This window comes from Planotetraspora mira, from assembly GCF_016863275.1.
Lineage (GTDB): Bacteria > Actinomycetota > Actinomycetes > Streptosporangiales > Streptosporangiaceae > Planotetraspora > Planotetraspora mira.
In genome coordinates this window covers 453,990-568,230 of sequence record NZ_BOOO01000004.1, presented here as the reverse complement: position 1 = coordinate 568,230, position 114,241 = coordinate 453,990, and the positions used below count along the sequence as shown (strand labels likewise).

General features: G+C 69.8%; 100 protein-coding genes and 1 tRNA gene (2 of these 101 only partly in view). 67 read left to right on the top strand and 34 right to left on the bottom strand.

The window, feature by feature from the left end; translation table 11 throughout:
• The 16 genes from Pmi06nite_RS06110 to Pmi06nite_RS06035 form a co-directional block, all read left to right on the top strand.
• Positions 1-1,043: the 3' portion of a hypothetical protein gene (locus Pmi06nite_RS06110; protein WP_203951811.1), read on the top strand. It extends 571 nt beyond the left edge of the window; 1,043 of the gene's 1,614 nt are visible here — the last part of the coding sequence; its start codon lies off the left edge, out of view; its stop codon occupies positions 1,041-1,043.
• A 162-nt stretch (positions 1,044-1,205) separates the two neighbouring features.
• Positions 1,206-1,616, top strand: a complete 411-nt coding sequence (gene ndk, locus Pmi06nite_RS06105) for a nucleoside-diphosphate kinase (protein ID WP_203951810.1) — start codon at positions 1,206-1,208, stop codon at positions 1,614-1,616.
• Between the two features lie 194 nt (positions 1,617-1,810).
• Positions 1,811-2,842 (top strand): rod shape-determining protein, encoded by a 1,032-nt coding sequence (locus Pmi06nite_RS06100; protein WP_203884163.1) that lies wholly within the window; start codon positions 1,811-1,813, stop codon positions 2,840-2,842.
• A 10-nt stretch (positions 2,843-2,852) separates the two neighbouring features.
• On the top strand, positions 2,853-4,019 hold the full coding sequence (mreC, locus tag Pmi06nite_RS06095) for a rod shape-determining protein MreC (RefSeq protein WP_203951809.1): 1,167 nt from the start codon (positions 2,853-2,855) through the stop codon (positions 4,017-4,019).
• Between the two features lie 5 nt (positions 4,020-4,024).
• On the top strand, positions 4,025-4,540 hold the full coding sequence (mreD, locus tag Pmi06nite_RS06090; RefSeq protein ID WP_203951808.1) for a rod shape-determining protein MreD: 516 nt from the start codon (positions 4,025-4,027) through the stop codon (positions 4,538-4,540).
• Positions 4,537-6,600: a penicillin-binding protein 2 gene (gene mrdA / locus Pmi06nite_RS06085; RefSeq protein WP_203951807.1), complete on the top strand. Its 2,064-nt coding sequence runs from the start codon at positions 4,537-4,539 to the stop codon at positions 6,598-6,600. Before mreD ends, mrdA begins: the two co-directional genes overlap by 4 nt.
• Positions 6,601-6,609: 9 nt before the next feature.
• Complete coding sequence (gene rodA / locus Pmi06nite_RS06080; protein ID WP_203951806.1) at positions 6,610-7,779, top strand: rod shape-determining protein RodA; 1,170 nt, start codon at positions 6,610-6,612, stop codon at positions 7,777-7,779.
• Between the two features lie 78 nt (positions 7,780-7,857).
• Positions 7,858-9,780, top strand: coding sequence for a TIGR03960 family B12-binding radical SAM protein (locus Pmi06nite_RS06075; protein WP_203951805.1), 1,923 nt, complete (start codon positions 7,858-7,860; stop codon positions 9,778-9,780).
• A 169-nt stretch (positions 9,781-9,949) separates the two neighbouring features.
• Positions 9,950-10,684, top strand: coding sequence for a TIGR03936 family radical SAM-associated protein (locus tag Pmi06nite_RS06070; protein WP_239113694.1), 735 nt, complete (start codon positions 9,950-9,952; stop codon positions 10,682-10,684).
• 104 nt (positions 10,685-10,788) lie between these two features.
• A complete protein-coding gene (locus Pmi06nite_RS06065) occupies positions 10,789-13,644 on the top strand; it encodes an Rne/Rng family ribonuclease (RefSeq protein ID WP_203951803.1) in 2,856 nt (951 codons plus the stop codon).
• A 197-nt stretch (positions 13,645-13,841) separates the two neighbouring features.
• Positions 13,842-14,156 (top strand): 50S ribosomal protein L21, encoded by a 315-nt coding sequence (gene rplU, locus Pmi06nite_RS06060; protein WP_203951802.1) that lies wholly within the window; start codon positions 13,842-13,844, stop codon positions 14,154-14,156.
• Positions 14,157-14,162: 6 nt separating this feature from the next.
• Positions 14,163-14,420: a 50S ribosomal protein L27 gene (gene rpmA / locus Pmi06nite_RS06055; RefSeq protein WP_203951801.1), complete on the top strand. Its 258-nt coding sequence runs from the start codon at positions 14,163-14,165 to the stop codon at positions 14,418-14,420.
• Between the two features lie 80 nt (positions 14,421-14,500).
• On the top strand, positions 14,501-15,853 hold the full coding sequence (gene obgE / locus Pmi06nite_RS06050) for a GTPase ObgE (protein ID WP_203951800.1): 1,353 nt from the start codon (positions 14,501-14,503) through the stop codon (positions 15,851-15,853).
• A gap of 22 nt (positions 15,854-15,875) precedes the next feature.
• On the top strand, positions 15,876-16,997 hold the full coding sequence (proB, locus tag Pmi06nite_RS06045) for a glutamate 5-kinase (protein ID WP_239113693.1): 1,122 nt from the start codon (positions 15,876-15,878) through the stop codon (positions 16,995-16,997).
• 14 nt (positions 16,998-17,011) lie between these two features.
• Positions 17,012-18,268 (top strand): glutamate-5-semialdehyde dehydrogenase, encoded by a 1,257-nt coding sequence (locus Pmi06nite_RS06040; protein ID WP_203951799.1) that lies wholly within the window; start codon positions 17,012-17,014, stop codon positions 18,266-18,268.
• A gap of 89 nt (positions 18,269-18,357) precedes the next feature.
• Positions 18,358-20,076, top strand: a complete 1,719-nt coding sequence (locus Pmi06nite_RS06035; protein ID WP_203951798.1) for a serine/threonine-protein kinase — start codon at positions 18,358-18,360, stop codon at positions 20,074-20,076.
• Between the two features lie 31 nt (positions 20,077-20,107).
• On the opposite strand, the gene Pmi06nite_RS06030 is transcribed toward Pmi06nite_RS06035, so the two are convergent.
• Positions 20,108-21,118, bottom strand: a complete 1,011-nt coding sequence (locus tag Pmi06nite_RS06030; protein WP_203951797.1) for a M48 family metallopeptidase — start codon at positions 21,116-21,118, stop codon at positions 20,108-20,110.
• Between the two features lie 116 nt (positions 21,119-21,234).
• On the opposite strand from Pmi06nite_RS06030, the gene nadD reads away from it, so the two are divergent.
• On the top strand, positions 21,235-21,846 hold the full coding sequence (gene nadD / locus Pmi06nite_RS06025; RefSeq protein ID WP_203951796.1) for a nicotinate-nucleotide adenylyltransferase: 612 nt from the start codon (positions 21,235-21,237) through the stop codon (positions 21,844-21,846).
• A 140-nt stretch (positions 21,847-21,986) separates the two neighbouring features.
• Here nadD and Pmi06nite_RS06020 read toward each other — a convergent pair whose 3' ends face one another.
• The 4 genes from Pmi06nite_RS06020 to Pmi06nite_RS06005 all read right to left on the bottom strand — a co-directional run bounded on the left by Pmi06nite_RS06020 (position 21,987) and on the right by Pmi06nite_RS06005 (position 26,637).
• Positions 21,987-23,318 carry a ferredoxin reductase family protein gene (locus tag Pmi06nite_RS06020; RefSeq protein ID WP_203951795.1) on the bottom strand — a complete coding sequence of 444 codons (1,332 nt, stop codon included), beginning with the start codon at positions 23,316-23,318 and terminating at the stop codon, positions 21,987-21,989.
• A gap of 68 nt (positions 23,319-23,386) precedes the next feature.
• Entirely contained in the window at positions 23,387-24,004 is a 618-nt protein-coding gene (locus Pmi06nite_RS06015; RefSeq protein ID WP_203951794.1) for a DUF305 domain-containing protein, read from the bottom strand.
• A 574-nt stretch (positions 24,005-24,578) separates the two neighbouring features.
• The gene (locus Pmi06nite_RS06010) at positions 24,579-25,697 is read right to left on the bottom strand and encodes a DUF1996 domain-containing protein (protein WP_203951793.1); all 1,119 of its coding nucleotides are present in this window, start codon (positions 25,695-25,697) and stop codon (positions 24,579-24,581) included.
• 565 nt (positions 25,698-26,262) lie between these two features.
• Complete coding sequence (locus Pmi06nite_RS06005; protein ID WP_203951792.1) at positions 26,263-26,637, bottom strand: hypothetical protein; 375 nt, start codon at positions 26,635-26,637, stop codon at positions 26,263-26,265.
• Between the two features lie 363 nt (positions 26,638-27,000).
• On the opposite strand from Pmi06nite_RS06005, the gene Pmi06nite_RS06000 reads away from it, so the two are divergent.
• From Pmi06nite_RS06000 to Pmi06nite_RS05985, 4 genes are all read left to right on the top strand, one after another.
• Positions 27,001-27,342: a YciI family protein gene (locus Pmi06nite_RS06000; RefSeq protein WP_203951791.1), complete on the top strand. Its 342-nt coding sequence runs from the start codon at positions 27,001-27,003 to the stop codon at positions 27,340-27,342.
• 279 nt (positions 27,343-27,621) lie between these two features.
• Entirely contained in the window at positions 27,622-27,978 is a 357-nt protein-coding gene (locus Pmi06nite_RS05995) for a DUF4190 domain-containing protein (protein ID WP_203951790.1), read from the top strand.
• A 301-nt stretch (positions 27,979-28,279) separates the two neighbouring features.
• Complete coding sequence (locus Pmi06nite_RS05990; RefSeq protein ID WP_203951789.1) at positions 28,280-28,819, top strand: RNA polymerase sigma factor; 540 nt, start codon at positions 28,280-28,282, stop codon at positions 28,817-28,819.
• Positions 28,816-29,724, top strand: coding sequence for a hypothetical protein (locus Pmi06nite_RS05985; RefSeq protein ID WP_203951788.1), 909 nt, complete (start codon positions 28,816-28,818; stop codon positions 29,722-29,724). The genes Pmi06nite_RS05990 and Pmi06nite_RS05985 overlap by 4 nt, the downstream gene beginning before the upstream one ends.
• A gap of 121 nt (positions 29,725-29,845) precedes the next feature.
• Here Pmi06nite_RS05985 and Pmi06nite_RS05980 read toward each other — a convergent pair whose 3' ends face one another.
• Positions 29,846-30,547 (bottom strand): DUF2625 family protein, encoded by a 702-nt coding sequence (locus Pmi06nite_RS05980; RefSeq protein ID WP_239113692.1) that lies wholly within the window; start codon positions 30,545-30,547, stop codon positions 29,846-29,848.
• A gap of 257 nt (positions 30,548-30,804) precedes the next feature.
• On the opposite strand from Pmi06nite_RS05980, the gene Pmi06nite_RS05975 reads away from it, so the two are divergent.
• Positions 30,805-31,272 (top strand): hypothetical protein, encoded by a 468-nt coding sequence (locus tag Pmi06nite_RS05975; RefSeq protein ID WP_239113691.1) that lies wholly within the window; start codon positions 30,805-30,807, stop codon positions 31,270-31,272.
• Between the two features lie 30 nt (positions 31,273-31,302).
• Here Pmi06nite_RS05975 and Pmi06nite_RS05970 read toward each other — a convergent pair whose 3' ends face one another.
• From Pmi06nite_RS05970 to Pmi06nite_RS05960, 3 genes are all read right to left on the bottom strand, one after another.
• A complete protein-coding gene (locus Pmi06nite_RS05970; protein WP_203951787.1) occupies positions 31,303-31,548 on the bottom strand; it encodes a hypothetical protein in 246 nt (81 codons plus the stop codon).
• 80 nt (positions 31,549-31,628) lie between these two features.
• Positions 31,629-31,895 carry an RCC1 domain-containing protein gene (locus Pmi06nite_RS05965; protein ID WP_203951786.1) on the bottom strand — a complete coding sequence of 89 codons (267 nt, stop codon included), beginning with the start codon at positions 31,893-31,895 and terminating at the stop codon, positions 31,629-31,631.
• 195 nt (positions 31,896-32,090) lie between these two features.
• Complete coding sequence (locus Pmi06nite_RS05960) at positions 32,091-33,350, bottom strand: MFS transporter (protein WP_203951785.1); 1,260 nt, start codon at positions 33,348-33,350, stop codon at positions 32,091-32,093.
• Between the two features lie 249 nt (positions 33,351-33,599).
• On the opposite strand from Pmi06nite_RS05960, the gene rsfS reads away from it, so the two are divergent.
• The 4 genes from rsfS (at position 33,600) to Pmi06nite_RS05940 (ending at position 36,651) form a co-directional block, all read left to right on the top strand.
• Positions 33,600-34,004, top strand: coding sequence for a ribosome silencing factor (gene rsfS, locus Pmi06nite_RS05955; RefSeq protein ID WP_203951784.1), 405 nt, complete (start codon positions 33,600-33,602; stop codon positions 34,002-34,004).
• 40 nt (positions 34,005-34,044) lie between these two features.
• The gene (locus Pmi06nite_RS05950) at positions 34,045-34,680 is read left to right on the top strand and encodes a histidine phosphatase family protein (protein WP_239113689.1); all 636 of its coding nucleotides are present in this window, start codon (positions 34,045-34,047) and stop codon (positions 34,678-34,680) included.
• Positions 34,681-34,882: 202 nt separating this feature from the next.
• Complete coding sequence (locus tag Pmi06nite_RS05945; RefSeq protein ID WP_203951782.1) at positions 34,883-35,890, top strand: ATP-binding cassette domain-containing protein; 1,008 nt, start codon at positions 34,883-34,885, stop codon at positions 35,888-35,890.
• Positions 35,887-36,651, top strand: a complete 765-nt coding sequence (locus Pmi06nite_RS05940; protein ID WP_203951781.1) for an ABC transporter permease — start codon at positions 35,887-35,889, stop codon at positions 36,649-36,651. Before Pmi06nite_RS05945 ends, Pmi06nite_RS05940 begins: the two co-directional genes overlap by 4 nt.
• Positions 36,652-36,713: 62 nt before the next feature.
• Here Pmi06nite_RS05940 and Pmi06nite_RS05935 read toward each other — a convergent pair whose 3' ends face one another.
• Entirely contained in the window at positions 36,714-39,998 is a 3,285-nt protein-coding gene (locus Pmi06nite_RS05935; RefSeq protein ID WP_203951780.1) for an AfsR/SARP family transcriptional regulator, read from the bottom strand.
• 41 nt (positions 39,999-40,039) lie between these two features.
• Complete coding sequence (locus Pmi06nite_RS05930; RefSeq protein WP_203951779.1) at positions 40,040-43,042, bottom strand: glycosyl hydrolase 2 galactose-binding domain-containing protein; 3,003 nt, start codon at positions 43,040-43,042, stop codon at positions 40,040-40,042.
• Between the two features lie 110 nt (positions 43,043-43,152).
• On the opposite strand from Pmi06nite_RS05930, the gene Pmi06nite_RS05925 reads away from it, so the two are divergent.
• The 13 genes from Pmi06nite_RS05925 to yjfF all read left to right on the top strand — a co-directional run bounded on the left by Pmi06nite_RS05925 (position 43,153) and on the right by yjfF (position 58,901).
• The gene (locus Pmi06nite_RS05925; protein ID WP_239113688.1) at positions 43,153-44,247 is read left to right on the top strand and encodes a carboxylate-amine ligase; all 1,095 of its coding nucleotides are present in this window, start codon (positions 43,153-43,155) and stop codon (positions 44,245-44,247) included.
• A gap of 97 nt (positions 44,248-44,344) precedes the next feature.
• Entirely contained in the window at positions 44,345-44,698 is a 354-nt protein-coding gene (locus Pmi06nite_RS05920) for a hypothetical protein (protein WP_203951778.1), read from the top strand.
• Positions 44,695-45,090 carry a hypothetical protein gene (locus Pmi06nite_RS05915; protein WP_203951777.1) on the top strand — a complete coding sequence of 132 codons (396 nt, stop codon included), beginning with the start codon at positions 44,695-44,697 and terminating at the stop codon, positions 45,088-45,090. Before Pmi06nite_RS05920 ends, Pmi06nite_RS05915 begins: the two co-directional genes overlap by 4 nt.
• A 102-nt stretch (positions 45,091-45,192) precedes the next feature.
• The gene (locus tag Pmi06nite_RS05910; protein ID WP_203951776.1) at positions 45,193-46,485 is read left to right on the top strand and encodes a CynX/NimT family MFS transporter; all 1,293 of its coding nucleotides are present in this window, start codon (positions 45,193-45,195) and stop codon (positions 46,483-46,485) included.
• A 495-nt stretch (positions 46,486-46,980) separates the two neighbouring features.
• Positions 46,981-49,413 carry a glycoside hydrolase family 127 protein gene (locus Pmi06nite_RS05905; protein ID WP_203951775.1) on the top strand — a complete coding sequence of 811 codons (2,433 nt, stop codon included), beginning with the start codon at positions 46,981-46,983 and terminating at the stop codon, positions 49,411-49,413.
• A gap of 11 nt (positions 49,414-49,424) precedes the next feature.
• Complete coding sequence (locus Pmi06nite_RS05900) at positions 49,425-50,837, top strand: glycoside hydrolase family 43 protein (RefSeq protein ID WP_203951774.1); 1,413 nt, start codon at positions 49,425-49,427, stop codon at positions 50,835-50,837.
• Between the two features lie 175 nt (positions 50,838-51,012).
• Positions 51,013-51,762 carry a dienelactone hydrolase family protein gene (locus Pmi06nite_RS05895; RefSeq protein ID WP_239113687.1) on the top strand — a complete coding sequence of 250 codons (750 nt, stop codon included), beginning with the start codon at positions 51,013-51,015 and terminating at the stop codon, positions 51,760-51,762.
• A 260-nt stretch (positions 51,763-52,022) separates the two neighbouring features.
• On the top strand, positions 52,023-52,895 hold the full coding sequence (locus Pmi06nite_RS05890; protein WP_203951773.1) for a DMT family transporter: 873 nt from the start codon (positions 52,023-52,025) through the stop codon (positions 52,893-52,895).
• Positions 52,896-53,098: 203 nt separating this feature from the next.
• Entirely contained in the window at positions 53,099-54,139 is a 1,041-nt protein-coding gene (locus Pmi06nite_RS05885) for a LacI family DNA-binding transcriptional regulator (RefSeq protein ID WP_203951772.1), read from the top strand.
• 167 nt (positions 54,140-54,306) lie between these two features.
• Complete coding sequence (locus tag Pmi06nite_RS05880) at positions 54,307-55,287, top strand: ABC transporter substrate-binding protein (RefSeq protein WP_203951771.1); 981 nt, start codon at positions 54,307-54,309, stop codon at positions 55,285-55,287.
• Between the two features lie 67 nt (positions 55,288-55,354).
• Positions 55,355-56,866, top strand: a complete 1,512-nt coding sequence (locus tag Pmi06nite_RS05875) for a sugar ABC transporter ATP-binding protein (RefSeq protein ID WP_239113686.1) — start codon at positions 55,355-55,357, stop codon at positions 56,864-56,866.
• The gene (locus Pmi06nite_RS05870) at positions 56,863-57,915 is read left to right on the top strand and encodes an ABC transporter permease (protein ID WP_203951770.1); all 1,053 of its coding nucleotides are present in this window, start codon (positions 56,863-56,865) and stop codon (positions 57,913-57,915) included. Before Pmi06nite_RS05875 ends, Pmi06nite_RS05870 begins: the two co-directional genes overlap by 4 nt.
• Positions 57,912-58,901 (top strand): galactofuranose ABC transporter, permease protein YjfF, encoded by a 990-nt coding sequence (yjfF, locus tag Pmi06nite_RS05865; protein ID WP_203951769.1) that lies wholly within the window; start codon positions 57,912-57,914, stop codon positions 58,899-58,901. The genes Pmi06nite_RS05870 and yjfF overlap by 4 nt, the downstream gene beginning before the upstream one ends.
• 67 nt (positions 58,902-58,968) lie before the next feature.
• Here yjfF and Pmi06nite_RS05860 read toward each other — a convergent pair whose 3' ends face one another.
• Positions 58,969-59,868, bottom strand: coding sequence for an RNA polymerase sigma-70 factor (locus Pmi06nite_RS05860; RefSeq protein WP_203951768.1), 900 nt, complete (start codon positions 59,866-59,868; stop codon positions 58,969-58,971).
• Between the two features lie 105 nt (positions 59,869-59,973).
• On the opposite strand from Pmi06nite_RS05860, the gene Pmi06nite_RS05855 reads away from it, so the two are divergent.
• Positions 59,974-60,046, top strand: a tRNA-Ala gene (locus tag Pmi06nite_RS05855).
• A 272-nt stretch (positions 60,047-60,318) separates the two neighbouring features.
• Positions 60,319-61,101 (top strand): GntR family transcriptional regulator, encoded by a 783-nt coding sequence (locus Pmi06nite_RS05850; RefSeq protein ID WP_239113685.1) that lies wholly within the window; start codon positions 60,319-60,321, stop codon positions 61,099-61,101.
• A 7-nt stretch (positions 61,102-61,108) separates the two neighbouring features.
• Here the strand turns inward: Pmi06nite_RS05850 and tmpA are convergent, their stop codons facing one another.
• The 3 genes from tmpA to Pmi06nite_RS05835 all read right to left on the bottom strand — a co-directional run bounded on the left by tmpA (position 61,109) and on the right by Pmi06nite_RS05835 (position 65,246).
• Positions 61,109-62,764: a 2-trimethylaminoethylphosphonate dioxygenase gene (gene tmpA, locus Pmi06nite_RS05845; protein WP_203951767.1), complete on the bottom strand. Its 1,656-nt coding sequence runs from the start codon at positions 62,762-62,764 to the stop codon at positions 61,109-61,111.
• Positions 62,765-62,887: 123 nt separating this feature from the next.
• Complete coding sequence (locus tag Pmi06nite_RS05840) at positions 62,888-63,451, bottom strand: DUF308 domain-containing protein (RefSeq protein WP_203951766.1); 564 nt, start codon at positions 63,449-63,451, stop codon at positions 62,888-62,890.
• A gap of 187 nt (positions 63,452-63,638) precedes the next feature.
• Entirely contained in the window at positions 63,639-65,246 is a 1,608-nt protein-coding gene (locus Pmi06nite_RS05835; protein ID WP_203951765.1) for a tannase/feruloyl esterase family alpha/beta hydrolase, read from the bottom strand.
• A gap of 125 nt (positions 65,247-65,371) precedes the next feature.
• On the opposite strand from Pmi06nite_RS05835, the gene Pmi06nite_RS42535 reads away from it, so the two are divergent.
• Both Pmi06nite_RS42535 and Pmi06nite_RS05825 read left to right on the top strand, forming a co-directional pair.
• Entirely contained in the window at positions 65,372-68,095 is a 2,724-nt protein-coding gene (locus Pmi06nite_RS42535) for an ATP-binding protein (protein WP_275409550.1), read from the top strand.
• A 106-nt stretch (positions 68,096-68,201) separates the two neighbouring features.
• Positions 68,202-68,648, top strand: coding sequence for a VOC family protein (locus Pmi06nite_RS05825; protein WP_239113684.1), 447 nt, complete (start codon positions 68,202-68,204; stop codon positions 68,646-68,648).
• Positions 68,649-68,742: 94 nt separating this feature from the next.
• Here the strand turns inward: Pmi06nite_RS05825 and Pmi06nite_RS05820 are convergent, their stop codons facing one another.
• A complete protein-coding gene (locus Pmi06nite_RS05820) occupies positions 68,743-69,678 on the bottom strand; it encodes an AraC family transcriptional regulator (RefSeq protein WP_203951764.1) in 936 nt (311 codons plus the stop codon).
• 81 nt (positions 69,679-69,759) lie between these two features.
• On the opposite strand from Pmi06nite_RS05820, the gene Pmi06nite_RS05815 reads away from it, so the two are divergent.
• Both Pmi06nite_RS05815 and Pmi06nite_RS05810 read left to right on the top strand, forming a co-directional pair.
• Positions 69,760-70,593: an NAD(P)H-binding protein gene (locus Pmi06nite_RS05815; RefSeq protein WP_203951763.1), complete on the top strand. Its 834-nt coding sequence runs from the start codon at positions 69,760-69,762 to the stop codon at positions 70,591-70,593.
• Positions 70,593-71,069 carry an anthrone oxygenase family protein gene (locus Pmi06nite_RS05810; protein ID WP_203951762.1) on the top strand — a complete coding sequence of 159 codons (477 nt, stop codon included), beginning with the start codon at positions 70,593-70,595 and terminating at the stop codon, positions 71,067-71,069. Before Pmi06nite_RS05815 ends, Pmi06nite_RS05810 begins: the two co-directional genes overlap by 1 nt.
• Before the next feature lie 63 nt (positions 71,070-71,132).
• On the opposite strand, the gene Pmi06nite_RS41800 is transcribed toward Pmi06nite_RS05810, so the two are convergent.
• Both Pmi06nite_RS41800 and Pmi06nite_RS05800 read right to left on the bottom strand, forming a co-directional pair.
• The gene (locus Pmi06nite_RS41800; protein WP_239113683.1) at positions 71,133-72,212 is read right to left on the bottom strand and encodes a glycoside hydrolase family 75 protein; all 1,080 of its coding nucleotides are present in this window, start codon (positions 72,210-72,212) and stop codon (positions 71,133-71,135) included.
• 111 nt (positions 72,213-72,323) lie between these two features.
• The gene (locus Pmi06nite_RS05800; protein ID WP_239113682.1) at positions 72,324-73,484 is read right to left on the bottom strand and encodes a low temperature requirement protein A; all 1,161 of its coding nucleotides are present in this window, start codon (positions 73,482-73,484) and stop codon (positions 72,324-72,326) included.
• A gap of 233 nt (positions 73,485-73,717) precedes the next feature.
• Here Pmi06nite_RS05800 and Pmi06nite_RS05795 point away from each other — a divergent pair, with 233 nt between their 5' ends.
• From Pmi06nite_RS05795 to Pmi06nite_RS05785, 3 genes are read left to right on the top strand one after another with little or no spacing between them, the layout of a single operon-like run.
• Positions 73,718-74,383: a class I SAM-dependent methyltransferase gene (locus tag Pmi06nite_RS05795; RefSeq protein ID WP_203951760.1), complete on the top strand. Its 666-nt coding sequence runs from the start codon at positions 73,718-73,720 to the stop codon at positions 74,381-74,383.
• Between the two features lie 12 nt (positions 74,384-74,395).
• The gene (locus Pmi06nite_RS05790; protein ID WP_203951759.1) at positions 74,396-75,865 is read left to right on the top strand and encodes an ATP-binding SpoIIE family protein phosphatase; all 1,470 of its coding nucleotides are present in this window, start codon (positions 74,396-74,398) and stop codon (positions 75,863-75,865) included.
• 58 nt (positions 75,866-75,923) lie between these two features.
• Positions 75,924-76,718: an SDR family oxidoreductase gene (locus Pmi06nite_RS05785; protein WP_203951758.1), complete on the top strand. Its 795-nt coding sequence runs from the start codon at positions 75,924-75,926 to the stop codon at positions 76,716-76,718.
• On the opposite strand, the gene Pmi06nite_RS05780 is transcribed toward Pmi06nite_RS05785, so the two are convergent.
• Positions 76,689-77,708 carry a helix-turn-helix domain-containing protein gene (locus Pmi06nite_RS05780; protein ID WP_203951757.1) on the bottom strand — a complete coding sequence of 340 codons (1,020 nt, stop codon included), beginning with the start codon at positions 77,706-77,708 and terminating at the stop codon, positions 76,689-76,691. The genes Pmi06nite_RS05785 and Pmi06nite_RS05780 overlap by 30 nt on opposite strands.
• 100 nt (positions 77,709-77,808) lie before the next feature.
• Between Pmi06nite_RS05780 and Pmi06nite_RS05775 the strand changes: the two genes are divergently transcribed.
• Positions 77,809-78,267 (top strand): rhodanese-like domain-containing protein, encoded by a 459-nt coding sequence (locus Pmi06nite_RS05775; RefSeq protein ID WP_203951756.1) that lies wholly within the window; start codon positions 77,809-77,811, stop codon positions 78,265-78,267.
• 40 nt (positions 78,268-78,307) lie between these two features.
• Positions 78,308-78,523 (top strand): DUF6203 family protein, encoded by a 216-nt coding sequence (locus Pmi06nite_RS05770; protein ID WP_203951755.1) that lies wholly within the window; start codon positions 78,308-78,310, stop codon positions 78,521-78,523.
• On the opposite strand, the gene Pmi06nite_RS05765 is transcribed toward Pmi06nite_RS05770, so the two are convergent.
• Positions 78,516-79,901 carry an MFS transporter gene (locus Pmi06nite_RS05765; RefSeq protein WP_239113681.1) on the bottom strand — a complete coding sequence of 462 codons (1,386 nt, stop codon included), beginning with the start codon at positions 79,899-79,901 and terminating at the stop codon, positions 78,516-78,518. The two genes, Pmi06nite_RS05770 and Pmi06nite_RS05765, sit on opposite strands and share 8 nt — an antisense overlap.
• Positions 79,902-79,983: 82 nt before the next feature.
• Between Pmi06nite_RS05765 and Pmi06nite_RS05760 the strand changes: the two genes are divergently transcribed.
• Positions 79,984-80,535 carry a TetR/AcrR family transcriptional regulator gene (locus Pmi06nite_RS05760; RefSeq protein ID WP_203951754.1) on the top strand — a complete coding sequence of 184 codons (552 nt, stop codon included), beginning with the start codon at positions 79,984-79,986 and terminating at the stop codon, positions 80,533-80,535.
• On the opposite strand, the gene Pmi06nite_RS05755 is transcribed toward Pmi06nite_RS05760, so the two are convergent.
• Positions 80,510-81,505 (bottom strand): GlxA family transcriptional regulator, encoded by a 996-nt coding sequence (locus Pmi06nite_RS05755; protein WP_203951753.1) that lies wholly within the window; start codon positions 81,503-81,505, stop codon positions 80,510-80,512. The genes Pmi06nite_RS05760 and Pmi06nite_RS05755 overlap by 26 nt on opposite strands.
• A 72-nt stretch (positions 81,506-81,577) precedes the next feature.
• On the opposite strand from Pmi06nite_RS05755, the gene Pmi06nite_RS05750 reads away from it, so the two are divergent.
• Genes Pmi06nite_RS05750 through Pmi06nite_RS05740 form a run of 3 tightly spaced genes read left to right on the top strand, consistent with a single transcriptional unit; the run spans position 81,578 to position 84,454 of the window.
• Positions 81,578-82,837 carry an MFS transporter gene (locus tag Pmi06nite_RS05750; RefSeq protein WP_203951752.1) on the top strand — a complete coding sequence of 420 codons (1,260 nt, stop codon included), beginning with the start codon at positions 81,578-81,580 and terminating at the stop codon, positions 82,835-82,837.
• The gene (locus tag Pmi06nite_RS05745) at positions 82,834-83,496 is read left to right on the top strand and encodes a peptidyl-tRNA hydrolase (protein WP_203951751.1); all 663 of its coding nucleotides are present in this window, start codon (positions 82,834-82,836) and stop codon (positions 83,494-83,496) included. Before Pmi06nite_RS05750 ends, Pmi06nite_RS05745 begins: the two co-directional genes overlap by 4 nt.
• A gap of 46 nt (positions 83,497-83,542) precedes the next feature.
• Positions 83,543-84,454: a hypothetical protein gene (locus Pmi06nite_RS05740; protein WP_203951750.1), complete on the top strand. Its 912-nt coding sequence runs from the start codon at positions 83,543-83,545 to the stop codon at positions 84,452-84,454.
• Positions 84,455-84,461: 7 nt separating this feature from the next.
• On the opposite strand, the gene Pmi06nite_RS05735 is transcribed toward Pmi06nite_RS05740, so the two are convergent.
• Positions 84,462-86,327 carry a CASTOR/POLLUX-related putative ion channel gene (locus Pmi06nite_RS05735; RefSeq protein WP_203951749.1) on the bottom strand — a complete coding sequence of 622 codons (1,866 nt, stop codon included), beginning with the start codon at positions 86,325-86,327 and terminating at the stop codon, positions 84,462-84,464.
• A gap of 68 nt (positions 86,328-86,395) precedes the next feature.
• On the opposite strand from Pmi06nite_RS05735, the gene Pmi06nite_RS05730 reads away from it, so the two are divergent.
• Positions 86,396-86,983: a Maf family protein gene (locus Pmi06nite_RS05730; protein ID WP_203951748.1), complete on the top strand. Its 588-nt coding sequence runs from the start codon at positions 86,396-86,398 to the stop codon at positions 86,981-86,983.
• A 10-nt stretch (positions 86,984-86,993) separates the two neighbouring features.
• The gene (locus Pmi06nite_RS05725; RefSeq protein WP_203951747.1) at positions 86,994-87,758 is read left to right on the top strand and encodes an EI24 domain-containing protein; all 765 of its coding nucleotides are present in this window, start codon (positions 86,994-86,996) and stop codon (positions 87,756-87,758) included.
• A gap of 49 nt (positions 87,759-87,807) precedes the next feature.
• Here the strand turns inward: Pmi06nite_RS05725 and Pmi06nite_RS05720 are convergent, their stop codons facing one another.
• Entirely contained in the window at positions 87,808-88,605 is a 798-nt protein-coding gene (locus Pmi06nite_RS05720; RefSeq protein WP_203951746.1) for an SDR family oxidoreductase, read from the bottom strand.
• 178 nt (positions 88,606-88,783) lie between these two features.
• Between Pmi06nite_RS05720 and Pmi06nite_RS05715 the strand changes: the two genes are divergently transcribed.
• Complete coding sequence (locus Pmi06nite_RS05715) at positions 88,784-89,851, top strand: DUF4192 domain-containing protein (protein ID WP_203951745.1); 1,068 nt, start codon at positions 88,784-88,786, stop codon at positions 89,849-89,851.
• Positions 89,852-89,878: 27 nt separating this feature from the next.
• Here Pmi06nite_RS05715 and Pmi06nite_RS05710 read toward each other — a convergent pair whose 3' ends face one another.
• Positions 89,879-90,229, bottom strand: coding sequence for a hypothetical protein (locus Pmi06nite_RS05710; protein ID WP_203951744.1), 351 nt, complete (start codon positions 90,227-90,229; stop codon positions 89,879-89,881).
• Between the two features lie 222 nt (positions 90,230-90,451).
• Here Pmi06nite_RS05710 and Pmi06nite_RS05705 point away from each other — a divergent pair, with 222 nt between their 5' ends.
• Positions 90,452-90,973, top strand: coding sequence for a DUF1707 and DUF4870 domain-containing protein (locus Pmi06nite_RS05705; RefSeq protein ID WP_239113680.1), 522 nt, complete (start codon positions 90,452-90,454; stop codon positions 90,971-90,973).
• A 16-nt stretch (positions 90,974-90,989) separates the two neighbouring features.
• Here Pmi06nite_RS05705 and Pmi06nite_RS05700 read toward each other — a convergent pair whose 3' ends face one another.
• The 4 genes from Pmi06nite_RS05700 to Pmi06nite_RS05685 all read right to left on the bottom strand — a co-directional run bounded on the left by Pmi06nite_RS05700 (position 90,990) and on the right by Pmi06nite_RS05685 (position 95,451).
• On the bottom strand, positions 90,990-92,516 hold the full coding sequence (locus Pmi06nite_RS05700) for an ATP-dependent DNA ligase (protein WP_203951742.1): 1,527 nt from the start codon (positions 92,514-92,516) through the stop codon (positions 90,990-90,992).
• Positions 92,517-92,667: 151 nt separating this feature from the next.
• Positions 92,668-93,042, bottom strand: a complete 375-nt coding sequence (locus Pmi06nite_RS05695; RefSeq protein WP_203951741.1) for an FKBP-type peptidyl-prolyl cis-trans isomerase — start codon at positions 93,040-93,042, stop codon at positions 92,668-92,670.
• A gap of 176 nt (positions 93,043-93,218) precedes the next feature.
• A complete protein-coding gene (locus tag Pmi06nite_RS05690) occupies positions 93,219-93,941 on the bottom strand; it encodes a general stress protein (protein WP_203951740.1) in 723 nt (240 codons plus the stop codon).
• Positions 93,942-94,011: 70 nt separating this feature from the next.
• The gene (locus tag Pmi06nite_RS05685) at positions 94,012-95,451 is read right to left on the bottom strand and encodes a GuaB1 family IMP dehydrogenase-related protein (RefSeq protein WP_203951739.1); all 1,440 of its coding nucleotides are present in this window, start codon (positions 95,449-95,451) and stop codon (positions 94,012-94,014) included.
• A gap of 107 nt (positions 95,452-95,558) precedes the next feature.
• On the opposite strand from Pmi06nite_RS05685, the gene Pmi06nite_RS05680 reads away from it, so the two are divergent.
• Positions 95,559-96,056: a GyrI-like domain-containing protein gene (locus Pmi06nite_RS05680; RefSeq protein ID WP_203951738.1), complete on the top strand. Its 498-nt coding sequence runs from the start codon at positions 95,559-95,561 to the stop codon at positions 96,054-96,056.
• A 212-nt stretch (positions 96,057-96,268) separates the two neighbouring features.
• Here Pmi06nite_RS05680 and Pmi06nite_RS05675 read toward each other — a convergent pair whose 3' ends face one another.
• On the bottom strand, positions 96,269-96,937 hold the full coding sequence (locus Pmi06nite_RS05675) for a nitroreductase family protein (RefSeq protein WP_203951737.1): 669 nt from the start codon (positions 96,935-96,937) through the stop codon (positions 96,269-96,271).
• 87 nt (positions 96,938-97,024) lie between these two features.
• Positions 97,025-98,146, bottom strand: coding sequence for a CaiB/BaiF CoA transferase family protein (locus tag Pmi06nite_RS05670; protein ID WP_203951736.1), 1,122 nt, complete (start codon positions 98,144-98,146; stop codon positions 97,025-97,027).
• 74 nt (positions 98,147-98,220) lie between these two features.
• Here Pmi06nite_RS05670 and Pmi06nite_RS05665 point away from each other — a divergent pair, with 74 nt between their 5' ends.
• Positions 98,221-99,201, top strand: coding sequence for an NAD(P)-dependent oxidoreductase (locus Pmi06nite_RS05665; protein WP_203951735.1), 981 nt, complete (start codon positions 98,221-98,223; stop codon positions 99,199-99,201).
• Between the two features lie 66 nt (positions 99,202-99,267).
• On the opposite strand, the gene Pmi06nite_RS05660 is transcribed toward Pmi06nite_RS05665, so the two are convergent.
• Positions 99,268-100,002 carry an N-acetyltransferase gene (locus Pmi06nite_RS05660; protein WP_203951734.1) on the bottom strand — a complete coding sequence of 245 codons (735 nt, stop codon included), beginning with the start codon at positions 100,000-100,002 and terminating at the stop codon, positions 99,268-99,270.
• 226 nt (positions 100,003-100,228) lie between these two features.
• On the opposite strand from Pmi06nite_RS05660, the gene Pmi06nite_RS05655 reads away from it, so the two are divergent.
• The 4 genes from Pmi06nite_RS05655 to Pmi06nite_RS05640 all read left to right on the top strand — a co-directional run bounded on the left by Pmi06nite_RS05655 (position 100,229) and on the right by Pmi06nite_RS05640 (position 106,139).
• Entirely contained in the window at positions 100,229-101,602 is a 1,374-nt protein-coding gene (locus tag Pmi06nite_RS05655; protein WP_239113679.1) for an FAD-binding oxidoreductase, read from the top strand.
• Positions 101,603-101,656: 54 nt separating this feature from the next.
• A complete protein-coding gene (locus Pmi06nite_RS05650) occupies positions 101,657-102,916 on the top strand; it encodes a class I SAM-dependent methyltransferase (protein ID WP_203951733.1) in 1,260 nt (419 codons plus the stop codon).
• A gap of 333 nt (positions 102,917-103,249) precedes the next feature.
• Positions 103,250-104,524, top strand: a complete 1,275-nt coding sequence (locus tag Pmi06nite_RS05645; RefSeq protein WP_203951732.1) for a cytochrome P450 — start codon at positions 103,250-103,252, stop codon at positions 104,522-104,524.
• A 340-nt stretch (positions 104,525-104,864) separates the two neighbouring features.
• Positions 104,865-106,139 carry a cytochrome P450 gene (locus tag Pmi06nite_RS05640; RefSeq protein ID WP_239113678.1) on the top strand — a complete coding sequence of 425 codons (1,275 nt, stop codon included), beginning with the start codon at positions 104,865-104,867 and terminating at the stop codon, positions 106,137-106,139.
• Positions 106,140-106,152: 13 nt separating this feature from the next.
• Here Pmi06nite_RS05640 and Pmi06nite_RS05635 read toward each other — a convergent pair whose 3' ends face one another.
• Complete coding sequence (locus Pmi06nite_RS05635) at positions 106,153-107,784, bottom strand: hypothetical protein (RefSeq protein ID WP_203951731.1); 1,632 nt, start codon at positions 107,782-107,784, stop codon at positions 106,153-106,155.
• A gap of 581 nt (positions 107,785-108,365) precedes the next feature.
• Between Pmi06nite_RS05635 and leuS the strand changes: the two genes are divergently transcribed.
• A complete protein-coding gene (gene leuS / locus Pmi06nite_RS05630) occupies positions 108,366-110,828 on the top strand; it encodes a leucine--tRNA ligase (protein ID WP_203951730.1) in 2,463 nt (820 codons plus the stop codon).
• Between the two features lie 141 nt (positions 110,829-110,969).
• On the opposite strand, the gene Pmi06nite_RS05625 is transcribed toward leuS, so the two are convergent.
• Positions 110,970-112,070 carry a MalY/PatB family protein gene (locus tag Pmi06nite_RS05625; RefSeq protein ID WP_239113677.1) on the bottom strand — a complete coding sequence of 367 codons (1,101 nt, stop codon included), beginning with the start codon at positions 112,068-112,070 and terminating at the stop codon, positions 110,970-110,972.
• Positions 112,071-112,159: 89 nt separating this feature from the next.
• On the bottom strand, positions 112,160-112,861 hold the full coding sequence (gene lexA / locus Pmi06nite_RS05620; RefSeq protein ID WP_203951861.1) for a transcriptional repressor LexA: 702 nt from the start codon (positions 112,859-112,861) through the stop codon (positions 112,160-112,162).
• 790 nt (positions 112,862-113,651) lie between these two features.
• On the opposite strand from lexA, the gene Pmi06nite_RS05615 reads away from it, so the two are divergent.
• Positions 113,652-113,978 carry a LysM peptidoglycan-binding domain-containing protein gene (locus Pmi06nite_RS05615; RefSeq protein WP_203951729.1) on the top strand — a complete coding sequence of 109 codons (327 nt, stop codon included), beginning with the start codon at positions 113,652-113,654 and terminating at the stop codon, positions 113,976-113,978.
• Between the two features lie 187 nt (positions 113,979-114,165).
• Positions 114,166-114,241, top strand: partial view of a transcriptional regulator NrdR gene (gene nrdR, locus Pmi06nite_RS05610; RefSeq protein WP_203951728.1) — the beginning only. 386 nt of this gene lie beyond the right edge of the window; 76 of the gene's 462 nt are visible here — the first part of the coding sequence; it begins with the start codon at positions 114,166-114,168; its stop codon lies off the right edge, out of view.

Here is a 114,241-nt window from a genome sequence, read left to right as displayed (position 1 = left end):
CGCTGGCCCTCGCCGCCGCCTATCTCGTGCTCTGGCTGATCGGGGGCGACGCCGAGCGCGCCTCCGGGTCGTCCGACGCCACGGAGGCATCCGCCGACCATGACGCGGAGATCACCACCTCGTCCGCGGCCGCGCAGGGGGAGGTCACGGGGAACCGGTCCACGCGCGCGGAGCGGGTCAGGCTCGCACGTACGGCCGTGCCCTCCGCGGGCATCGCCGTCCTGGCGATCGGCATGACGTTCGACTGGTCGCCGAACCTGGTCGTTATCGCGGCGGCCCTGGCGCTGGTCGTGATGCTGGGGCTCGTCGCGACCGGGACGTTCGACGAGCCGGGCGGGCGGACGCTGGCCTTCACCAACGTGGCGGTCGGGCTGGTCGTCCTGCCGACGGCGGCGCAGACCACCTATCTCGAGTTGGGCGGGGTCGGCGGGCCGGGCCTGTCCGGGATCTGGCTGCCGTTCGTGCTGGCGGCCGTGGCCGCCGTGCTGGCCGCCCTCCTGGCCGCACGCGCCCCGCTGTCGATGGTCTTCCGGCTCACCAACGGCGGTCTGGCCGTCGTCGTGGCCGGGCTCTGCGCGATCAGGCTGCTCGTCCCGCAGCCGTACGGTCCGCCGCTCGTGGTGCCGTTCGTCCTACTCGCCGTCGGAGCCGCCGTCGCGCTGGTCAGCGCGCTCAGGCTCGCAGGTCAGGGGTCCGCCCTCCTCGGCCTGTCGCTGTGCGTCCCCGCCGTCATGGCGGGCTTCCTCCTCGGCTCGGGGATCCAGTTCCTCCTCCTCCAGGAGGTCAGCCGTTCCGCCGATCCCAGCCAGCAGGCCGTCCTCGGCGGGTTCGTCGACGCCCTCCACACCGGGGCGCTGGCCGGTGGCTTCGTCGTGGTGGTCATCATCGTGCTCGCGTCCGTCCTGGCACGCCGGGACGCGGCCTCCGGCGCGGCCTTCGCCGACGGCGGTGCCGTACGGGGCGAACAGGTGGTGATCCCGGCTCCGACGCCTTCGCCCGAGGGGGAGGACGGCGCGACCGGAGAGCCGCTTACGGACCGGTAAGCTGCCGTTGCGCCGGCTCTGCCGTAGCACTGAGGCCTCGGAGAACACGGCCGCCGGGAGATCCGGAGGTCCGAACGCGGGACATCCGCGGCCGAGGCCGTCTGTGCGACCGCGCGACCCTGCGCAGCCATGTCACCGAGCATTTGAACGAGGAGAGAATCCGTGTCCGAGCGTACGCTTGTCCTGATCAAGCCGGACGGTGTCCGTCGTGGCCTCATCGGCGACGTCATCGGCCGCATCGAGCGCAAGGGCCTCACGATCGTGGCGATGGACCTGCGCACGCTCGACGCCGAGACGGCCAAGGCCCACTACGCCGAGCACTCCGAGCGCCCGTTCTTCGGGGAGCTGGTCACCTTCATCACGTCCGCGCCGCTGGTCGCGCTCGTCGTGGAGGGTCCGCGGGCGGTCGAGGCGTTCCGTGCGCTCGCCGGCCTGACCGACCCGGTGAAGTCGCCTCCCGGGACCATCCGCGGCGATCACGCTCTGGAGATCGGGGAGAACATCGTGCACGGCTCCGATTCGCCGGAGTCCGCGGCCCGTGAGATCAAGATCTTCTTTCCGGACCGTTTCTAGTCCTTGCCCCGCCTGAGGCCCCGGCCAAACCGGGGCCTCAGGTGTTTTCCAAGGTGGTGGCACATCCCTGGCCCGGGAAGCGCAGATTTTCCCCGTGCCTGATAGCTCGATGTGCCCAGTCATGGGTACATCGCGTTACGATTCGAGTGCGATGCGTTATCCCGCCAACCACCTGAAGGAAGGCTTCCTTCCGCATGGGCAGCAAGCTGACATTCCTGGGCCGTGACATGGCGGTTGACCTTGGCACGGCGAACACCCTGGTCTACGTGCGAGGGCGCGGAATCGTGCTCAACGAGCCGTCCGTCGTCGCCATCAACGTCACCACCGGCAAGATCGTGGCGGTCGGGATCGAAGCGAAGCGGATGATCGGGCGCACGCCCGGCAACATCGTCGCCATCCGTCCACTGAGGGACGGGGTCATCGCGGACTTCGACGTGACCGAACGCATGCTGAGGTACTTCATCCAGAAAGTCCACAAGCGCCGGCACTTCGTCCGGCCCCGCATCATCGTGGCGGTTCCCAGTGGCATCACGGGAGTCGAGCAGCGCGCGGTGAAGGAAGCGGGATATCAAGCAGGGGCACGGCGGGTCTACATCATCGAGGAGCCCATGGCGGCCGCGATCGGTGCCGGCCTGCCCGTCCACGAGCCCACCGGCAACATGGTGGTGGACATCGGGGGCGGCACCACCGAGGTGGCGATCATCTCCATGGGCGGCATCGTCACGAGCCAGTCGATCCGCGTCGCGGGCGACGAACTCGACGACGCCGTCATGTCCTTCGCGAAGAAGGAGTACTCCCTGATGCTGGGGGAGCGCACGGCGGAGGAAGTGAAGATCGCAATAGGTTCCGCGTACGCGCTGGGCGAGGATTTCCACGCCGAGATCCGCGGCAGGGACCTGGTGACCGGGCTTCCGAAGACGGTCGTCATCTCGGCCGAGGAGATCCGCAGGGCGACCGCCGAGCCGGTCAACGTGATCGTCGACGCGGTCAAGTCCACGCTGGACAAATGCCCACCGGAGCTCTCCGGTGACCTCATGGACAGAGGCATCGCCCTGACGGGCGGCGGCGCCCTGCTCAGGGGCATGGTCGATCGGCTCAGGGAGGAGACCGGCATGCCGGTCCACCTCGCTGACAACGCGCTCGATTCGGTCGCGCTCGGCTCCGGAAGGTGTGTGGAGGACTTCGAGGCGCTCCAACAGGTCCTCGTCCAGGAGCCCCGCAACTAAGGAGCCGTTCATGAGAGACACCCGCCGCGCCCGTCTCGTGATCGGAGTCCTTCTGGCGGCCGCGTTGATCCTCATCACTGTGGATCACCGGGCCGCCAACGGGACCCTCCTGGCTCCAGTGCGCGACGTAGCGTCCTCGGTGTTCGGGAGCGTCGAAGGGGCCACTGCGACCGTCACCAGGCCGATCACCGGCTTCTTCAAGACGATCAGCAACGCGCCGGGCGCAGAGCGGGCCATCACCGCGCTCCGCAAGGAGAACGCACAACTGAAGAGCGACCTGGACGCGCAGCGCCTGAACCGGGATCGGGTCATGAAACTCGACCGGATGCTCGGGCTGGCGGGTCTCGGCCGCTACCGGATCGTGCCCGCCCAGGTCGTCGCCCGCCGTGCCTCGCCCGGCTTCGAGGACGCCGTCGAGATCGACATCGGCACCGGCGACGGTGTGCGGACCGACATGACGGTGCTCAGCGGTGAGGGCCTGGTCGGTCGCGTCGTCCACGCGGGCCCGAGCACGTCGACCGTCGTCCTGCTGACCGACCCCGCCCTGGCGGCGGGCGCCCGGATGGAGGGCGGCAACGAACTCGGTGTCGTGAACGGCCTCGGGGAGGCCGGAGGCAACGACAACCTCATCAAGTTCCGGATGCTCGACTCTTCGTCGCCGGTGCAGGTGGGGCGCAGAATCGTCTCCTTCGGCTCCCAGGGAAGCGCGCCGTACGTGCCGGGTGTGCCGATCGGGGTGATCGAGCGGGTGGACACCACGCCCGGGGAGCTCACCAGGACCGCCTATGCCCGGCCGTTCGCGGACTTCTCGTCGATCGACGTCGTGGGAGTGGTGACCGAGGCGCCCAAGCGTGACCCGCGTGACTCGGTGCTGCCGCCGGTTCCCAAGCCCGCGGTCTCGCGCCAGGCGAAGGCCGTCGAGAGGCCCGGACTGCTGCCCGCGCCGAGGCCGGTCGAGACGCGTCAGGCCGAGACGCGTGAGACCGATCGGACGGTGGAGCAGCCGGCCGCGGCGGCCCCGGGCGCGAACGCGCGTCCGCTGGAGTCCGAACCGCCGAGGTCGGGGCACGAACCGCGGGAAGAGACCCGTCTCGCGCCGTCGCCCACGCCGGAGCGTGCTGCGCCGAGAGAACCGGGACAAGCGGGGGATCAGCGGAGACAGGACAGGGGGGCCTGATCCTGATGTTTCGCAACCTCGTCGCGGCCTTGCTCATCCTCGCCGCTCTGGTTCTTCAGGTCGGCCTGGTGAACAGGGTGTCGCCCAGGATCGCGCCTGACCTGGTGCTTCTCGTGGTCCTCAGCCTGGCGGCGCTGCGCGGGGCGGCCGTGCCGGGGGCGGTGATCGGCTTCTGCGGTGGTCTCGCCTACGACCTCCTGCCGCCTTCGGACCATGCGCTCGGACAGTGGGCGCTGGTGATGTGCGTCCTGGGATTCCTGGCGGGCCGGGCCGGCGGGCAGTTGCCCCTGCTCGTCGTGATGTTGTGCGCGGTCATCGCTCCCGGCCTCGCGGCCGGGATCGGCGCGTTGCTCGGCGATCCGGGCGTGACCTGGTCAGTCCTCAGGACGGCGTGGCTCTGGGTCGGCCTGTGCAATCTCGTGTTCGCCCCCGTGGTGCTCTGGGCGGTGTCGGCGCTTCAGCCCAAGCGGAGGGCCAGAGGGTCGGAGTTCGTGACGAGCTACAGACGGGGGACGGCATGACACGGTTGAGGGGGCGACTCTTCGTCCTGCAGGTGCTCGTCGTCGCACTGCTCGTGGTGCTGGTCGTGCGCCTCTGGCAGGTCCAGATGGTGCAGGGCAAGCAGTTCGTGGCGGTGGCCACGGAGACACGCACCCGGGAGGTGCGCGTACCCGCCCTCAGGGGGGCGATCCTCGACTCGACCGGTCACCCGCTCGTCCGCAACCGTCCCAGCCTGGTCGTCTCGATCGACCCGGCCAGGTTCGAGCGGATGCCCGACGGCGGCGACTCCGTGCTCAGGAAACTGTCCGCGGTTCTCGGGGTGCAGTTCCAGGCGCTGAAGCAGCGGATCCGCCCCTGCGGGCCCGGGATCTCACGGCCGTGCTGGCCGGGCTCGCCGTATCAGCCGACTCCTGTCGCCGACCACGTCACCAGCCGCCAGGCGCTGCAGATCCTGGAGCGTCAGGAGGACTTCCCCGGCGTCACCGCGGAGATCCAGGCGGTTCGCAACTACCCGTACGGCAAGAACGCGGCGCAGTTGCTCGGCTACCTCCAGCCGGTCACGAAGGAGGAGTTGGAGCGGCGCGAGGGACTCAAGGCCAGTTACTCGGGCGTCGACCTGATGGGCCGCGACGGGCTCGAGGCGGAGTACGACGCCGCGCTCAGAGGCCAGCCCGGTGTGCGCCGGGTCCAGGTCGACCGCATGGGCAAGACCATCGCGGTGCAGCAGCAGGCGGCGCCGACTCCGGGCAACATCCTGATCACCAGCATCGACGCCAAGGTCCAGGCGATCGTCGAGAAGGCGGTCTCCGACGCGATGCGGGACAACCCCCAAGCCGACAGCGCCGCGGGCGTGGTGCTCGACGTCAAGACCGGCCGGGTCATCGCGATGGCCAGCAGGCCCACCTATGACCCCTCGGTCTGGACGGGCGGCATCGCCGAGAAGGACTACAGGCACCTGCTGTCCGACAAGTCCGGCAAGCCGCTGGTGTCGCGGGCGATCAAGGGCACGTACGCCCCCGGATCGACTTTCAAGATCAGCTCGGTCGCGGCCATGGTCGCGGACGGCCAGCCGTTGCACGGCACCTACGAGTGCCCGAGCGCGTACAACGTCGAGGGCCGGGCGTTCCCCAACGCCGGTGGGATGAGCCTGGGCTCCATCTCGCTGCACACGGCGCTGGTGAAGTCGTGCGACACGGTCTTCTACCGCGCCGGATATGAGGAGTGGCTGCGCGACGGAGGCAAGACGGCCAAGTCGAAGGTCAAGGAGCCCATGTCGAACATGGCGCGCTCCTTCGGCTTCGGCAAGCTCACGGGCATCGACCTGCCGGGCGAGTCGGCGGGCCTGATCCCCAACCGCGCCTGGAAGCGCGACCTGTGGAACGCCACCAAGGACCAGATGTGCCGGCGAGCCAAGACCGGCTACCCGGAGATCAAGGACGAGGCCCGAGCGGCGTTCTCCAAGCGCCTGGCCAACGAGAACTGCCTCGAGGGCTACATGCTCCACGCCTACGAGGCGGCCAACTTCTCCATCGGCCAGGGCGACGTGCAGGTCACCCCGCTCCAACTCGCCCGGGCGTACGCCGCCCTGGTGGGTGACGGGAAGCTGCGCAGCCCGCGGCTCGGCTGGGCGCTGGTCAAGCCTGACGGCACGCTCGTCAAGGAGATCCCGGTGCCCGTGGTCGGCAAGCTGCCGATCAACACCGAGACCCGCGACTACATCCGCAAGGCGCTCAGCGAGGTGCCCTCGGACGGCACGGCGGCGGGCGCGTTCGCCGGGTTCCCGATGGGCGTGGTGAAGATCGGCGGCAAGACCGGTACGGCGGAGGTCTTCGGCAAGGCCGACACCTCGTGGTTCGCCTCGTTCGCCCCCGCCGACAACCCGCGCTTCGTGGCCGTCGTGCTGGTCTCGCAGGGTGGATTCGGCGCTTCGGCGGCGGCTCCCGCCGTCCGGCAGATCTGGGAGGGGATCTTCGGACTCGGCAAGGGTGACGACGGCAAGGCGGTCAAGGCGGCGCTCCCCGATGGGAAGCCCGCGAGCCGTCTCCCGGTGATCAGGCCTGACGGGACTGTGGGCCGGTGAGGCGGCGCCATGCCTGAGGCGCTCAGGGTCGGGAGACGGTCCCTCGTCAAGCGCACGGTCGGCCAGGGTTCGCCGATCTGGCGGATGGACGGCGTGCTCTTCGCGGCGATGATCGCCCTCAGCGTCATCGGGACGCTGCTGGTGTGGTCCTCCACCCGGACCTGGATCTCCAACGAACCGACCGCGCTGGCCAAGAAGCACGTGCTCAACCTGTGCGTGGGCCTGGTGCTCTATTTCGTGATCGCGATGGCCGACTATCGCTGGCTGCGGACCTACGCGCCGATCGTGTACGGCGTCGCGATCCTGATGCTCCTGCTCGTCATCACGCCCATGGGGTCGACGATCAACGGCCACCATTCGTGGATCATGGTCGGGGGCGGCTTCGCCGTACAGCCGGCGGAGCTGGTGAAACCGGCGCTGATCGTCTTCATGGCCCGGCTACTCGCGCGCCACCTCCAGGGGAAGAAGAAGGACCGGCCGCGGCCGCTCGACGTGGCGCTGTGCCTCGCCGCCGCGGGCGTCGCGGCGGCCCTGGTCATGCTTCAGCCCGACCTCGGCACCACGATGGTCCTCATGGTGATCACCGGGGGGGTCATCGTGTTCGCGGGGCTGCGCAAGCGCTGGATCGCCCTGGCGCTGGTCCTGGCCGTCGCCTGCGGGTCGGCGGTGTGGTCGCTCGGGCTCATGAAGCCCTACCAGGTGGCCCGGTTCACCGCTCTGATCAACCCGGCGAGCGACCCCCGCGGCGTCGGCTACAACAGCACCCAGGCACTGGTCGCGATCGGGTCGGGCGAGCTGTTCGGCAAGGGCCTGTTCCACGGCGGGCAGACCACCGGGCGTTTCGTGCCGGAACAGCACACCGACTTCATCTTCACGGTAGCGGGCGAGGAGTTCGGCTTCGTGGGGACGGTCACGGTGGTGGCGCTGCTCGGGGTGGTCCTGATGCGCGGCCTGCGGATCGCGCGGATGTGCGAGGACCGCTTCGGCGCCCTGGTCGCGGGCGGGATCGTCACCTGGATGGGCTTCCAGACCCTGGTGAACGTCGGCATGACCATCGGCATCATGCCGATCACCGGCGTGCCCCTGCCGTTCGTGTCGTACGGAGGTACGGCCGCGTTCGCCAACATGGCCTCGCTCGGCATCCTCCAGGCGATCCACATCCGGGAGAGATGGACCTGACGGCGGCCCGGCACGCTTCCGGGCCGTCGTAGTCGGCGACCGATCTGGGGTGCCTTCTGGAGCCGATACCCTGGACGCATGTCTGTCGAGTCATTGTTTCCTCGCCTGGAAGCGCTCCTGCCCAAGGTGCAGAAGCCGATCCAGTACGTCGGGGGTGAGCTCAACTCGACGGTCAAGGACTGGGACGAGGCGACCGTCCGCTGGGCGCTGATGTACCCGGACGCCTACGAGGTCGGCCTGCCCAACCAGGGCGTGCAGATCCTCTACGAGATCCTCAACGAGCTGCCCGAGACGATGGCCGAGCGCACCTACGCGGTCTGGCCCGATCTCGAGGCGCTGATGAGGTCGGAGGGCGTCCCCCAGTTCACCGTCGACGCGCACCGGCCGGTGCGCGCCTTCGACGTCCTCGGGGTGTCGTTCTCCACCGAGCTGGGTTACACCAACCTGCTGACGGCCCTGGATCTGGCGGGTATCCCGCTGGACGCGGTGGCCCGGACCGATGACGACCCGATCGTCCTGGCCGGGGGCCACGCCGCCTTCAACCCCGAACCGATCGCCGACTTCCTCGACGCCGCCGTCCTCGGCGACGGAGAGCAGATCGCCATCGCGATCTCCGAGGTCATCCGCGAGTGGAAGGGCGAGGGCGCCCCCGGCGGCCGCGACGAGCTGCTCATGCGCCTCGCCTCCACGGGAGGCGTCTACGTCCCGAAGTTCTACGACGTCGAGTACCACCCGGACGGCCGCATCAAGCGCGTCGCCCCCAACCGTTCCGGCGTCCCCTCCCGTGTCTTCAAGCACACGGTGATGGACCTGGACGAGTGGCCCTATCCGAAGAAGCCGCTGGTCCCGCTCGCCGAGACCGTCCACGAGCGGTTCAGCGTGGAGATCTTCCGCGGCTGCACCCGCGGCTGCCGCTTCTGCCAGGCGGGGATGATCACCCGTCCGGTCCGGGAGCGGTCGATCACCACGATCGGCGACATGGTCGAGGCCGGCCTCAAGGAGTCCGGCTTCAGCGAGGTCGGCCTGCTGTCGTTGTCCAGCGCCGACCACTCGGAGATCGGCGAGGTCGCGAAGGGCCTCGCCGACCGGTACGAAGGCACCCAGACGGGTCTTTCGCTGCCTTCCACGCGGGTGGACGCGTTCAACATCGATCTCGCGAACGAGTTCTCCCGCAACGGCCGCAGGTCGGGGCTCACCTTCGCTCCCGAGGGCGGCTCCGAGCGCATGCGCAAGGTGATCAACAAGATGGTCACCGAGGAGGATCTGATCCGCACCGTCACCACGGCCTACAGCCAGGGGTGGCGGCAGGTGAAGCTCTACTTCATGTGCGGCCTGCCGACCGAGGAGGACATCGACGTCCTCGGCATCGCCGACCTGGCCAAGAAGGTCATCAAGGCGGGGCGTGAGGCGACCGGTTCGCGGGACGTGCGCTGCACCGTGTCCATCGGCGGGTTCGTGCCGAAGCCGCACACCCCGTTCCAGTGGGCCGCCCAGTGCGACCACGAGACGGTCGACCGCCGCCTGCGCGAGCTCCGCAACTCCCTGCGGGGCGACAAGGAGTACGGCAAGGCGATCGGATACCGCTACCACGACGGCAAGCCGTCGATCGTGGAGGGCCTGCTGTCGCGCGGCGACCGCCGCGTCGGCTCGGTCATCCGGGCGGTCTGGGAGGACGGCGGCCGGTTCGACGGCTGGAGCGAGCACTTCTCCTACGAGCGCTGGATGACCGCCGCGGAACGGGTGTTCTCCGGCGGCTCGGTGGACGTCGACTGGTACACCACGCGGGAGCGCGAAGAGCACGAGGTGCTCCCCTGGGACCACCTCGACGCCGGTCTCGACCGCGAGTGGCTGTGGCAGGACTGGCAGGACGCCGTGAGCGACGTCGAGGTCGAGGACTGCCGCTGGACGCCCTGCTACGACTGCGGCGTCTGTCCCACCATGGGGACGGAGATCCAGATCGGGCCGACCGGCAAGAAACTGCTCCCGCTCACCGTGGTCTGAGGCGTCCTGGGCCGGAATGCGGCCCTTCGCGACCCTGCGGGGAGGCTCTCCCGCAACACCACAGGCCGTTCCAGCACCTGGAGCGGCCTATCCTGAAATTCGATGGACCGAGATTCGGAAGGACGGCGGAACTCTGAAACCCGTTCCCGATGGGCCGACACCCCCGCCCGTGGTGCAGCGCCTCCGAGTGCGCTACGCCAAGCGGGGGCGACTGCGCTTCACCAGTCACCGTGACATCTCCCGCGCCGTCGAAAGGGCGGTACGGCGAGCCGGCATCCCGGTGGCGTTCAGCGCGGGGTTCAGCCCTCATCCGAAGATCTCCTACGCGGGTGCCGCCCCCACCGGGGTGGCGAGCGAGGCCGAGTATCTCGAGATCGGAGTGAGCCGGCCATGCGATCCCGACCGGATCCGGGCCGACCTCGATGTCTCGCTGCCGCCGGGACTGGACGTGCTCGAGGTGATCGAGGCGCGTGCCGGGAGCCTGGCCGACAGGCTGGAGGCTTCGGTGTGGCAACTGCGGCTGCCGGGGGCCGATGTGGCCGCGGCGGAGCAGGCGGTGAAGGAGTTCGAGACGGCCGACCGCGTTGAGGTCGAACGCCTGACGAAGAAGGGAATGCGGCGATTCGACGCCCGCCAGGCGGTGCGGTCGATGGCCGTGGTGGACGACAGGGAGAGAACGGCAGGTCAGGAGCCGGGCCCGCCGTGTGTCATACTTCGTATGGTTGTTCGGCATGAAACACCTGCCGTTCGACCCGATGACGTACTCATGGGTCTGCGTCTCGTGGCAGGCTTCGCGCCGCCGTCACCTCCCGAGGTGACCAGGCTGGCGCAGGGGCCGCTCGACGCAACGACCGGTGAGCCCGCCGATCCGTTCGATGTCGAACGGGCAGACGGGGACCTATAAGACTTGCCGCCGCGGCCCCAAACAGGAGGCAGCGGCGGACGTGAGGACAAAGAGCCTCCGCGCGGCGCGGAAACGTGCCCGGAGGCCGACGGGAGAGCGCCCGCATGCTCGAGAACGACCCTGCCGACGGGGCTGTGCGCCTCGACGGTGAAACGACCAACGAAGGCCGGGAGCAGGACTCCGGGACCGGAACGACGCAGGTGACCAGCGGTGTCGTGGTGACCTCACCACGCCGTCGTGCGGCCAGCCGACCGGCCGGGCCGCCACCTGAGCCCGACGAGACCGAGGCCAGGCCGACGATCACCACGACGACCGCCGCAGCCTCGGCGGCCCAGCCGCCTGCGGACACACCCGTGGAGCAGGCCCCTGCCGAGGTGGCGGAAAAGCCCAAGCGGGCCACCCGCCGCCGTGCCTCGGCCAAGGCCGCTCCGGTGGAATCCGACGAGCCCGCCACGACCGGCGTGGCAGCCGATGTCGCCGCGCCCGCGGCCGGTGACGTGGTGGCCGAGGCCAAGCCGGCACGCCGGACCCGCACCAGGAAGGCGGCCGAGGAACCGGCCGCCGCGTCCGCTCCCGCCGCAGAGGAGGCGCCCCCGAGCAGGCGGCGCCGTACCCGCAAGAAGGACGAGAGCGTTCCCGAGCGGTCCAGCGCGATGAGCGCGGCCGAGGCCGAGGTGGCCGCCGCCCTCCGATTCGGCCGGACCGACGAGCGCCCGCAGGCCGATGACCTGCTCGACGTCGAGCCGCTCGACGACGAGCAGGCGCCCGCCGACGCGGACGTCGACCTCGCCGAGGACGCGGACGAGGACGCCCGCGAGACGATCCACGAGCCGGCCGCCCAGACCAGGGTCGTCGCCGACCCGTTCGGGACGTTCGAGCGCGAGTCCGCGCTGCCGTCGGTGACGTTCCAGCCTCCCGCGGCGATCTTCCAGCCGCTCTTCCAGGCCCCCGACCCGTTCGCGGCCGTGCCGGCCCGGCCCCAGCCCGCCGTACCGGCCGCGTGGCCGGAGGAGCAGGACGAGGCGGAGGAGACGGACGAGGCGCAGGACGTCGGCGACGACGAGGACGGCGCCGACGGTGACACCGACGGCGACGGCTCGACCCGCAGGCGCCGCCGCCGCCGCGGCGGCCGCGGCCGGGGAGCCCGGTCCAGGGACGCGGAGGAGGGCGAGGAGCCCGAGGCCGAAGAGGCGCAGGCCTCCGCCGCCGAAGAGGACGACGAGCAGTCCGCGGAGGACGCCGACGGCGACCAGGGCGGCTCGCGCCGCCGTCGCCGCCGTCGCCGCCGCGGGGGAGACGAGGCCGAGGCCACGGTCGACGATCCGCCGAACACGGTGGTCCGCATCCGTGCACCCCGCGCCACGCGGAGCACCTCGGTCGACGAGGTCCAGAGCGTGCGCGGGTCGACCAGGCTCGAGGCCAAGAAGCAGCGTCGCCGTGAAGGCCGTGAGCTGGGACGCCGACGCCCGCCGATCATCACCGAGTCGGAGTTCCTGGCCCGGCGCGAGTCGGTCGAGCGCGTCATGGTCGTCCGGCGCCGTCATGGCCGCACCCAGATCGCGGTGCTCGAGGACGGCGTGCTGGTCGAGCACTACGTCGACCGGGAGTCGAGCCAGTCGTACGTCGGGAACGTGTACCTGGGCAAGGTGCAGAACGTGCTGCCCTCGATGGAGGCGGCGTTCGTCGACATCGGCAAGGGCCGCAACGCCGTGCTGTACGCCGGTGAGGTCAACTTCGACACCGCCGGTCTCGAGGGGCAGCCCAAGCGGATCGAGGCGGCGCTGAAGTCCGGCCAGTCCGTGCTCGTCCAGGTCACCAAGGACCCGATGGGGCACAAGGGCGCGCGCCTGACCTCCCAGGTCAGCCTTCCGGGCCGCTACCTGGTCTACGTGCCCGACGGCTCGATGACCGGGATCTCCAGGAAGCTCCCCGACAAGGAGCGGACGAGGCTCAAGCAGATCCTCCGCAGGGTCATGCCCGAGAACGCGGGTGTGATCGTCCGCACCGCCGCCGAGGGCGCCTCCGAGGAGGAGCTCAGCCGCGACGTCGCGAGGCTCTCCGCGCAGTGGGAGAACATCCAGCGCAAGGCCAAGTCGGCCAGCCCGCCCGAGTTGCTCTCCGGTGAGCCGGACCTGACGGTCCGGGTCGTCCGCGACGTGTTCAACGAGGACTTCTCCTCGCTGGTCGTCGAGGGCGACGAGGTGTGGCAGACCGTGGACGAGTACGTCCGCTACGTCGCGCCCCATCTCGCCGAGAGGCTCACGAAGTGGGACGGCGACGGCGACGTCTTCGGTGCCTACCGGGTGGACGAGCAGATCGCCAAGGGCCTCGACCGCAAGGTGTGGCTGCCCTCGGGCGGCTCCCTGGTGATCGACAGGACCGAGGCGATGACCGTCGTCGACGTCAACACCGGGAAGTTCACCGGTCAGGGCGGCAACCTGGAGGAGACGGTCACCCGCAACAACCTGGAGGCGGCGGAGGAGATCGTCCGCCAGCTCCGGCTGCGGGACATCGGTGGCATCATCGTCATCGACTTCATCGACATGGTGCTGGAAGGCAACCGTGACCTGGTGCTCCGGCGGCTGCTGGAGTGCCTGGCCCGGGACCGGACCAAGCACCAGGTGGCGGAGGTCACCTCGCTGGGCCTGGTCCAGATGACCCGCAAGCGGGTCGGTCAGGGCCTGCTGGAGGCCTTCTCCACGCCCTGTGAGTGCTGCAACGGCCGAGGCCTGATCCTTTCCACCGATCCGGTGGAGGCCAAGCCGGAGCCGCGGGGCACCCAGGGCAAGATGGCCATCGAGAAGTCGGTGGCCGAAAAGCTCGGGGCGAGCGAGGGTGCGGTCGTCGCGGCGTCCGTCAACGGACGGGACGGCGTCACCGACGCCATGTCCGACGACGACGACACTCCACCCGCCCACTCGCGGGGACGTCGCCGTTCCCGCAGGAAGCAGGCCGAATAAGCCGCTTGACGGCAAGTTCGCCTCCCCGGTGTTCCGCCCGGTTCGACCTGGGTGCCGCTAATCCGGTACCCTGGTCATCCGGTGCGCCCGCTGGCGCGCCTGGCTCTGCGCGCCCGCCCGGATCGCCGGTCGTGTCATCGACAGCAGCTGGATGCGGGGCGCGCATCTACGCATTTAGCCAGAAGAAGGGTTCCGCGGTGTACGCGATCGTTCGTTGCGGCGGCAGGCAGCAGAAGGTCTCCGTCGGGGACGTCCTCGAGGTGGACAAGGTCACCGGCGAGGTGGGTTCCTCGGTGGCGCTGCCGGCGCTCCTCGTCGTCAACGACGGCGATGTCACCACCGACGCCGCCACGCTTGGCAAGTTCCAGGTGACCGCCGAGATTCTCGGTGAGACCAAGGGCCCCAAGATCCGCATTCTCAAGTACAAGAACAAGACCGGTTACAAGAAGCGCCAGGGTCACCGCCAGCGGTACACCCAGGTGAAGGTAACCGGCATCAACCCCGGGAAGTAGTGAATCATGGCACACAAGAAGGGCGCCTCGTCCACCCGGAACGGCCGTGACTCGAACGCTCAGCGGCTCGGCGTCAAGCGCTTCGGTGGCCAGCTCGTGAACGCAGGCGAGATCATTCTCCGTCAGCGTGGCACGCACTTCCACCCGGGTGACAACGTCGGCCGTGGTGGCGACGACACGCTGTTCGCGCTGGCCGCAGGCCACGTGCAGTTCGGCACCAAGCGCGGTCGTCGCGCAGTCAGCATCATCCCGATCGCGGAGTAGATCCGCCCGGGACAAACGTTGCAGATGAGGCGGACCGAGCACTCGGTCCGCCTCATCGTTTTTATAGGGGGAAGCGGCAGATGGCCGATTTCGTGGACTACGTCGTCCTGCATACCAAGGCGGGTGACGGCGGAAACGGCTGCGCCTCCGTCCATCGCGAGAAGTTCAAGCCGCTCGGCGGCCCGGACGGCGGAAACGGCGGCCGGGGCGGCGATGTGATCCTCGAGGTGGACGCGAACACCTCGACGCTGCTCGAGTACCACCACCGGCCCCACCGGCACGCGGGGAACGGCAAGCAGGGCATGGGCTCCAACCGTGACGGCGCCAACGGCGAGGACATCGTCCTCACGGTCCCCAACGGAACCGTGGTGAAGGACGCGCGGACGGGCGAGGTCCTGGTCGACCTCGTCGGCGCGGGCACCCGTTATGTCGCCGCTCAGGGCGGCTTCGGCGGCCTCGGCAACGCCGCACTGGCCAACGCCAAGCGCAAGGCCCCCGGGTTCGCGCTCCTCGGTGAGCCCGGCGACGAGGCCGAGATCGCACTGGAGCTGAAGACCATCGCCGACGTGGCCCTGGTCGGCTTCCCCAACGCCGGCAAGTCGTCGCTCGTCGCGGCGCTCTCGGCGGCCCGGCCGAAGATCGCGGACTATCCGTTCACCACGCTGATCCCCAACCTCGGCGTGGTCACGGCGGGGGAGACGGTTTTCACGGTCGCCGACGTGCCGGGACTCATCCCCGGCGCCTCCGAGGGCAAGGGGCTCGGGCACGAGTTCCTGCGCCACGTGGAGCGCTGCTCGACGATCGTGCACGTCCTCGACTGCGCCACGATCGAGCCCGGGCGTGACCCGCTGACCGACGTCGACGTGATCGAGGCGGAACTGGCCGCATACGGCGAACTGCAGGACCGCCCCCGGCTGGTCGTGCTGAACAAGGTCGACGTCCCCGACGGCCGGGATCTCGCGGACATCGTCCGGCCCCTTCTGGAGGAGCGGGGCCTGCGGGTCTTCGAGATCTCCGCCGCCACCCACGAGGGTCTCCGGCAGTTGACGTACGCCATGGGTGAGATGGTGGCCCAGGCGCGGGCGCAGGCCCCGGTCGAGGAGCCCACCCGACTGGTCATCCGGCCGAAGCAACTCGGCGAGACCGGGTTCGCCGTCCGGCGGGTCGACGAGAACACCTTCCAGGTGACCGGGGAGAAGCCGGAGCGCTGGATCCGCCAGACCGATTTCACCAACGACGAGGCCGTCGGCTACCTGGCCGACCGCCTGGAGCGTCTCGGTGTCGAGGAGGCGCTGATCAACGCGGGGGCCCAGGTGGGCGCGGAGGTCGTGATCGGCCCGATGCAGGGCGGCTACCTCTTCGACTGGCAGCCTTCCGAGGGCACCAGGACCCGCGTGGGCGGGCCCCGGGGCACCGACAACAGACTGGTGTAGGTCCAACGGGCAGGGGAGCGGCGTGGCAGGCAGGGAGCGGATCCGGGAGGCTTCGCGGCTGGTCGTCAAGGTGGGCTCGTCTTCCCTGACGACCCCGCAGGGCATGATCGACGTGGACCGCGTCGACGCGCTCGTCGACGTGCTCGGTGCGCGGAGGCAGGCCGGCACGCAACTCGTGCTGGTCTCCTCCGGGGCCATCGCCGCCGGCCTCGGACCGCTCGGCCTCCGGGCCCGGCCCAAGGACCTCGCCACCCAGCAGGCCGCGGCCTCGGTGGGGCAGGGCGTGCTGATCGCCCGCTACACCTCCTCCTTCGCCCGGTACGGCCTGCGCGTCGGGCAGGTGCTGCTGACCGCCGACGACATGATGCGGCGGTCGCACCACCGCAACGCCCAGCGGACGCTGACGAGGCTCCTGGAGCTCGGCATCGTCCCGGTGGTCAACGAGAACGACACCGTGGCCACCGACGAGATCCGCTTCGGCGACAACGACCGGCTCGCCGCCCTGGTGACCCATCTCATCCACGCGGACGCGATGGTGCTGCTCTCGGACGTGGACGCCCTCTACGACGGCGACCCGCGCCGGGAGGGCGCCACGCGGATCGCCGACGTCCGCGGGCCCGAAGACCTCGAAGGCGTCGAGCTCGGCACGTCGGGCCGGGTCGGGACCGGCGGCATGATCACGAAGGTGCAGGCCGCCAAGATCGCCACGGGTGCGGGAGTGCCCGTGGTGCTCACCGCGGCGGCCCACGCGGCGCAAGCCCTGACCGGGGCCGACGTCGGCACCTACTTCCACCCGGGGGGCCGCCATCCGGGCACCCGCCTGCTGTGGCTGGCCCATGCCGCCACAGGCCGGGGACGGCTGCACCTGGACGCCGGAGCGGTCGACGCCGTGGTGGGCCGGCGCATGTCGCTGCTCCCCGCCGGTGTGATCAAGGTCGAGGGCGACTTCGCCGCAGGCGACCCCGTCGACCTGTACGGCCCGCTGGGCAGCCCGGTGGCCCGCGGCCTGGTCAACTACGACGCCTCCGAGATCCCCGAACTGCTGGGCCGCTCCACGCGCGAGTTGGCGAGCGCACTCGGGCCGGAGTACGAGCGAGAGCTGATCCATCGGGACGACATCGTCATATTGGAGCCGGAGGGGTAATGGAGCGCGAGGCCATGGCTGAGGCAGAGGAGTTCCTGGCGGTCGCCCAGGCGGCCAAGGACGCCACGACGGTGCTCGCGCCGCTGCCGCGAGCCCCCAAGGACGCGGCGCTGCGGGCGATCGCCGACGCGCTGGTCGCGGCGACGGACGAGATCGTCACGGCCAACGCCGCCGACGTCGAGCAGGCCCGGCGGAACGGCACGTCCGAGGCGATGATCGACCGGCTCAGGCTCGACGCGGGGCGGGTGGAGAAGATCGCGGCAGCCGTACGGCAGGTGGCCGACCTGCCGGACCCGATCGGCGAGGTCGTGCGGGGGAGCACGCTCCCGAACGGCCTCGAACTGCGCCAGGTCCGGGTTCCGCTGGGCGTCATCGGGATCATCTACGAGGGCCGGCCGAACGTGACCGTCGACGCGGCCGTGTTGTGCCTGAAGAGCGGCAACGCCGTTCTGCTCCGGGGCTCCTCGAGCGCCCACTCCTCCAACCGCGTCCTCGTGCGGATCATGCAGGAGGCGCTGGACCGGACAGAGGTGCCGGCGGGAGCCGTGCAGCTCGTGCCTGGCGTGACCCGCGAGTCGGTCAAGCACCTGCTGCGGGCCCGCGGGCTGGTCGACGTGCTGATTCCGCGCGGCGGCGCGTCGCTGATCAAGAGCGTCGTGGAGGAGTCGTCCGTTCCGGTGATCGAGACCGGCGTCGGCAACTGTCACGTCTACGTGGACGCCGACGCCGACGTCGAGATGGCTCTCAAGATCCTCATCAACGCCAAGGCGCAGCGTCCGTCGGTGTGCAACGCGGCCGAGACGTTCCTGGTGCACGCCGACATCGCTCCGGAGTTCGTCCCGAGGGCGCTCGCGGCGCTCAAGGACGTGGGCGTGACCGTCCACGGAGACGAGCGCATCCGTTCCTTCAGCGCCGACGTCGAGCCCGCCACCGAGGACGACTTCACCGTGGAGTACGTCTCGCTGGACATCGCGGCGGCGGTCGTCGACTCGCTGGACGAGGCGGTGGCGCACATCAGGCGGTACGGCTCCGCGCACACCGACGCCATCGTCACGCGCTCCCAGGCGGCCGCGCGGCGGTTCGTGGCCACCGTGGACTCGGCGGCCGTGGCGGTGAACGCCTCGACGCGGTTCACCGACGGCGGCGAGTTCGGGTTCGGCGCGGAGATCGGGATCTCCACCCAGAAGCTCCATGCGCGGGGTCCGATGGGCCTGCCCGAGCTCACGTCCACCAAGTGGATCTACATCGGCGACGGGCACGTGCGCCTGTAGCGCCGGCGGGGAAGAGGCCCGCCTCCGGGGCCGGGAAGCGGCGCGCCTCCCAGGAAATGTCGGAGGCGCCCGCTATGGTAAGCGCTCCTATGTCTGGACGTCTCGGGCGGGTCGGCCCGTACACGCTCCTGGAGCGCTTGGGTCGAGGCGGAATGGGCGAGGTCTACCTCGCCGCCAACCGCCGGGGCGAGCATGTCGCGGTCAAGATGCTCCGCGAGCCGATCGAGGCCGACTCCGACGCGCGGTTACGGCTCGACCGGGAGATCCGGGCGTTGCGGAGGGTCGAAAGCCCCTACGTCGCCGAGGTGATCGACGCCGATCTCTCCGGTGACCGGCCCTACCTCGTGATGGAGTACATCGAGGGCGAGACCCTGCTCGAAGCCGTCCAGCGGGGCGGCGCCATGGGGGAATCCGACCTGATCCCCCTGGCCCAGGGGCTGGCCACCGCTCTGGCGATCATCCATGCCGGAGGTGTGGTGCATCGCGATGTGAAGCCCGCCAACGTGCTGGTGCGCGAGGACGAGCCGATCCTGATCGACTTCGGGATCGCCCAGATGCTCGACGCCACCCGGCTGACCCTGACGGGCACCTTCCTCGGCACCCCCGGATACGCCGCGCCGGAGTTGTTCGCCGACGAGGCGGTGGGCGAACCCGCAGACGTGCACGCCTGGGCCGCCACTGTGGCGTTCGCGGCCACCGGCCGCCACACGTTCGGGCGGGGGACCGTGCAGTCCCAGATGTACGCCGTTCTCAACGGCAAGGCCGACCTCGCCGGCGTTCCCGCCTCCCTGCTGCCGCTCGTCCGGGCGGCCCTCCATCGCGACCCGGCCAAGCGGCCCACCGCGGCCCTGCTGTCCGACCGGCTGGCCCGGCTCGCCCGCGTGTCCGGCGACACCGCCCGTGGTACGGCGACGCAGCGCCGTACGGGGCCGGACAAGGCCGGAACTGACGCTGACGTTCCGGAGGGGGAGGACCAGGAGGCGGAGGACGGCACGGGGGGAGGCCGGCGGGGTCGCGCGAAGAACGGCGGCACCACGAAGGCCAAGGCGGCGAAGACCAGGGGGGCGAACGGCGGCTCCCCGGGTGGCTCGGCGGGCGGCTCCCCGAGTGGCTCCGCCGGCGGCTCGCCGGGCGCGGGTTCGGCGAATGGAGGTTCGGGGAGCGGCGGTTCCAAGAACGGCAGGCGGGCCGGCGCGGGAAGCGGCGCCGCGGCGGCCCGGCGGCCGAGGGCGGGCGGCAGGGCCGAATCGGCTCTGGCGGTCGAGGCGCCCGCCGCCGGAACCGGTTCAGGCATCCCCACGGGCGGCACGGTCCTGCTCGCGCTGGGGCTGCTCGGTGTGCCGTGCGTGGTGGTGTCGGTGGTCGAACCTCTGGCCACGTTCGCGATCAGCGGAGCCTTCGTGGTCGTGACCAGAGCGGCCTGGGTGACTCACTGGATCGTGCGGAACCGCAGGTCACACCGCACGCGGGGGCTCCTGGGGGTCCTCAGCTATCCGGTGACGCTGGTGGGCTCGCTGGTGTCCGGAGTCGTGTGGCCGGGGGCGCCCGCGGCCGCGGCGGCCTTCCTCGCGCTCTGGCTGACCGCCGGAACCCATCTGGAGGTCCAGTGGTGGACCCAGGTGGCTCCCGTCACCGTCGCCGGCGTCGTCTTCGGCGTCGTCGTCGGCGGGATCATCGGCCGGGAGATCGAGCAGATGGGCACGAGGATGCCCGAGCTCAAGAGGGAGCCGCTGCGGGCGCTGGCCGTGTTCGGCGGGTTCGTCGCGCTGTGTGCGGGAGCCGTACAGGCGGTGTCCCTGTTCTTCTAGGGGCGCCTGCGCCGATCCGCGGCACCCCCTGTCAGTTCTCCCTGCGCGCGAACCTGTTGAAGATGCGCTCGCCCGCGTGGACCGCACCTTCGGCCACGTCGCGGAGGACGCCGATGAAGGGGTCCTGCGACTGCGCCCAGGACTCGCGGTAGGAGTTGGCCGCGGCCTTGATCTCCTCAGTGATCTTCGTGTTCGCGTCGTCTTCCCGATGGGGGTAGGTGCCGCCGAGGATGGCGTCGTAGCTGCCCGAACGCCGCCAGCGGTCCAGCTCCGCGACCCGGGTGACCGCGAACGGGTGCGTGGTGCCGAGGAGGTTGAGGACCTTGAGCAGGCCGTCCCGGACGTCGCCGGCGGTGTCGTACTCCCTGGCCTGGTCGAGGAAGGCCTCGATGTTCATCTCGTGCAGGCGCGATCCGCCGGCCAGCTTCATGAGGGCCCGCAGCGCCGCCTCGGGGTCCTGCCCGGCGAGCAGTCCGCCGCGGTCTGCCGACATCTCGGCCTTGCGCTGCCACTCCTCGAGGGCCGCCACGATCACACGCAGGCCGATGTAGCCGAGCGGGATCCAGGCCACCCGGGTGGCGAGGCGGGTGAGGACGGCGAGCATCGTGCCGTAGACGGCGTGCCCGGAAAGGATGTGCGAGGTCTCATGGCCGATGACGAACCGCAACTCCTCCTCGTCCATGAGATCGAGCAGGCCGGTGGACACGATGATGAACGGCTCGTCGAAGCCGACCGCCATGGCATACGCCTTCGGGTCCTGCTGCACGTAGATCTCCGGGATCCGGTGCAGATCAAGGATGTAGGCGCTGTCGCGGCCCATGTCGTAGAGCGCGCGGAACTGGGTCTCGTCCGTGCGAACCGCGGACGCCAGGAACATCAGTCGCAGGCGGCGCTCGCTGAACAGCCCCGACATGCGCTTCAGCACCGAGTCGAACCCGCTGAGCGAACGCATCGCCACCAACGCTGAGCGGTCGGCGGGGTGTTCGTATGCTCGGGAGCTGATGCCGGGCAGCTGCACGCGATTGCGATCCGGAGTGGTCATGTCCGCATGCTATGCCTCGTCGGCTGGGCGCGCGCGGGGCGGCGGATCCCCGGGCGGTGGCGCTGAGAGAGGGGTGGTGTCCGATTACTCCCGGTATGCAGGTTAGGGTCCGTCCCATGAGAAATGGGGCTCCGACGCGGCGTCTCGGCATCATGGGCGGCACCTTCGACCCGATCCACCACGGGCACCTGGTGGCCGCCAGCGAGGTCGCCCACCACTTCGATCTGGACGAGGTGGTGTTCGTCCCGACCGGACAGCCGTGGCAGAAGGCCGAGAAGACGGTGTCCGCGCCTGAGGACCGCTATCTGATGACGGTGATAGCGACGGCCTCCAACCCGCGTTTTTCGGTCAGCAGAGTCGACATCGACCGCCCCGGCCCCACCTACACCATCGACACGCTGCGTGACGTCGGGGCGGCGTACGGGCCGGACGTGGAGCTGTACTTCATCACGGGAGCCGACGCTCTCGCCCAGATTTTGAGCTGGCGGGACGTCGAGGAGCTGTTCACGATCGCCCACTTCGTCGGCTGCACCAGGCCCGGCCACACCCTCCAGGACCCCGGCCTGCCCGACGGCAAGGTCAGCCTGATCGAGATCCCCGCCCTGTCGATCAGCTCCTCGGAGTGCCGTGAGCGCGTGGCGGACGGCCAGCCGATCTGGTATCTCGTCCCCGACGGCATCGTGCAGTACATCAACAAGCGCGGCCTCTACCAGGACGGCAACCACTGACCAGCGCAGGTGTGCGTCCGCTGGTAACGCTCCAGCACTCCGGTCCCTCCACCCCGCATGATGGACTCGGTGGTGTCCTCAGGGAGCGTCGACATGTGGCTTGATCCGGACGGATGATCAATAGGCGCCCGCAGGGTCGATCAGAAGTCGAACTGCTCCAAATGAATGCGGCGATCAGGCACACCGGCGCGACGTAGGGCCTGCCGGGCCGCGGTCGTCATCCCGGCGGGACCGCACAGGTACACGTCGTGCATGGCCAGGCTGGGAATGAGGGCCCTCAGTGACCGTCCGGTCAGCGGTACGGCACGGCCGCGCCGTGATCCGGGTGTCTCGTCGACGGTGTAAAGGACCTTGGCGCCCCGCGCTGCCGCGATGGCGTCCAGCTCGTTGCGCAGGATCAGGTCCTCGTCCCGGCGAGCCAGGTAGACCAGCGTCACCTGGCCCGGCAAGGTCTCGAAAAGCGCGCGCAGCGGGCTGATGCCCACGCCACCGCCCACCAGCAGCACCTGGGGACGCCGTCGGCGAGCCGCGGTCAGCGCGCCGTACGGACCCTCGGCCCACACCCGGACACCAGGCCGCAGACCGGCGAGCGCGCGGCTGTGGTGACCGACCGCCTTTACGGTGATCCGCAGGAAGCGGGGGTTGGGCGGAGCGGATAACGAGTAGGGATTGGCGGTCCACCACAAGCCCCGAGTCAGGAATCGCCAGCGGAAGAACTGCCCGGGCTCGGCGCCCAGCTCGCGGAGGTGCTCGCCGATCAGATAGACCGACACCACGCCGGGCGACTCCCTGCGGATCTCGGCCACCGTGAGACGGTGACGCAGACCCCGGCGCACGGGCGTGAGGAAGCGATACCAGATCAGCAGGATGGTGGCAGACGCGTAAAGAGCCAGCCACAGGGCTGTGGCCAGTGGGTCGCCGAGGAAGTCCGGCCCGAGCAACTGGTGCCCGTACGCCAGAAAGATTCCGGCGTAGGTGACGAAATGCAGGTAATGCCAGAGCTCGTAGGGCAGCCGGCGCCGCACCTTCCGGACCGAGACGATCCCGACGCCGACGAGGAGCGCCAGACCGACCGTCGCCTCCGGCAACTCGGGCCCGTCCACGATCAGTCCCACGGAGCCGCCCAGCAGGCCCGCTCCGGAGCCGGCGACGCGGGCAGCGGTCGCGAAAACCATGTGCGCGAGCGAGAGCACGATCGTGTGCCGGGCGATCACCGCGTGCCAGCGGGCCAGGCGGTCAGAGCCGATCCCCCGGTCCAGCAGCGGCGTCCGCGACACCAGCGTCACGAGAATCGCGCAGGCATATCCGGCGAGCAGGCCAGTGAGCCGGCCTGCCCAGGCGAGCCAGCCGTCCAGCCCGTTCACCGAGCCCATCCCCGACCAGCATCCGGAGGTCGCGGCGACGGCGCCCCCGGCGATCAGGATGAGCACGACCAGCGGATGCACGTGCGGCACCGCTGCCCGTTCAGGCATCCTGCGCCGCCTGGGCGCGGTGGGAACGGCTTCGCCGTCGTGAACGGGTCGCACGGCCGCGGCGTTCCTCACTGCCCGACGCCTTCAAGCCCGGTGAGCTCACCCGCGTGAGCCTCGGCCATCGTCGCGGCGAACGCCTTGGTGTCCGCGTCGGCCCCCTGGTCCTGCTCTCCCTGCGCCACCAGCACGGACTGCCTGAGGAAGTCGCGCACGTGCTGGGCGAAGAGCCGGTCGAACGCCGCGCCGTCGGCCGCGTTGATCGCTTCGAGATCGGCCGCCGTCACCATGCCCGGCATGTTGTGTCCCTCGTGCACGTTCACGTACGGCATGCCTGACCGGTCGAGCAGGCTGTGCAGGCGCCCCAGCTCGGCGCGATGCGCGGCGCCGAGGGTCTTGGACAACGACACGATCTCCGGGTTGGAGGTCTTGTCCAGGGTCAGATCGAAGAGCCGCACGGCCTGCTCGGTCATCGGGATCATCAGTTGCAACCACGCGACGTCGGTCGCGTTGAAGGAGTCCGAGGAGGTGACCGCTGGTGCCGGCGCGCCGCCCGGAATCGGCTGCACGGCCTGCCCCTGCGCTGCCAGATGGCTCGAATGGGCGGCCGGCCCGGCGGCGACGCACCGCGTGACGAGCAACACCGTGACCGCTGCGAGGATCGGCGCACCGATCGTGCCCGCTCGCATGTCAGCTCCTCTCGCCAGGGCCGCTCGGATCTCGGAAGAAGCGAGGCCCAGATGCGGTGGCCGAGCCGGTCACGGACACCAGGCCGGTGCCCAGCAATGCGGCGAGCGCGCCGACGGCCATGACACGGCCGGCTCGACGTGCTTTGCCACCGGATGCGACGGCGCGCGGGACAGTCTCACTCATGAGGGATGAGGTCCTTGGTGGGAGAGGGGGGCGGCCGGCCCGGTACCCGTGCACGGGCGGAGTGAGGCATGGTCAGCGCGCCCGTCCCATCGGTGGCGGGATCGATCGACGACGGGCGGGTACGGCGAGCGAACGCATGAGATCTCCTCACAGGCAGGCGACACCGGATCTGCTCGGTCTCAGACCGTGAGGCCATGACGAGAACGCTCTCCGTACAGAGAGTCCTTTCTCTATGGAGACGCTGTGGAGACTCGCCGAATCACAGAAAAATCGAGCCGAATGCGATTGGAAACGACGGCGCATGCCGTTAATGAACATGGTTACGTCCACTGTGCCGGTGGCCCCGAGAAACGCGGGACCACCGGCACGGTTGTGCGAAGTGGGGATCGGTCAGCTGTTCCAGCCGGGGGTGATGCCGCACTTGGCGTCCGCGTTGATGCAGATCTTCACCAGCGCGCCGAGCTTCTCCGGCTTCCATGCGTTCATGAAGTCCCCGTGCATCGAGGACGCCATGCCCGACGACAGCTTCAGGCCGTTACCGCCGAGGGAGTTGTAGCCGACCATGAGCGAGATGTTGGGGACCGCTACCGGATACTTGCCGGAGCACTTGCCGTTGGTGGCCGGCCCCATGTGCGACTTGTGGTCGGGCGAGTCGATGTGCTTGCCGTCCCAGCAGTCCTCGAACGTCACCTGACGAATCAGATTGCCGCCCTTCGCGCAGACCGGCCAGTTGCCGTCGGCGCTGCGTCCGATCTCCGCGCTGCCGGCGCACCAGAACTGGCCGGAGGCGCCCTTCGGCGTCGCCACCTGTCGCTTGGCGTCGCCGTACACCATGACCAGACCCGGGGGGAACGGCACGACCTTCGACGGGTCCTTGAGCCGGGAGCCGTAGTACACGCGGAAGTTCTTCATTGGGACCGTCTTGCCGTCACGCAGCAGTTGCGGAACCCAGTAGGCGCTGTGGTCCCCGGGCGCGTTGCAGGTCGTGGAGCTCGCGAGCAGCTTGGCCGGCGTGGTGGTGGCATTCACTTTCGGACCGAAGAAAGTGTGCATGTGGGAGGCGCCAGGCAGACCGGGCAGCACGATCGGGTCGTCCGCCGCGCGGCCGGACACCGAGCAGTCGGTGTGGAACTCGGGGACTCGCACGATTCCCGCGGGGACCTTCTTGGGTGCGACCTTGTGGTAGACGTCCAGGGCCTGCTTCCATGCGGCCTGGTTCACCGGCACCCAGCCGCCGCGAACGGCGCTGGCCGCCGCGCTGCGCGACGGTGTCGGCGAGGACGGTGCCGACGGCTTGGGCGGCTTGGCCGACGTTGACGGCTTGGCCGACGTGGACGGCTTGGCCGGCGTGGACGGCGTGGACATTGCGGCCACCGCGGCCGAGACCGGATCCGTCTCGGTTGCTGACTCGAGACCGGTGGACTGGGACGAACCGGAGGCGCCGGAGGGCGCCGCCTGGCTGTTGCAACCGGTGGTCAGGGCCACGGAGAGCAGCAGGACGGCAGCCACAGGTGGAAGTTTACTTACGCTGTTTTGCCAATTCATCGAGGGGCGCACCTTTCTCTCGGGGAGGAACAATACAGCCCTGTGACCCTCTCTTTGGAAGGGAATGGTTAGGTCTACTTCGACCCACCCGCATTGCGTCCGACCTGCCGCGTCAGTCCGATGTACTTTTCCTTAAATTCTCAAAAAACTGTTATCCGTCGATGATCCAGAGCGTCTGCACGATTGTCGGTTCCTTTGACTCGCAGGACAGTCCAACGTACGCATTGGACGGGCGCACCTTTTCGTTCGAGCGCGTGCTGGCCGCGCCCGGGACGTCGTCTGGCGGCATTGGGTCGACTCGGACCTGCCGGCGTCCTGGTGGCCCGTCGCCGATGACGGTCACCGACTGCGCTCTCGAGCCGCAGGCGGGCGGGCGCGGTTCTCGAGCTCCTCGACGAGCACCGATTCGACAACGGCGTCGTACACCTCCGCTACCGCATCCCAACATGACCGCGCCCCAGACCCCTTTCTCAGAAGTGCCGGTGGATGACGGTTCGGGCGGGGTGTTGGCCGTAGACCTACCTTGCGCCTACAGATCCGCCGGCGAAGGGATGGCCACCAGATCCAGGGCGATCTCGGTGAGTGCCTGACTGGAGAGATGCCGAATGTCAGCCCATCCGGGATCGACGGTGAGCCCCTCCGGGGTCCACCTGTCAGCGTTGGCCTGACCGCTCAGCTCCAACAAGCGATCGTCGATGCGCTGCAACAGGTCGTGCAGCACCGGGGACAAAAGTCCCGGCGATCGCTCGTCGACCTCCAACGGCACCCACCTGTTCGCCCAGTCGAAGTCGAGCGCCAATTCGTCCACGCCCCACCGGTGCGGGTCAGCCCACGCGACCTGTTCGTCGGCGGAGGTGGCCGGCATCACCAGCGTCTCCGCGAGTCGCAACACCGAGGTCGGCACGTCAGGCATAGCGTCCAGAGCCTCCCGCTGAAGGTCAGACCTCATCGCGCCGGGCCTCGCGCCGCAAGCTTGGCGAGCTTCCTTGGTGTCCAGGAGGGTCAAGCCGTGGATGGCCCGGTCGCACATGACCGTCGAAAACCGCGGAGAGCAGCGAAAGACGCTGAAAGTCGAAACCGCGGCCTGACCAGCATCGTTCCGTATCGGTCCTGGTCACGTTGCCAGTGTTCGCGCTACATCAACAAGCGTGGTCTCTACCAGGACGGCAACCACTGACCAGCGCGGTGCTGTGGATGAATTGAAGATCGGACGCAATGTTCGAGGAACACCTCGACGATGTTCACCGGCGCGCGGCAGGATCGAGGGATGACGCACTTTCTCATCTCCTTCCCCAGCGCCGCCATGGTGATCGCGGACGAGGATTTTCCTGACGTGGTACGCGACTCCCACGCGGTCATCCAGGAGGCTAAGGATGCCGGCGTGTACGTCTTCGGCGGCGGGATAGACGAAGACGTCGCCCCCGTCCTCGTGGCCGGTGACGGCACGGTGACGGACGGCACCTATCCGCAGACCACGCAGTTGAACGGCGGGTACACCATCCTGGACCTGCCCTCCCGCGAGGCGGCGCTGGAGTGGGCGAAGAAGATCGCGGCCTCCTGCCGTTGCTCGCAGGAGGTCCGGGCGTTCCAGTACGACCCGCTCACCTGACGGCGTACGGCCACCCCCGCGCCGTCCGCATGCCCCGCCTTCTCACACGCGGGCGGTGCGGGGCGTGGTCAGTCGGCGTCGATGCGGTCGGGGAGGTCCTTCAGGGCGTCGCGTGACAGCCCCCGGATTAACGGGAGTTCCTCCCTCGTTAAAGCACCCTCACGGCGAGTTTTCGAAACGCGCTCTCCTGAGACAAGGCCTGCTGCCAGTTCCTGCGATATTTTCGTGGAATTCCGTGCAAACCATTTCTTGTGTCGTGCAAGACTATCGTGGCTCTAGTTGCAAAAGTTCGCCTTTCGGTTGGAGCCGATAGAGGCAAATCAAATGAATGACATGCCCGTCTGGATTCCCCCTCACGAGAGGCAGTATCCGTTCGTACCGGTACGCCACTACCCCCAAGACGGAGTCAACTCCATGGCCCTGTCGTCGATCATCTTGGCGTTATCCGGGCTCCTCGCTACGGGGCTGGCCAGTCTTCCTGCAATTGTGTGCGGGCACATTGCACGCCGCAAGATCAAGAAAACAGGGGAGCGCGGCTCTGGGTTGGCGATGGCAGGGCTGATCGTCGGATATCTCGGACTCATGGGGTGGGCGCTGTTCTTGGCAACGTTCTCCCTGCTCATGTACAACATGTGAGCCTGAAAGCGATCGAGGGCCGCGACCATCCGCTGCTCACGACAGTGACCGGCCAGACCCGTTCTGTCTTGTGTCTGGTCCCCACGAGATGCGGCCCGCCCGCCGGCGGGATGCGACTCTTCGGCCGACCCCGCCGGCCTTGGATGAGCCGACCGCGGGTGAGAGAGCAGAGTGCGGGATCTGTGGACCGCGGTCGCCACATCATCATTGTTTTTGCGCCGGCCGGTGATATCCCTGCGCTCCGCGACATCTATCAGGTGGATGCCCAAATCACATTGGAACGCTGAAGAGAGGACGGAGTGTGCGTGATGAGGCCGGCTTCACCAGCATGTTCCAAAAGCACTACGAGTCGGTTCTGCGGTACGCGTGGCGCCGAGTCGGTCCTGCGGATGCCGCGGACGTAGCCGCTGAGACGTTCAAGGTCGCATGGGAGAAGTACGACAGGGTCCCACAGGACCAGCCGCTGCCCTGGCTGTATACGACCGCCAGGAATCTCACGTTGAACTTGATCAGACGAGATAACCGGCGAGACGCGCTCGCGGATCTACTGGTCGAGGACTTGACGCGCCATGGCACCGAAGAAGACCACGCTGCCACCATCGCCGCTCGTCAAGCTGCATTCGCCGCGCTGAGCACCTTGAGTGACGGCGACCGGGAATTGATTCTGCTGATGTCCTGGGAAGGGCTCGACCTCCGTCAGGCCGCCGAGGTCGTGGGCTGTTCCAGGTCGACGGCCGCGATGCGCTTGCACCGCATACGCGGACGACTCCGGCACCTGCTTGGGGAGGAGTCGCAGCCCATCACCGACCGGCAGCCGTCCTTCGGGAGGAGCGTCATATGACCAACGATCTCAAGCAGCTCACGAGCTTGCTCCAGGCACACGATCCAGCCAGTCATGTATGCGCGGACCCGATAGCGCTGTCCGCCACCCTGGACGACATCATCGGCAACCCCACTCGGACCCCTCAGACGGCCAAGCGGCACTGGTCCCGGAGGCAGTTGCTCACCCTCATTCCCGTCACCGCCGTATTGGCAGGGGCGGCGGTCGTGCTGCCGATCGTCATGCGGCCCAGTGACGTCGGCCCGATCACGCTCGGACCGGCCAAAGCATTGGCTTTCGCCAAGAACGGCGACTACATCGACATCCGGATCGCGGACCCTGACGCCGACCCCCGGCGCTACCGCGAGGATTTCGCTTCGCACGGCCTGAACGTCGACCTACAGATGGAGCCCTCATCGCCAAGCCTCGTCGGCACGATGATCTCCATATCCTCTCCCGGAAAGGAAACCAACTACCGCACCGATGGATTCGAGATAAAGGATGAGCACGGCAGCGAATGGGTCAAAAGGATCGAGGGGACCGACTGCGGCAACATGTGGTGCATGGCCGGAGTGAGCATTCCCGTCAACCTGCGCAGCCCTGTCGAGATCATCTTCGGTCGAGCAGCCCGCCCCGGCGAACGGTACGAAATCGCGGGCGATCCGACCGCTCACGGCGAGATTCTGGAGGGAGTGGATCTAGAGAATCAGACGGTTGCCGAGGTCAAGCGCATACTGCAGCAGCGGAACGGCACAATTGAGTCGTACCTGGAGGCTCCTCCGGAGCCCTTCCCTTCGGCCGGCTGGGATTACACCGAGCATGTTCTCCAACCGATAAGCGTCCTCGACTCCTGGTACGTGCACGAGGCGTTCGGCGGCCACAACAAGAAATCGGTAAGACTCGTCGTCGCATCCTGGCCACGCTGAGCGCTCACTGTCCATCTCCCACAGGCATTCTCCGGGCGGTCGGCAGTTGAACCGGATCCCCAGACGGATGGACGATCACGGGGGGAAAGGTGGTAGTCATCTGGTTCAGCCTCAACTCGCCTTACGCGAACCCGGGGCTGGGAAGGCCGAACTGGCGGCAAAATTCCTCGTGCAGTCCCAGCAGTTCCCACATGGGGACGGGCCGCTTGTGGGTGGCGGCGACATCTGCCTGAGCCTCGGCCGACCAAAGGGGTGGCATCACGGAGATTCCCTGATCAGCACGGAGTGCATTCGCATCCTCCTGCCAGCCGGACCAGCGCAGACTCTCGTAGAACTTCTCCAGTCCGCCAGACAGCAGCCATGAGAGCCAATCTCCGTGCCCGATCTCCATGCCTTCCCACTGCATGGAGTCGGGAGCGAAGTAGATCATTTGTCCGGGCTCCCCTGGCTGAGGTCCCGTCGGTGCGGGGACACCTTTGATCGCGAACGCTCCACCCAGGACGTCATAGGCCACGATCAACGCCGAAGGTGCCCACGTGGGGTCGACGACAGAGGGAAACTTGTTCGCATCCGCAAGGCTCGGCATGCCGTCGACGCCGGAGGAGCCGCCCAAGACGCGGACCCAGCCGTGATCAATCAGCATGCCGCCGGAGTGCAGCGCCATGGCGCCCAGGAATGATCGCGTGGTCACCTGCAACTGGTGGAGGGTCGCACGGCCCCGTTCCTCAACGGCGGGCAGCATCCGCGTCACGACGACACTTCGCGAGACCTCGGCCAAGATCAAGGGCCACGCCGAGTCGTCCGTATTGATCAGTTCATCCACATCTCGCACCGGGACATGGTGGCATGGGAGGCCTGGCCTGGGGCCATTGGCTCGCGGCGGCGTGGTGGCGGCCGAGGTTAGATCAAAAAGGTGGCTCTTCACTGATCTAGCACGGCCGTGCAGGCAGGCAACCAGCGTGCGTGGAAGGTCACCGGGAACAGGGAGCACGTGAGGCCAGGTCTGCCCCTTAGTTGCCGGCTCGCCGTCCCCTCGGATGGGTCGAGAGCAGACGAGATCAGGACAGAGGGGAACGCGCAGTGGATGTCAGAATCGGCGGCATGACGCTGTGTGATTACTTCTCCGCCGTCGACGACCAGGCTGCTGTCGCCGTGGTCCAGACGCCCGGAGGGCCGGGCCAGGCCGCGTTCGACGTGGTCTTCCTCAAGAACATCGACCCGGTCGTCGCCATGGCCCAACTCGAAGCGATCATGACGGGTTGCAGCTATGAGGAGGCCGGCCAACGCCCGCGGTCCGGGCAGCTGCTGTCCTCGCCCGAGGATGGCCCGCCTTTCGTGGTCAGCCTGTCGGACACCTTGATCGATGCCCTTGTCGCGGCGACGCAAGACGACCTTGCGCGTGTTGCCGAGCTGTGGTCCATGACCGAGGAACTGCAACAGTCCCAGGTCTACGCAGAGACGGCGGCTGGTGTCCTGGAAGAACTGGTCGGTCTGGCCCGGCGTGCTCGGGCATCTCACCTGCGCTTGTATTGCTGGTGGTCGCTGTGAATCAGTGATGCCCGGCGCCGCTGTCCTTGCTCAGCCGTTGGCGTCGTCGGCCGGTTCGGGGCCACGGCTCCTCCAGTCCTTCCGAAGGACGAGGACCAGATTCGCGAATGTCTTCACCAGCCCCAGGCCGCCGAGGACCACCGCGATGGTGAATGCGTACGACCACGGCAGGCCTGCGAAGTCGGGGCTGAACATCACGACAGCGGCCAGCCATCCGAGCCCGACCAGCCCGAAGCCGCGCATGATCCTGCGCCAGGAGGACTGCGGAGGTTGCATGCCGCATACCCTCCCAGACTCGGGTACGGCAGAGGCCGCCCTCCGATCGGCGAGCGGCCTCTGTATTCGAACGGTGACGGTCAGAAGACGACCGTGTGCGCTCCGCCACCGGAGATCGAGACGATCCCGATGCGGCCGGTCCGGATCCCGACAGGAAGGGTGCGGTTGCTGGTGCTGCCGTCGCCGATCTGGCCGAAGCTGTTGAGGCCCCATGCCTTGACCCGGTCGGTCGGCGCAGCCGAGGTCGGGCATGCGCCCAGGGCCACGATCACGGCCAGGAGCGTCACCCCGATTCCGGCGGCGGCCCGGCGCGCCCAGATGGTGGACGCAACGGAATGCGAATGCATAGATCCCCCGAAGAACACACGTGGAGATTCGCCGGGACACGCGCAGGACGCGCCTCAGGCGTACCTGAGATGATCAGGACGGTACCAAAGGCGCCTTTGACCAGCGGGGACGCGTGAAGTCGCTCGCGTGCCGCATCTATGGACGGTTCGAATGCCGCGTGCGGAGCCTCCGGGGGAGGAGCGGCAGCGCGGGCGTCACTGCTCCTTGAGGCGGTCGGCCACGGAGTCGTACCGTCTGAAAGCGCGGACGGAGAGGCCCGTGATCAGGACGAGCACGGCGCAGGCCACTCCGCCGCCCGCCCACGCGGGAACGAGCCCGAACGCGCTCGCCGTCGCGCCCGCCCGCAGGTCCCCGAGCCGGGGACCACCCGCGACCACGACCATGAACACCCCCTGCATGCGCCCGCGCATTTCGTCGGGGGCGTAGGTCTGCAGGATCGTCTGCCGCCACACGGCGGAGACCAGGTCGGCGGCGCCCCCCATGGCCAGCAGAACCACGACCAGCCATAACTGCTGGGCGAACGCCGCCGCGGCCACGGTGAGGCCCCACACCGCGATGACGAAGGTCAGCGCCATGCCCTGGCGGCGCACGCGTCCCATCCATCCCGAGAACACGCCGGCCGTGACCGAGCCGATCGCGATGCTCGCCGACAGCCACCCGAAGGCGACGGTGGATCCGTCGAACCGCTCGGCCGCCATCTGGGGGAACAGGGCCCGGGGCATCGCGAACGCCATGGCGATGATGTCCACGGCGAAGGACATCATCACGATGGGCTTGCTCACGATGTAGCTCAGCCCGTCGACCACCGACCGCAGGCCCGGCCGGGAGATCTCGCCCAGCGGTTCGAGGTGCGGCAGCCGTACGGCGGAGTAGAAGCCCGCGCCGAACAGGACGCCGTCGACCAGGTACGCCGTGCCGTAGCCGCCCCGCACGAGCACCACGCCGGCCAGAAGCGGGCCGAGGACCGAGCCGAGGCTGCTCACCAGGAAGTTGAGCGTGTTGGCGGCGGCGACGCGCTCCCTCGGGAGGAGCCTCGGGATGATCGCGCCGCGCGTCGGCGAGGTGATCGAGAAGCCGATCGACTGCAGGACGACCGCGATCAGAATGAGATAGACGTTCTTCAGCCCGGCCCAGGTCTGGATGAGCAGGGCCAACGTGGCCAGCCAGGCGACGACCGATCCGGCGAGCAGGAGTTTGCGGCGGTCGACGGCGTCGGCGATGGCGCCGCCCCAGAGCCCGAAGATCACCAGTGGGATGAGGTTCGCGGGGCCGAGCAGGCCCACCCACAACGATGATTTCGTGATGTCGTAGATCTCGGCGCTGACGGCCACCGACGTGAGCTGGAAGCCGATGAACGACACTCCCTGGCCCACGAGTAGCCGACGGTAGGCGGGGACCTTCAGGGGACGGACATCGAGTGCGACACGTCTCAGGCCAGATTCGACCTCCGTCATTCCCAACCCTGCCGATCTCGGACATATGTAATATCCGGGCACTGTATCGATATGACCTGGGCCGCTATGCACCGGGCGGGAGCTCCAGGCCGGAATCGGTGGTCACCGGTACGCGTTGAAATGTCAGTGCCTGGGGATAACTCGGGGTTGTCGGCGTGTCCCGATAGGGTCACTCCGAGAAACAGGTTGTGGGTCCCACTATGAAGTGGGCACCCTGGAGATGCCGTCAAAGGAGGACAGAGCCGCATCGTGACCGCATCTGAGAGATCAATACAGCTGGTGAAGGTCGCCGCCGAGGCCGCCGCTGAGAAGCTGGCCGACGACATCATCGCCTACGACGTGAGCGACCAGCTCGTCATCACCGACGCGTTCCTACTCTGCTCCGCGTCCAACGACCGTCAGGTCCGGGCCGTGGTGGATGAGATCGAGGATCGCCTGCGCATCGAGGCCGACGCCAAGCCGGTTCGCCGGGAGGGCGAGCGGGAGGGCCGCTGGGTGCTCCTCGACTACCTCGACATCGTGGTGCACGTCCAGCACGAGGAGGACCGCACCTTCTACGCCCTGGAGCGGCTGTGGAAGGACTGCCCCTCGATCCCGCTTCCGGAGAGCGTCACCAAGGTGGCCGCCCAGCGCTCCCGCGGGGATGGTCAGTGACGCAGCGGTATTCAGTGACGCAGCGGTACAAGGGGGCGGAGTGAGCCGCCGGATCGTCTGCCTCCGTCACGGCCAGACCGTGTGGAACGTCGAGAGGCGCTTCCAGGGGCACACCGACATCGCCCTCGATGAAACCGGTGTCGCTCAGGCGGCCCGGGCGGCGTCCCTGCTCGCGGCGCTACAGCCCACGATGATCGTCTCGTCCGACCTGCGCCGGGCGTACGACACCGCCTCCGCCCTCGGACGCGTCAGCGGTCTCGAGGTCGTGGTCGACAAGGACCTGCGGGAACGTGGTGGCGGAGAGTGGGAGGGCCTCACCCGGGAGGAGATCAAGGCCGGGTGGCCCGCCGAGTTCGAGGCGTGGGAGGCACCCGGCGGCGAGCTCGTGACCGACGTGGCCGAGCGCGTCGCGGAGGCGATCCTCCGGTGGTCCGCGAAGACCGGTGACGACGGCCTGCTGGTCGTGGCATCGCACGGCGCGGCCCTCCGCCTGGGCATCGTCCGGCTGATGGGCCTGCCGCAGGAGTTGTGGCCGGCCGTGGGCGGCCTCGGCAACTGCGCGTGGTCCGTCCTGGAGCAGGGCCGTAAGGGCTGGCGTCTCCTGGAGCACAACGCGGGCACCCTGCCCGAGCCTGTGATCAGCGACGACAGTCCGGCCGCCACCGCCGACGCCTGATCGCGCCACACCGCTGGGGATCACACTGGCGCGGACCACATCGGTGCTCCGCGCCGGTGTGGTGAGCGCTCCCGAGCCGCTCCACTGAGCTGTCCCGGGTCGATGCCGCAGCCGTAGCCGCGAGCCGTCCCGCCGGTGTCGTGTGCGGGCCGTGCCAGCGCCGTGTGCGAGCCGTGCCAGCGGGCGCCGTGATCGTGGGCGCATGACTTCTCCACCATCGAATTCGGTACGGCCGGCTTCCGCGCGGTCGAACGCGATCGAGACCGAGGGCCTGGTCAAGCGCTACGGCGAGACGACGGCACTGGCCGGCCTCGATCTGGCGGTCCCGCCCGGAAGCGTGTGGGGCCTGCTGGGGCCGAACGGCGCCGGCAAGACCACGGTGATCCGCATCCTGTCGACACTGCTGCGCCCGGACGCGGGTCACGCGTCGATCTGCGGCGTCGACGTGCTGCGGCGGCCCGAGCGGGTGCGCGCCCTGATCGGGCTGACGGGCCAGTTCGCGGCCGTGGACGAGGCGCTGACCGGGTTCGAGAACCTGCTGCTCGTCGCCCGTCTGCTTGAGCTTCCCGGCCGGCGGGCGCGGGAGCGGGCGGGCGAGTTGCTCGAGCGCTTCGGGCTGGCGGAGGCGGGTGGCCGCCTGGTCAGGACGTATTCGGGAGGCATGCGCCGCCGGCTGGACGTCGCCGCGAGCCTGGTCGGGACCCCGGCGGTGTTGTTCCTCGACGAGCCGACGACGGGGCTGGACCCCCGGTCCCGGGGGGACGTGTGGGACCTCGTGCGCGGCCTGGCGGCCGGCGGCACGACGGTGCTGCTGACCACGCAGTACCTCGAAGAGGCCGACCAGTTGTCGCAGGGGATTTCGGTGATCGACCACGGCCGGGTCGTGGAGACCGGCACACCGGCGCAGCTGAAGGCGAAGGTGGGGCGGCAGACGATCGAGCTGCGGCCGGTCGAGCGCGACCGAGCCGGTGACGTCGAGGAGATCGTGGCCGATGTCACCGGGGCGACGGCCGTACGGGACCGAGAGGGGGGTCTGGTCTCGGCGGCGCTGCCGCTCGGCAGCCGAGCCGGCGCGGTGCTCGCCGCGGTGGCGGCCCGGCTGGAGACCGCGGGGATCGAGGTGGCCGAGATCGGCGTGCGGCTGGCCAGCCTGGACGAGGTCTTCCTGGCTCTGACCGGGCACGACGCTCCGGTGGAGGCCGCACGATGAACCCCATGCGGACGGCCCGCCACAGTGTGACGCTGGCGTGGCGCACCATCGTGAAGTTCCGGCACACCCCGGATCAGCTGCTGGACATCCTGCTGATGCCGCTCACTTTCGTCCTGACGTTCGTCTTCCTGTTCGGCAACGCGGTCTCGGGTGACTGGCATGCCTACCTGCGATTCGTGATCCCGGGCATCGCGATCCAGGCGCTGATGTTCGCCTCGCTCGGCAGCGCGCTCGCGCTCAACACCGATCTGCGCGACGGGGTCTACGACCGGTTCCGCAGCCTGCCCATCGCCCGCTCGGCGCCCCTGATCGGGCACATCCTCGGCGACTCGGTCAAGTACGCGCTGTCCGTCGTGCTGGTGTTCGCGATCGGGGCGGCGCTGGGCTTCCGGTTCGGCGGTGGCGTGGCGGCGGCGGTGGGCGCGGCCGGGCTGATGATGGCCTTCGCGCTCGCCACCTGCTGGATCGGCGTGCTGATCGGCGTGGTGGCGAGGACCGCGGAGACCGTCCAGGCGCTCAGCATGGTCCTGATCTTCCCGCTCACCTTCGGGAGCAACGTCTTCGTCCCGACCGCGAAGCTGCCCGGCTGGCTGCAGGTGTGGGTGAGGATCAACCCGGTCACCCAGGTGTCGGACGCGGTGCGGTCCCTGACGCTCGGCCTGCCCGGGGCCGGATCGGTGCCGTCATCGCTCGCCTGGTCGGCGGGCATCGTGGTGGTCTTCGCGCCGTTGGCCGTGCTCGCCTACCGGCGCCGGGGCTGATCGTCGGGAAGGCTCGGATGGCGTCGGCGTCGGCGTCGGCGAAGGGCCGGCCGGCGCCGGTGCTAGCCGGCGGACACGGATTCACGGAGCCGGTTCAGGGCGGCGTCGGCGTCGAGTGAGGCCGCGGCCGCGTACTCGTCGTCGAAGGCCTCACCGAGCTCGGCGCGGGCCCGCCGTTCGCTGTCGAGGACGTCGGGGTTGCCGCGGTCGGGGGCGCCGCGCAGGGCCGCGGCGAGGCCGAGCGACGTGGCCGCGGCGCCGGGGCGATGCTCGGCCAGGGCCACGTCGGCCATCGCCTCGGCCACTCCGGACGCCCCGGAACGCGCCACCCCGCCCGCATCGAGGTTTCCGGCGGCATCACGCAGGTGGGCCCGTGCCTCCCCGAATTCTCCCGACAGGATCGCGATCCGGCTCAGCTCGACCAGGGCCAGGACGCGCACCTGGGTCTCCAGCCATCTCTCCCCACGCAGGTCCGCGATCACCTGGGCGAGCGACTCCCTCGCACCGGTGTGATCTCCGGAGGCGCGGGCGGCGGTGGCCAGCCCGATCCGCGCCGTGGCGACCACGGCGGTGAACCGGCCGGCCAGCCCGGCACGTTCGGCGTTCGTCAGATCATCGAGAGCGGCCGCGACCTGCCCGGCCCGCAGCCGGTGGATGCCGCGTTGCGCCTCCATCCAGGCGGCGTCGGACGACGCACCCATGGCTCGTGCCAGGCGCAGTGCCTCGCCGGCGGCCTCGATGGCCGCGGCGTGCCTGCCGGACATGCCGTGGAAGCCGGCCAGGATGGTCGCGGCCGAGGCGATGCCCCACCTGTCGCCGGTCGCGGTGAACCTCGCGTGCGCGGTCTCGTAGTGCGTTCCGGCCGCGTCGAGGCGGCCGTCGTTCTGCGCGGCGTACCCGGCCAGCAACTCGGCCTGAGCCGAGATCCAGTCGTCGGGATGCGCAGTCAGGCGCGCGTCGAGGGCCCCGCCGTGGAGCTCGCCCAGGATCATGACCATGAAGGCGACGGCGGGATGCCACAGCTGTTCGTCGTCGCCGGCGAGCTCACGCGCCGTGGCCGCCGAAGAGGCGCTCCGGGCGGGATCGCCGCCGGTCTGATACAGGGCGTCGTACGCGTACACGGTGGCCAGGATCGGGCTGGGGGCGGCGGTGCGCACGCCCGGCGGGTCCAGCACGCGGCGTAGCCATCCGGCCGCGTCGTCGTGGGCGTCGCGCAATGTCCAGAACCACCCGAGCGCGGCGGCCAGCCGGACCGCGGTCTGTTCGTCGCCGCTGTCCACGGCCCAGCGCAGGGCGGCGGTGAGGTTGCCGTACTCCCGATCGAACCAGGCCAGGTGCTCCAGTTGTGCTCCGGCCCGCAGGCCGGGCTCCGCGGCCTCGGCCCGCGTCAGGAAGAACGCGGCGTGCGCCCGCCGCGACCGATCCGCCCCGCCAGAGTCCGCGAGCCTCCCGGCCGTGAAGGCGGCGATGGTGTCGAGCATCCGATACCGCGACGGCAGGCCGGGGGTCTCGACCATCTCCACGAGCGACTTGTCGACCAGCGCGGCGACCGCCTCGGCGATCTCGTCCGCACCGCCGCCTCCCGCGCATACGGCCTGGGCCGCGTCCAGCGTCGCGCCACCGGTGAAGACCGCCAGCCCACCGGCCACGGTGCGCTCGGCCTCCGTCAGGAGCCGCCAGCTCCACTCGACCACGGCCAGCAGGGTCTGATGGCGCGGCAGTGCCGTACGGCTGCCCCCGGTGAGCAGCCGGAACCGGTCGGAGAGCCGGGTGGCGATCTCGGCGGCGCTCAGTGACCGCAGGCGGGTGCAGGCCAGCTCGATGGCCAGCGGCAGCCCGTCGAGGCGGCGGCAGATGTCGAGGACGTGGGGCAGGTCGCCAGGAGTGAGCGTGAATCCCGGGCGTACGGCAGCGGCTCGGTCGAGGAACAACCGCACCGCCGGATAGCCGGCGGCGTCGGCGAGCTCCACGTCCTCCGGCGGCAGCCGGAGCGGCCCGACCGGATGGAGGAACTCGCCGGAGATGCCGAGCGGCTCCCGGCTCGTCGCGATGATCCGGACGCCGGGGCAGCCGGCGAGGACGCGGTCGGCCAGGCGGGCGCACGCGTCGATGAGGTGCTCGCAGTTGTCCAGCACCAGGAGCGCGTTCCGGTCGCCGATGCGCGCGGAGAGCCGGGCCACCGCGCCGTCGGTCCTGTCGTCGGATCCCGCGCCGGCTCCGGCGTCGGTCCCGTCTCCGGTCCCGCCGCGCAGGCCGGTCAGTCCGAGCACGCGCGACACCGCGGCGGGCAGCCATTCCGGGTCGCGGACGTCGGCGAGCTCGATGGACCACACGCCGTCGGCGTACTGGGCAGCAAGTGTCGCGGCGATCTCCTCCGCGAGCCGGGTCTTGCCCGCGCCGCCCGGCCCGACCAGCGTCAGCAGCCGGGCCTGGCCGAGGAGGTCGCCGACCCGGGTCACGTCGTCCTCGCGCCCCACGAAGCTCGTCACCGGCGCGCGGAGATTGCCGCGCCGATCGCCGCGCCGACCGGCGCCGCGCGGTGCCCGGGAGCCCGGCCGTACGGCACGGCCGTGCGCGCCCTCGGATGCGCCCAGCGGCACGGCAGGCGCCGGGGTTCCCCGCAGGATCGCGGTGTGCACCTCACGGACGGCGGGGGAGGGGTCGGCGCCCAGCTCGTCGGCCAGCACCCCGCGCAGCTCCTCGAACACCAGGAGCGCCTCGGAGGGCCGGCCCGCGGCCGCGAGCGCACGCATGCGCAGCGCGCTCAGCCGTTCCCGCAGAGGGTGGGCCGCGGCCAGCTCTGCGAGCTCGGTCGCCAGGTCGGCCGGGTCCCCGCCGGTCGCCAAATCCACCTCGGCGCGGTCCTCGACGATCCGCAGCCGGAGCTCGCCGAGGCGGACGGAGGCGGCCGCGCCGAAACCGGTCGAGGCCAGATCGGGGAGCGGTCCGCCCCGCCAGAGCCGTAACGCCTGGTCGAACAGGTCGCCGGCGGCCGTCAGGTCACCGGCGTCGCGGCACGCCCGCCCATCGGCGGCCAGCCGTTCGAACACCGGGACGTCGACGTCTTCGGCGGGCACGGTCAGCCGGTAACCCGTGGGCAGCAACTCCAGGAGGCCCTCGGCGGGAAGGACGCGCCGCAGCCGCGACACCAGTGTCTGCAGGGCGTTCGCCCCACCCGCCGGTGGCCGGCCGTCCCAGACGGCCTCGACGAGCTCCGCACCGGAGATCGCCCGGCCGGGATCCAGCGCGAGCCGGGCCAGCAGGGCGCGCAGACGTGTTCCCGGGATGTCGACGGTCCGGCCGGTGTCGTCGAGGACCTCCAGAGGTCCCAGCAGCCTGATCCGCACGGGTCCAGCGTCTCACGCGCGCCCTGCCGGACGCCCGTCCCTCAGCCGACGGTGATCTTGTCGACGTTCGGCCCGCCGTGGCCTGACGTCGCGGTGGCCCTCACCGTGTTCGTCCCGGCCCTGAGATTCGCCGTGACCACCCGGTCTGCCCAGGTGTCCCAGCCGCCGGTGCCGTTGAAGGCGACCTTCGAGGCCACCACTTTGCCGTTGACGGAGATGTCCATCGGGCGGTTCGCCGTGGTCCCGTTGGCGTACCGGATGGTGAGCGGCGTGGGTCCCGCCGCGGCGGCGTCGACGGTCCACTCCACGTAGCTCTTGGCCCTGTTGTCGTAGTCGACGAAGCCTGAGCCGGTGTACCCGGTGTCGTCGGTGGACACCCCGGCCTTCGACAACCGCGCGTCCTCCGCCTGGTAGACCTTCGACGAGGACGGGCCCGTCCCGCCGAACGTCACCGTCTGTGTCGAGGTGTTCCACCCGGTGACGCGGACGCCCGCGGCGGAGCCCCGGTAGGTGACGGTGAGCGTCTTCGACTCACCCGGCCAGAGGCTGATCGCGTTGTCCGACCACTGGGCGGGCAGGACCGGGGTCCCGGACGCGTCGACCACGTGGGCGTCGAGGTAGAACACGGGGACCTTCCCCGTGCCTGTGTTCTTCACCGTGACCGTCGCGGTGCCCGCCGACGCCGACGTGGCGGTGACCGAGATCGGTGCCTGCGCCATGCCCGTCAGGCCCTTGAGGTCCGCGTACGACGTGGTTGGCGTGTAGTACCAGTCGCTGTCGTCGTAGTCGAGCGTGTCGTTCGCGGTCGACAACCAGTAGACGTTCCGGTCGATCTCGCCGGACTTGTTGCTCAGCGTCAGCCGCAACAGGTAGGTGGAGGGGAGGCCGCTGATCGAGGGGATGGTGACCGCGGTGGCCCGGCCGCCGTCGGCGGGTGCGGTGACCTTCGCGGTGTTGCTGTACTTGTTCGTGCCGTCGAGGGCGAAGACGTCGGTCTTCACGGTCAGCCCCGCGGCGGGCGTGTGGGTCGAGTTGACGACGACCACGGACTTGTCGTCGTAGGAGTACTGCACGTGGAGCGGCGCCGTGGCCTTCTTGGTCCCCCAGTAGGCGCCGCCCTGGTCGAGGTAGGTGTCGAACAACTGCCAGTGCAGCGAGCTCCAGCCGCTGTTGAGCATCCAGTAGATGACGCCGGTCGAGGGGTCGGACGCGTCGGTGAAGTTGCGCCCGAACGCTTCGAACTGGGCGCGCACGTTCTCGTACTGGGCGAGCTGGGCCTTGCGCACGTAGTCGTCAAGGCCGGTGGGCGCGCCGTACCGGCCCACGAGGGCGTTGTTGAACAGGGTGAGGTCGTCGAAGGTTCTCGACGGAGAGCGGTGGTACTGGGCGGCGTTCAGGTTCTGCCAGAGCGTGTTCTGCTCGTCGGGGGAGAGCATCCGCTTCAGCGAGTCGACCGTGGGGATGTCAGGCCCTGCGCTGACCTCGGACGCGAAGCCCGAGGCTCCGCCGAGCCGCTTGTCATACCAGTAGTTCGGCGGGATCCAGTCGTAGGGCCCCTCCATCTTCATGCCGGAGTCGCCCAGCTGGGGTGAGGAGTTGTCCGAGGCCGCCGCGACGACGGGCGTCTTCCAGTCGGCCGCGTTCAGCGCACTGAGGTAGTCGGCTTCCTGCGTGGCGTTCGGCGCGAAGTCGCTGCCGATGAGGAAGGTGAACACGCTCGGGTGGTCGCGCAGCCGCGCCGCCTCCGCGGCCATGGAGGCCTTGGCGATCGGATAGTCGGCCGCGGTCCACGGGTCGCCAGATTCGCCGCCGTTGGTCTGGCCCTCCCACTTGTCGCAACACTCCCAGCCGGCCATCACGAGGATGCCCATCCGGTCGGCCATGTCGAACAGCTCGTCCGACTCCAGGTGGCCCTCCAGCCGGATCGTGTTCAGGCCCATGTCACGGACGTACTTCAGCTTGTCCTGGACGTACGTGGCGTCCCAGCGCAGGAAGATGTCCGAGGACCAGCCGCCGCCGCGGATCAGGATCGGGCGGCCGTTGATCTTGTAGAGGCGGTGGCCACTCGCGTCGAGAGACGAGGTCACCGAGCGGATGCCGTACGTCGACGATGAGGAGTCCGTCACGGCGCCGTTCACCGTGGAGGTCACGTTGAGGTCGTAGAGCGGCTGGCCGCCCATGCCGTACGGCCACCAGACCCGGGGGTGGGTGACGGTGAGCGGGAAGGACACCGTCTTCGTCTCGTGGGCGGCGAGCGACACGGCCTGGCGGAATCTCCGCGAGCCGGCCGTGCCGGCGATCGTGGCGGTGACCGGGGAGGCGGAGTCGTTGCGCGCATCGACCTTGACCGTCAGGTCGGCGCGGTTCAGCGCGCTGTTGAGTGAGGTCACGACGTGGGCGTTCCGCAGGGCGACCGAGGCACTGCGCCGCACGAGGACGTCGCGGAAGATGCCCATGTTCCGGTCGGGCGGGTTCTGCACCCAGTCGATCCAGCCGAGCGTCAGCTGTTTGTTCGGGTCGTTCGGGTTGACCTTGAAGGCGACCGAGTTGGTCCCGGGGTGCACCAGCGAGGTCACGTCGATCTCGTTGCGCGTGTATGCCCCGGCGAGCCCGGTGGCCACCTGGGTTCCGTTCACCCAGACGTCGCCGCCCGAGATCAGCCCGGTGAAGTCCAGGAACGTGCTCAGCCCGGTCTCGGGTCCGAGCGTGAAGTCCGAGCGGTACCACCAGGGCACGGTGAAGTCCGACGCCGGCACGTTCTTCATGTTGGTGGAGTAGAAGGGGTTGGGGTAGACGCCGTCGGCGACCAGGGCGGCGAAGACGGTCGAGCGGGGTCCGGCGGCGTACCAGCCCGGGGCGGCGTATCCCGGCGAGGAGATCGTCGCGCCGGAGTCCGGGGTCACCGACGACGACTGGATCTTGTAGCCGGGAAGGGCGATCGGCTGGGTGGCCGCCTGTGAGGCGGCGGCGGCGGGCAAGGCTGTCAGGCCGGCGAATGTCAGGGCGAGCGCGGCGAGTGATCGGAGCAGGGTCCGGGGGCGCACAAATCCTCCTGAACTTTGTTAATAAGGGTTACTAACAAAATTGCCCAGATCGTAGGACGGGTTCAAGATCGCGTCAAGGGTATTCCGCGTGACGTGGGTAGTGAGCTGGCATGACGCTGAGAAGACCGGTGGGTGTGGAAGAGGAGTTCCTTGTCGTCGACCTGGAGTCGCGGCAGTTGACCCCGCTGGCGCAGGCGATGCTCGACCGGCTGCCCGGGGAGGGGTTCGCCGCCGAGTTGCAGCGCTCGGTCGTGGAGACCAACAGCACGCCGTGCGAGGACCTGATGGACGTGCGGGCCGAGCTCGTACGGCTCCGCGGGGCGCTCACGGCGGCCGCCGAGCCGCTGGGGGTCGGCATCATCGCGTCGGGGACGACTCCGCTGGCCGGAGTGGACGGTTTCACCATCTCGCCGGGCCGGCGGTACCAGTACCTGTCCGACTCCTACCAGTTCCTCGCCCAGGAGCAACTGATCTGCGGAGCCCAGGTCCATGTGGAGATCGATGACCGGGACGTGGCCGTGCTCGCCGTCCAGCGGGTGGAGCCGTGGCTTCCCGCGCTGCTGGCGCTGAGCGCGAGCTCGCCGTACTGGCAGGACGCCGACAGCGGGTACGCCAGCAGCCGTGCACTGGCCTGGCAGCGGTGGCCGACGGCCGGTCCCGTCGGGCCGTTCGGCAGCGCCGCCGAGTACGACAGGGCCGCGGAGGACCTGGTCGCCTCCGGCGTCATCGAGGACACCGGCATGGTCTACTTCGACATCCGGCTCAGTGCCCACGTGCCGACGGTCGAGTTGCGGGTCTGCGACTCGTGTCCCCTGGTGGACGACGTGGTGCTGCTCGGGGGACTGTTCCGGGCGCTGGTGGTGAGGGAGAGCGAGGCCGTGGTGAAGGGCGTGCCCCCGGCGGGCGAGGAGCGCGTCGCGCTCCTGCGGGCCGCCAACTGGCGGGCGGCGCGCTCGGGTCTCGAAGGCGACCTGCTGTCGCCGCTGAACAGCCGGCCGATGAGCGCCCCCAAGCTGATCACCTGGCTGCTCGACGACCTCCGGCCGACGCTGGAGGAGCTGGGGGACTGGGAGGTCGTGTCCGAGCTCGCCGACGAGGCGCTGCGCAGGGGCAGCTCAGCCTCGCGCCAGCGCGGCGCCCATGCCCGGGACGGCCGCCCGCAGGACGCCGTCGACCTCCTGCTCCAGGAGACGCGCAGGTCATAGAAGTGCTCCGCCGGTCCCTCACCCTGTGTCACGGACGGCGGGGCCGGGCCGATAATCTACTGGCCATGTCCCCGACGTTCCCGGCATTCGGCGCGCGATGACGGCCGCCTATTCGGGCTGGATCATCGCCGCCGCGCTGCTCCTCGCCCTGGCCGCAATCGTCACGGCCGTCCGTGACCGGACCATGGGCGTGGTCCTGCTGGGGGCCCTCGCCCTGCTCGAAGTGGCGCTGCTGGTCCAGGCGGGCATCGCCCTGGCCGGGCTCGCGCACGTCCGAGAGAAGGCGACCTTCATCGGCTATCTGGCCGGAACGCTCGTCATCCCGCCGGCCGCCGTCTGGTGGGGGATGGCCGAGCGCACCCGCTGGGGGCCCGGCGTCATCGCGGTGGCCGGATTCACCGTCGCCGTCATGACCGGCAGGCTGATGCAGATCTGGAACGGGGCCGCATGACCCAGGGTGAGCCGCAGGTCAGGTCCGGGCCGGGGCGCCTGCTCGTGGCGGTCTATGGGGTGTTCGCCCTCGCCGCGACCTCGCGGGCCGGCGTCCAGATCGCCACGAAATTCGCCGAGGCGCCGCTCGCCTATCTGCTGTCGGCCTTCGCGGCCGTCGTCTACATCGTGCTCACGGTGGCACTGGCCAGGAACAACCGCCGTGTGGCGCTGGCCGCGTGCTCGATCGAGCTGGCCGGAGTCCTGATCGTCGGAACGCTGAGCCTCGCGGACTCCCAGGCCTTCCCCGACGCGACCGTGTGGTCCGGCTACGGCAGCGGCTACGGGTTCGTGCCGCTCCTGTTGCCGGTGCTCGGCCTGGTCTGGCTGCTGCGCCGCCGTCCCGCCGCCTGACGATCCCGGGGGACCCGCTCACCGCCTGGAATATCCTCGTTGGTACGGTTGTCGAAACATGGGATGACTGGACAACCCGATCGAACAGGAGTGGACACCGGCATGAGTGCCGTCGCCGCACACAGACAAGGCAACAGGTCGATGGCCTGGCTGATCGCAGCGGGAATCGCCCTGGCGGCGCTCAACCTGCGGACGGCCGTGACCAGCGTGGGGCCGGTGCTCGACCAGGTCAGCGCGAGTCTCGGCATGTCGGGCGTGGCGACCGGCCTGCTCACGACGCTGCCGGTGTTGTCGTTCGCCGTGTTCGGAGCCGTCACGCCCGCGCTGTCCCGCGTCATGGGGGAGCGCCGGTTGCTCCTGGTCGCGCTCGCCCTGCTCGGCGTCGGCCTGGCCGTACGCGCCCTAGTGGGGAGCACCCCGGTGTTCCTGGCCGCGAGCGTGGTGGCGCTGTCCGGCGGCGCGATCGGCAACGTCGTGATCCCGACCCTCATCAAGCAACATTTCCCCCGCCGTGCGGGTGCCATGACGACCGTCTACTCGACGGCTCTCGCGGTCGGAACGATGGTCGCCGCAGCGGCGACCGTGCCCATCCAGCGGGCAGCCGACGGCAACTGGCACATCGCGCTGGGAGTGTGGGCGGCCTTGGCCGCTGTCGCCGCCATTCCGTGGCTTGCGCTGTCGCGCAATGAGCCGGAGCGGTCCCGCACCCTCGCGCACACGGGATCCGGCGATCTCGTCCGCACCAAGCTGGCCTGGGCCATCGCCGGTTACTTCGGATCCCAGTCGCTCATCGCGTATGTGATGTTCGGCTGGCTCCCCGAGATCCTTCGGGACAACGGGTACACCTCGGGTCAGGCGGGAACCGTCCTGGCCGTCTTCACCGGCCTGGGCATCCCGATCTCCATGGTCGTGCCCTCGCTGGCGACGCGCCTGCGTGACCAGCGCTTCCTCGTCGTCGGATTCGCCGTCCTCTACGCGGTGGGGTTCGCGGGCCTGATGACGGGCCACGCCCTCTGGGTGTGGTCGCTCGTCGTGGCCGTCGCGATGGGCACCTTCCCGCTGGCGTTGTCGATGCTCGCCCTGCGCACCCGCACACCCGAGGCCACCAGCGCGCTGTCCGCGTTCGGGCAGAGCACCGGATACCTCATCGCGGGTGCGGGACCGCTGGCGTTCGGCGTGCTGCACCAGGTGAGCGGCGGGTGGACGGTGCCGTTCGTGCTGCTGTTCGCGGTCGTGGCCGGGCAGGTCGTCACCGGCTGGTACGCGGGCGCCGACCGGACCGTCGAGGACGAGTACCGCGGACCACGCGGGGGCAGGCGCGGCGCGCACAGGGCCACCCCGGACAGGTCGCCGTCCCACGACGAGCAGGACGCGTCCCTCCAGGTGGCCGCCTGACCATGGAGTCAGCCATCGAGTGATCCCAACAGAGAGGCGTGCGCCACCGCGGGGGCGGCGCAAGCCTCACGGGACCACCTTCCGGGGCGAGGGCCGGCGATCACGGCCTCCCCCACCCCAGACGCGCCTCCCCGGGCCGCGGTGAAATCCGCGACTGGGGGTGTCGCCGCGTCGGTTCCTTCGGTACGGCCCGCACCGCTACAGCGGAGTGCGGGCCGTACCGAAGGCATGTTAAAGAGTGTTATCGCAAACACATTCTCCATCACCACTCCACCTCCTTTTAGGGCTGGCATATTCCCTGGTCAGAGCCTTTCCCCGTATTAGCGGAAAAGTGGGTCTTGACGAGGTTGCTGTTACCGCAAACACTCGGGGAAACCTCACTGAAACACGCTCCGTGGGTGTGCCGCGAGCGGAATCGCAAGGAGTGCCCAGGCCTACAGTTGTTAACGCTAACGCAAGCAAGCGTTAGGTTGATAAGGAGTGGAGAGGTGATCCATGACCTTCGACCGTCGTGACTTCATCAAGGTGGCGGGCGGAACGGTGGCCGGCCTGATCGCCGCCGGAATCGTGCCGGCCACCGCGAACGCCGCCGCCAGGACCGACTTCGGGGTATCGGTGTTCCCGTTCCCGTTGTCCCAGGTCACCCTGCTCGACGGCCCGTTCAGAAGCAACATGGGCCGCACCGCGAGCTATCTGTCCTTCGTCGACGCCGACCGGCTGCTGCACACGTTCCGGCTCAACGCCGGCCTCGCCTCCTCCGCCACCCCCTGTGGCGGATGGGAGTCGCCGACGACCGAGTTGCGCGGGCACTCCACCGGCCACCTGCTGACGGCCCTCGCCCAGTCCTACGCCAACACCGGCACGGCGGCGCACAAGACCAAGGGCGACTACCTCGTCGCCGAACTCGCGAAATGCCAGAAGGCCAACGGCTATCTGTCGGCCTTCCCGGAGAGCTTCTTCGACCGGCTGGAGAGCGGCCAGTCGGTGTGGGCGCCGTACTACACGATCCACAAGATCATGGCCGGGCTGCTCGACCAGTACCTCCTGGCGGGCAACGCCCAGGCGCTCACCGTCGTGCAGCGGATGGCGGCCTGGGTGAACACCCGCACCGCCCGGCTCACGACCGCGCAGATGCAGGCCAGCCTGCAGACCGAGTTCGGCGGGATGCCGGAGGTGCTGGCGAACCTCTACCAGGCCACCGGGGACGCCGCCGTCCTCACCACCGCGCAGCGGTTCGACCACGCGGTGATCCTCAACCCGCTGGCGAACCGGCAGGACCAGCTCGCGGGCAAGCACGCCAACACGCAGATCCCGAAGATCATCGGGGCGATCCGCGAGTACCACGCCACCGGGACCCAGCGGTACCGCGACATCGCGACCTACTTCTGGGACATCGTCCTCGCGCGCCACAGCTACGTCATCGGCGGCAACAGCAACGGCGAGTACTTCCAGCAGCCCGACGCCATCGCCTCGCAGCTCAGCGACACGACCTGTGAGGTCTGCAACACCTACAACATGCTGAAGCTGGGCCGTCAGCTCTTCTTCACCGACCCCACCCGCGCCGACTACCTCGACTACTACGAAAAGGCCCTGTTCAACCAGGTGCTCGGCCAGCAGGACCCGCAGTCGGCGCACGGTTTCGTCACCTACTACACGCCCCTGCGGGCGGGCGGCCACAAGACCTACAGCAACGACTACAACGACTTCACCTGCGACCACGGCTCGGGGATGGAGAGCAACACCAAGTACGCCGACACGATCTACTTCTTCTCCGGCGAGACGCTGTACGTCAACCTCTTCATCGCCTCCCAGCTCAACTGGGCCGCCCGCGGCATCTCCGTACGGCAGGACACGACCTTCCCCGAGCAGGCCTCGACCCGGCTGACCATCACCGCCGGCGGCGGCCACATCGCCCTGAAGATCCGGATCCCCTCCTGGGCCTCCGGAGCCCAGGTGCGGGTCAACGGCGCTGTCCAGGCGGGGGCCACACCCGGCTCCTACCTGACCATCGACCGCACGTGGGCCACCGGCGACACCGTCGACGTCACCCTGCCGATGGCGATCACGCTGGAGCGCACCCCCGACAACGCGCAGGTCCAGGCCGTGAAGTACGGCGGGATCGTGCTGGCCGGGCAGTACGGCTCGGCCACGCTGAGCGCGCTGCCCACGCTGGACCCCGCGACGATCGCGCCCACCTCGACGCCGCTGCAGTTCACCGCACGCGCGAACGGCGCCAACGTCACGCTCGCGCCCTTCTACAAGACGCACCACCAGAACTACGCCGTGTACTGGTCGGTGACCGCCGCCCGGCCTCCTCTCCTCGCGTGGTACCGATTCGACGAGACCACCGGGACGACGGCTGCCGACGCCTCGGGCAGCGGCAACCCGGGCACGTTGTCCGGCGGGACCACCTGGGTGGCCGGCCGTACGGGCAACGCGGTCAACCTCGCGGGTTCCAACGGATACGTCCGCCTGCCGAACGGAGTGCTGTCCGGCGTCGGCGACTTCACCGTGGCGTGCTGGGTGCGCCTGACCACACTGTCCGCCTGGTCGCGGATCTTCGACTTCGGCACCGGCGCGACCGCCAACATGTTCCTCACCCCGAGCAGCGGGTCGGGCACCGCCCGCTTCGCCATCACCACCGGGGGATCGGGCGCCGAGCAGCGCGTGGACGCGCCGTCGGCCCTGCCCACGGGCGTCTGGACGCACGTCGCCGTCACCCTCTCGGGCAACCTCTGCATCCTCTACGTCAACCGCGCGGAGGTGGCCCGCAACGCCGCCGTCACCCTGCGACCCAGCGGGCTCGGCGCGACCACCGCCAACTACCTCGGCCGGTCGCAGTACGCCGACCCGTACCTGAACGGCCAACTCGACGACTTCCGCCTCTACAGCCGCGCTCTTTCCGCCGCAGAAATCAGAGCACTGTGATGAGACGCCACATGAGACGACTCGGCGCCGCCGTGCTCGCGCTCGGCCTGGTCCTGTTCGCCGCGGGCCCCGCGTTCGGGGCCGCCCCGATCACCACGTCGACCTACACCGCCGACCCCGCCGCACTGGTGGTCGGGAACACCCTCTACCTCTACACGGGTCATGACGAGGCGGCCACCGGCGGCACCAACTTCGTCATGCGCGACTGGCACGTCTTCTCCTCGACCGACGCGACCACCTTCACCGACCAGGGGGTAAAGCTGTCCCTCGCGGACTTCCCCTGGGCCGGCGGCGACGCCTGGGCGGGCGAGGTCGAGCCGCACGGAGGCAAGTACTACTGGTACGTCCCGGTCAACGGCAGGGGCGCCGGCTGGATGGACATCGGCGTGGCGGTCGGCGACACCCCGCTCGGCCCGTTCCACGACGCCAAGGGCGGCCCGCTGATCAGCGACAGCACGCCGAACTCCTCGCCGCTCAACATCGACCCGACCGTCTTCACCGACGACGACGGCCAGGTCTACATGTACTGGGGCTCCTACAACGGGGTGCGGGCCGCCAAGCTCAACTCCGACATGATCTCGCTGAACGGGTCCGTCATCACCCCGCAGGGCGTCACGAACTTCTGGGAGGCGCCCTGGATGTTCAAGCGGAACGGCGTCTACTACCTGGCCTACTCGGCCAACGACTCGGGCTGCTCCGCGCCCGGGTACGCCTGCATCCGCTACGCCACCGCGAGCAACCCGCTCGGCCCGTGGACCCAGCGCGGCGTGGTCCTCGACCAGGTCACCTCGACCACCAACCACCCGGCGATCATCGAGTTCAACGGCCAGTGGTACATGGTGTACCACAACGCGAACGCCCCGGGAGGGGGTAACTTCCGCAGGTCGGTCACGCTCGACAAGCTGTACTGGAACGCCGACGGCACCATGCAGAAGGTCGTCCAGACGACCACCGGCGGCGGCGGTGGCGGTGGCGGGCAGCCGTCCGGCGTCAACCTCGCGACGAGCGCCACGGCGTCCACGTCGTACGTCTCCACCTGGGAGACGCTGAACGCGGTCAAGGACGGGTTCGTCCCCACGAGTTCGGCCGACCACTCCCACGGGGCGTACGGGAACTGGAACCACCAGGGCACTGAGTGGCTCGAGTACCGCTGGACGACCGCCCAGAACGTCAACCGGGTCGCGACCTACTGGTTCGACGACAACCAGGGCATCGACCTGCCGGCCTCCTGCCAGGTGCAGTACTGGAACGGCAGCGCGTACGTGGCGGTGCCCGGTCAGTCGGCGTGCGGCGCCGCGGGCAACACCTACAACGTCACGACGTTCTCCTCGGTCAGCACCACCCGGCTTCGGCTGAGCATCACCTCCAGAACCGGCTTCTCGACCGGCGTGCTCGAATGGATGGCCTTGAGGACGGGGTCGTGAGCGTCGTCTAGGCGACGGTGAGGTACGGCGTGCGTCCGGGCGCACGCCGTACCGTGTATTCCGATATATATCTGTATGTAGCCGTAAATTTATTTACGAATGTTATGATGGGAAAATAATCATTTTGTCGTGAGTAGCATCACCGGCGTATCTCCCAAGGAAAGGGAATTCGCCTGTGTGTTACGAAGCAGACGCCGTGCCGCCTGTGGCCGCGTCACCCACCGCCGTCACCGCCTCGGGGCACGTCACGCTGCCCTCGGCCGACGGAACCGAGGTCGCCGCCTTCCACGCGGTGCCCGGCGGCGCGTCCAGGGTGGGAGTTCTCGTCCTCCCGGACAACCGCGGTCTGTCGGGGTTCTACGAGCAGCTTTCGGTACGCCTCGCCGAGCAGGGCCATGCGGCGCTCGCGATCGACTACTTCTCCCGGACGTCCCGGCTGGACGAGCGGGGGCCCGGCTTCCCGTTCATGGACCACCTCGGCAAGCTCACCAGGGACGGCCTCTACGACGATTTCACCGCGGGCGCCGACTGGCTCCGCTCGCGCGGGTGCGAGGCCGTCGTGTCGCTGGGCTTCTGCGTGGGCGGCCGGTTCGCGTTCACGACCGCGCTGGAGCGGTTCGGCCTGGCCGGCGCCATCGGGCTGTACGGCTATCCCGACGAGTTGTTCGGGGCGGCGGGCCCGACCCAGCTCGCCCCCGGCTTCGCCGCGCCGGTCCTCGGCATGTTCGGCGGCGGCGACGAGGGCATCTCCCCGGCGGTCGTCGGCGCGTTCGGCGACGCGCTCGAGGACGCCGGCGTGGCCCATGAGTTCGTCACCTATCCCGGAGCGCCGCACGGGTTCTTCGAGTTGGGGAACGAGGAGTTCGCCGACGCCTCGGCCGACGCCTGGCGGCGGATCCTGACCTTCCTCGCGCAGCGGGCCTGACGCCTCGCACGAGCGGCCGCCCGAGGCGACCTGACCTCGCCTCGGGCGACCACCCTGCAAGGGTAGGCGCCCTCCGCCGATATCGGAATCTCCCTCACCGCACGGGCTGTTAGAGTCCCGGCATGCGATTGATCGTCTCTCCGCCGCCCGCGTCCTAGCGGGCGGACCTCCTCTCACGAGCCTGGCCGGCGACGGCCCGGCCGGTGGTCTGCGCCCGCGTCCGGGCCCTGATCGACCACTCATCCGAGAGAGACGTCACGATGACGCGCGTTCACACCCTGTCCGTACGGCAGGGTTTCCTTCATGTCCTCGTCGCCGCGATCGCCTGGGGAACCGGCGGCGCCGCGGGGGCACTCCTCACCCGCACCGGTGACCTCGGCCCGGCGGCCGTGTCCTTCTGGAGGTTCGCGATCGGCGCGGCCTTGCTCGTCGCGGTCCGCCGGCTCGGCCGCCGGTCCCGGTCGGGCCGGACCGACTGGCGGGACGCCGCCATGGCCGGTCCGCTGATGGCGGTGTGCCAGGTGGCGTACTTCGCCGCGATCGACGAGACCGGCGTCGCGCTCGCCACGATGATCACCATGGGCGCGTCGCCCGTGCTGGTCGCCCTCGGCGGCCGGGCGTTCCTGCGCGAGCCGCTGGGCCGGGCCGAGGTGGCGGCCGTCGGCCTGTCCGTGGCCGGGCTGCTCCTGATGACCGGAGGAGGCGGGACCTTCTCCCCTGCGGGGGTGGCCTGGGCGCTGCTGTCGGCCGCGGCCTACGCGGCGACGACGCTGCTCGCGAAGGCGTCGGCGGGCGACCCGTACGGCCGGGCGGTCGGAGGGTTCTGCGCCGGCGCCCTGTGCCTGATCCCCGTGGCGGCGGTGTCGGGACTGGTGCCCTCGCACGCGGACCTGCCGGTTCTGGCATACCTCGGGGCGGTGCCGACCGCGCTGGCCTATGGGCTGTTCTTCTCGGGCCTGACCCGGGTCGGCGCGACGACCGCCTCGGTGGTCGTGCTCCTGGAGCCACTGGTCGCGGCCGTCATCGGCGTGGCCGCGCTGGGGGAGCGCCCGGCACCCGGACAGATCGCGGGCGGCGTCCTGCTCCTGGCCACGGTCGGCCTGCTCGCCCGCGTTCAGATCCGGCGGCGGTGACGACGACGAAGGTGCCTTTCGGCGGCGTGGAGCACGCCGCCGAAAAGGTTTCTGTTTGCGTTATCAGATAACTTGCCAAGCGATTCGCCGGATTATGACCGGACCGTATTAAGGGTTCCCCAGGTCGCACGGTTAATCAAATTGTGCCCTTGACGGGAATAAGTGTTATCGCAAACACTCGGGAAACCAAGAAAGGGAAACACATGACGACTCCCCCGCACCGTGGCGACGTCCCCCATCGGCCGAAGGTGGCCGTGATGGAGGATGTGGCCGAACTCGCCGGCGTCTCGGCGATGACGGTGTCGCGGGTGCTCAACGCGCCGGAGAAGGTGCGGCCCGAGACCCGGGCACGTGTCCTGGCCGCTGTACAGGAGCTGGGGTACCGGCCCAACTCCGCGGCGCGGGTCCTGGTCACCGGAAGGTCCGGCGTCCTGGGCGTGGTCAGCTTCGACACCACCCAGTACGGACCCGCCTCCACGTTGTACGCCATCGAGCGGGCGGCGAGGCAGAACGAGTACTCGGTCAGCATCGCGAGCCTGGACGCGCTCAACCGCAGATCCATCGCCGAGGGCGTCGGACGGCTCACCTCCCAGTCGGTGGACGGCGTCATCATCGTCGCTCCGCACGAGTCCGCGACCGACGGGCTCCGGCACCTGCCGCCGGACCTGCCCGTGGTCGCGGTCGACGCGGGCGACGGAGTCCCGTTCCCCGTCGTGATGGTCGACCAGCACGCGGGGGCCGCGCGGGCGACCCGGCATCTCCTCAGCCTCGGTCACCGGACGGTGTGGCATCTGTCCGGCCCGGCCAACTGGGTGGACGCCAGCGCACGCGTCGCCGGATGGAGGTCGGTGCTGGAGGCCGAGGGCCGTGAGGTCCGCGAGCCTCTGGCGGGGGACTGGTCCGCGCGTTCGGGCCATGAACTCGGCCGGCGCCTGGCCTCCGAGGACGACCTGACCGCGATATTCGTGGCCAACGACCAGATGGCCATGGGGCTGCTCAGAGCGCTGAGGGAGGCGGGGCTGAGGGTTCCCGAGGACGTCAGCGTGGTCGGCTTCGACGACATCCCGGAGGCGGCCTACTTCTGGCCGCCGTTGACCACCGTCCGCCAGGACTTCGCCACGGTCGGCCGGCTGGCCTTCCAGCTCGTGCTCGACCGGATCGACGGCGTCCTGGGGGAGCGGAGGCTCAAGGTCGAGCCCGAGCTCGTCGTCAGAGAGAGCGCGGGCGTGCGTCCCCCCGGGTGAGACGTGGTCCGTGCTCAGGGATGCGCACGGCCACAAATGTTAACGCAAACACAACCAAATGCTAGATCAAGTCGATCCACCGCCCTCCATGAGCGCGAAGCCCGCGGAGGGCGGCTGGACGGACGTACTCCTCCACCACCCCCCTGAGAAGAAGCAAGGAGAGAGTAATGAACAGGAAGCTGCCGGCAGTGCTGCTCAGCGCCGCCATGGCATTCGTCCTCGCCGCCTGTGGAAGCGGATCCGGTGGATCCGGCGGATCCGGCGGGGACGACGGGAAGATCACGCTGGGCTTCTCGCAGGTCGGCTCGGAGAGCGGCTGGCGAGAGGCGAACACCAAGTCGATCAAGGAGTCGGCGCAGACCGCGGGGATCGACCTGAAGTTCTCCGACGCGCAGCAGAAGCAGGAGAACCAGATCGCCACGATCCGGTCCTACATCCAGCAGAAGGTCGACGTCATCGCGTTCTCCCCGGTCGTCGTCACCGGCTGGGACGCGGTGCTCAAGGAGGCGCAGGCGGCCAAGATCCCGGTCGTCCTCACCGACAGGGCCGTCGACTCCGACCCGTCGCTGTACGTGTCCTTCCTCGGCTCGGACTTCGTCAAGGAGGGCGAGGCGATCGGAGACTGGACCCTCAACGAGTACAAGGACGCCACCGCGCCGGTGAACATCGTCCAGCTTGAGGGCACGGTCGGGTCGGCGCCCGCGATCGACCGCAAGAAGGGCTTCGAGAGCAAGATCGCCTCGAACCCGAACCTCAAGGTGATCGCCTCGCAGAGCGGGGACTTCACCCGGGCGGACGGCAAGGAGGTCATGACGGCGATCCTCAAGGCCAACCCCAAGATCGACCTGCTGTTCGCGCACAACGACGACATGGGCATCGGCGCGATCCAGGCGATCGAGGAGGCCGGCAAGAAGCCGGGCGTGGACATCAAGATCGTCACGATCGACGCGGTCCACGACGGGATGCAGGCCCTGGCGGACGGAAAGATCAACTTCATCGCGGAGTGCAGCCCGCTCCTCGGCGACCAGCTCATGGACATCGTGAAGAAGATCAAGGCCGGCCAGCCGGTGGAGAAGCGGATCATCACGGAGGAGACCACCTTCACCCAGCAACAGGCCTCCGAGGCGTTGCCGAACCGCAAGTACTGAGATACGACCACTGAGACCAGATGCGAGGGGACGGGGCCCCTCGCCTTCTCTCTGAGAGGAGTCCAGCATGCCCGGAGCCGTGCTGGAGATGATCGGCGTCAGCAAGGGATTTCCGGGAGTGCGGGCGCTGGCGGATGTCGATTTCCAACTGTTCCCCGGAGAGATCCACGCTCTCATGGGCGAGAACGGGGCCGGTAAGTCCACCCTCATCAAGGTGCTGACCGGAGTGCACGCCGCTGACGCGGGGGAGGTGCGGCTCGGCGGTGAGCGGGTTTCGGTCACCGGCCCGCAGCACGCGCAGACCCTCGGCATCAGCACCGTCTACCAGGAGGTGAACCTCTGCCCCAACCTGACCGTGGCGGAGAACGTCTTCATCGGCCGCGAGCCGTCGAAGGCCGGTGCGATCCGCTGGCGTGAGATCCGCCGCCGGGCCGCCGAGCTGCTCACCCGGTTCCACGTCGACGTCGACCCGGGTGCGCGGCTCGGCACGTGCTCCCTGGCGATCCAGCAACTCGTGGCCATCGTCCGCGCGGTCGACATCTCCGCCAAGGTGCTGATCCTCGACGAGCCCACGTCCAGCCTGGACCGCGACGAGGTCGAGCAGCTTTTCACGGTCATGCGCAGGCTTCGCGACGACGGGGTGGCGATCCTGTTCGTCTCGCACTTCCTCGAGCAGGTCTACGAGGTGAGCGACCGGATGACGGTGCTGCGCAACGGCCGTCTGGTCGGGGAGTACCGCACGGCGGAGCTCAGCCGGATCGACCTCGTCGGCCACATGACCGGCCGGACGCTGAGCACGCTCGAGCAACTGCACGTCCGCGACGAGACGGCCCGCGTCCAGGCCGAGCCGATCCTGAAGGCCCAGGGCGTCGGCCGCAGGGGCGCGATCGCGCCGTTCGACCTGGAGATCCATCCCGGAGAGGTGGTCGGTCTCGCCGGGCTGCTCGGCTCGGGCCGTACGGAGGCGGCACGTCTCATGTTCGGCGCGGACGTCGCCGACTCCGGCACGATCACGCTCGGCGGCAAGCCCGTGCCGCTGCGCGGGCCGAACGCCGCGATCGACCACGGTGTCGCGTTCTGCCCGGAGAACCGCAAGAGCGAGGGCCTCATCGAGGATCTGACCGTCGGTGAGAACATCGTGCTCGCGCTGCAGGCCGCCAACGGCTGGCTGCGCCCGCTGTCGCAGGCCCGCCGCCAGGAACTGGTCGGGCGCTACATCTCCGCGCTCCGGATCAACCCGGCCGACCCGGACATGCCGGCACGGAACCTCAGCGGCGGCAACCAGCAGAAGGTGCTGCTCGCCCGCTGGCTCATCACCCAGCCGAAACTGCTCATCCTCGACGAGCCGACCCGTGGCATCGACGTCGGCGCCAAGGCGGAGATCCAAAAGCTCGTCGTCTCACTGGCGGAGGACGGCGTCGCCGTGCTGTTCGTCTCCGCGGAACTGGAGGAGGTCCTGCGAATCAGTCACAAGATCGAGGTCCTGCGGGACCGCCGTCTGATCACGGAGATCGGCAACACCGGCACCGTCACGCCCGAGGGAATCCTGGAGATCATCGCGAACGGGACGACACCATGAAGGCGGTCATCGGGCATCGTCTCTTCTGGCCGGCCGCGGTGCTGGTCGTCATGCTGCTGGCCAACGTGGTCGTCACTCCGGGGTTCTTCTCCATCCAGGTGAGGAACGGTCACCTCTACGGCAGCCTGATCGACATCCTGCTGCTCGGCTCGCCCCTCATGCTCGTCGCGCTGGGGATGACCGTCGTGATCGCCACCGGCGGGATCGACCTGTCGGTCGGCGCGGTCGTGGCGATCTCGGGAGCGCTCGCCTGCTACCTCATCAGCGGGCAGGAGGACCAGGGCGCGGTCTCCGGGGTGCTGGTCGCCGTCGCGCTCGCACTGGTGCTGTCCGCGGTGCTCGGGTTCTGGAACGGGCTGTTCGTGGCGCGCGTCGGGATCCAGCCCATCATCGCGACGCTGATCCTCATGGTCGCCGGGCGAGGGGTCGCCCAACTGATCACGTCAGGGAAGAACATCAACGTCAACAGCCCGCCGTACAAGCTGATAGGCGGCGGCTACTGGCTGACGCTGCCGTTCGCGGTCATCGTCGTTGCCGTGGTGGTGGCGCTCACCGGCCTCGCCGTACGGCGGACCGCACTCGGCATGTTGCTGGAGGCGATCGGCGGCAACGCGGAGGCGTCCCGCCTGGTCGGAATCCGCTCGCGGCGGCTCATCGTCCTGGCCTACACCTTCTGCGGGCTGTGCGCGGGCATCGCCGGGCTCATGATCAGCTCGAACATCGCCACGGCCGACGGAAACAACGCCGGGCTGTGGATGGAACTGGACGCGATCCTCGCGGTGGTGATCGGCGGCACGGCGCTGACCGGGGGACGCTTCACCCTGGCGGGCACCGTGCTGGGTGCGCTGGTCATCCAGACCCTGTCCACCACGATCTACACCACCGGCATCCCCCCGCAGGTGACGCTCGTGTTCAAGGCGGTCGTCGTGGCGATCGTCTGCCTGATCCAGTCGCCGGCCTTCCGGGCGAAGGTGTTCCGCCGGCGGGCCAGGCCCGCGGCTCCTCCGCCGGCCTCGCCGGCCGCGGCGGACGTGGAGGTGAACGCATGACCGCGCTCGGTGTGAGAGGCCCCGTCCGGATCCGGCGGGAGCACGCCGCCGTCCTGGTCACGTTCGGGCTGCTGGTCGCGATGTTCGCGGCCGGTTCGATCGTGTACCCGGGGTTCGGGTCCGGCCAGGTCGTGGTCGACCTGTTCATCGACAACGGCTTCCTGCTCGTCATCGCGATCGGGATGACGTTCGTCATCCTCACCGGCGGCATCGACCTGTCGGTGGGCGCGGTGGCGGCGCTGTCGGCCATGTTGTGCGCCTTCTTACTGGAACAGTGGCACTGGCCGGTGGCGGCCGTGCTGCCGCTCGTGCTCCTGGTGGGAATCGGGTTCGGGTTCGGGATGGGCTACGTCATCCACCATTTCGAGATCCAGCCGTTCATCGCGACACTGGCCGGGATGTTCCTCGCCCGCGGCCTGTGCTTCGTCATCAGCATCGACCAGATCTCGATCAGCAACCCGTTCTTCACCGAGTGGGCGCAGACGCGGATCCCGCTGGGGGAGGAGACGAACGTCACGCCGACGGTGCTCATCGGGCTCGCCGTTCTCGCCGTCGCGTTCGTGACGTTGCACTACACGCGCTTCGGCCGGGCCGTGTACGCCATCGGCGGCAACGCGCAGTCGGCGCTGCTGATGGGCCTGCCGGTGGCCAGGACCAGGATCGGCGCCTACATGGTCAGCGGCCTGTGCTCCTCGCTCGGCGGCCTCCTGTTCGCCTTCTACACGATCTCCGCGAGCGGGCTGCACGAGGTGGGGACGGAACTCGACGCCATCGCCGCCGTGGTGATCGGCGGCACCCTGCTCACCGGCGGCTCCGGCTACGTGGTCGGCACCGCTCTGGGCGTCATGCTGCTCGGGACCATCCAGACCATTCTGAGGTTCCAGGGCACGCTGAGTTCGTGGTGGACGCGGATCGCCATCGGCGTCCTGCTGCTGCTGTTCATCCTGCTCCAGCGCCTGCTCGGATCGTCGAGGACCAGACGCTGATCCCGGGCCCCGCACCGGCGGGCGGCACCGATCAGGGGCGCCGCCGGTGCGGTCGGGCGGGTGTCCTTCAGGATCCGCCGGGCAGATGGGCGATCTTGTCGGGGTTGGCGATGAGGTAGACGGTCTCGATCAGCCCTTCGCTGATCACGAGGGAGATGACCGTGATCACATGGCCGTCCGCGCTCAGGACCACACCCGGGGCGCCGTTCACATCGGTGATCTCCATGCCGATGTCCGTGGTGAGCGGGGCGCCGATCGACTGGAGGAAACGGATGACGCCGTCCTCGGTCGCGATGGCGGTCAGGAAGGCGGCGACGTTGCGGGAGCCCTCGAGGACCCGCAGCGGCGCCCTGGCCTTGCCTCCGCCATCGCCGACCAGCGTGACCTCGCCCGCCAGCATCGCCATGAGACCGTTGAGATCGCCACCGGTGCACGCGCCGATGAACCGCTCGGTCACCTGTCTGCGCCGCGCCCGGTCCACGTCGAAACGCGGACGCCGCTCGCGCACGTGGTCACGCGCCCGCCTCGCGAGTTGCCGTACGGCGGGCTCGCCGCGGCCGATCATCTCGGCGATCTCGGCGTGGGAGAACCCGAACGCCTCCCTCAGCACGAAGACCGCGCGTTCGAGCGGGGACAACGTCTCCAAGACCACCAGCAGGGCGAGTTCCACGCTGTCGGCCACTTCGGCCTGCTCCGCGACGTCCGGCGCCGTGATGATCGGTTCGGGCAGCCACGGGCCGACATAGGTCTCCCGCCGCGACTTGACCTTGCGCAGCCTGTCGATCGCGAGGTTGGTCGTCGTGCGGACGAGGTACGCCTTCGCGTTGCCGATCTCCGCCGAGTCGACCTCCGACCACCGCAGCCAGGTCTCCTGGACCACGTCCTCGGCGTCGGCGGCGCTCCCGAGGATCCGGTAGGCCACGCCGGTCAGGAGATCGCGGTGCTCGCTGAAGCGTTCAGTGGTCATATGAGATCAGATGTATCACAAGGGTCCGTATGCCACATCTCTCCGCGGAGACTCCTTCGATTACCGGCTCCCGCGCGGAGTCCTATATAGTTTCACTCGTTGCAAGGGGCTATAGCGCAGCTGGTAGCGCACCTCCATGGCATGGAGGGGGTCTGGGGTTCGAGTCCCCATAGCTCCACTCGCGACAGGGACTTGCTGGTCGCCGCCATTTTGAGCGGCTCACCGCAGGTCCCTTCGTCGTTTGACCAGAGAGACGACCCCCGATGTTGGGGTGTCGGCGCATCCACGAAGCCGAGACGATCGACTTCGACCAGGACGGCGTGCCCGACGCGTACAAGAGCGCTCAGATGCCGAGGTCACGCCGCCGGAAGACGAATGGGCGCGCCGACGGCGGATAGAGTCGCCGGACGGCTGCTCGGGGAAGCGCCGGCAGGGTCGGCAGGAGACCGGATGAACCAGGACGGGTCGCGGCGGGGCACGGACGACGGCGTGATGTATCGCCGGGTGGCCGCGGATCTGCGCGATGCCATAGCGGACGGGGCGTACGGCTCGGGCGGCAAGCTCCCCGCCGAGGCGGCCCTCGCCGAGCACTACGGGGTCTCCAGGGGCACCATCCGGCAAGCCCTGGCACTGCTGCGCTCGAACGGCCTGGTCACCTCCCGGCGCGGCACCCGGCGCGTGGTGCTCGGCACCGCGCCGGTGCAGAGTTTCTCCGAACTGCTCAGCTTCACCAACTGGGCGCGGTCGGTGGGCGAAGAGCCCGGCGCGGTCCTGGATTCCATGGTGGTCCGCCCCGCGGGCGACCAGGAGCGCGAGCGGCTGCGCCTGGAACCGGACGCCGATGTGTACGCGGTGCTGCGTGTGCGTACTCTGTCGGGCCGTCCGGTGATGATCGAGCGGACCGTGTACCCGGTCTGGGTCGGCGAACTCGTGGCCAGGCTGCCGGTGAACGAGGTGTCTTACACCGAGCAGTTGCTGGAGCACGGCATCGTGTTCGCCGACGCCGACCACACCATCGACCTGGCCTACGCGGACGCCGACGACGCCCGGCTGCTGGGATGCGCCGACGGCACCGCGCTACTGCGCGAACTCCGTCACACGACCGATCCGACGGGGCGGCCTCTGGAGTGGTCCGAGGACCGTTACCTGCCGGGCACCGTCGCCTTCACGGTGCACAACTCCATCGCCGCCTCCGCCTTCTCCCGCCTGCGCCACGCCGGCCCGGCGCGCTGACGCGCGGTCAGCGGCGCAGCAGCGAGGCGAGCAGCGGCCGGAAGTGCTCGAAGTCCGGGGTCGCCGCGTCGGCTTCCTTGGCTTCGTCGTCCCAGCGCCGAACCGCGACCGCGTCGGCCGCGCCGGGCAAGGCGGCGAACGCGGCGGCCTCCTGCTCGTCCATGGGGCCGCCCTGCACTTGAAGCGTGTACTCCGACGCCTCCGACAGGAGCGCCCGGTAGCCGGGCTCGACCGTGCACAGGTAACGCTTGGCGGCGACGTGCAAGCGCACCGGCTCGGTGACCTCCGGACCGAACCAGCGGGCGAGCAGGTCGGCACCGGTGTGGCTGTGCCGGTTGTCGGTGCCCGCCATCAGGTCGTGCCCGCTGACCGGACCTGAGAAGTGGCCGACGTCGTGCAGGAGGGCGGCCGCCACCAGGTGCGCGGGGGCGCCCGCGGCCTCGGCCAGCGCGCCCGCCTGCAGCATGTGCTCGGCCACGGTGACCACCTCACCCAGGTAGTCGGCCGAACCCGGGCCGTTGAAGAGCTCGGCGAGTTCGTCCAGGACGGCGGTACGCCGCAATACCGCCAAGGTGCTCGCCAGTCCGTCGAGGTCGGCGTAGGCGCCCTGCAGGTGCCGGGCTCCCGTCTGCGCGAAGGCGGTGCGGGCGTGCAGCAGCCGCGTGTTGTCGAAGATCAGGCAGTCGCCCGGCTCCAGCCGGAACGTCAGCTGCAGTTCGGGACGCAGCAGTAGTTCGGCGAAGGTGCGGTAAGCCGCGTAGAAGGCTTCGAGTTCGCGGGCGGGCAGTCGCAGGGTGCCCATCGACCGGTTGTTGAACCTCACCTCGCGGATGCGGCCCATCGGGTCGAGGTCGATCAGCGGGCGGTGTGCCGTCAGTTCGGCCCGGGCGTCGCGGTAGCCGAAGGGGACAGGGGTGCGGGTCAGCACGGCGAACGCCTCGGGGTCCTCGTCGCGCAGCAGCGCCGCGGCGTGGAACCCGTCGACGAGCCCGGAGTCGCCGCCCTCGGCCGCGTTCCGGAGGCAGTGCAGGATCTGGATGGTCGGCACCGGGTCGCGGTACGGGTTGTCGGTGTGCGGGGCGATGGCCAGCGAGGAGAAGGCGAGGTTGTCCGGGGCAGGCTCCACGCGGACATCGAAGAGCTCGCCGTAGTTGGTCTCACGGACGAATCCGAAAGACCGGGCGACGGCCAGGACCTGGCCCTCCTCGGCGGGCACGGACCGCAGCAGGGCGAAGCCGAGCCGCTGCACGGCCTCCAGCACCCGCGCACGCTCCCCGTCCGCGGACAGATAGTCCGACCAGTCCGCCTCTGGCAGTGCCCCCAGGTCCGCGGCTTCCCACAGCTGCTTTCCGGCCTCGTTGCGGTGATCTCCCTGGACCGGGTCGCCCGGCCGGGTGGTCAGCCACTCAATGGCGTAGAGCGAGCGGTGGCCGTCCGGAGACCAGATCACCTCCACCGTGTCCGCGCCGTGGACCTGCCGCGCGGTCACGGTGCCGATGGCGAGGTCGACCGGCAGGTCGGTGATCTGGAAGAACTTCTGCCCGCTGCGCGGATCACGGCACGCGGCACACGGGCAGTTGTCCCGCAGCCATGTCGCAGGCAGCCCCGCGACGAGGGCGGCGGGATCGGTCGCGGGGGGCGCGGAAATCGGTAGGTCCGGCATGGTCGTCCTCCAGGATGAGAAAAGTTGTATAGCCAACTTTGCCCAGTCTGGTGTCCGACAGGCGAGTCGAAAAGGACCACGCGGTGAACCCACGCTGTCGTGTTCAGGGAAAAGGGGGTCCGATCACGTGGTCGACGCGCCGGGTCGGGCCGGGACGTCACGCATCCGGCGTCGCCGCCAGGCGAGCGCCACGGTCTGAAGGACGAAGAACGTGCCGCCCGCGGCCGTGTAGGTGATCAGGGCGTTGAGGCTCGGGGACTCGCCCGCCGCGGCGACGAGGTAGGTCGCGCCGGCGATCACCGACAGTGCGCCGGCGATCAGCATCGGCCACTGCCGGCCCAGTTCGGGGCCGCGCCGCCGTACGGCGACCGTGAACTGCGCCGCACCGGAGACGATGGCCCAGACGCCGAACGCGATCAGCACCGCCGCGGCGCCGCTGATGGCCGTGACTCCGAGGGCGACGGCCGCAAGGGCGCTCAGCGCGGTGTTGAACACCTGAAGCGTCCGGGCCGGGGTACCGGGATCCTCCCGGGCGTCGAGGAGTGAGGCCACCACGTCGATCAGCGGATAGGCGACGAGCAGGGCGACCGACACGGCGGAGAGCGAGTCGTGCACGGCCGCGAAGCCCACGGCCCAGGCGATCGCGACGAGGCCGCGGACGAGGTAGATGCGCTGCAGGATGGTCATGAGAGTGCCGGCTTTCTTTCCAGGTCGGGGTACCGGATCACTCTCGTCGGACAGGCCGCTCGCGGGCCCCAGGGGAAGACACTGGCCGGAGCCCTGGTCCCAGGGACCTTCGAGACGATCCCACGACCGCCGAAAGCACGACGGTCCCGGGATTGCTCCCGGGACCGCCGCCACTGGTCGGTGTGGATCAGTCGATCGCGCAGCGATAGCTGGAGGCCGTCGCCGGGTCGCCGTGCCCGGTGTAGCGCGCCACCTGCGGGTACCGGCACACGTCACGGGTGACGGGCCTGCCGTCGGCGCCGGTGGTCGCCGCGGCGAGGGTGGCCGGAGCCTGGCCCTTCTCCACCCACTTCACCAGCGCGCCCAGGGCGTCGGTCGGCTGCGCGCCGGGGCCGCCGCCGCAGTGGGTCACGCCGGGGAACAGGAAGAGCCGGTAGAAGTCGTCGACCTTCTTGTCGCCGCCCATGAGCCGGTCGACGCGTTCGCGGTAGTCGACGCTCCCCTGGGTGGGGACCAGCGCGTCAGCCTGGCCGTGCCAGCTCAGCAGCTTGCCGCCGGCCTTGCGGAACGCGGACAGGTCCGGGTCGTCGGTGCCGATGACGTCGTTGAAGTCCCGCTGGGACTGCCGGAAGATCTGGGCGAACCGCCCGTAGGTCAGTGTGGTCGTGTCGAACTGCGGATCTTTCTCCACGAAGTACTTGACCCAGCTGTCCGCGACGAAGAACGGCACTCCAACTTGGGCCAGATAGCTGAAGCTCGCGCCCTTGTTCGGGCCGTACCAGAGCTTCTCGCCGCCCGGCGAGACCGGGCCGGCCCAGATCTTGTCGACCACGTCGGCGTCGGCGGCGGAGATGGTGATCTCCTTGCCGTCGCAGAGAACCTTGGCGCCGATCAAGCGGTGCGCGTCCCAGTGGCAGCTCCGCGGGTCGTCGATGATGCCGTCCTTGACGCCGTCGAGGGTGTCGCAGGCCTTGACCGCGGCGGTGTTGAACGCCTCGAGTTCGCACTGGGTCGGGTAGGTCTTCTCCTCGTTGAAGACCACCTGCGGCCAGAGCGTGGCGACCGCGAACCGGTCCCAGTTGGTCGCCGGTGCGTCGGCCAGGATGCCCTGGAAATCGTTCGGATGGTCCTGCGCCTCCGCGAAGCCCTGACGGCCGCCGGTCGAGCAGCCGTTCCAGTACGCGTACCGCACCGGGCTGCCGTAGAACTTCAACGCCACGTCCTTGCCGACGACGGCCATGTCGTGCAGCGACCGCGAGGCGAAGTTCTTGAGCAGCGGGGTGTCGACCTTCCCGTCGGCGGTCAGCGCCCACCCGCTCACGTCGACCGGCGACTGGCCGACGCCGGCGTCGGTGGCCGCCGCCACGTAACCGGCCTTGACCGCGGTGACCAGGGGGGCGCCGAAGTCGCCGGCCAGATAAGCGCTGCCGCCGGTGGCCTGGAACCGCCCGGTCCACCTGTGCGGGTCCTGGGGCAGCGAGATCTTGACATTGACGTGGTCGTTCGCGCCAGGATGGGTGAGTGTGACCGTGATGTCGCACCAGGCCGGGACATCGGTGATCGGCGCCGGAGTGGGCAGCGGAGGCGCGTCGGGGAAGGTGACGGTTCCTCCGGCGTGCGCGGCCGCCCTGACCGACTCGACCTTGGCGCCGGACGGCGCGGAGACGGGAATCGTGGAGCACACGGTCGTGGCGGCGTCGCCGTTGTGGTGGATGGCGGCGTCGGCGGCTGTCGGCGCCAGCGCCGCCGACAGCGGAACTATCGCCGCGGCCATCAACATGATCAGACGTTTCATGTCGGCCACTGTCGCTCGGAGGGCGCCGGCGTCGCCCCAGGGAGGCACCCGGGGGTCTGTCCCCGGCGTCCCTGGTCCCGGCCGGCGCCGCGGCCGGGTGTAGCGTCCTGCCGGGGGAGGGTGAGGTGCCGAATAACACCCGGGGTTTCGAACTGCGCGGCCGGCAGCGCGAGCGGGACACGATCGACCGCCTGCTGCGCGACGTTCACGACGGCCGGAGTCACGTGCTGGTTCTGCGTGGTGAGCCGGGTGCCGGCAAGACCGCCCTGCTGGATTATCTGATCGAGCGTTCGCCGGCCGGCCGGGTGACCCGCACGGCCGGGGTCGAGCCGGAGTCCGAGATCGCGTACGCGGCGCTGCAGCAACTCTGCGCGCCGCTGCTCGGCCGGCTCGAGCGGCTGCCCGAGCCGCAACGGGCCGCGCTCGCCACCGCCTTCGGGCTGACCCCCGGCGACCCGCCGGAGGGCCTGCTCGTCGGACTGGCCGTGCTCGGCCTGTTCGCCGAGGCCGCGGCGGAGCAGCCGCTGGTCTGCGTGGTGGACGACGTGCAGTGGGTCGACCGGATGTCCGAGGTGATCCTCACCTTCGTGGCCCGCCGGCTCGACGCCGAGTCGGTCGCACTGGTCTTCGCCTCGCGCAGCCCCGGAGACGAGCAGGTGCTCAGCGGCCTGCCGGAACTGCGCGTCGAGGGGCTGCCCGACGCGGAAGCGCGGGCGCTGCTCGACTCGGTGCTCACCGGCCCGGTCGATGCGCGCGTACGCGATCGAATCGTCGCCGAGACGCGGGGCAACCCGCTTGCGCTGCTCGAACTGCCCCAGGGCCTCACACCGGCGGAGTTGGCGTTCGGGTTCGGCCCGCAGAGTGCGACACCCCTCGTGAGCCGTGTCGAGGAGGGTTTCCAGCGACGCATCGCGGCGCTGCCCGCGGACACGCGCCGTCTGCTCGTCACCGCCGCCGTCGAGCCGGTCGGCGACGTGACCCTGCTGTGGCGCGCGCTCGAGCGACTGGGCGTCAGCCCGGACGCCGTCGCGCCCGCGGAGGCCGCCGGACTGGTCGAGTTCGGCACCCGGGTTCGGTTCCGGCACCCGCTGGTGCGCTCGGCCGCGTGGCGGTCGGCCGACGCGGCCGAGTTGCGCGAGGTGCACCGCGCGCTGGCCGAGGTGACCGACCCGGGGCAGGATCCCGACCGGCGCGCCTGGCACCGGGCGCACGCCGCGGTGGGACCGGACGAGGAGGTCGCGAGCGAACTGGAACGCTCGGCCGACCGGGCGCTGGCCCGCGGCGGCCGTGCGGCGGCGGCGTCCTTCCTCGAGCGGGCGACCGAGCTGACCGCGGACCCGGGACGACGGGCGACACTGGCTCTGGCCGCCGCTCATGCCCACTTCGCCGCCGGCGCCCCCGCTCAGGTGCCGGGCCTGCTGGCCGCCGCCGAACTGGGCCCGCTCGATCCGCTGCAGCGGGCCGGCGTGGAGCGCCTGCGGGCCCAGGTCGCCTTCGTGCTCAACCCCGGCCGGACGGCCGGCCCGCCGCTGCTCGCGGCAGCCCGCAGGCTGGAGGCGCTGGACCTCGCCGCAGCCCGGGAGACCTATCTCTCGGCGCTGGGCGCCGCCGTGTACGCCGGTCGGCTCGGCGGCGGCGACCTGCGCAGGGCCGCGGAGGCCGCCCGGGCCGTCCCCGCCGGCGAGGACCCGGCCGGTCTCCTGCTGGCCGGTCTCGCGGCGTGGAGCCTGGACGGGTACGCGCCGGCCGCGCCGCTTCTGCGCCGGGCGCTGGACGCGCTCACGGCGGACGAGGATCTGGGCCTGCTGTGGCTGGCCGGACCCGTGGCGCACGAGGTGTGGCAGGACGAGATCTGGCACCGTCTCACCGAGCAGGCGGTCGGCTTCGCCCGCGCCACAGGGGCGTTGTCGCTGCTGCCCACCGCGCTGGTCTTCCGCGCGGGCGCGCTGCTGTTCGAGGGCCGGTTCGCGGACGCGTCGGATCTGCTCGACGAGGTCGGCGCCCTGGGACGGGCCACCGGCCTGGCCGTGCATCCGTCCGCCTCGCTCGCCCTGGCCGCCCACCGAGGCCGGGAACTCCCCGCGCTGGAGCTGATCGAGGCCACGGTCAAGGACGCCGACGCCCGCGATGAAGGCCGGTTGCTCGGCCTGGCCGGCTATGCCAAGGCGGCGCTCTTCAACGGGCTCGGCCGCTATCCGGCTGCTCTGGAGGCCGCCCGGCAAGCCGTCGAGCACGAGGACCTGGCCGTCTTCAACTGGACGCTCGGTGAGCTGATCGAGGCGGCGGTGCGCAGCGGCGAGCCGGCGGTCGCGTCGCAGGCGCGCGAGCGGCTCGCGGGGCGGACCGCGGCCGCCGAAACGGACTGGGCGCGTGGCGTCCAAGCCGTCGCCGACGCGCTGGCCGGTCCGCCGGAGCAGGCCGAGGAGCACTACCGCGAGGCCGTCGAGCGGCTGTCCGCCACGCGGATCCGGCTGCCACTGGCCCGGGCCCGCCTGCTTTACGGCGAGTGGCTGCGCCGGGACAACCGCCGCGGCGACGCCCGGGGCCAGCTGCGCGCCGCCCACGACGCGTTCACCGCCATGGGCGCGGAGGGCTTCGCCGAACGGGCCGGCCGGGAGCTGGCCGCCACCGGCGAGACCGTCCGCCAACGGACCCTGGGAGCGCGCGAGGAGCTCACCTCCCAGGAGGCGCAGATCGCCCGCCTGGCCGTGTCCGGCCGGACCAATCCCGAGATCGGTGCCGTGCTGTTCCTCAGCCCGCGAACGGTCGAGTGGCATCTGCGCAAGGTCTTCATCAAGCTGGGCATCGGTTCGCGCCGCGAGCTCGCCGCGGCGCTGCGTGGCCGGTGACCCCCAGGGGCCGCGCCAGGGAGTCTCCCTGGGGCGAGGCGCCGCTCGGGGCCGCGATCGTGGACACCGGATGCCGACCGGCATCCGGTATCGCTGAGGAGCGGACATGGTGGAGTACAAGCTCGAGGTGATCGTCCTGCCCGTCGCGGACGTCGACCGGGCCAAGGACTTCTACAACCGGATCGGTTTCCGGGAGGACGTCGACTATGTGAGCGGGGCCGACTTCCGGGTCGTGCACTTCACCCCGCCGGGCTCCCGGTGCTCGATCGTCGTCGGCACGGGGGTCGGCACGGCTCAGCCGGGCTCCGTGGAGAACGTGCACCTCATCGTGGACGACATCGAAGAGGCGCGGGCCGATCTGATCAGCCGCGGTGTCGAGGTGAGTGAGATCTTCCACGACGAGGGCGGCGTCTTCCACCACGCGGGGACCGAGAAGCGGGTGCCGGGCCTCCAGCCCGACCGGCGCTCGTACGGCTCGTTCGCCTCGTTCAGCGATCCGGACGGGAACGGCTTCGTCCTGCAGGAAATCACCGAACGCCTGCCTGGTCGCTGAGCCGATCTGGCCCGGGGAGGCGCGGAGCCTCCCCGGCCGGGAGATGCGGAGCCTCCGCGGCTGGGAAGTGCGGGGCCTCGCCGGCGCATCCCGATCAGGCGCGCGCCGAACGGTGTTCCTGGGGGCTGACCCCGTGGACGCGCTTGAAGGCGGTGCTGAGCGCGAACGGGCTGCCGTAGCCGACCTGTCTGGCCACCGCGCCGACCGTGGCGTCGGAGTCCCGCAGCAGGTCCGCGGCCAGGGCGATGCGCCGGCTCGTGAGATAGGTCATGGGCGGCTGGCCGACCATCTCGGTGAACCTCCGGGCCAGGGCCGCCCGGGAGACGCCCGTCCTGGCCGCCAGTGACGCGACCGTCCAGGGATGGGCCGGGTTGTCGTGGAGCAGCCGCAGGGCCGTCCCCACCACCGGATCGCCCTGGGCCTGGTACCAGGCCGGGGCGTTCGCCTCCGGCCGGGCGAACCACGCCCGCAGAACCGCGACCAGCAGGAGGTCGAGAAGCCGGTCGAGAATGACCTCCTGGCCCGGATCGTCCTTGACGATCTCGTCGCAGAGCAGCGGGATGAGCGAGGCGCCCGCGGCCCCCGCCGGAAGGGCCAGCGAGGCGGGCAGCGCCGACAGCAGTCGCCCGCCGACCTCGCCGCCCACCTGGTAGGTGCCCGTCAGCATCATCGCCGCGCCGTCCGGGGCGGTGCCCCAGGTGCGGACGCCCAGGTTCATCGAGTCGCACAGGTCCTCACCGGCAGGGGACGTGGTGCACCCTCCGGGACGGATCACGGCCTGCACCGGGGTGGCGGGGTCGTCGGACACGGTGTACGGGTCGGGGCCGCGCATGAGCGCGATCTCCCCCGGGCGGAGCCGTACGGTCTCGCCCCTGTCGGGGACGACCCAGGCGGTGCCCCGCACCATGGCGACGAGCGTGAGCGGCGCCCTGTCCTCGACGCGGAGCGACCAGGGAGGGTCGAGGATCGAGCGGATGAGGAACGCTCCGCGGGCTCTCGGCCCGTCGAGGAGGCCGGCGAACGCGTCCATGCGCCCGAGTCTAGACACTCGGACATGCCATCGGGATTCTCAGCGATGGCCGGGAACGCCCGCACGGACTTCACTGGCCGTATGACTGGAAACGGAGACAAGAGGGCGACGCTGGTCGTCGGAGGCACCGGGAAGACCGGCCGTCGTGTGGCGGAGAGGTTGCGGGCGAGAGATCTGCCGGTGCTGGTGGGGTCCCGGTCCGGCGCGCCGCCGTTCGACTGGGACGATCCGGGCACATGGGCCGCCGCATTGCGCGGCGCCGATTCGGTGTACGTGACCTATTACCCGGACCTGGCGTTCCCCGGGGCGGCCGACGCGATCCGCGACTTCTCGCGGCTGGCCGTGGAGAGCGGTGCGCGGCGGCTGGTCCTGCTGTCCGGCCGCGGCGAGCCCGAGGCGCAGGCCGCCGAGCGTGAGCTGAGGGAGTCGGGCGCCGAGTGGACGATTCTGCGGGCCGCCTTCTTCTTCCAGAACTTCAGCGAGCACTTCCTCCTCGGCCCGGTGCTCGACGGTGAGATCGCGATGCCGGCGGGCGATGTCGCGGAGCCGTTCGTCGACGCCGAGGACGTCGCCGACGTCGCCGTCGCCGCGCTGACGGACGACCGCCACATCGGCGAGGTCTACGAGCTGACCGGCCCCCGGTTGCTGACCTTCGCCGACGCGGCCGCCGAGATCGGCGAGGCGGCCGGCCGGGACATCGCCTATGTGCCGGTCTCCGCGGAGGAGTACGCGACCGCGCTGGCCGAGCACATGCCCGCGGACGAGGCGAGGCTGCTCACCGACCTGTTCGCCAGTGTGCTGGACGGCCGCAACGCCCATCTGTCCGACGGCGTCCGCCGGGCGCTGGGCCGGCCGCCCCGCGACTTCGCGGACTTCGCTCCCGACACCGCCGCCACCGGCGTCTGGGAGGCCTGATGTCCCCGGTGCTGGGCGACCTGGCCCTGTTCGCCGCCACGATGGCCACGGGCCTGATGGCGGGACTCTTCTACACGTTCACGGTCGCGGTCATGCCGGGGCTGGCCGCGTCCGACGACCGTACCTACGTGGTGGCGATGCGGCGGATCAACATCGCGATCCAGAACGGATGGTTCGGGATCGCCTTCGCCGGGTCGCTGCTGCTGACCCTCGCGGCGGCCCTGCTGCACCTCGGCGAGCCCGAGTTGCCCTGGTTGGGGGCCGCCTTCGTTTCCTACGGCCTGGTCCTCGTCCTCACGTTCTCCGTCAACATCCCGCTCAACGTCGCGCTCGACAAGGTCGACGAGGCCGGCCCCGCGGCCGAGCACGCGGCGGCGCGCGAGCGGTTCGAAACGAAGTGGGTGCGCTGGAACCTCGCCCGCACCCTCCTCAACGTGGTGGCGTTCGGCTTCCTGATCTGGGCGCTCGCCTTGTGAACGCCCGCGGACGCGGACGTGCCCGCCCCCACGCCGCACCGGGGGCGGGCACGACTCGCGTGCTCAGTTGGTGGAGACGAACTGCTGGGAGAGTTGCTGGCCGAGGGTGACGGCCTGCTGGTGGTTCTCGACGGCCGAGACCTTGGTGCCCGAGCCGGTGAAGACGATGTACGTCACTGGGCCGTCGGTGCCGCCGGTGCTGGGGTCGGGGTCGATGCCCAGGTCGGAGGCCGTCTTGTGGGACGCCTCCCCGATGATCTGCGTGGGTCCCGTGTCGCCGACGACCGCGTACTCGATCTTGCCGTTGTAGATTACGGCGACCACCGTGCCGCAGCCGATTCCCTTCGACGTGTAGTTCCAGATGCTGCTCGAACTCGGCACCACGACGTACGGAAGGGTCGCGGAGTTGAGCGGGGAGTCACCCGTCGTGTGGCAGGCGGTGTCGGGGTAGAAGCAGCAGTCGGTGTTCTCGTTGCACTGGGTGGTGCGGACGCCGTCGCAGTCGATGTCCATGTCGGCCTTCCAGAACACCGCGCCGGTCTTCTGGCACACCGACACCGTCGCCGTGCTGACGTCCTCGTCGGTCTTGTACTTGCCGTTGGAGATCTGCGAGCACGACGTCACCTTGGCCAGCAGTTGGTCGGCGGTGACGGTGCCGCCGCCTCCACCGGGCGTGGTGGCGTCGATGTAGTCGAAGTTCGGGTTGCCGTCGGCGGTCGTGGCGGTGATCCGCACCTTGTTGGCGCCCGCGTTGAGGTTCGTGGTGATCGAGACGGTGGCCCAGGTGTCCCAGTTGCCGGTGCTGTTGAACGCGCGATTGGCGGAGACGACGGTGCCGTTGACCGCGACGTTCGCGGTGCGGGTCGGGCTCGTCCCGTTGGAGTAGCGGATCGCCAGGGTGGAGCTGCCGGCTGTGGCCGCGTTCACGGTCCACTCGGTGTAGCTGCCCGAGGCGTTGTCGCCGTTGACGAAGCCGCTGCCGGAGTAGCCGGCGTGGTTCGACTCGACCACGCCCTGGGAGACGACGGCGTTCTCCGCCTCCAGCCGGTTGGTCGCCGCGTTCGCGGAACCGCCGATGAACAGGCCGGCGGCCACGAGACCCAGCGTCACCAGCGCTGATGCGAAGCGGGGGGTCCTTCGCATCGCTCACCTCCAGAAGTTAGGAAGCCTTACTAACAATTGGCGGCTACGGTAGATCGAGAGTCAGGATCTGGTCAAGTCATGAGAAAGGTGGAAAAAATCTGGCTTGTCAGGTCACTCTGGGCGGGCCGCGCGTCTGCGGCCGACGGAGTCCCAGAGCGCGACAGCGATGACGACCGCCATCGCGGCGGCGGCCACCGCGAGGGGCGGCACGACGAGCCCGGCGGGAGCGAGGGCGATCAGGGCCGCCAGTCCGGCGAGATGGGACGCGGGGAATCGCCCCCAGAGCACGCGCTTGAACAGGGCGTGCCCGGCGAGGAAGAGCGCCGGCCCGCCCAGCACGGTCAGGGTGACCTCGACGCCGGTCTCGCCTGGATGGCTGATGACCAGCTCGTCGCCGACCGCGGACACGACGATGCCCGCGACCATGGGCAGGTGGAGGAAGGTGTAGGCGGAGCGGGCCAGCCTGCCGGGATCGTCGGCGGAGGAGATCACGCGGCTGCCCGCCTCGGCGCTGCGCCCGAAGTAGACCCACCACAGGCCGGCGCTTCCCGCGAACGAGACCGCGAAGGCCGCCGCCGAGGACGGGGACATCGCCTGCCCGAAGGTCGATCCGGTGACCAGGATCGACTCCCCGAACGCGATGATCAGGAACAGCTGGCAGCGTTCGGCCATGTGCGCGCCGTCGATGGACCAGTCCGTCGTCGCCGACCTGCCGAGCCCCGGCGTCACGAACCCCACCCAGGGGGCCACCAGGTCCGCTCCGACGGCGGCCGCCCACAGCAGCTCGCGTGCCGTCGCCTCCGTCAGGCCGCCGGTGATCCAGAAGACGCCGGACAGGAGCGCCCAGGCCAGCACCCGGGCGAGATTGCGGCGCAGGGGAGTGTTCCGGGGTGCGGCGATCACCGAATGGGCGGTGCGGCCGATCTGGATCGCGACGTACGCGCAGGCGAACAGCAGGCCGTGCCGGCCGAAGGCGTCGGGCAGCGCGGCGGACATGATGAGGCTGACCAGCATGACGCCGCCGAGCACCAGCCGGACGGAGGAACGTTCGGGGTCGAACCAGTTGGTGTGCCATGCCGTGTAGACCCAGGCCCACCAGACGGCGAGCAGCAACAGCCCGGTCTGGGCCGCGCCGTGCCACGTCAGATGAGCGAGCAGCAGGTGCGAGAGCTGTGTGACCGCGAAGACGTACACGAGGTCGAAGAAGAGCTCGGGGAAGGTGACGCGGCCGCCTGTGGCACGTGAGCGCAGCAGGCCCGTGTCCGTCGTCACGATCACACGTTAGGGATCTTCCGTACGAAACGGAAGTGGATGGGGGTTATCTTCACGTTAAGGGCTGTATCTCTCGAATGCCGGTATTCGTGCGAACAGAGCGCATTGACAAAGGGTCTTGACGGCGCAGAACTGGGATAATGCTGAATTTATGGTGAAATAACTTGACTGGAATAGGGGCCACCCCCTATTCAAGAGAAGGCGGAGACGGCTGAGCACCATTGGTGGCATAGATGACAATCGAATCTGGTTCGGGTAACGCCCGGCAGGAGTACCGCGCACTGCAAGCCGAGGCGTTCAACCGCATCGGCGTTCGATACGACGACGCATTTCCCCATAAAGAGGGACAAGTTGCCGCCGGGGAGTGGTTGATCAAGCAGCTCAAGCCCGGCTCGCGTGTCCTCGACGTGGGTTGTGGAACCGGCGCCCCCACCGCTCAGCAATTCGCCCAGGCCGGGTGTGAGGTGACCGGCATCGACATCTCCCCGGTCATGCTCGAGATCGCGCGGGAGAACGTTCCCGGAGGCACGTTCCTGGAGCTCGACGTGCTCGAACTGGACGGCTCGCTCGGCACCTTCGACGCGGTGACCGCGTTCTTCGCCCTGCTGATGTTGCCCCGGGCCGACATCACCGCCGCCCTCGGCAAGATCCACGCGGCGCTCGCGCCCGGCGGGCTGTTCTCGCTCAGCATGGTGGAGATCGACCTCGACGACGTTCCCTTCCAGTTCCTCGGGGCGCCGGTGCGGGTGACGGGCTACCTGCGCGACGAGATGCGCGCGGCGGTCGAGGACGCCGGTTTCACCGTCCTGACCGAGAACCACATCTCCTACGCTCCGGCGACCACCCAGGCCCCACCGGAGATCCAGCTGTTCTTCAACTGCCGGCGCGAGCAGTTCTGAGCGGCAGCACCCGTGTCCTGGGACGGAGAGTCGCTCGCGTTCCTCAGCTTCATGAGCGACGCCGTGCAGGCGATCGGGGACAGCCCCGAGCCGGAGCAGGCCACCAGGCGCTTCTGTGAGGCGGCGGTGCCCCGGCTGGCCGACGCCGCCGCGGTCTACCTCGACGGAGGCGCGCAGCACCGGGTCGACCCCGGTGGGCGGCTGCCGCCGCGATGGACCGGTGACCGGGCGGGCGTCCCGGAGTTGGTGGACGAGCGCCTGATCGTGGTGCCCCTCCGTGCGTACGGCAGGCCGGTCGGCTCCGCCATGCTCGCGCGGGACCGGGAACGGTCGCCGTTCGCCGAGGTGGACCTGCTCGCCGCCCGGCAGCTCGGCGTGCCGGCTGCCCTGACCGTCTTCCACGGCCGGCAGCTCGAGACGGTCGAGACCCTGCAGCGGGGCATGCGGCCCGGGAGCCCGCCCGACCTGCCCGGGCTGGAGATCTCCTTCCGGTACCAGCCCGCGGCGGAACGGGTCGGCGGCGACTGGTTCGACGTCATCCCGCTGCCCGGCAGCCGGGTCGCGCTGGTCGTGGGCGACGTGATGGGCCACGGCCTCGCGGCCGCCGCGGTGATGGGCCAGCTCCGCACGGCCGTCCAGACGCTCGCCTCCCTCGACCTGCCGGCCGAGCAGGTGCTCCACTCGCTGGACGAGATGGCGCAGCGGCTGGCCGCCCAGACGCTGACGACCTGCGTCTACTGCGTGTACGACCCGGTGCTCCGGCGTTGCACGATCGCCAACGCGGGCCACCTGCCGCCGGTCCTCGTCAGGGCGGACGGCAAGGCGGAGGTGCTCACGCCGCCTCGCTGCCCGCCGATCGGCCTCGGGTGCACCCCGTTCGAGACGATGGAGATCGCCGCGGACGACGACAGCATGCTCGTCCTCTACACCGACGGCCTGGTGGAGGAGCGCGGGCAGGACATCGGGCAGAGCGTCGACGCGTTGTGCCGCAAGTTGTCCACCGGCGCGCCCATGGAGGAGTTGTGCGACGGCGTGCTTCCGCCGGCCAGGTCCGACGACGTCACGCTCCTCGCGATCAGGTTCAAGGGCATCCCGAGCGACGACGTCGCCCAGTGGCTCGTCGAGCCGCAGCCCATGACGCCGGGACGCGTGCGCCGCCTGGTCCGCAGGACGCTCGCCATGTGGGGGCTCGAGGCGATGATCCCGATCGCGCAACTGCTCACCTCGGAGCTCGTGACCAACGCCGTCCGCCAGACGCCCCGGCCGATCACCATCAGGTTGATGCGGACCGACGTCCTGTTGTGCGAGGTCAGCGACGACGACCACCGCATGCCGATCATGCGGGAGCCCGGCGTCCTCGACGAGGACGGCCGCGGGCTCTACGTCGTCAGCCAGCTCGCCGACCGGTGGGGGACCAGCCGGGTGGCGGGAGGCAAGACGGTCTGGTTCTCCCTGCCCATCCCCGACGGCCGGACGCGTTGACGCCCGGCGTGGCGGGCGCGTAGGTTCCGATACCGACTGGTCGGTTCGGAGGGGTCGCATGCGAGTTCAGGACAAAGTGGTCGTCGTGACCGGCGCGGCGAGCGGGATCGGCCGCGCCATGGCGCTGCGGTTCGCCGAAGAGGGCGCAGCCGGAATCCTCGTGGCCGACCTCGACGAGGCGGGCGCGGCCGCCGTCGCCGAGCGGATCGGCGAGCGCGCGCTGGCATTCAGGGCCGACGTGAGCGTCGAGGACGACGTCCGGGCGATCGTCGACACCGCGGAGCGGTCCCTCGGCCCGATCGGCCTGTTCTGCTCCAACGCCGGGATCATCACCGGCCACGGCGTGGAGGAGGCGTCCGACGAGGAGTGGTCGCGCACCCTCGCGGTCAACACCCTCGCCCACGTCTACGCGGCCCGCGCCGTGATCCCCGCCATGGTGGAGCGCGGCGGCGGTTACCTGCTCAACACCTGCTCGGCCGCGGGCCTGGTGAGCTGCCCGGGCGATGCGCCGTACGCCGTGAGCAAGGCCGCGGCGATCTCCTTCGCCGAGTGGGTGGCCATCCACTACCGGGCCAAGGGCATCGGGGTCAGCGTGTTGTGCCCGCAGGGTGTGCGCACCGGGATGATGCGCGAGGACCTGCTGGAGGAGAACCTCACGGCCCGTGCCGTCATCTCCTCCGGAGCCCTGCTCGAACCCGAGGAGGTCGCCGGCCACGTGGTCGACGGCCTGGACGCGGAGCGGTTCTACATCCTCCCCCATCCGGAGGTGGCCGGCTTCTTCCAGATGAAGGCCGGCGACCCCGACCGCTGGCTCAGCGGGATGTCACGCTTCGTGGAGTCGCTCGCCCGCTGAGACGGGGTGCCCGTCCCGGGGAGACCGGCGGCCGAACGCCCGCCGGTATGCCGAGGGCGACGTGCGCATCGAACGGGTGAAGTGGTGGCGAAACGTCACCGGGCTCTCGAAGCCGACGGCGGTCGCGATCTCCTCTACCGGTACCGCCGTCGTCTCCAGCAGGGGCAGGCTGGCGGTGATCCGCTGCGAGATGACCCACCGGAGCGGGCTGGTCCCGGTCTGGCGGTTGAAATGGCGGACGAAGCTCCGCGGCGACATCCGCGCCACTCCGGCGAGCACGGCCACCGTGATCGGCTCGGCGAGATGGGCCAGGGCCCACTCCATCGCCCGGCCGACGGCGTCGTCCTCCTGTATCGGGGTGACCGCGGCCTCGATGAACTGGGCCTGACCGCCTTCGCGGTGCGGCGGGACGACCATCCGCCGGGCGACCGCGTTGGCCACGCTCGGCCCGTGGTCCCGCCGGACGAGGTGGATCAGCAGGTCGATCCCGGCGGCGCTGCCCGCGCTCGTCAGGACGTCCCCGCCGTCCACGTAGAGCACGCCGGGGTTGACCCTGACCTCGGGAAAACGTTCCTGGAGGAGGCCGGCGTACTTCCAGTGGGTCGTCGCCTCCCTGCCGTCGAGCAGCCCCGCCGCGGCGAGGGCGAAGGCCCCCGAGCAGATCGAGACGATCCGGGCTCCGCGATCGTGCGCCGTCCGCAACGCCGCGATGAGGCCGGGGGAGACCTCGCCGCGGACGTCGGGCACGCCGGGGACGATGACGGTCCGGGCCGCGGCGAAGTCCTCCAGGTCGCGGGCCGCCTGGATCGTGAAGCCTCCGACGGCTCTGAGCGGCCCGGCGGACTCGGCGCAGACCTCCAGGTCGTACCACGCGATGCCCAGTTCCGGCCGGGGCAGGCCGAACAGTTCGACCACACAGCCCAGTTCGAAGGGGCTCATCCCGTCGAAGGCCAGGACCGAGACCGTACGGTTGCCGCGGCGCTCGAGCATGGCTGGATATTAGCGATATAGGGCATTCACGCCACTCCTCGGGCCGGGGCCCCGCCCGGGATCCTTGCTTCCAGAACGAACCGAGATCTGGGAGCGGAAGATGTCCTTCGTCACGAGCACTCCGGCCGCCGTCGCCGCAGCCGCGGTCGCGCACTTCTCCGGGCGCCTGTCGCATGAGGCGGATGTTTCCGACGTGCACGCCGACCTCGCCGCGGGCGAGCCCGGCATCGTCGTCGTGGACTCCCGCGGGGACGAGAGTTGGCGGCAGGGCCGGATCAAGGGGGCCGTGCACCTGCCCACCGCTCAGATCGCCGAGCGGGCCGCCTCGATCATCCCCCGGGACGTCACCGTGGTGACGTACTGCTGGGGACCCGGCTGCAACGGCGCGACCCGGGCCGCGCTGGAGTTCGCCAGGCTCGGCTATCCCGTCAAGGAGATGATCGGCGGCTTCGAGTACTGGGCACGGGAGGGATTCCCCGTCGAGACCGACCACGGCGTGGAACGTCGGCCGGCCGACCCCCTGACCGCTCCCGTCGGCGGCATCGCCTGCGACTGCTGACGGCCACATGAAAGGGCAGGCCACGGGTAGTCGAACCGATATGAAGCGGATACTTCAGCTCTTCGTCACCCGCTGGCTGGCCCGCACGCCTCTGGGCCTCATCCTTCTCGGCATCGGCTGGTGGATCATGCGGAAGAGGCGCGCGGACCGTGAGGGACGGGCCCCCGGCATGCGTGAGCCGGGCCGCAGGCCTCGCGACCCCTCCATGTACCGGGGGCCGTCCGACCGCGGCCGACGCAGGTCGCGGGTCAGCTAACCGGGCGCGGCGGTCTGAGGGCGAGGGCCGCCGTGACCAGGGCGAGCGCGGCGAACACCGCGCCGCCGCCGAAGGCGACCGCGATGCCGTGGACGAGGGGCCCGTGTTGTACGGCCGAGCCGTACACGGTTACGAGCGCCGCGGAGCCCAGCGCCCCACCGGCCCAGACCGTCGTCTGCGCCAGTCCGGAGGCCGCGCCGGACTCCTGAGGGGCGACTCCCGTGAGGATGGTGGCGTTGAGCGGCATGAAGCTGAGGCCGCCGCCGAGCCCGAGCAGGACCATCGGGCCGAACAGGCCGCCGAGGTAGCCCGTGCCGGCGGAGACCTGAGTCAGCCACGCCATCCCGGCGAGGCTCACGGTGACGCCCGCGAGGACGATCCGCCTGGCCCCGAAACGCGGCAGCAGGCGCGGAACGACCCGGACGACCGAGAACTGGGTGACCGCCATCGGCAGGAACGCGAGCCCCGCCGCCAGCGGGTCCATGTGGAGCACCCACTGGACGAACTGGGTCATGAAGAAGAAGAAACCGAACATGCCCGCCGCCAGGAGCAACTCGATCAGATAGGCGGCCGAGCGGGCACGGTCCGCCAGCAGGCGCAGAGGCATGATCGGCTGCCGTGCCCGGGTCTCCACCGCGACGAACGCCCCGAGGAGCACGAGCGCGGCGGCCAGGCCCGGCAGCGCCTCGCGCCACCCGCTGTCGGCGGCGGTGATCAGCGCGTACACCAGCGACACCATGCCGCCCGTCACGGTGGCCGCCCCGGCGAGGTCGAACCGGCCGGGATGCGTGCCCGAACGGGCGATGAACCGGGGGGCCAGCACGACGACCGCCATCCCGATCGGGACGTTCACGAAGAACACCCAGCGCCAGGACGCGGCGTCGGTGAGCACGCCGCCGAGGATGAGCCCGATCGCCCCTCCCGCGCCGGTCACGGCGGAGTAGACGCTGATCGCGCGGTTCCGCGCGGCTCCCTCCGTGAACGTGGTGGCGATCAGGGCGAGGATGCTCGGCGCGGCGATCGCGGCGCCCACGCCCTGTACGGCCCTGGCCGCGAGCAGACCCCATTCGGCGGTCGCCAGGCCGCCCAGCAGGGAGCCGAGGGTGAAGACGGTCACTCCGGCGGTGAACACCCTGCGCCGGCCGAGGATGTCACCGGCCCGCCCGCCGAGGAGGAGCAGGCCGCCGAACGCGAGCAGGTACGCGTTCATGACCCATGACAGGCCGGTGGGGGAGAAGCCGATGTCCTGCTTGATCTCGGGCAACGCGATGGTGACGATCGTGGAGTCCAGGCCGATCATGAGCTGGCAGGTCACGACGATCGCCAGGGCTACGCGGGGGTGCGCCGCCGTACGAGGGGATACGGTGAGCGTCGACAAACGAGCCTCCAGGAGATTAAGTGGAGGAAGCCTCCGAATCGCAATATACGGAGGCTACCTCCGCTTTGCAAGGGTGTCGACTATGAGCAGGCCCATGCGCGCCGACGCGCGCCGCAACTACGACCGTCTGCTGGAGCAGGCCCGGGAGCTGTTCGGGCAGGACGGTCCCGACGCGCCGATGGAGGAGGTCGCCCGCCGCGCGGGTGTGGGGATCGGGACGCTCTACCGGCACTTCCCGACACGTCAGGCACTCCAGGAGGCGGTCTACCGGGACCAGATAGAGATCCTCGCCGCGGAGGCGGAGGAGCTCGCCTCGCACCCGGATCAGGGGGAGGCGCTGGTCACGTGGCTGCACTCGACCCTGGCCCACTCCGTCGCCAAGCGCGGGCTCAACACGGCGCTCGTGGCCACGCTCGGCCCGGAGTCGGAGTTGTTCGCCACCTGCCGTGAAATGCTCTACCGGGCCGCCGGTCTCCTGCTCGGCAGGGCACAGGAGGTGGGAGCCGTACGCGAGGACCTGGAGGTCGCGGAGCTGTTCAAGGTGATCCACGCCCTGTCGGTCGCGACGGAGCGGTCACCCGAGCTCGCCGACCGCATGATCACGTTGTTCATCGAAGGGCTGGGGAGCCGGTAGAGGGGACCACGTCGGCGAACGGCGTGCGGAAGGTCTGACGGTAGGCCAGGGGCGAGACTCCCACGGCCGTGTGGAGGTGCTGCCGCAACGAGACGGCCGTGCCGAAACCGGCCTGCCGGGCGATCACGTCCACGGGGAGGTCCGTCGTCTCCAGCAGATGGCGGGCGTGCTCCACCCGTAGCCGGGTCAGCCACCTGGCTGGACTCAGGCCGGTCTCCTCCCGGAACCGCCGCGTGAACGTCCGGACGCTCATCCGGGCGTGTGACGCCAGGACGGCCAGGTCCAGCGGGTCCTGCAGGTTCTCCAGCATCCAGGCGCGGGTGGCGGCCGTGCTCGTGCCCGCCGGGTCGGGGAGCGGGCGCTCGATGTACTGCGCCTGGCCTCCCTCTCTGAACGGTGCGGTCACGCAGCGCCTGGCCGTCCGGTTGGCGACCCCGCTGCCGTGGTCGCGGCGGATGACGTGCAGGCACAGGTCGATCCCCGAGGAGACGCCCGCCGAGGTCAGGATGTCCCCGTCGTCGACGAACAGCACATCCGGCGTGAGCCGTACACGCGGGTAGAGGGCGCGGAACAGGTCGGCGTTGCGCCAGTGCGTCGTCGCGGGACGGTCGTCGAGCAGGCCCGCGGCGGCCAGCACGAACGCGCCGGTGCAGATGGACAGGATCCGGCTGCGCCGCGCCGCCTCCCGCAGCGCGTCCCGCAGGTCGGGGTCGATGGTGCCGTCGGTCATGACCGAGCCGCTGTGGACCCCCGGGATCACCACCGTGTCGGCGCTCGTCAGCACCCCGAGGTCGTGGTCGGGCACCACGCTGAATCCCGCGGCCGAGGTCCGCACCGGCAGCCCGCCGGGCGTGCAGGTGACCACCTCGTAGAGGGGGTCCGGATCGACGGCGCACCAGAACACCTGGCCCGGAATGCCGACGTCGAGAGTCGCGAAGTCATCCAGGACCACTACGGCGATGCGATGCATGGCCTGATTCTTTCACATATTGGCCATCCGGCCACTGGCCGGGCGGAGCGGCGCCGTTCAGGATTGGGGCCCATGAGATCTCTGCATCGCGCCTGGATCGTGGCCGCCGTCGCCTTCGTGGCCATCATCGGGGCCGCGGGCTTCCGGGCCACCCCCGGCGTGTTGATCACGCCGCTTCAGGACGAGTTCGGGTGGACGAGGGGCACGATCTCGCTCGCGGTCTCGGTCAACCTGATGTTCTACGGCCTCTTCGCGCCCTTCGCGGCGGCTCTGATGGACCGGTTCGGGATGCGGCGGGTGGTGACCCTCGCCCTGCTGCTGGTCGCGGCGGGCAGCGGCCTCACCGTCTACATGACCGCGAGTTGGCAGCTCATCGCCCTGTGGGGGGTGCTGGTCGGGGCGGGAACGGGCTCGATGGCGCTCGTCTTCGCGGCCACGCTCACCGACCGGTGGTTCGTCAGCCATCGCGGCCTCGTCACCGGGGTGCTGACGGCCGGCGGCGCCACGGGTCAGCTCGTCTTCCTTCCGGTGCTCGCGCACATGGCCGAGATGCAGGGCTGGCGGACCGCGGCGCTGACCGTGTCGGCCGCAGCCCTCGCCGTCGTCCCGCTCGTGTGGTTCCTGCTCCGCGACACTCCGGAGGAGGTCGGCCTGACCGCGCTCGGCGCCACCGAGCCGGCCGTACGGCCCGCCGGCGGGGGAGCGGCCGCGCGGGCGATCAGGGTGCTGGGCCAGGCGGCGCGGCGCAGGCAGTTCTGGTACCTCGTGGGCGGCTTCGCGATCTGCGGGGCCAGCACGAACGGGCTGGTGGGCACCCACTTCATCCCGGCGGCGCACGACCACGGCATGGGCGAGACCGCGGCCGCGTCGCTGCTCGCGGTCATCGGCGTCTTCGACATCGTGGGAACCGTCGCCTCCGGCTGGCTGAGCGACCGGGTCGACTCGCGGATCCTGCTCACCTTCTACTACACGCTGCGTGGTCTGTCGCTGCTGGTCCTGCCGCAGCTGTTCGCCGCGACGACCCAGCCGAGCATGCTGGTGTTCATCATCTTCTACGGCCTCGACTGGGTGGCGACCGTGCCTCCGACGGTGGCCCTGTGCCGCAAGATCTTCGGTCAGGAGGGGTCGGTGGTCTTCGGCTGGGTGTTCGCCTCGCATCAGGTCGGCGCGGCCATCGCGGCGAGCGTGGCCGGTGTGACCAGGGACCACCTCGGCAACTACGACCTCGCGTGGTACGGCGCGGGAGTGTTGTGCCTGTTCGCCGCGCTGATGTCGTTCCGCGTCATCACCGGGACGGGGCAGAGCCGGAAGGCTGCGATCCTGGTCGGGTGACCGAACGTGTACTTCCCCTCGTGGTCAGGATCGAGCGCGCCGCCCCACCGGAGCGCACCGACGCGCTCGAGGCCGCGGCGACGGCCGTGCTGAGCCTGCTCGACCCCCTCCAGGAGCAGAGGGACGCCTGGGACGAGGCCATCACCGAATGGGAGGACCACCGGATCCGGAAGGTGGTCAGACGGGCGCGGGGCGCGGAGTGGCGGCGCGTGCTGGCGCTGCCCGGCATCACCGTGACGGTGCGCACCGCGGAGGTCCGCGTCCATCCGCCGGTGCCCCTGGACGACTGGCCCAAGGACCTGTCGCGCCTGCAGGTCTCCGGCACCGATCTCGCCGACTCCGCGCCGCCGCCGTCGGCCGCGGACGGGCCGGTGCTCTGGATCAACCCGCACCTTGACATGACCGCCGGCAAGGCGATGGCTCAGGCGGGGCACGGCGCGCAGCTCGCGTGGTGGGGATCCGACGAGTCCGCCCGGGCCGCGTGGAGGGACCGCGGGTTCGCGACGGCCGTGCGGACGGCGGGTCCGGACAGGTGGTCCACGCTGGTGGACAGCGGCCTCCCGATCGTCAGGGACGCCGGCTTCACGGAGATCGAACCGGGCTCCGCGACGGTGGTCGCCGACGCCCCCTGGCTGCGGCTGGGCGTTTTCGAAGTGTGATCGAGATCGGACACGAAATACCGGGATATGCCGTACGCTCCGATCCGTGGCACCTGGGGACTATGGGACGAAAGCTGTTCCCACTTATGTTGCGGCCGAGGCGGAGACGACCCCCCTCCCGAAGATCACGGTTCCGCTGGCTCCGCCGGCTCCTCCGGGCGGGCGCAAGGGGCTCGGCGACCTCCCGATGCGGGTGATCTACCGGATCATCGCCGGCGCCGCCGCGGTCGTGGGGGTGGGCACGGTGGCGACCATCGTGGTCCTCGGCAAGACCGGATCCGAGCCTCCTCACGCGGCCGCCGCGAAGCCGGCGCACTCCCCGCTGATGGCCACGGCGACTCCGACCCTGAGCCCGTCGCCGACTCCCACACCGACCCCCACACCGACGATCCCGGCGGTGCTGGCGGCGGCGTTCGCCGACTCGCGACTGCAGGAACTGCCCGACACCGAGAAGAAGCTGGGCCGGCTGCCGGGGAAGCCCGCCCCCAGGCACGGGGTGCTCAAGGACCGCCGGTCGGGCGTCTCCGTCCCGAAGTTCACCAAGGTCTGGCGGCCCGTGAAGACCAAGGCCTTCGGCTCGCGGCAGGATCTCCCCCAGGTGAAGGGGTCACCGGTCCGCGGCATGGTCATCTCCTGCCCCCTGCCCGTCGCGGCGCAGGACGACATGCGCGACACCGCCCTGCTGGCCGCCCGGTGGACGCTGAAGTACCAGCCGAAGGGCACCACGCTGACCTGGACGGCGATGGACGACCTCACCATCGGCAAGAGGGACGCCGTCGTGCTCGGCTTCAACGCGCACTACAAGGTCAAGGGCAAGAAGCGGACCTCGTCGGCCGCGGTCGTCGTGATCGACGTCCCGAACAAGAAGCCCGCCCTGGTGTACGCCGTCATCCCGGACACGCAGAAGAAGGCCTGGCGCGACATCAACAGTGTGGTGTCCGGGATCAAGGTGCCCTGACGCGGGGTCAGCGCTCCGCGAGCACGATCACCGAGTCGCCGGGCCCGAGCACCACAAGGCGTGACCTGTCCGGGTTGAGGACGACGCCGAAGTGCGGTGCCTCGCCCGATCCCGCGGCCAGGCGATACCCGATCGCGGTCTCTCCCCTCCGGCGGGCCGCCTCGACCACGGTGGGGAAGGCGACCGGCGCACCCCCGGTGACGTAGTCGTCCGCCGGGCGCGGGTAGATCTCCGATCCGCGGGAGTCGAAGAGGTAGCCGAACACCTCGCTCAGGTGCGGGCTCTCGGCGAGTTGCGCGAGCAGCAGACCGACGACCGTGTCGCTGATCACGATGTCGTCGGCCTCGGTCACCTCCGCCAGCGTGCGGTTGTTCTCGTCGTGCATCTCGCTCACGATCGAGTACCGCTCGCCCAGGGTCGCCTGCATGTCGCGAAGCTGCAGCAGGGTCATCAGCGTGCGGGTGTCCGCATGGTGGGGATGGTGCCGGTCGTCCGACAACACGATCACGTGCTGGTAGAGCCCGACCTCCAGCGACTCCAGGGCGTACCTGTCGGTGGTCTCGCAGTCCTTGACGCTGACCGTGAGGTTGTGCAGGCCGACCAGTCCGTCACCGGCTCCGGGGTGGTCGCTCGCGACGTCGAGGACCGACCCGGCGGGGACGTACCCGTCGAGGTAGCGCACGATCTGGGCCGCCCGTGCGTTCCAGCCGAGCAGCAGGGTCCGCCCGGGTCCCGGCCGCGCGCGTTCGTGGTCGCGGATGTGCTCCTCATCGATCGCGGCGGCGTCTCCCGCCAGCCGGATGAGGGAGTCGTCCTGGGCGATCACGATGATCTGGTCGGAGGTGCCCAGCAGGGTGTCCATCGGCGGGTTGAGCATGACGCCCCCGGCCGTGCGCAGGCCGATGACGGTCGCGGAGGCGTAGGCCCCCAGCGTCTTCCCGTACGGCTGGCCCGCGAGCGCCGGGTCGGAACGGAGGTAGATCTCGCCGCCGTCGAAGTTCAGCAGGTCCATGCACACGACCGACATGCCGGACTGCCGGGACGACTGCACGATCAGCCGGGAGACGGTGTCGACGGAGTCGACCAGGTGGACCCCCGGGCCGCCGGCGAGGCGGGCGGCCGCCATGTTGCCGGAGGCGGCGATGGCGGCCACCACCGGCGGATGGTCGCCGGCCCGCTTGGCCAGCGCGAGCAGCGTCTTGATGACATGGGCGTCCGGCTCCTCGCTCTGCGGGGACAGGACGACGACGGAACGCGCCGCGTCGAGGTTCATCAGGTCGAGGTCGGCGGGCTCGGTCGGCCGCCCGGTGCGGCAGACCAGGCGCGTCTTACCGGTGTCGCCGACCCGCGTGCGGATGGCGTCCTCCATCGCGGGCTTGTCCATGTCCGCGAGGATCGCGATGACCGACCCCCGCTGACTGGCGTGCGCCTTCACGAGTTCGGAGACGATCGTGAAGACCTGCTCGGACCAGCCGAGGATCACGGTGTGGCCGCTCTCGATGATCCGCGAGCGGCCCTTGCGCAACTCCTCGATCTTGCCCTTGAGACCGGTGGAGAGCACGCCGACCAGGATGCTCACGATGAAGATGCCACCGAGTGACGCGACGAGCATCAGGCCGAGGAACGGGGCGGTGCCGGTATCACTGGCGATCTTGCCGGGGCTCAGGGCGCGCATCAGCGTCATCCACAACACGCCGGTCCAGCCCTCGTGGGCGTTCACCTCGCCTGGCGTCAGCCACAGGACCAGCCCGCTGACGGCCAGGATCAGGGTGACCGACAGAAGGGCCAGCCAGCCGATGAGGGCACCCGTGCCCTTCGCCATGGTGTTGTCGAACCAGTACCTCAGGCGTTCCCTGACAGTCGCCCTCGACAAAAGACAGCTCCTCCGGACAAATACGATCATTGATCGACTCATATTAGGGGCCACTAGGCTCTGGTGGTGTGACTCAGCTTGTTCTGGCATCCGCTTCCCCTGCTCGTCTCGGTGTGCTGCGCGGGGCCGGCCTCGACCCGAAGGTGATCGTCAGCGGGTTCGACGAGGAGGCCGTCGTGGCCGACTCGCCCGAGCGCCTCTGCCGGGCCCTCGCCGAGGCCAAGGCGTCCGTTGTGGCGAAATCCCTGAAGTCGGGGATCGTCATCGGCTGTGACTCGGTGCTCGAACTCGACGGAGTCGCGTACGGCAAGCCGGGATCGCCCAAGGAGGCGATCGAGCGGTGGCGGGCGATGCGGGGCAGGCATGGGCGGCTCCTGACCGGCCACTGCGTCATCGATGTCGAGGCCGGCCGCGCGATCTCCGAGGTCGGCGCCACGGTCGTCCGGTTCGGCTCGCCGACCGACGAGGAGATCTCCGCCTATGCGGCGAGCGGGGAGCCTCTGCGGGTCGCCGGGGCGTTCACCCTCGACGGACTGGGCGGCTGGTTCATCGACGGCATCGACGGCGACCACGGAAACGTCCTCGGCATCTCGCTTCCGCTGCTGCGCCGTCTTTTCGGTGAATTGGGTGTGTCCGTCACGAGCCTGTGGCGCTAGCCTGCCGGGCATGAGCGGCATCGGACGGCGGGGAGTCGGCGGTTTCGCCGACGGCATCGGCTTCGTGCTCAAGGGAGCCGGCTGGGTGGCCAGGCATCCACGGTGGTGGTTGTTCGGGCTGATCCCGGCGTTGATCGCCCTGGTGCTCTACGTTTTCGCACTGATATGGATCGGCACGCACGCGTCCGATGTGGCGGAGTGGGTCACCCCGTTCGCCGACGACTGGGGCTGGCGTGACGTCTTCCGCACCCTCGTCGGCATCATGATCTTCGTGGGCGGGCTCGCGCTCGCCGTCGTGACCTTCACGGCGGTGGCCCTGGCCATCGGGGAGCCCTTCTACGAGAAGTTGTCGGAGAAGGTCGAGGAGGATCTCGGCGGCCTTCCCGGTGGGGTGGACCTGCCCTTCTGGCGGACGTTCTTCCGGTCGATCCGCGACAGCCTCATCACGCTCGTCTACGTCCTGATGTTCACCGTTCCCCTGTTCGTGCTGGGCTTCGTTCCGGTCATCGGGCAGACGGTCGTCCCGGTACTCGGCGCGATCGTCTCCGGGTTCTTCCTCACCGTGGAGTTGACGGCCCTCGCCCTGGAGCGGCGGGGCGTCGCGCGCAAGGAGCGGTTCGCCCTGCTCCGCTCCAACCTGGCCATGTCGCTGGGCTTCGGCATCCCCGTCTTCCTGGCCTTCCTCGTGCCGCTGGTCGTCGTCGTCGCGATGCCGGGGGCCGTGGCGGGGGCCGCCATGATGGTCAGGGGACGGCTGGCCGTTTCGCCGTCGTGAACGCGCCGGGCGGCCGGCCGGTGCACGATGGCGGACCGCTCGTGATGGATCACCCCGCCGGTCTCTCGGCGGTGTTCGCCGCCGCCCAGACGTCCGCCGTGAAATCCAGGAACCGCTCGTGGTCGGTGGCCCGAAGGCGCATGGCCGACTCCGTCTCCGGATGGGTGAAGATCAGGAAGCGCTCCTCCCGCAACCCTTCGACGACGATGTCGGCGACCGCCGCGGGCTCGATGGACTCACCGTTGAGACGCAGGAACCGGCCGACCGGTGTGTCGTGCACCCCTGCGGTCAGCGGCGTGTCCACGAAGGCGGGGCACAGGCACGAGAAACCGACCCCCGACCCCCGATAGAGCACGGCCAGCGACTCGGCCAGGGCCAGCGCGGCGTGCTTGGTGACGGTGTAGGGGACGGCGCCGGGGACCATCAGCAGGCCGACCGCGGAGACCGTGCTGAGCAGATGACCGCCACCCCGCCGGACCATGGCGGGAACGAGCGCGCGAGCCGCCCAGACATGTGCCATGACGTGCACGTTCCACTGCGTCAGCCAGCCCTCGTCCGCCGCGTCCAGGGCGCCGAGGGGCTGCGCCTGGCCCGCGTTGGAACAGAAGAGGTCGATGGGGCCGTAGACCCGCTCCGCCTCCGCGATCACTCGCAGGATCTCCCGCTCCCGGCTCACGTCGGCGGCGATCGCCACGCCTCCCACCTCGTCCGCCACCTTCCTGGCCGCCGCGCCGTCGCGGTCCACGACGACGACCCCCGCGGCGACCGTGGCGAACCGCGCCGCCATCGCGCGGCCGATGCCGCTGCCCCCGCCCGTCACCACCACATGCTTTCCGTCCAGTTCCATACCGGCCACCGTTCCCCGCGCTGGACGAGACGTCCCACCCCAAAGGTGACCGTGCGACACCCACCCTGGGCGCCCGGCCGCAGGCAGGCACGCGTGTGGTCCTGTGGACAACCGCTCTCCTCCACAGAACAGCGTTAAGCGTCCGATCGCCGCGGGTGCCTCGGCGAGGCTCTCGGCCATGACCACCACCCCGAAGCTCGTGCTCTCCAGCCCGGCGGACATCCTCGCCGCCGTTCCCTACCTGGTCGGGTTCCACCCTGCCGACAGCCTCGTCGTGATCGGCTTCGCCGGGGCGGCGCTCCAGCTGAGCACACGGTGGGATCTGCCGCCGGAGCCCGGCGACCTCGATCGCCTCGCCCCGTTGTTCGTGCGGGAGGGGGTCACCATGGCCGTCCTCGTCGGGTACGGCCCGGAGCCGGTCGTGGATTCCGCCGTCCTGGAGGCCGGCCGGCTGCTGGAGGAAGCCGGCGTCCGCGTGACCGAGGCGCTGCGCGCCGAGGACGGGCGCTACTGGTCCTACGCGTGCCCGACCATCGTGTGCTGCCCCGACGAGGGGCTGCCGTACGACCCGGTGTCCAGCCCGGTGGCGGCAGAGGCGGTCGTGCACGGGCTCGTCGCGCTGCCCGACCGCGGCAGCCTGCGCAGGACCGTCGAGCCGAGTGCGGGAGGCGCGATGCGGGAGGCGTCACGGCGCGTGGCGGCCGACCTGCGGGCGAGGCTGGCCCGGCCGCCGGGGCAGGTGAGCGACGCGGTCGCGGCGGAGTTCGTGGCGGGCGGTCTGGCGAGAGTCCGCGCCGCGATCGACCTCTACGGCTCGGGCGGGCGTCTGGACGATCGCGCCGCGGCGCGCCTCGGGTTCGACCTCGCGATCATCCGGGTGCGCGACGAGGCGTGGGCCCTGCTCGACGACCGGGACGCCCACCTGGCTCTGTGGAAGGACCTGACCCGGCGGCTGGATCCCCTTCACGTCGCGCCCGCGGCCTCACTGCTCGCCGCCGCGGCCTGGCGGTCGGGAGACTGCGCTCTGGCGGGCATGGCGGTCGAGCGCGCACTGGAGGCGGACGGCGCCTACTCGATGGCCCACCTCCTCCGGGAGGCGCTGGTCCATATGCTGTCGCCCGGCTCGCTCCTGGACCGGATGCCCACGCCGGAGGACCTGGACGCCGAGATGGGGCCGCCCAGGGGATGCTGGCTCGGCCCCCTCGTCACGTGGTTGTCCGGCGAGCCGTCCGCGCGGGCGGGCTGACGGGGGAGGAGGGATCGGGGCTGGGGGTCAGGCGTGCTCGCCGCTCTCGGCCTGGCGGCGCCGCTCGTTGTAGGCGCGCATCCGCGCCGGGTAACCGGTGAGCTGGACGTCGTACACAGGCAGGGCCAGATCCCTGGCGACCTTCCTGATGACGGCGGGCGACCCGACGCGGCGGCGCGTCCACTCCCCGTCGTGGGCCACTGCGACCGCGGTGGTGTCGGTCGCGAACGTCTCCGGTTCCACGAAGAACTCCACGCCGCGTCGTGACTTGGCGAAGTCGATGAGGGTTTCGATGTCGGAGTTCGTGGCCTCACGGTCGAATTTGGCGATCCGCGGGCCTCGAAGCCGCCGGATCCCGTAGCGATCGCGCCATTTCATATGCCTTGTATACCGTTCCGATTATCACGTTGGTGTTAAGAGGGTCTTCTCGGGGCCAGGTAAGGGAAGTCCCCGATGGACCGAATGGCGATTCGCCGCGCAAGATGGAAGGAGACCCGGCGCAGCGCGGGTGATTCCACCGACGGAAGGCATGGTGTGATGCCGGCGGCAGTGACACCACCGTGGCAGGGGCGGGCACCGATGCCCCACCCGGGGCTGAGGGTGACCAACCAGGACCGCGAGCGGGTGGTCGAGCATGTCCAGGCGGCCTTCGCCGAGGGCAGGCTGGACAAGGACGAGATGGACGAGCGGCTGCATCTCGCGATGACCGCCCGTACCCACGCCGACCTCCTGCCGATCATGAACGACCTGTACGGCGCCCGCGCGGAGTTCGAGCCGAGTCCGCCGTCGGCCGCGGCCGATCCGGAGCCGGACGCCGGGGAACGCGTCGGCGGGGCGGCCGCCCACCTGCTCACCCTGTGCGGGCTCTTCGTCATCGGTCCCTTGATCATGCTGCTCGCGGGGGGACGCACCTCGCCCTACATCAGGCGGCACGCGCTTGAGGCGCTCAACTTCCACCTCACCGTGCTGGGCGCGACCCTGCTGCTGCCGTTCACCGTGATCGGCGTGGTCCTGCTGCCGTTCATCTGGATTCTGGGGTTCGTGTTGTCCGTCGTCGGCGGCGTCGCCGCCCTCGCGGACGGCCGGTTCCGCTACCCGCTGACGGTCCGATTGGTGAAGTGACGGGGCGAGCCTGAAGTCAGGGCATGAGCGCACGGACCGCGGCCACCGTGTCGGCCTCCTCGGCCCGCTTGTCGGGCCGGTAGCGAAGGACGCGGGCGAACCGCAGCGCCATGCCGCCCGGATAGCGGGTGGACCGCTGGACGCCGTCGAAGGCGATCTCCACCACCAGTTCGGGCTTGACGGAGACGACCCAGTCCTCCGTCGGTCCCGCCGCCAGGCGCAGGAACTGCTCGGTCTGCCAGGTCAACAACTCGTCGGTCAGGCCCTTGAAGGTCTTGCCGAGCATCACGAACCCGCCGGTCTCCGGGTCGAGCGCGCCCAGATGAAGGTTGGACAGCCAGCCGTTGCGCCGCCCGCTGCCCCACTCGGCTGCCAGCACGACCAGGTCGAGGGTGTGCCGCGGCTTCACCTTGATCCATCCGGCGCCCCGCCGGCCCGCGGCGTACGGCGTCGACGGCGACTTGACCACGACGCCCTCGTGGCCCCGCCGTACGGCGTCGGCGAAGAACGCCTCGCCCTCCTCGGCGTCGGCGGTGACCAACCGGGGAGTGACCAGCTCAGGGGGGACGGCCGCCTCCAGTGCGGCGTGACGCTCCTCGTCGGGAAGGTCGAGCAGGTCGGCGCCGCCGGCCCGGAGGGCGTCGAAGAAGAAGACGCTGAGCGGAACGGTCTCCCGCAGCACCGCGACGTCGGTCTTGCTGGCCACTCGCCCACCGGTGACCTGGAAGGGCTCCGGCCGGCCGTCGGGTCGCAGCGCGATCACCTCGCCGTCGAGGACGAGATCGTCCGACGGCAGCGCGAGGACGGCCTCGACCAGTTCGGGCACCTGCGCGGTGATGTCGTCCAGGGTGCGGGTGAAGACGCCCACGTGCTCGCCGGAGCGATGCGCCTGGACCCGCACGCCGTCGAGCTTCCACTCCACGGCCGCCGGTCCGCCGATCTTCTCCAGTGCGGCGGTGACGTTCGGGGCGCTCTGCGCGAGCATCGGGGCGACGGGACGGCCGACCTCCAGCCTGAACGCGCGCAGTTCCTCGACGCCGCCGCGCAACGCCGCCGCCCCGACGGCGGGCAGCCATCCGCGCAGTGTCAGCGCTCTGCGGACCTCCGCGGAAGGGGCGCCGGAGGCCTTCGCGATCGCCTCGATCATCACGCCGTCGAGCGCGCCCTGCCTCAGCTCCCCGGTCAGCAGCCGCTGCAGGAACGACTGCTCCTGCCGTGTCACCGCGCCGAACAGGTCGGCCAGCAGCGCCTTGCGCGCGGCCTGAGAGCCTGCCCCCGACTGCGCCTTGATCCGCTGCAGCAGCGAGTCGATCTCGGTCAGGGTGGCGACGGCAACCTGGCGCGGCTCAGGAACGTCCTGGAGAGTGCGCCAGCCGACGCCGATCTGGCGCTGCGGCAGCTCTCCCGAAAGGTAGGCGACCGCGATCTCGGCCTCGTCGGGCCCCACCCGGCTCAGGAGCTCGGCCAGATGCGCGATCTTGGCCAGGCGGGCGGCGTCGGACGCGACCGCCGCGGACGTCCTGGCGACGTCAATCAGCAACACATCGTAATCCTGCCCTACGCACCGGCGTTTGCCCACGGTGGGCCGTCACGTCGCCGCCACACGGGGCCGTCGTCGTGTCACCGGGCCGCCCGCACCACCCCCCGGGGGGCGGCCCCGGCGATCGGCGCGCCGAGTGCGCCGAATGAAGCGATCAGCCGACGCCGAGCAGGTCGACGACGAAGATGAGCGTCTCACCCGGCTTGATGGCGTTGCCCGCGCCGCGGTTGCCGTACCCCAGGTGGGCCGGGATCGTGAGCCGGCGACGCCCGCCGACCTTCATGCCTGCGACCCCGCGGTCCCAGCCGGCGATGACCCGGCCGCCGCCGAGCGGGAATTGGAAGGGCGTCCCGCGGTTCCAGGACGCGTCGAACTCTTCGCCCGTGGAGAACGCGACGCCGACGTAGTGCACGGTCACGGTGTGCCCCGGCTTGGCCTCCGGTCCGTCCCCCTCGACGAGGTCGACGATCTCGAGGTCCGCCGGAGGCGCGCCCTCCGGGAAGTCGATCTCGGGCTTCTCGAGTGCCACGTGGGTCTCCTGTTCTATCCGCGCCGGATGTTTCCGGCCGACCGAACGACTCTACCGAAGATCGCCCAGACGACCGACGCCCTCCCCGAGTCTGGTGGAAAGGGCGTGGTCAGCGGCACGACGGACCTGCCTCCGAAACCGGGGTGGCAGTCCGGATTGTCGCGGTTGAAGATGGTTTACTGCGGACGGTTCCGGCGGCTGTCGGCCCCGGGTCCGTGCTCCATGTCCGGCCGGCCGGACTCGGTCCTGCTCGTATCCGTGCGGCGCGCCTCCGGCCGCTCCATCGACGGCCTGCCCGGCATGCCCATCCGGTCCTGACCGGACGGCGCCTGCATGCCGCCGCCCTGTCCGGCACCGCCCGGCATGTGCATGGTGCCGGGGCCCTGTGCGGTCCCGCCCTGGCCGGGGCCGCTCGTCATGGCGCCGGAGTCGGCCAGCGCCGCCCGGGCCTGGTCGACCATGGGTGCCGCCACGAGCACGTCGTAGCGGCCCGCGACGATCGAACTCCTGGACGAGAAGTCACGCGCTCCACGGCTCAGGGCGTGGGCCACGTATCCGAAGATCGCGCCGACGATGGCGGCCCAGATGATGGACCACACCACGATGCCGATGAACGAGATCGTGGTGGCGGTGAACAACCCCAGGAACAGACCGATGACGAGGCCGATGACGGCGCCGTTGCCCAGCCCGCGCAGGGCCGCCCTGCCGGAGGTCAGCCTGCCGGTGACCCGCTCTTCGAGCCGGAGGTCGCTGCCGACGATCGCGGACTGCTCCACCGGGAAGCCGATGTCGGAGAGGGCGTCGACCGTCCGCTGCGCCGACGCGTAGTCGTGGTAACTGGCCAGCGGGCGCATGTCGACCATGGGTGCGACCGTCCCACTGGCGGGAGAACCGAACATCTTCGCCTCCGTCGGGTTGTGCGGTCGTGACGACACGGCCCTACCCGACGGTGGCCTGATATGCGCGTCCTTACCAGCTCTGGTGGAGAGGCATGCCTTCTGTGTACCCGGACGCGCTCTGGATGCCGACGACCGCCCGCTCGTAGAACTCCTCCAGGCTGGCCGCTCCGGCGTACGTGCACGAGGAACGCAGGCCGGCGACGATCTCGTCGATCTGGTCCTCGACGCTGGGGCGCACGGGATCCAGGTACATCCTCGAGGTCGAGATGCCCTCCTCGAACAGCGCCTTGCGGGCCCGCTCGAAGGGCGAGTCGTCCACGGTGCGCAGCCGTACGGCACGGGCGGAGGCCATGCCGAAGTTCTCCTTGTACTTCCGGCCGTCGGCGGCGGTGCGAGTGTCGCCGGGGGATTCGAACGTTCCGGCGAACCAGGATCCGATCATGACGTTGGACGCGCCCGCGGCGAGCGCCAGCGCCACGTCGCGAGGGTGCCGTACGCCGCCGTCCGCCCACACGTGGCGGCCCAGACGGCGTGCCTCGGCGGCGCACTCCAGCACGGCGGAGAACTGCGGCCTGCCCACGCCGGTCATCATGCGGGTGGTGCACATCGCGCCGGGCCCCACGCCGACCTTGAGGATGTCGGCCCCGGCCTCCACCAGGTCGCGGACCCCCTGGGCCGTCACGACGTTGCCTGCGGCGACCGGCACGCCGGGGTTCAGCCCTCGTACGGCCCTGAGCGCCGCGAGCATCTTCTCCTGGTGGCCGTGCGCGGTGTCGACGACCAGGACGTCGGCGCCCGCGTCCAGCAACTCCTTGGCCTTGGCCGCCACGTCGCCGTTGACGCCGACCGCCGCGGCGATCCGCAGCCGGTTGCCCGCGTCGACGGCGGGCTCGTAGAGGGTCGCCCTGAGCGCGCCGGTGCGGGTGAGGATGCCGACCAGATGCCCCTCGGCGTCCACGACGGGCGCCAGGCGGTGGCGGCCCTCGTGCAGCGCCTCGAAGGCCGTCTGCGGGTCGGTTTCCTGGGGAAGCGTCTGCGGCGACGGTGTCATGACCTGGGCCAACTGGGTGTACATGTCGACGCCCTGGCAGTCGGCCTCGGTCACTACGCCGACCGGGCGGTTCTCCCAGTCGACGACGATGACGGCGCCGTGTGCCCGCTTCGGCAGGAGGTTGAGCGCCTCGCCGACGGTGTCGTGGGGCGTCAGCGTGAGAGGGGTGTCATGGATCAGATGCCGGCTCTTGACCCAATCGATGACGTTCGCCACCACGTCGAAGGGGATGTCCTGCGGGATGACCGCGATGCCGCCGCGCCGCGCGATGGTCTCGGCCATGCGGCGCCCGGCCACGGCGGTCATGTTGGCCACGACGATGGGGATCGTGGTGCCGGTGCCGTCGCTGGTCGACAGGTCGACGGCGAGCCGTGAACCCACGGCCGAGCGTGATGGGATCATGAACACGTCGCTGTACGTGAGATCGTAGGGCGGCGTCACATCATTGAGGAATCGCACGTTTGCCCAGCCTACGTCGTGAGTCTTCCACTCCTTGCATTCCCCAGGGGAGACGGCGCCAGACGCTGTGAACGCCGGATAGATTTACTCGGTTGAGAGGAGGAGCCGTGGTCATCGTCGACCGGCCTGAACTGCTCATCGTCGGCCATGCCGTAAGGACGACCAACGCCGCGGAGGCCGATCCGTCCCGCGCGCAGTTGCCGGCCTTGTGGGCGCGGGCGGGCTCACCCGGCGCCTTCGCGCACGTGCCGAGCCGTGTCGATGAGAACCTCTATGCGGTGCTGACCGACTACGAGGGCGATCATTACGGGGCGTACACGCAGGTCGTGGGGATCGCGGTGCACAGCGCCGCCCGGCTGCCCGAGGGAATGGTCGCCGTCCGCGTGCCCGGCGTTCCGGCCATGCAGGTCGAGGCGCGCGGCCCCATGCCGGGCGCGCTGATCGAGGCCTGGCAGCAGGTGTGGAAGCACACCGAGTCGGGCGGGGCGCCCCCGAGGGCGTTCACCACCGACCTCGAGGTCCACCACCGGGGAGGGGCGGACCTCTACGTCGCCGTCATGCCCTCCTACGGCGACCCCCGCCCCACCCCCTCATCTCCCGCGTGATCATGCGCAGGTTCGGCGACCCCCGCCCCGGCCTGCGCCTTCATCCCGCGTGATCATGCACGGATTCGGCCGCGTCCGTCCTGACCTGCGGACTCACCGTTCGTGATCATGCGCGGATTCGGCCACGGCCGCTCTCACCTGCGACTTCGCCGTCCGTGATCATGCACGGATTCGGCCACGGCCGCTCTCACCTGCGACTTCGCCGTCCGTGATCATGCACTCGTCTCGTCGGCGGGCCAGAGCGGCTCGGGGATCTCGAAGCCGACCGGCTCGCCCCACTGGTTGCGGTAGCTCACCTCGTGTGCCGGCCTGCGCGGCGCCACGCCCCACCGGCCGGTCGGGTACCCGAAGGTGACCGTGCAGGCCATCTCCCAGCCCTTGCCCTCCGGGACGCCGAGGATCCGCATCGCCTCGGCGCCGTGGAAGAGCCCCAGCACCGTCGTCAGCGCGCTGCCGACGCCGAAGCCGCGGGCGGCGAGTTGCGCGCTCCACACCGAGGGGTAGATCGAGCCGCCGCTCGGGTCGTTCCTGGTGAAGGCGAACAGGAGCAGCGGGTAGCCCTCGAAGTGCTCCGCCAGGTGCATGGAGGACTTCATCACGCTCAGCGTCCTGGTGTCCCCGGCGGCCTCGGCCCGCTCCCGCGCGGCCTTGTAGTGCCCGTCGTACAGGGTGCCGAGCGCGTCGCGGTAGAGCGGCCCGAGCTGGGCCTTCACCGACGGGTCGTCCACCAGCATGAAGCGCCAGCCCTGCGTGTTGCCGCCGCTCGGCGCCCGGACCGCGGCGTCGAGAATCCGCTCCTGGATCTCCTGGGGGATCGGGTCGGGCTTCACCCGGCGCATCGCGCGCGTCGTGTACAGCGCCTCGAAGAGGTCCATGCTCATCGGCCGTTCATACCTCGCTCACGGTCTTCCGGCGCCTGGGCGCCGCGGTCTGGTCGGTCTCTCGGGGGGTCACGGGGCTCGAGACGCTCAGATCAGGACGCCCGCGTCGCGGTACGCCTTGGCCTCCGCCTCGGGGAGGCCCCAGGCGCCGAGGTCGCGCAGACGGGTGGCGGGGGACAGGTCACCTCTGCCACTCCCCAGCAGGCGGGGCGCGGGAACCGGCTGCACCACACCCTCGACCTCGACGAACGTCCCGCGGGCCTGGTTGTGCGGATGCCGGGCGGCCTCGCCCATCGACAACACGGGGGAGACGCAGGCGTCGGAGCCGTCGAAGATCTCCTCCCACTCCGCCCGGGTCTTGGACCGGAACTCGGCGGCCAACCGGTCCCGGATCGCCGGCCAGTTGGCCTGGTCGCCCCGGCTCGGCATGTCCTCAAGGCCCATCCGGGTGATCATCTCGGCCCAGAACTGCGGCTCCAGCGGCCCGACCGCGAGGAACCCCCCGTCGGCCGTCTCGTACGTGTCGTACATCGGGGCGCCCGTGTCCAGCAGGTTCGTGCCGCGGTCGCCCCACCCGCCGCTCTGGACGCCCTGGTAGAACATCGAGAACAGCAGTGCCGCGCCGTCCACCATCGCGGCGTCGATGACCTGGCCCTTCCCGGTGCGCTCCCGCTCGAACAGGGCGAGCAGCACGCCGTACGCCAGCATGAGGCCGCCGCCGGCGAAGTCGCCGAGGATGTTGATCGGGGGAGTGGGCTTGCCGCCCGCGCGGCCGAGCATCGACAGGACGCCGGCGATCGCGATGTAGTCGATGTCGTGCCCCGCCGCCGTAGCCAGCGGGCCGTCCTGGCCCCATCCGGTCATCCGGCCGTAGATCAGCCTCTCGTTGTCCGCGCGCAGGTCGTCGGGTCCGATGCCGAGCCGCTCCGCGACGCCCGGGCGGAAGACCTCGATCACGACGTCGGCTCCGGCCGCCAGCTTCTTGAACGCCTCGACGCCCGCGGGCGACTTGAGGTCGATGCCGATGGTGTGCTTGCCGCGGTCCATGACGTCGGGGCGCGGTCGGTCGGTCACGGCGGTGACGCGGTCGACGCGCAACACCTCGGCACCGTGATCGGCGAGCATCATCCCGGCGAACGGCCCGGGCGCGAGTCCGGCCAGCTCCAGCACGCGTACCCCGGCCAGAGGGCCCTTCCGGGGCTGTTCCATTCCACTCTCCTCGGTGGGTCCTACATTTGCTGCGCCCAGTAGAACATGTTTCTGGAGCGTGCGAGACTCCGACCGTGACGTGGAAGATCCTTGCGCTGCCCCCACTCCCGGAGGACGCCCTTCGGGACCTGCTCGGGGGCCTCGGCGACCATGCGGAGCTCGCCGTACCCGCCCGCCGTGACCGGGCCGCCCTGCTGGACGCGCTGCCCGAGGCCGACATCGTCGTCGGCGACTGGAGCGGCGCGCTCGTGCTCGACGCGGAGGCCGTACGGCATGCCCCGAGGCTGGCGTTCGTGCAGCAGCCCTCGGTCGGCGTGGACGGCCACGACCTGGAGGCGCTGGCGAAGGCCGGTGTGCCGGTGTCCAACACGGCCGGTGTCAACGCCGACGCGGTCGCCGAATGGTGCCTCGCCGCGTCGCTGGCGTTGCTGCGGCATCTGCCGGACGCCGATCGCGAGATGCGGGCCGGAGGCTGGCCGCAGTTCACCTTCCAGCGGCGCGAACTCGCGGGCGCCCGTGTCGGCGTCGTCGGCTTCGGACCGGTCGGGGCCGCGTGCGCGCGCATGTTCGGCGCGCTGGGGTGCCGGGTGTCCTACTGGTCGCGCACGCCCAGGCCCGATTCGCACGGCGCCGTCTACCTCGACCTCGACGAGCTGACCGCCTCCAGTGACGTGCTGGTGCTCGCCATCGCGCTCGCCGACGAGACACGCGGGCTCTTCGATGCCGTACGGCTGTCGCGGATGCCCCGGGGGTCCGTGCTCGTCAACGCGGCCCGGGGCCCGATCGTGGACGGCGACGCGCTGCTGGCCGCGCTGGACTCCGGCCATCTCGCCGGGGCCGCACTCGACGTCTACGACACCGAGCCGCTCGGCGCGGCGGACCCGCTGCGCGCGTCGGAGAAGGTCCTGCTGTCTCCGCACGCCGCCGCCGTGACACCGGAGGCGAGCGGCCGTCTCATCCAGTGCGTGCTCGACAACCTCGCGGCGGCGGTCGCCGGCCGTCCCGTCGTCAACGTCGTCAACGGCGCAGACCCCGTGATCCGCCGTCGCACCTGAGCCGTCGTGCTTGAGCCGACGCACGTGAGCACATCGTGTTCGAGCACGTCGTGTTCGAGCAGGTCGTCACCGGAGGGCGTGCCGTACCCAGACGTTGGGCTCGACGTAGACGGCGTGGTCCTCCTCGACGGCGACGTGCACGGGGTTCAGCGCCTTGGGGACCTCGGTGCTGCCCGTCCGGTCGAACGGGAGGCCCGTCCACCTGCGCCACTGGTCCAGAGTGCCGGGGATGGCCATCGACCTCGGGGCGACGCTGTCGATCGTGCCGCCCGCCCGGACGTGCACGCGAAGCCACGGATCGTGCGGGAGGCCGTCGTCGCGCGTCCTGAAGGCGTACTCGGACATCGGCGTCGACTGCTCGAGATGCTTGGCGTTGGGGCGCACCGGGGCGATGAGTTCGGCGAACCCGAGTCCGGCCGCCTGCTCGCGCAGGGCTTCGAGCATCACTCCGGAGAGCCCTCGCCCGAGCAGGTCGGGCCGGATCGAGATCTCGAGTGCGGAGACGGCGTTGGGACGGTCACCGCGCAGCCGGGTCCGCCAGGCGCGCATGACGACGCCGTCCCAGCCGTTCGCGGGAAGCGGGCCGTCGTCGAGCAGCAGAGGGACGGACATCGCCTTCGCGGCGAGTCGTCCGTCGACGGTGGCGACGACCACGAACTCGGGATAGGCCGTCGTGGCCACCGTGTAATACAGGTCGGCGATCGGATCGTTGAGCATGAACTCGGGCCAGGCGGTGGGCATGTTCCCCACTTCGCCGGCGAGGTGGGGGCGCTCCGCCAGGGTGCTCGTTCGCAGGTCCACGAGTCGTCATCCTGGCCGCAGACCACCCGCGTCGTCCATGGGTTTATCCGGGTGCCTACCGTCTGACCTGCGGCTATCTGACAACCTCGGTCGGAGTGCGCGTCTTGCCGTTCGCTAGGGCATACCCCGATGGTTTTCGCAGCCGTAACGTGTCTAATCTGGTCTGCGGTGTTTTCGAAGGATAACGTGCCTAGAGGCGGTCTCAATGATCCATGGGGGTGGTGCCATGCCCACGCGCAGCACGACCAGTATGACCGCCCACCAAAAGGCGGTTGAGCAGATCAGGGAGTCCTACGCGGCGATCCCTGACGACGCCGCCCCCCGGCTGGCGAAGGCCACCACGAACCTCTTCCGATTCCGCGAGCCGACCAAGACGGCGTCGCTGTCGGCCCGCGACCTGGACCAGGTGATCCAGGTGGACCCCGAGACCATGACGGCCGAGGTCCAGGGCATGACGACGTACGAGCACCTGGTGGACGCGACGCTGCCCTACGGGCTCATGCCGTACGTCGTGCCGCAGCTCAAGACCATCACCCTCGGAGGCGCGGTCACCGGCCTCGGCATCGAGTCGTCCAGCTTCAGGGACGGCCTGCCGCACGAGTCGGTCGAGGAGCTCGAGATCCTGACGGGGGACGGGCAGATCCTGGTCGCGCGGCCCGACAACGAGCACGCCGACCTCTTCAACGCCTTCCCGAACTCGTACGGCACGCTCGGCTACGCGCTGCGGATCCGCATCAAGCTGGCGCCGGTCAAACCGTTCGTGCGGCTGACGCACATCCGGTTCACCGACGCCGACAAGTGCATGCTCGCCCTGACCGAGATCTGCGAGAGCCGTACGCACGAGGGCGAGCCGATCGACTTCGTCGACGGGACGTACTTCGGTCCCGGCGAGCTGTACGTCACCGTCGGAACGTTCTCCGACAAGGCGCCCTACGCGTCCGACTACACCGGGATGCGCATCTACTACCAGTCGATCCAGACCCGGCCGCGTGACTGGCTCACCATCCGCGACTACCTGTGGCGCTGGGACACCGACTGGTTCTGGTGCTCGCGCGCCTTCGGCGTGCAGCAGCCGCTGGTCCGGTCGCTGGTGCCGCGCCGGTGGCTGCGCTCGGACGTCTACCGCAAGCTGGTCGGGTTCGACCAGAAACACGGCGTGACGGCCCGGCTCGACCGCTGGCGGAACAGGCCGGTGCAGGAGTCGGTCATCCAGGACGTCGAGGTGCCGGTCGAGCGGGGCGCGGAGTTCCTCGAGATCTTCCAGAGCGAGGTCGGCATGACGCCGGTCTGGATGTGCCCGCTGAAGGCGACCCGCGACTGGCCCATCTACCCGCTGGAGCCGGGCAAGCTCTACATCAACTTCGGCTTCTGGGGCATGGTCCCGCTGCCGCGTGGTCAGCAGGACGGCTACTACAACCGTCTCATCGAGCATGCCGTGCACAGGCTCGGTGGCCACAAGTCGCTCTACTCCAGCTCGTATTACGAGCGGGAGGAATTCTGGCGGCTGTACAACGGGGACTCGTACTGGCCGGTCAAACATGCGTACGACCCGGGCGGGCGACTGCTCGATCTGTACGACAAGTGTGTCCGGGCCAGGTAGGCAGTTCCTACGTGTGGATTGCGTACGTGATTTCGTACGTGGGGAGAGGTTGACATGACTCTTGCCGAGATTTTCGAGAAAGTCGTCGGAAGCGACGCGGGTGTGCAGTTCGAGGCCTACGACGGCAGCAAGGCCGGCTCATCCGACGCGGACATCCGCATCGAGGTCAAGTCACCCGCGGCGGTGGCCTACCTCGCCAAGGCGCCGGGGGAGCTCGGCCTTGCCAGGGCGTACATCTCCGGGCACCTCGATGTGCACGGTGACATGTACACGCTGCTCGACCGCATGTGGTCGCTGACGCTCAACGACCTGCCGCTCAGTGAGAAGGTCGCCGCGATCCGCTCTCTGGGGACCAAGCCGCTGCTGATGCGTGCGACGCCGCCCCCGCAGGAGATGCGCCGCAGCGCGATGGCCAGGCTCGGCAGCCGCCACGCCAAGCAGCGTGACGCGGAGGCGATCCACCACCACTACGACGTCTCCAACAAGTTCTACGAGTGGGTGCTCGGCCCCTCGATGGCCTACACCTGCGCGGTCTTCCCGTCGGCGGACGCGACGCTCGAGGAGGCGCAGTACGCCAAATTCGACCTGGTGGCCAAGAAGCTCGACCTGCAGCCCGGCATGCGCCTGCTCGACGTCGGGTGCGGCTGGGGCGGCATGGTGATGCACGCCGCCCGCGAGTACGGCGTGAAGGGCCTCGGCGTGACGCTCTCCCGCCAGCAGGCGGAGTGGGCCCAGAAGGCGATCGCCGAGGCGGGTCTCTCCGAGCTCGCCGAGGTCCGCTACATGGACTACCGCGACGTCCCGGAGACCGGCTTCGACCGGGTCAGCTCGATCGGCCTGACGGAGCACATCGGCAAGGAGCAGCTCCCCTCGTACTTCTCCTTCCTGTACGGCAAGCTCAAGCCGGGCGGGCGGCTCCTGAACCACTGCATCACGCGCCCGACGGGCACCGAGAAGACGATCAACAAGGGCGGTTTCATCAACCGTTACGTCTTCCCCGACGGTGAGCTCGAGTCGGTCGGCTATCTGGTCCGCCAGATGGAGGACATCGGCTACGAGATCCGCCACGAGGAGAACCTGCGCGAGCACTACGCCCTGACGCTCCGCGAGTGGTGCGCCAACCTCGACGCCCACTGGGACGAGGCCGTCGCCGAAGTGGGCGAGGGCACCGCCCGGGTCTGGCGCCTCTACATGGCGGGGTGCGTGGTCGGTTTCGAACGCAACAAGATCCAGCTCCACCAGGTTCTCGGCGTTCGCCTCGACGAGCACGCCGACGCGCACGTCCCCCTCCGCCCCAGCCTCGACTGGCCCTGATCCCACCCCCTTCGCCCCCGGTTGATCTCTCCAGGCTCTCCTCGCTCGCCGCGCTCTCCGCGTGATCATGCACAGATTCGGTGATCACGCGGTTGAGCTGGGCGATCACTGGGCGTGATCATGCACACATTCGTGGACGGTCGGTGTGACGTGCGCGAACGCGACTCGTGATCATGCGCAGGTTCGGTGATGGCTGGCCTGACCTGCGCAGACATGATTCGTGATCATGCACGGATTCGGCGGCGGCAGCTCTGAGCTGGGCGAAAGCCGTACGTGATCATGCAGTGAGGGCGAGGTCTTGACGCAAGCGGTCGCTTGCACAAGATTGGCGGCATGAGCGTGGCGCCAGAGCTCGACCTGTCGCGGATTCCGTTCTGGGCGCTGCCTCGAGCCGAACGGCTGGAGGCCTTCCGGCGGCTGCGCGAGCTGGACCGGCCGGTCTTCCTCACCGAGAGCAAGATCCCCTTCATTCCGCAGGGGGCCGGTTATTACGCGCTCGTACGGCACGCGGACGTGACCGAGGCCAGTAGGAACGCCGGGATCTTCAGCAGTGAGCCGACGTCCAACAGCATTCCGGACATGCCGCGCTGGTTGGCGGTCTACTTCGGCTCGATGATCAACATGGACGATCCCCGGCATGCGAGGCTCCGGCGAATCGTGTCCCGTGCCTTCACGCCGCGCGTCCTCGCCAAGATGGAGGAGGATCTCCAGCGGGCCGCGGAGGAGATCGTCGACCGGGCCGTGAAGGAGGGGGCCGGCGACTTCGTTCCGCAGATCGCCGCACGGCTTCCCGTCCAGGTCATCTGCGACATAATCGGCATTCCGGCGAAATTTCATGACATGGTGCTCAGCCGTACGAACACGATCCTGGCAAACGCGGACTCGGAGTATTCAGGATTCGGCGCGGACTCCGCACGTCCTGACGAGGTCGCCGGCCGCTGGACGACGGCCCGCGGCCTGATCAAACTGCTGCGGGCGGGCCATGAGCTCAGCTCGCTGGCGCAGCGACTCGGGCGCGAGCGCCGCCGCAACCCCACCGGCGACCTGACCAGCCTGCTCGTCAACGGTGAGGAGCGGCTCACCACCCAGGAACTCGGCTCGTTCTTCATCCTGCTCGTGGTCGCCGGCAGTGAGACGACGCGTAACGCGATCAGTCACGGCCTCAAGGCGCTCACCGACAATCCCGAGCAGCGCGCGCTGCTGACCGATGACTTCGAGGGGCACATCGCGGGCGCGGTCGAGGAGATCATCCGCTATTCGACCCCTGTCATCCAGTTCCGCCGGACGCTCACCGGTGATCACGTCATGAACGGCATGGAGTACAAGAAGGGCGACAAGGTCCTGCTGTTCTACAACTCGGCCAACAGGGACGAGAGCGTGTTCACGGATCCGGATGTTTTCGACATCACGCGCACGCCGAACCCGCATGTCGGCTTCGGCGGACCGGGTCCGCACTACTGCCTCGGCGCCCACCTGGCCAGGCGGGAGATCACCGTGATGTTCCGCGAACTGTTCACCCGGATGCCCGAGATCCGTGCCGAAGGCGAGCCGTCCTACCTGCTCTCCAACTTCATCAACGGGATCAAGCACCTGAGCTACCGCTTCTGACTGCATGATCGCGTACGGCTTTCGCGCAGGTCGGGGGTGCTGGCGCCGAATCTGCGCATGATCACGAACTGTGTCTGGGCAGGTCGGGGCGGCTGTCGCCGAACCTGTGCATGATCACGCGTTGCGTTTGCGCATGTCAGGCCGGCTGTCCGCGAACTTGTGCATGATCACGCCCGGGGTTTGTGCAGCTCGGCGGCCTGATCACCGAATGTGTGCATGATCACGCGGGGGAGGGGTGGGGGGTGGATAACTTTCTGGTAGATCTCCGGAGTCGGGGTGGTCTGTGGCAGGATGAAACAGAATCTGATTCTGTTTGAGTATCGCCAGAAGGGAACCGGCCGTGACGACTCAGCCAGTGGAGAGTTCTCCCATCAAATCGGCCGCGGACGTCGACCTGTCCGATCACGCCTTCTGGTTGCGCCCGGCCGACGAGAGGGAGCACGCCTTCCGCCTGCTCCGCGATCTCGACAAGCCGGCCTTCTTCGCCGAGCCCGACGTCCCGTACATCGCGGAGAAGGGTCTCGGCTACCACGCGCTCGTCCGGCACGCCGACATCCTCGAGGCCAGCCGGAACCCTGAGATCTTCGCCTCGGGCCTGGGCGGGGCCACCAGCATCATCGACATGCCTGCGGAGTTCGCCGAGTACTTCGGCTCCATGATCAGCATGGACGACCCTCGTCACGCCCGCCTGCGGCGCATCGTCTCCCGTGCGTTCACCCCCAAGATGATCAAGCAGTTCGAGTCCGACGTGGACGTCGCCGCCAGCCAGATCGTCGACGAGCTTCTGGAGACCGGCTCCGGTTGTGACTTCGTCACCGAGGTCGCCGCGCGGCTGCCGCTGAAGATCATCTGCGACATGATGGGGATCCCCGAGAGCGACTACGGCTTCGTCTTCGACCGGTCGAACATCATTTTGGGCGGGTCCGACCCCGAATACGTCTCCGACGTCGAGTCGATCGGCACCGCGCTGCTCACCGCCGGGATGGAGCTCCAGGAGCTCGTGCAGAGGCTCGCGGCCGACAGGGTCGAAAACCCCACGAACGACCTGACGTCCTCGCTGGTCAACGCCAACATCGACGGCGAGAGGCTGACCGCCCAGGAGCTGGGCTCGTTCTTCATCCTGCTCGTCGTCGCCGGCAACGAGACCACGCGCAACGCCATCTCGTACGGCATGCGCCTGCTGACGCTCAACCCCGACCAGAAGCGGTCGTGGCTCGAGGACATCGACGGCCGGGCGCCCGGCGCCGTGGAGGAGATCGTACGGATGGCCTCCCCGGTCAACTACATGCGGCGCAAGGTGACCCGGGACCACGAGATGAACGGCAACCTGTACCGCCAAGGCGAGAAGGTCGTCCTCTACTACTGGTCGGCGAACCGGGACGAGAGCATCTTCGACGACTCGCTCCGGTTCGACATCGCCCGCAACCCCAACCCGCATGTCGGCTTCGGTGGCCCCGGCCCGCACTTCTGCCTCGGCGCTCACCTGGCCAGGCGGGAGATCACCGTGATGTTCCGCGAGTTGCTCCGGCGGGTGCCTCAGATCGAGGCGGGGGAGCCCGAGCGCCTGTTCTCCAGCTTCATCAACGGCACCAAGCACATGGAGTGCACCTTCTGAACGGCTCCGGCGACTAGCTCGCCTTGAGCTTGCGCGTCGACTTGAAGACCGAGTTGATGTCGGGGAGCAGATCGTCCTTGAGTTCGGGGACGGCCACGTAGACGATCGCGGGCAGGTCGCCGCCGGTGTTGAGCGCCGCCACGGCGACCGTCGTGTTCTCGTGGTCGGCCGTGACCTTGTAGGTGACGAGCATGCCGGTGAGGCCGTTGTGCGAGTAGCGCTGGGAAGCGACCTTCGTGGCCGTGTTGCCCTTGGGGAAGAGCGTCTGCCGTGCGGTGGTCATCACGGCGGCGACCACGGGGGAGAGCTTGCTCGGGGTGGTGTACTTCGCGGACAGCGACTCCGGCAACGGGCCCGACATCACCTGGGCGAACTCAGGCTTGCCGCGCGTCGTCATCCCGGCGGGCACGTACTGGCGCGTCGAGAATCCGTACTTCGAGCGGACGGAGGCCGCGTTGGTGTCGACCTTCCACGGGCCGCGGAGCCGCGGCAGTGAGAGGGCGGCGTCCGCGTCGGACACCGTGCCCTTCACGGGAGAAGGCGTGCCCTTGTAGGCCGCCAGGGCCGGGAACAGCACCACCGGCTTGGCCGCGGACGACGGGGTCGGATCCACCGGCGGGGCGGAACTCTTCTCGGTGTCGCCGGAGCTGAGCGGCCCCGCGACGAAGGCCCACACCAGGGCGCCGATGAGCGCCACGATCACCGTGGTCACCAGCGCGAAGATCCAGACGGGACGGCCGCGCTCGTCGTCGTAGTCGTCCATCGTCTGCGAGCTGTCCCCGAAGACCGTGTCCCACAACTCCTGCTGCCGGTGTGCCGGGGGGGTCTTGGGTCCGCTGATCTGCCCTGCCGTCACGAACGGCTTGTACGGATCCTCGCCCCTGGGGCCGGCGGGGGAAGCCTGCTGCGTGACGTCGGCGGGCGGTCCGGGCCAAGGAGGGCTCGCCTGCGGGCCGGCCTGGGGGCCTGCCTGGGTGGGCGCGGCGCCCCATGCCGTGTCGGAGCCTCCCGCTCCGTTCGCGGGCCAGGCCGTGTCCGTGCCACCGGCCCCGGTCGCGCCCCAGGGGGTCTCAGTGGGTGAGGAGGGCGCGGGAGTCGACCATGCCGGTGTGGCGGGCGCAGGCGCGGACGGTGCGGACGCGGCGGCGGGCGCGGGCCATGACGCGGTGTCGCCCTGGCCCGGCTGGGACCACGAGCCGGTGTCGCCTTGGCCTGGCTGGGACCACGAGGGGGTGTCGCTCTGGATCGGCTGGGACCACGAGCCGGTGTCGCCCTGGCCCGGCTGGGACCAGGCGGGCTCCGAGGGCTCCGACGGCGCCGGACCGGGCCGGAGGGAGTCGAAGGGCCCCGGCGGTGTCGCCCGGGAGGCCTCGAAAGGCCCGGTGGAGGCGGGCCTGGGGTCGAAGGGGTTGGACGGCGACCACGCGATGTCCGAGGGTTCCGTGCCGGGCACGGGGTTGGTGACCGGGGTGAACGGCGACCGTACTTCCGTGCTCCTCTGCTGCTGCGACGACCATGCGGTGTCGGAGCCGCCGGACCCGGACCAGCGCGATTCGGGGGTGTCCGACGGGCCCCAGCCGGGCGTGGGCGCCGGGGAGGAGTGCCGGGGGTAGGAGGCGTCGGGCGCGGCGGGAATGGGGGGCATCGCCGCGGTCGCAGGGCCGTTCTCACCGAACGGTGGCACGGGGTCGGTGAACGAGGGGGAGGTGCCGGGTACCTCTGGCCACGCCGGTGGAATCTCCGGCCAGGCGTTCGACCGGTGTGGCTCATTGCGGTCCGAGGGCACGCTACCTCCCGAATTCATGCCCGGATTGGGGGTGCCTGGCATGTTCTCATGCGCCGTGGGGGGTGCCGCAGCGAAACTGGAGAATGCCCCACGAAACTGCTCCCCTGTGGGATCGGTTGGCGGATCCTGCATGGGCAGGTCCGGGAATGGGTCAGCCACAGCGAAGACAGTAGACTAAAGGGACATAAGAGGTCACTACGGATCTGTCTCCATCAGGCATCGTGGGTTGACTGACACCGTCAGCCCCCGAATATCCGTCGGCGACCGCCTTGTCGTCTGCGCTACGCTGGACTCGCGTGTCGCGACCCTGCTTATCAGGCAGCTGTTCCGATGTCGGCACGATATGCGGAAACGCAGGCTGCCCCTCGTGTGGAGCGGGGGGCTCCGTCATGAGCAGGCGTCTTCATCATCAGTGATCAGCCGCCTGGCGAGGAGTGGAAGTGGACGAGCCGGTGTACGACCCGCGGGCGCTGCAGGCCAAATGGCTGCCGCGGTGGGAGGAGCTCAAGCCCTTCGCCGCGGTGGAGGACGCCGCCGACACCAGGCCGCGCAAATACATGCTCGACATGTTCCCCTATCCGTCGGGCGACCTGCACATGGGTCACGGCGAGGTGTTCGCCATCGGCGACGTCATCGCGCGCTTCTGGATGCAGAAGGGTTATAACGTCCTGCACCCCATCGGGTGGGACTCCTTCGGGTTGCCTGCGGAGAACGCGGCGATCAAGCGGAACGCGCATCCGGCCGAGTGGACCTACGCGAACATCGAGACCCAGGCCAACTCCTTCAAGCGCTACGGGATCTCCTTCGACTGGTCACGCCGCCTGCACACGAGCGACCCGGAGTATTACCGCTGGAACCAGTGGCTGTTCAACCGCTTCTTCGAGCGCGGGCTGGCCTACCGCAAGGGGGGCCTGGTCAACTGGTGCCCCGTCGACCAGACCGTGCTGGCCAACGAGCAGGTCGTCGCCGGCAGATGCGAGCGGTGCGGCTCCGAGGTGGTCCGACGCGAGCTGACGCAGTGGTACTTCAAGATCACCGATTACGCCGACCGGCTGCTCGACGACATGGCGCAGTTGGAGGGCGGCTGGCCCGAGCGCGTGCTGACCATGCAGCGCAACTGGATCGGCCGGTCGACGGGCGCCGACGTCCATTTCCAGATCGAGGGCCGCGACGAGCCCGTCACCGTCTACACCACCCGCCCCGACACGCTGTACGGTGCGACGTTCTTCGTGGTCGCCGCGGACGCTCCGCTGGCCGAGGAGATCGTCGCCCCTGACCGTCGCGAGGCGCTGGCCGTCTACAGGGCCGAGGTCGCCAAGCTCTCCGACATCGAGCGGCTGTCCACCGACAAGGAGAAGACCGGCGTCTTCCTGGGGACGTACGCGATCAACCCGGTCAACGGCGAACGCATCCCGGTCTGGGCGGCCGACTACGTGCTGTCCGACTACGGCCACGGCGCGATCATGGCCGTCCCCGCGCACGATCAGCGCGACCTCGACTTCGCGGTGAAATTCCGCCTGCCGGTCAAGGTCGTGGTGCACACCGGCATGGCCGACCCGGGCGAGACCGGCATCGCGACCCCCGGAGAGGGCACCCTGGTCAACTCGGGGCCGCTTGACGGCCTGTCCAAGGTCGAGGCCATCGAGCGGATCATCGAGATCCTGGCCGAGCGCGACACCGGCAGGGCGACGGTCAACTTCCGGCTGCGCGACTGGCTGCTGTCCCGTCAGCGCTTCTGGGGCACGCCGATCCCGATCATCCACTGCCCCGACTGCGGCGAGGTCCCGGTCCCCGACGAGCAACTGCCCGTCACGCTCCCCGACGTGCGCGGCGCCGACCTCAAGCCCAAGGGCGTCTCGCCGCTGGCCGCCGCCACCGACTGGGTCAACGTCGAGTGCCCCAAGTGCGGCGGTCCGGCCCAGCGTGACACCGACACCATGGACACGTTCGTCGACTCGTCGTGGTACTTCCTGCGGTACGTCGACCCCCACTACGAGGACGGGCCGTTCGACGTCGAGAAGGTCCGCAAGTGGGGCCCGATCGACCAGTACGTCGGCGGCGTGGAGCACGCGGTCCTGCACCTGCTCTACTCGCGGTTCTTCACCAAGGTGCTGCACGACATGGGGATGGTCGACTTCACCGAGCCGTTCCTGCGCCAGCTCAACCAGGGCCAGGTCATCAACCGGGGCAAGGCGATGTCCAAGACGCTCGGCAACGGCGTCGACCTGGGCCAGCAGATCGACGCCTTCGGCGTGGACGCGGTTCGGCTCACGATGTTGTTCGCCGGGCCGCCCGAGGACGACATCGACTGGGCCGACGTCTCGCCGGCCGCGTCGCAGAAGTTCCTGGCCCGCGCGTTCCGCGTGATGGTCGAGGCCGGCGAGGCCTCCGCCGCCGGGGCCGACTTCTCGGCCGGTGACGTGGAGTTGCGCAAGGTCACCCACCGGACCATCGACGAGGTCACCAAGCTCGTCGAGAGCTTCCGCTTCAACGTGGCGATCGCCCGCACGATGGAGCTGACCTCGGCCGCGCGCAAGGCCATCGACTCGGGCCCCGGCGCCGCCGACCCCGCGGTGCGGGAAGCCGCCGAGGCGCTCGCCGTGATGCTCTCGCTGGTCACACCGTACGTCGCGGAAGAGGGCTGGGAGAGGCTCGGACACGGGCCTTCGGTCGTGCACGCGGGCTGGCCGGTCGCCGACGCGGCGCTGCTGGTGCAGGAGTCGGTCACGGCCGTCGTCCAGGTGGCGGGCAAGGTGCGCGACCGCCTGGAGGTCTCGCCGGAGATCTCCGAGGACGACCTGCGGGAGCTCGCCCTGGCCTCCGACAAGGTCCAGGCATACCTGGAGGGCACGCCGCGCAAGGTGATCGTGCGTGCGCCGAAGCTGGTCAACATCGTCCCGTGACACTCGGGCTACGGGGCGGCCGTCGACGCTCGCCGTATCGGCGATGAGAGCGTCGACGGCCGCAGCCGTCGCCGTGCCGCCGGACACGGCCGTTGACGGCCGCCGTGCCGCCGGACGCGACGGCGCCCGGCGGCCGACTGGTCAGAGTGCTCGCGTGATGCGGGAGAGCATCTCCTCGAGGATGGGACCCGAGGTGGCGAAGTTGAGGCGGGCGTGTGTGTCGGCGCCGCCGTATATCGGACCGGGGTTGAGCCGCACCTGTGCCTCCCGCTCGACGAACGCGGCGGCGTCAGTGATGCCGAAGTCCAGCCACGCGAGGTAGGTGGCCTCAGGGACCCGATAGCCGACCTTGGGTGTCAGCCGCTTGGCGATCAGCTCCCGGTTGCGGTCCAGGATCGTGAGCACTTCACGCTGCCACGCGTCACCGTGCCTCCAGGCCGCGATCGTGACGTCGACGCCCAGCACGCTCGGCGAGCCGTAGATGTTCGGTGGCTCCTCGGCCAGCGCGTCACGTACGGCCGCGGCCCCGACATGGGCGACGGAACAGTGCAGGCCCCCCATGTTGAAGGCCTTGCTCGCCGATGTGAGCGTGACGGTGCGCGTCGGGAGAATCGTGGCGAAGGGGATGTGCACCGCCGGAGCGTAGACGAGCTCGGCGTGGATCTCGTCGGAGATCACCAGGGCGTCATGCCGCTCGGCGTATTCGGCGACCTCCGCCAGCTCCGCACGGGTGAACGAGCGGCCCGTCGGATTCTGGGGGTTGACCAGGAGGACCACGGGAGCGGGCTCGTCCGGCATCTCGAACCGGCCGTCGGGCCCGATCGGGATGGGCAGCAGCCGCAGGCCCATGGCCTGGAGCGTCCCGAAGAAGGGGTCGTAGGCCGGCACGTGCATCGCCACGGCGTCTCCGGGCCGGGTGGTCAGCCGCAGCACCACTTGAAGCGCCTGGGCGATGTCCGTGAACGACCAGACGTGGCCGGGATCGAGCTGCCAGCGGTACCTGTCCGCCATGCGCTCGGCGAACGCCTCGGCGAGCGGAGGAACGTGGGCATCGTCCACCCACGTCGGGTAGCCCAGGTCGGTCTCGACGCGCCTGATGACGGCCTCCCGCACCGCGTCGGGCACGGGAAAGTCCATGTCCGCGACCCAGGCCGGGATCACGCCGGGCGGAGTGGACGCCCATTTGATCCCGTCGCGGATACGAGCGTCTTCAAGAGTGAGGGAGTCGAGATCGTTGAGCACGCCCTCACCCTATTTGCACCGGTTCTGGGCGCAAGGGCGGACCCGTCGCTCCGCAGTGCCGACCGACGCCGCGGAGCGCAGGTGCCTCTCTAGAGCTTGCGCAGGACCGCGGTGACCTTGCCGAGCACGGTCGCCTCGTCGCCGGGGATCGGCTCGTAGCTCGGGTTGTGCGGCACCAGCCACACGTGCCCGTCCTTGCGCTTGAACGTCTTGACCGTGGCCTCGCCGTCGATCATGGCCGCCACGATGTCGCCGTTGTCCGCCACCGGCTGCTGCCGGACGACCACCCAGTCGCCGTCGGCGATCGCCGCCTCGATCATCGAGTCGCCGGTGACCTGCAGCAGGAACAGTGTGCCCTCGCCCACGAGTTGCTTGGGCAGCGCGAAGACGTCTTCGATGCTCTGCTCGGCCAGGATCGGCCCACCGGCGGCGATGCGGCCGACCAGCGGCACGTAGGCCGCCGTGGGCCGGTTGAACCCGGCCTCCTCATCCTCCGACGCGTCGGGATCCACCCACAAAACCGGCTCACCCGGCAGCCGGACCTCGAGCGCCCGGGGCCGGTGCGGGTCGCGCCGCAGGTAGCCCTTGCGCTGAAGTGCCGTCAGCTGGTGGGACACACTCGAGGTGCTGGTCAGCTGGACCGCCTCACCGATCTCCCGCATGGACGGCGGGTAGCCCCGCTGCTGGACCGAGTCGCGGATCACCTCAAGGATCTTGCGCTGCCTCGGGGTGAGACCAAGCGAGTCACGCCTGCGAACCGCGAGATCGCTGACACTTTCCGCCTGCTCAATTCGGTCGCTCACGATGCCACCTCTCAATCCGTGTTCCTCAAGTCGCACAGAGCGACGGTACCTCGATTCAAGATCAATATCAAACAATTGTTCGATAGTCCTCGAAATCGTCGGTGCCGTGGTGTACAACATCGTACGGGAGTTCGATCGACATCGTGTTCGATTTTCCGATCTTCTTTTCAACTGTGTCCACGCAGCTCAGGAACAGTTAAGGGAGGCAGTCATGAGGCCGGAGCCCAACGTCCCCCGTATTGTCCGTATTAGTTCTGACGTTTCACGGCCTCGCGAGACCCGTGAACGGGTCCGCGGCACTCGGGAACACGCTTGCGAAATCCGTGAGGGTGCCACCGATATGCACGGTTCCCCTGACGCCCGTGCGCATGCCCGGCCGGAGCTTCCGAGTAATGTGCGGGAGTTCGTCCGGCCGGCGTCGCGTTCCAGACGACAGACGGCGCGTCCGCGCGGTGGGCCGCCCCGCTCCGGGGTCGGCGCAGAGACCGACACCGGCGCCGGCGCTGGGCCCGTGATCGACATCGGCGCCGGAGTGCTCGGTGGCCGCCCCCGTGTGGACGGCACGGTGGCACGGGGGGGCACGGTGCCTGGCCCCGCCGATGCCGCGCGCGCGACGCCGGCGCCCGAAGGTGCCTCCCGCCCCGGGGCCCACCCCCGCGCCGTCGCGCGTGTCCCTGGCCCGCCGAACGCCTCCCGTCCCGGAGCGCGCTCCCGCGCCGTCGCGCGTGTCCCCGGCCCTGCGAACGCCTCCCGCCCCGGGGTACACCCCCGCACTGGCGTGCGCCGGTCCGACCCGCCGCTGCGGCTGACCCGGCGGGGCAAGGTGGTCTTGGTCACGGTCGTCACGATGCTGGCTCTCGGAGTCCTGTGGTTGGGTACTCTCGCCGCGGTGACCGCTTCGACCGGCCCCGCGTCTCCCGCCCATGACGGCCTGCCGTACGTGGACGTCCAGCGGGGCGACACGCTGTGGAAGATCGCGAGCGCGGTGGGTGACGGTGGCGATCCGGCTCCGATGGTCCGCCAGATCATGAACCTCAACGGCCTGTCCGGCTCGCTCATCCAGCCGGGCACCCGGCTGTACGTCCCGAGCGGGATGCCGCGCTGAACCTTCCGTGACGCGCGGGGATACTCCTGTGACACGCGGGCTGAACAGCGACTTCGGTGTGGCGGGGCGGGTCGACTTGCGTTCATGGTCGGGCACTTCTACGGTTGGACCACAACATCTAGTAGTCACACCGATGTAAGTTCACCACACCTAGTGGTTACGGTGTGCGGTCCCGGGAGGTGATGACATGTACTGTCCGTTCTGTCGTCATCCGGACACGCGAGTCGTGGACAGCCGGTCGACCGAGGACGGGGCGGCGATCC

What these genes read in the sequence shown, in the direction of transcription:
- Pmi06nite_RS05885 (WP_203951772.1), top strand. Translation starts at nt 53,099, where the DNA reads ATGACGACTCCCCCGCACCGTGGCGACGTCCCCCATCGGCCGAAGGTG.
- Pmi06nite_RS05860 (WP_203951768.1), bottom strand. Translation starts at nt 59,868, where the DNA reads ATGACCACTGAACGCTTCAGCGAGCACCGCGATCTCCTGACCGGCGTG.
- Pmi06nite_RS05970 (WP_203951787.1), bottom strand. Translation starts at nt 31,548, where the DNA reads ATGCAACCTCCGCAGTCCTCCTGGCGCAGGATCATGCGCGGCTTCGGG.
- Pmi06nite_RS05720 (WP_203951746.1), bottom strand. Translation starts at nt 88,605, where the DNA reads ATGGAACTGGACGGAAAGCATGTGGTGGTGACGGGCGGGGGCAGCGGC.
- nadD (WP_203951796.1), top strand. Translation starts at nt 21,235, where the DNA reads ATGAGAAATGGGGCTCCGACGCGGCGTCTCGGCATCATGGGCGGCACC.
- Pmi06nite_RS41800 (WP_239113683.1), bottom strand. Translation starts at nt 72,212, where the DNA reads ATGCGAAGGACCCCCCGCTTCGCATCAGCGCTGGTGACGCTGGGTCTC.
- Pmi06nite_RS05690 (WP_203951740.1), bottom strand. Translation starts at nt 93,941, where the DNA reads ATGTTCGGTTCTCCCGCCAGTGGGACGGTCGCACCCATGGTCGACATG.
- Pmi06nite_RS05960 (WP_203951785.1), bottom strand. Translation starts at nt 33,350, where the DNA reads ATGACGGAGGTCGAATCTGGCCTGAGACGTGTCGCACTCGATGTCCGT.
- Pmi06nite_RS06015 (WP_203951794.1), bottom strand. Translation starts at nt 24,004, where the DNA reads ATGCGAGCGGGCACGATCGGTGCGCCGATCCTCGCAGCGGTCACGGTG.
- Pmi06nite_RS05715 (WP_203951745.1), top strand. Translation starts at nt 88,784, where the DNA reads ATGACCACCACCCCGAAGCTCGTGCTCTCCAGCCCGGCGGACATCCTC.
- Pmi06nite_RS05755 (WP_203951753.1), bottom strand. Translation starts at nt 81,505, where the DNA reads ATGCATCGCATCGCCGTAGTGGTCCTGGATGACTTCGCGACTCTCGAC.
- Pmi06nite_RS05870 (WP_203951770.1), top strand. Translation starts at nt 56,863, where the DNA reads ATGAAGGCGGTCATCGGGCATCGTCTCTTCTGGCCGGCCGCGGTGCTG.
- Pmi06nite_RS05795 (WP_203951760.1), top strand. Translation starts at nt 73,718, where the DNA reads ATGACAATCGAATCTGGTTCGGGTAACGCCCGGCAGGAGTACCGCGCA.
- Pmi06nite_RS05775 (WP_203951756.1), top strand. Translation starts at nt 77,809, where the DNA reads ATGTCCTTCGTCACGAGCACTCCGGCCGCCGTCGCCGCAGCCGCGGTC.
- Pmi06nite_RS06075 (WP_203951805.1), top strand. Translation starts at nt 7,858, where the DNA reads ATGTCTGTCGAGTCATTGTTTCCTCGCCTGGAAGCGCTCCTGCCCAAG.
- Pmi06nite_RS05850 (WP_239113685.1), top strand. Translation starts at nt 60,319, where the DNA reads ATGAACCAGGACGGGTCGCGGCGGGGCACGGACGACGGCGTGATGTAT.
- mreC (WP_203951809.1), top strand. Translation starts at nt 2,853, where the DNA reads ATGAGAGACACCCGCCGCGCCCGTCTCGTGATCGGAGTCCTTCTGGCG.
- mrdA (WP_203951807.1), top strand. Translation starts at nt 4,537, where the DNA reads ATGACACGGTTGAGGGGGCGACTCTTCGTCCTGCAGGTGCTCGTCGTC.
- Pmi06nite_RS05940 (WP_203951781.1), top strand. Translation starts at nt 35,887, where the DNA reads ATGAACCCCATGCGGACGGCCCGCCACAGTGTGACGCTGGCGTGGCGC.
- Pmi06nite_RS06040 (WP_203951799.1), top strand. Translation starts at nt 17,012, where the DNA reads ATGGCTGAGGCAGAGGAGTTCCTGGCGGTCGCCCAGGCGGCCAAGGAC.
- Pmi06nite_RS05635 (WP_203951731.1), bottom strand. Translation starts at nt 107,784, where the DNA reads ATGCCCCCCATTCCCGCCGCGCCCGACGCCTCCTACCCCCGGCACTCC.
- Pmi06nite_RS05725 (WP_203951747.1), top strand. Translation starts at nt 86,994, where the DNA reads ATGAGCGGCATCGGACGGCGGGGAGTCGGCGGTTTCGCCGACGGCATC.
- Pmi06nite_RS05920 (WP_203951778.1), top strand. Translation starts at nt 44,345, where the DNA reads ATGACGGCCGCCTATTCGGGCTGGATCATCGCCGCCGCGCTGCTCCTC.
- Pmi06nite_RS05645 (WP_203951732.1), top strand. Translation starts at nt 103,250, where the DNA reads ATGAGCGTGGCGCCAGAGCTCGACCTGTCGCGGATTCCGTTCTGGGCG.
- Pmi06nite_RS05770 (WP_203951755.1), top strand. Translation starts at nt 78,308, where the DNA reads ATGAAGCGGATACTTCAGCTCTTCGTCACCCGCTGGCTGGCCCGCACG.
- Pmi06nite_RS06065 (WP_203951803.1), top strand. Translation starts at nt 10,789, where the DNA reads ATGCTCGAGAACGACCCTGCCGACGGGGCTGTGCGCCTCGACGGTGAA.
- Pmi06nite_RS06000 (WP_203951791.1), top strand. Translation starts at nt 27,001, where the DNA reads ATGACGCACTTTCTCATCTCCTTCCCCAGCGCCGCCATGGTGATCGCG.
- Pmi06nite_RS05910 (WP_203951776.1), top strand. Translation starts at nt 45,193, where the DNA reads ATGAGTGCCGTCGCCGCACACAGACAAGGCAACAGGTCGATGGCCTGG.
- Pmi06nite_RS05825 (WP_239113684.1), top strand. Translation starts at nt 68,202, where the DNA reads ATGGTGGAGTACAAGCTCGAGGTGATCGTCCTGCCCGTCGCGGACGTC.
- Pmi06nite_RS05815 (WP_203951763.1), top strand. Translation starts at nt 69,760, where the DNA reads ATGACTGGAAACGGAGACAAGAGGGCGACGCTGGTCGTCGGAGGCACC.
- mreD (WP_203951808.1), top strand. Translation starts at nt 4,025, where the DNA reads ATGTTTCGCAACCTCGTCGCGGCCTTGCTCATCCTCGCCGCTCTGGTT.
- Pmi06nite_RS05915 (WP_203951777.1), top strand. Translation starts at nt 44,695, where the DNA reads ATGACCCAGGGTGAGCCGCAGGTCAGGTCCGGGCCGGGGCGCCTGCTC.
- rodA (WP_203951806.1), top strand. Translation starts at nt 6,610, where the DNA reads ATGCCTGAGGCGCTCAGGGTCGGGAGACGGTCCCTCGTCAAGCGCACG.
- Pmi06nite_RS05985 (WP_203951788.1), top strand. Translation starts at nt 28,816, where the DNA reads ATGACCAACGATCTCAAGCAGCTCACGAGCTTGCTCCAGGCACACGAT.
- obgE (WP_203951800.1), top strand. Translation starts at nt 14,501, where the DNA reads ATGGCCGATTTCGTGGACTACGTCGTCCTGCATACCAAGGCGGGTGAC.
- Pmi06nite_RS05655 (WP_239113679.1), top strand. Translation starts at nt 100,229, where the DNA reads ATGCCCACGCGCAGCACGACCAGTATGACCGCCCACCAAAAGGCGGTT.
- yjfF (WP_203951769.1), top strand. Translation starts at nt 57,912, where the DNA reads ATGACCGCGCTCGGTGTGAGAGGCCCCGTCCGGATCCGGCGGGAGCAC.
- Pmi06nite_RS06100 (WP_203884163.1), top strand. Translation starts at nt 1,811, where the DNA reads ATGGGCAGCAAGCTGACATTCCTGGGCCGTGACATGGCGGTTGACCTT.
- rpmA (WP_203951801.1), top strand. Translation starts at nt 14,163, where the DNA reads ATGGCACACAAGAAGGGCGCCTCGTCCACCCGGAACGGCCGTGACTCG.
- Pmi06nite_RS05675 (WP_203951737.1), bottom strand. Translation starts at nt 96,937, where the DNA reads ATGAGCATGGACCTCTTCGAGGCGCTGTACACGACGCGCGCGATGCGC.
- Pmi06nite_RS05670 (WP_203951736.1), bottom strand. Translation starts at nt 98,146, where the DNA reads ATGGAACAGCCCCGGAAGGGCCCTCTGGCCGGGGTACGCGTGCTGGAG.
- tmpA (WP_203951767.1), bottom strand. Translation starts at nt 62,764, where the DNA reads ATGCCGGACCTACCGATTTCCGCGCCCCCCGCGACCGATCCCGCCGCC.
- Pmi06nite_RS05890 (WP_203951773.1), top strand. Translation starts at nt 52,023, where the DNA reads ATGACGCGCGTTCACACCCTGTCCGTACGGCAGGGTTTCCTTCATGTC.
- Pmi06nite_RS05900 (WP_203951774.1), top strand. Translation starts at nt 49,425, where the DNA reads ATGAGACGACTCGGCGCCGCCGTGCTCGCGCTCGGCCTGGTCCTGTTC.
- Pmi06nite_RS05835 (WP_203951765.1), bottom strand. Translation starts at nt 65,246, where the DNA reads ATGAAACGTCTGATCATGTTGATGGCCGCGGCGATAGTTCCGCTGTCG.
- Pmi06nite_RS05965 (WP_203951786.1), bottom strand. Translation starts at nt 31,895, where the DNA reads ATGCATTCGCATTCCGTTGCGTCCACCATCTGGGCGCGCCGGGCCGCC.
- Pmi06nite_RS06035 (WP_203951798.1), top strand. Translation starts at nt 18,358, where the DNA reads ATGTCTGGACGTCTCGGGCGGGTCGGCCCGTACACGCTCCTGGAGCGC.
- Pmi06nite_RS05880 (WP_203951771.1), top strand. Translation starts at nt 54,307, where the DNA reads ATGAACAGGAAGCTGCCGGCAGTGCTGCTCAGCGCCGCCATGGCATTC.
- Pmi06nite_RS05925 (WP_239113688.1), top strand. Translation starts at nt 43,153, where the DNA reads ATGACGCTGAGAAGACCGGTGGGTGTGGAAGAGGAGTTCCTTGTCGTC.
- Pmi06nite_RS06020 (WP_203951795.1), bottom strand. Translation starts at nt 23,318, where the DNA reads ATGCCTGAACGGGCAGCGGTGCCGCACGTGCATCCGCTGGTCGTGCTC.
- Pmi06nite_RS05875 (WP_239113686.1), top strand. Translation starts at nt 55,355, where the DNA reads ATGCCCGGAGCCGTGCTGGAGATGATCGGCGTCAGCAAGGGATTTCCG.
- Pmi06nite_RS05650 (WP_203951733.1), top strand. Translation starts at nt 101,657, where the DNA reads ATGACTCTTGCCGAGATTTTCGAGAAAGTCGTCGGAAGCGACGCGGGT.
- Pmi06nite_RS05760 (WP_203951754.1), top strand. Translation starts at nt 79,984, where the DNA reads ATGAGCAGGCCCATGCGCGCCGACGCGCGCCGCAACTACGACCGTCTG.
- Pmi06nite_RS06030 (WP_203951797.1), bottom strand. Translation starts at nt 21,118, where the DNA reads ATGACCACTCCGGATCGCAATCGCGTGCAGCTGCCCGGCATCAGCTCC.
- Pmi06nite_RS05710 (WP_203951744.1), bottom strand. Translation starts at nt 90,229, where the DNA reads ATGAAATGGCGCGATCGCTACGGGATCCGGCGGCTTCGAGGCCCGCGG.
- Pmi06nite_RS05820 (WP_203951764.1), bottom strand. Translation starts at nt 69,678, where the DNA reads ATGGACGCGTTCGCCGGCCTCCTCGACGGGCCGAGAGCCCGCGGAGCG.
- Pmi06nite_RS05840 (WP_203951766.1), bottom strand. Translation starts at nt 63,451, where the DNA reads ATGACCATCCTGCAGCGCATCTACCTCGTCCGCGGCCTCGTCGCGATC.
- Pmi06nite_RS05785 (WP_203951758.1), top strand. Translation starts at nt 75,924, where the DNA reads ATGCGAGTTCAGGACAAAGTGGTCGTCGTGACCGGCGCGGCGAGCGGG.
- Pmi06nite_RS05780 (WP_203951757.1), bottom strand. Translation starts at nt 77,708, where the DNA reads ATGCTCGAGCGCCGCGGCAACCGTACGGTCTCGGTCCTGGCCTTCGAC.
- Pmi06nite_RS05945 (WP_203951782.1), top strand. Translation starts at nt 34,883, where the DNA reads ATGACTTCTCCACCATCGAATTCGGTACGGCCGGCTTCCGCGCGGTCG.
- Pmi06nite_RS05750 (WP_203951752.1), top strand. Translation starts at nt 81,578, where the DNA reads ATGAGATCTCTGCATCGCGCCTGGATCGTGGCCGCCGTCGCCTTCGTG.
- Pmi06nite_RS05810 (WP_203951762.1), top strand. Translation starts at nt 70,593, where the DNA reads ATGTCCCCGGTGCTGGGCGACCTGGCCCTGTTCGCCGCCACGATGGCC.
- Pmi06nite_RS05905 (WP_203951775.1), top strand. Translation starts at nt 46,981, where the DNA reads ATGACCTTCGACCGTCGTGACTTCATCAAGGTGGCGGGCGGAACGGTG.